The organism is Flavobacterium sp. FlaQc-57, assembly GCF_044007395.1.
GTDB lineage: Bacteria > Bacteroidota > Bacteroidia > Flavobacteriales > Flavobacteriaceae > Flavobacterium.
Genome location: NZ_JBIPDA010000002.1, coordinates 807,402 through 922,744 on the forward strand (window position 1 = coordinate 807,402; position 115,343 = coordinate 922,744).

Genomic DNA, 115,343 nt, shown 5'->3' on the forward strand with positions numbered 1-115,343 from the left:
TAAATTTTAGATAAAGCATTCATAAAAGCGTCAAACTGACCGTCGCCCTGAGCATTTTCTTCGATGATTTCACCATCAATTTTTAAAAGCAAAGTGGTTGACGGACGCATTCCTTTTGAATGCATTAATACATAAGATTCTATTGTGATTTTTTCTTCGTAAGTATGACTGTCCAGAACATCTGAAATAATGTACGGAAGATCTTCCTTAGTAACAGTTTCTTTTTTATCACCCAATTCAATGATTCTCTGCGTAACCAATTTCAAATCTTCCTGATTTAATTTCAAACCCAATTCCTGAAGATTTTTTTCGATATTGGCTTTTCCGGAAGTTTTTCCTAAAGCATATTTTCGTTTTCTTCCGAAACGTTCCGGAAGCAAATCGTTAAAATATAGATTGTTTTTATTGTCACCGTCAGCGTGGATTCCGGCAGTTTGGGTAAATACATTGTCACCAACAATTGGTTTGTTGGCAGGAATTCTATATCCTGTAAAAGTCTCCACTAATTTACTTACAGTGTATAAGGAGGTTTCTTTTATGTTGATGCTAACTTCTGGAAGATAATCATTTATAACGGCAACGGTACTTTCAAGAGGTGCATTTCCGGCGCGTTCCCCCATTCCGTTTACGGTAACATGAAGTCCGTTTATGCCTGCTTTTACAGCTTCCATGACATTGGCAACGCTTAAATCGTAATCGTTATGAGCATGGAAATCAAAATGAATCTGCGGATATTTTATTCTTATTTTAGAAATAAATTCGAAAGCTTGCGATGGAATTAAAACCCCTAATGTATCAGGAAGTAAAATTCTTTTTACGGGTTGAGTGGCTAAGAAATCTAAGAATTGAAAAACATATTCAGGAGAATTTCGCATTCCGTTGCTCCAATCTTCTAAGTAAACATTGGTTTCGATATTATTTTCTTTCGCTAAAGAAATGATTTTTGCAATTTCAGAAAAGTGTTGTTCTGGAGTTTTTTTTAATTGATGCGTCAGGTGATTCATTGATCCTTTGGTCAATAAATTCTGTACTTTGGCGCCTGCTTTTTTCATCCATTCAATTGAAATCCCTCCGTCTACAAACGAAAGTACTTCAATTCTATTAATGTATCCTTTTTCTTCGGCCCAGGAAGTGATGCCTTTTACGGCTTGAAATTCTCCTTCGCTCACGCGTGCCGAAGCAATTTCGATTCTATCAATATTTAATTCCTCTAACAATAATTGTGCAATGGTTAGTTTTTCTGCAGCAGAAAAAGATACTCCGGAGGTTTGTTCACCATCACGAAGTGTCGTATCCATTATTTCAATTTTTCTTTTTTCCATATTGATTTTCTATATTTCTTTAAAAATGAATTATAGTTGTTTTTATATTTTTCCCCTTACTTCGTTTAGTTTCATAGTCATTGAAAGGGCTGAATTTTCTATCCAATTATTGTATTCTTCGATTGCCTTTAATCTTAATTTGTCTTCTAAATAACCTTCATCAACCATTTGACTGGAGCCGGCAACTTTAGACCAAATCCCTATTTTTGATTTAGAATCAGGATCTTCCTGGTTGTATATTTCGTCTGAATTTATCTTTTCAATAGAGTGAAAACCTGCATCAATTAATAATTGAGGTAAATCTTCGGCAATTTTGTTATTCATTCCTGCATCCGATCGCCATTTCAAAAAAGTTTTATAGAACTCTTGCATGCTTTCCGGAGGTAACGGATTCCAAATTAAATTGGTATGATCATAATCCAGAATTGATATTTGACCGTTTGGCTTTAATAATGATTTCATTTTAATTAAAGCTTCTTTCGGATTGCTAAGCCATTGTAATGTTCTGGCAGAAACAATTAAATCAAATTTTAAATCAGGATTGTATTCAAATAAATCAACAGCAATTAATTCTAAATTAGAAATAGATTGATAAGATTCCTGACCGCTTTTTATAAAATTCTCTGTATTGTCAATTCCAATAACTTTTCCATTAGCACCAATGCTATTTGCAATGTCTTTTGAAATAGAGCCCGTTCCGCAACCAATATCTAAAATGGTCATTCCGGGTTTTAAAATCTGAATCAGATTTTTATAATCTTTGGCTAAACTTCTATTGTCGAATGTTTTTGCTGCATTTTCGTCTCTTTCAATATATTTATTGGCTTTCATTTACAAATAGGATTGTTTTAAAACTTATTTCTTTGACGGACTATTTTCTGAAGCATTGCTTCGATCAATTTAATTTAGAAAAACCCGACAGATTTCAAAAACCTGTCGGGTCTATATAGATTGAACAAGATTTTTTTAATAAGGAAGCTTATCGGCGAAAGTCACAATATCTTCTTTAATATTTTGTAAATAATCAATGTCATCAAATCCATTGATCATATTGTTCTTTTTGTATCCGTTAATAGCAAAAGACTCTTGCTGACCAGTTGATAATAAAGTAATGGTTTGGTTTGGTAAGTTGATTTCTAATTCAGTTTTAGGATCAGCTTCGATTGCTTTGAAAATAGTTTCGGCAAATTCCGGGCTAATTTGAACTGGTAAAACACCAATATTCAAACAGTTTCCTTTGAAGATATCTGCGAAGAAACTTGAAACTACAGCTCTAAATCCGTAATCATAAACTGCCCACGCTGCGTGCTCTCTTGAAGATCCTGAACCGAAGTTTTTTCCTCCAACCAAGATTTTTCCGCTATAAGTTGAGTCGTTTAAAACGAAATCAGCTTTTGGAGAATCGTCTCCGTTATATCGCCAGTCTCTAAAAAGATTGTCTCCAAAACCTTCACGTTTTGTAGCTTTTAAGAAACGAGCCGGTATAATTTGATCAGTATCTACGTTCTCAATTGGCAGTGGCACTGCACTGCTGGTAAGTATATTAAATTTATCGTATGCCATTTTTTGTTTTTGCTTTAGGCTGTTTTTTTGCTTTAGGCTATAAGCTATAGGCTTTAAGCTTTTTGCACAGCGTTTATTGTTTATTTGCTTTAGGCTGTAAGCTGTACGCTATAAGCCTTTTTTCAGAATCGGTTAAAGCTTAAAGCCTATAGCTTACAGCTTATAGCGGAATTAAAATAATTCCCTCGGGTCTGTTAGTTTTCCTGTAACAGCAGCAGCAGCAGCCATAATCGGGCTCGCTAATAATGTTCTTGAACCAGGACCTTGACGACCTTCAAAGTTTCTGTTTGAAGTACTTACTGCATATTTTCCTGCAGGAACTTTGTCATCGTTCATTGCTAAACACGCTGAACATCCAGGTTGACGTAATACAAAACCAGCTTCAGTAAGAATATCTAAAATGCCTTCTTCTTTAATTTGAGCTTCAACAACGTGAGAACCCGGAACTAACCAAGCGGTAACATTATCTGCTTTTTTTCTTCCTTTTACAATTTCGGCGAAAGCCCTAAAATCTTCAATACGTCCGTTTGTACAACTTCCTAAGAAAACATAATCAATTGGTTTTCCAATCATAACGTCATCTTCCTGGAAGCCCATATAAGCTAACGATTTTTTGTAAGTTTCCTCTCCGCCTTCAACTTGATTAGCGTTCGGAATATGTTTTGAGATACCAATTCCCATTCCAGGGTTAGTACCATAAGTAATCATTGGTTCAATATCTGAAGCATTGATGTTTAATTCAGCATCAAAAATTGCATCAGCATCTGTTTTTAAAGTTTTCCAGTAAGCAACTGCATTGTCCCAAGTTTCACCTTTAGGAGCAAATAATCTTCCTTCAAGGAAATCAAAAGTTTTTTGGTCAGGAGCGATCATTCCACCACGAGCACCCATTTCGATACTTAAGTTACAAACAGTCATACGGCCTTCCATAGTCATGTTTTCGAAAACATCACCGGCATATTCAACAAAATATCCAGTTCCTCCAGAAGTAGTCAATTGTGCAATAATATAAAGAGCAACATCTTTTGGACCAACCCCCTTGCTTAATTCACCATTTACGTTGATACGCATTTTCTTTGGTTTTGGCTGCATAATACATTGTGTAGAAAGCACCATTTCAACCTCAGAAGTTCCGATACCAAAAGCAATAGCTCCAAAAGCACCGTGAGTAGACGTGTGAGAATCTCCACAAACAATAGTAGCACCTGGCAAAGTAATTCCGTTTTCAGGACCAACTACGTGTACAATTCCATTTTTAATGTGACCTAATCCCCAGTGAGAAATTCCGTATTCGGCAGCATTATCTTCAAGCGCTTTAAGCTGATTTGCAGATAGTGCATCTTCAACTGGTAAATGTTGGTTTATGGTTGGTGTATTGTGATCTGCAGTTGCAAAAGTACGTTCCGGGTATAAAACCTTAACGCCTCTGGCTTTTAATCCTAGAAAAGCAACAGGACTCGTAACTTCATGAATGAAATGGCGGTCAATAAAAAACACATCTGGTCCATCTTCAATTTTACGCACTACATGTGAATCCCATACTTTGTCAAATAATGTCTTACTCATTTTTTATTTTTTTTAATTGTAATTCTATAACCACAGCAATTCCTGCTTATTATAATAGGAAAACAAAATTAGAAAAAGATATAAGGTCGTCAATTTCAATATTTCATTATATACGATACCCAAACTAAAATACAAATTGCGATTGGCTTTTTTGCAATCAAATTTGATTGTAGAATGAATATAAATTGATTTTGCTTTTCTTTTTTAGGTTAATTTTATTTGCTGATTTTAATTTTTAATAGTTGGCAAATTTATCTCAAAATCACTATAGAATACGGGTTTTAATTCAAAAAAATCTAACAAATTGGATAAAAAACGTAATAATTCTTATTTTTAAAATCTTTTTAGAAATATTTAAAACCATCATCTGTTGCTTTTATTGATGTATAGCAAATCAATTTTCAGATGATTTTTTCTCTACTTTTTTTGATCCAAATACTACGACATCCAAGAAATGTATTTTTATGAAATTTTATGTATTTTAAGAGAAAATTTGATTAGTTGATAAGAATCATTTTTTAAAGATTTAACCGTTTTCTATCTCCAAAAAAAGCGTAAATTTGAACTTCTTCCATATTTTATTTATCGTTTTTTAGAGTTCATATAATCAGGGATTTACAATGATAAGAATTGGAATTTGGAATTTAATTTTTGCTATTTAAACCTATGTATTTAATATTCGATACTGAAACTACTGGATTACCAAAACGTTGGGACGCTCCAATAACCGATTCTGATAACTGGCCTCGCTGTATTCAGATCGCATGGCAATTGCATGACGAAATGGGAACGCTTGTTGAACATCAGGATTATTTGGTGAAACCTGACGGATTTAATATTCCTTATGATGCGGAACGTATTCACGGAATTTCGACCGAATTGGCTGAAGCCGATGGAATTTCACTTGCTGAAGTTTTAGAAAAATTCAATATCGCTTTGAGCAAAACCAAATTTATTGTTGGTCAGAATTTAGGTTTCGACGTTAACATTATGGGAGCCGAATTCCATAGAATGGGCGTTGATTCTCCAATGGCTTCAATGCCGGTTTTGGACACTTGTACTGAAGTTACGGCTTCGTTATTACAACTTCCCGGAGGTCGTGGTGGTAGGTTTAAATTGCCAACCTTAACAGAGTTACATAGTTATCTTTTTAATAAACCTTTCGCAGAAGCGCACAACGCAACTGCCGATGTTGAGGCAACTACGCGTTGTTTCTTAGAATTAATTAGAAGAGAAGTTTTTACTAAAGAAGAATTGGATGTTCCTAAAGAATATTTCAAGGAATTTCAAGATAGAAATCCTCAGGAATTTCCTTTAATTGGTTTAAAACATATCAATTTAAAAGCGGCATCTGATAAAATCAGAGAGCAATTAAAAGCTTTAGAATCTGTTGGTAAAGAACCTTCAGTTTCGCATTCTGACAGAGAAGATTTTAAAGCTGCAAAATATGCGCATTTACACAATCATACGCAGTTTTCGGTTTTACAATCGACTATAGGTATCGGAAATATTGTCGCGGCTACAGCCAAAAATGGAATGCCGGCCGTTGCCATGACAGATACCGGAAACATGATGGGGGCTTTTCACTTTGTGAGCGCCGTTATGAATCACAATAAAGCCGCTTCCGGAAAAAATAAAGCATTGGTTGAAGCTGGTGAAGAACCAACAGAAACGGAGATGAAACCTATTGTGGGTTGCGAATTTAATGTTTGCGACAACCACTTGGATAAAAGCAAAAAAGACAACGGAAATCAGGTTGTATTACTTGCCAAGAATAAAAATGGTTACCACAATTTGGCTAAAATGTCATCCATCGCTTTTACGAATGGATTTTATTATGTTCCGAGAATTGATCGTAAGATTATCGAACAATATAAGGAAGATATTATGGTTTTGTCCGGGAATTTATACGGAGAGATTCCGAGTAAAATTCTGAACATTGGTGAAAACCAAGCCGAAGAAGCCTTGATTTGGTGGAAAGAACAATTTGGCGATGACTTTTATCTCGAGATTATGCGACATAATCAGGAAGATGAAAATCGTGTTAACAAAACCCTGATTGAGTTTTCTCAAAAGCATAATGTCAAATTAATTGCGACAAACAATACCTATTATTTAAATAAAGAAGATGCTAATGCACACGACATTTTATTGTGTGTAAAAGATGGTGAAAAACAAGCTACGCCAATTGGTCGTGGTCGAGGATATCGTTACGGATTACCCAATCAGGAATACTATTATAAGTCAGGAGAAGAGATGAAAAAACTCTTTGCTGATTTACCTGATTCGATTATCAATATTCAGGAAATAGTAGATAAGGTCGAAATTTATTCACTTTATCGTGATGTATTACTTCCTAAATTTGATATTCCCGAAGAGTTTGTAGTTGTTGAAGATGAAGCTGATGGCGGAGTTAGAGGAGAAAATAAATATTTGCGTCACCTTACAATGGTGGGTGCAAAAAAGCGATATGGAGAGATTACAGAATCGATTCAGGAACGTTTGGATTTTGAGTTATTGACGATTTCGAATTCCGGATATCCAGGGTATTTCCTGATTGTTCAGGATTTCATCGCCGAAGCTCGAAATATGGACGTTTCCGTAGGTCCCGGTCGTGGATCTGCGGCGGGTTCTGCGGTGGCATATTGTTTAGGTATTACCAATATTGACCCGATTAAGTACGATTTGCTTTTTGAGCGTTTCCTGAATCCTGACCGTGTATCCATGCCCGATATTGATATCGACTTTGATGATGAGGGTCGTGGTCGTGTAATGGAATACGTAATCAATAAATACGGTCAGAATCAGGTAGCACAAATTATCACATACGGTAAAATGGCAACCAAATCAGCGATTCGTGATACGGCTCGTGTACTGGATTTGCCATTGTTTGAAGCCGATAGAATTGCAAAACTGATTCCGGCAATGATGCCGTCAAAATGGAATTTGGCGCGTTTTATTTCTGAAAGCGAAGAGGAAGTTAAAAAAGCACTTCGATCTGATGAATATGATAATGTAAAAGAATTAATCGCCATTGCCAATGAAGATGATTTGGCAGGAGAAACAATTCAACAGGCAAAAATCCTTGAAGGATCGATGCGAAATACCGGAATTCACGCCTGTGGTGTAATCATTACGCCATCGGATATTACGAATTTCGTTCCCGTTACCACCGCCAAAGATTCGGATTTATATGTAACGCAGTTTGATAACTCAGTTGCAGAAAGTGCAGGATTGCTGAAGATGGACTTCTTGGGTCTGAAGACCCTTACCTTGATTAAAGATACCGTTAAACTGGTAAAATATAGAAACGGAATTGATTTGGATCCGGACACTTTTCCGATTGATGATGTTGAAACTTATGCACTTTTCCAGAGAGGAGAAACGGTTGGAATCTTTCAGTACGAGTCACCCGGAATGCAGAAATACATGAAGGATCTGAAACCAACGGTTTTTGGAGATTTAATTGCCATGAACGCCTTATATCGTCCGGGACCTTTGGAGTATATTCCGTCTTTCGTTCGAAGAAAAAATGGTGAAGAGGAAATCAAATACGATTTAGATGCCTGTGAGGAATATTTGGGAGAGACTTACGGAATTACCGTTTACCAAGAGCAGGTAATGCTTTTGTCGCAATCGCTGGCTGACTTTACAAAAGGTGAGGCCGACGTTTTACGTAAGGCGATGGGTAAGAAACAAAAAGATGTACTGGATAAAATGAAACCGAAGTTCGTAGAACAAGCGGCAAAAAAAGGTCATGACGCAAAGGTTCTGGAGAAAATCTGGAAAGACTGGGAAGCATTTGCGAGTTATGCCTTTAATAAATCGCACTCGACTTGTTATGCTTGGATTGCTTATCAAACAGCCTACTTAAAAGCACATTATCCTGCGGAATATATGGCAGCGGTTCTTTCGAATAATATGAATGATATTAAACAGGTATCATTTTTTATGGAAGAATGCAAACGAATGGGATTACAGGTTTTAGGACCAGATGTAAATGAGTCATTCTATAAGTTTACTGTAAATGATGAATATGCTGTACGTTTTGGAATGGGAGCTATCAAAGGAGTTGGTTCCGGAGCTGTAGCAACCATTGTAGAAAGTAGAAAAGACGGTAAGTATAAATCGATTTTTGATTTGGCGAAGCGAATAGATTTGCGTGCTGCTAATAAAAAAGCGATCGAAAATCTAGCTTTGGCCGGTGGTTTTGATTCGTTTGAAGGAACGACAAGAGCCCAATATTTTCATGATGATGGAGACGGAATTACGTTTTACGAAAAAGCAATTCGTTACGGATCTAAGTTTCAGGAAAATGAAAACTCATCGCAGGTGAGTTTGTTTGGAGAAGCAAGTGAAGTTCAGATTGATGAGCCTGTTGTGCCTCCGTGTGAAGATTGGAGCACAATGGAGAAGTTGGCCAAAGAAAAAGAGGTGGTTGGAATTTATATTTCCGGACATCCTCTCGACGATTTTAGATTTGAAATGAAATACTTCTGTAATTCCCGATTAGAATCACTTAAGAGTATGAATGAATTCGTGGGTAAAAATTTAAATTTTGCCGGAATCATTAATAACGTACAACATCGTGTGGCGAAAAATGGAAAAGGTTGGGCTGTATTTAATTTAGAAGGTTATGATGAAAGTTATGAGTTTAAGATTTTTGGCGAAGAATACTTAAAATTCCGCCATTTCCTGATTCAAAATAATTTTGCTTTCATAAAAATATTAATAAAAGACGGTTGGGTAAATCATGATACCGGTAAAAAATCTGATCCAAGAATGCAGTTTGTTGAGATCCGACAATTGCAGGATATTTTGGAAGCTTTTGCTAAAAAACTGATTTTATTATTGAATATTAAAGATTTACAAGAAGAATTTATTCATAAGTTAAGTCATTTATTCAGTGAGAATAAAGGAGATAATTCTGTGACTTTTGAAATTATGGAGTTGGAAAAAATAAAGCGTTTGGTTGAGGTAGAAACTCCTACTGATTTTGAAGAAACTGAAGATGCTGTTTTTGTAGACGAGAATGAAGATGCAGAAGGATCAATCGAAGAAACAAAAATTCAAGAAGTAAATGAAGTTGAAGAAATAAAAGTAGTGACCAAATTATCGATGCCAAGTCGTAGGTTGAAAATTAAAATTTCAACGGAGTTATTGATAGAATTAGAGAAAATGCAGGTGAATTTTAAGCTGAACTAAATTTTAACAGTTAAAATTTAGAATTATGCATTTTTTTTAAGTTAAAAATATGCATGCATAATAGTTTTTTAGTAATATTGTCAAAAATTACAACGATTTCGTTCCAAGTCTAACAATGCAAATTATAAGATTATGTTAAAATAATCTATGTTTGTATAAATTAATTAAATCAGAATTATGAAAAAGAACCTATTTTTACTAGGATTATTAGTTTGCTCTATGGCCACAGTGGCGCAAACACAAAAAGCAGATAAACCAGAAAGTTGGTATTTTAAATTAGGAGGATCATATTTCAATCAAACTGCTTCTACAGAATTTCCTGTTGTTGGTGGTCAATTGCCAAACAGAGATGTTTATGCAGGTACATTAGCAAATAATAAATTAGTGTCAAGAGAAGGTATTACAGGTTCTTTTGGACAAGGTTTTAGAAGCGGAATTACTGCAGGTTATCGTTTTTCTCCACGTTTAGGAGTTGAGATGGCTGCAAATTACTACGTTAGTAATACTAAAACAATGGCACAAACGACTGATAGATTAGTTTCTTATAATCCAGCTACAAGTCCAGCAGCTACTTACTTGAGTTTTACTGCAGAGGGAGAAATTAAAGCTTTTGATTTGGCACCGGCACTTGTAATGTTTTTAGGTGAAGCTCATGGTTTTGAGCCATATACTAAAGTTGGAATCATTGTTCCAGTTCATGGTACATTAGATATTAAAACGGATAGACAATACAATACATTTGTAGGGGCTAACCAAGTTGCTTCAACAAATGCTTATTCAAAAGATGTTGTAAAACCTAATCCTTCACTTGGTTTTATGGCTTCTATAGGTACTTCTTATAAATTAGGAAAACATATTTCAGCTTTTGCTGAATTGGAATACCGTAACTTTACTGTACACGGAAAAACTAAAGAAACTGAAATCTATACTGAAAATGGTGTTAATAAATTAGACGTACCTACTACTTTTCGTCCTGATGCATCATATTCAGCGAAACATACTAAATACGTAGAGCAAGTTAACTCTACTTCAAATAGCAAATTAACTAATGCAGCTGGTTTTGATAATACAAAACCTACTGAAGATATTAGTACTTATGTTGGAATTTCAGGTTTAGGTTTGACTTTAGGTCTTAAATACAGCCTATAATTTTAAGAAATTATATTGCAAAACAAAAGAGGACATTCAATGAATGTCCTCTTTTGTTTTTGTACAATTTTGTGATTTCTCCCTTCGCTCGAAATGACAAAACTTTAGGTAGAATAATTATTTCGAATTTCTAAACTCCTTCAAAACTTCATCAATAACCCAGGTTGTTCTTGCAGCCGAAGTTCCTTTTGATGGATTTATACCTTCTTTGCCCAGAATTTCTGCAACAACAGTTTCTACAAGTGGTTGTTGAATATGTAATGGATTTTCGATCGTGATACTTTCTTTTTCTCCATTTACATATTGAATGTGTATTGGGTCATTTCCAAAAGTAGAGAAAGAAATTTTTCCTTTATCACCTACAATATCGGTATTATCGTAACGCTCAAAACTGGCAAAATTCCATAAACCCGTTCCGTGAATTCCGTTTTCGAATAAAAAAGACATCGAAACAGAATCTTCAGCAGGATATGCTTTAAGTTGAGAACTTGCATGACCACGAACCGATTTTATTGGACCAAATACAAAATCCAGAAAATCTAAAGTATGGCAAGCCAAATCGACAAATATTCCGCCACCCGAAATGTGTGGTAAAACCGTCCAGGGTAAATTTATTTCGTCATCATAACGTTGTTCAAACGGATGATATAAAACGCAGTTTACGTGTCTTACAGTTCCAATTTTATTTTGATCGATTAGTTCTTTTATTTTTAAAAAGCGAGGCAAACTTCTTCTATAATAAGCAACAAAGAGCGGCACATTGTGTTCTTTGCAAATGCTGATCATTTCGTTACATTCTTCGAAATTTAAAGCCATTGGTTTTTCAACGTAAACCGGCTTTCCGGCTTTGGCGCATAAAATAGTATATTCTTTATGAGATGATGGAGGAGTGGCAATATATACAGCATCAACTTCCGGATCATTTATTAGGTCAACAGCATTTGAATACCATTTAGGAACATTGTGACGTTTGGCATAATCTTCAGCAAGAGCTGCGTCTCTTCGCATTACAGCGACTAATGCTGAGTTGGGCGCTTTTTGAAAAGCAGGTCCACTTTTTACTTCGGTTACATTACCGCAACCTATAATTCCCCATTTTACAATTTTCATCGTTTGATTTTTTGGTTTCTCAAATTTAGTATAAAAGGGCTAGTTAAAAAAAATTAGCCACGAATTCACGAATTTTTTTCACGCAGATTTCAAAAGATTTGAGCAGATGTGCACAGATTCCTTTAATTAAATCGGGTTAGATCTGTCTAAATCTGTAGAATCTGCGTGAAACAAATATTAAGCAGGCTCTAAAAAAAAGCCACAAACTCACAAAAATAATTCGTGAATTCGTGGCTAATAAAAATTAAAGTTTAAAGTTTTTACTTTTTAGGTAAAGCTTTAAATCCCATATTATAAAGTGTGAATGCCTGAATGTCTACATTCTCCTGAATTGTTGCAGCAACAGATTTTCCTGCTCCGTGACCCGCTTTAACATCAATACGAATTAAAACCGGATTAGGACCAGTTTGTTTGTCTTGCAATTCAGCAGCAAATTTAAAACTATGTGCAGGAACAACGCGATCGTCATGATCACCAGTTGTTACCATTGTAGCAGGATATTGAACACCTTTTTTAACGTTCTGAACTGGAGAATATCCTTTAAGATATTCAAACATTTCTTTGTTATCCTGAGCAGTTCCGTAATCGTAAGCCCAACCTGCACCTGCAGTAAAAGTATGGTAACGTAACATGTCCATTACACCAACTGCCGGAAGCGCGACTTTCATTAAATCAGGACGCTGTGTCATTACGGCTCCAACTAATAAACCTCCGTTAGAACCTCCGCGAATTGCTAAGAATTCTGATGAGGTATATTTTTGAGCAATTAAATATTCACCAGCCGCAATAAAATCATCAAATACATTTTGTTTTTGCAGTTTAGTTCCGGCATCATGCCATTTTTTACCGTATTCACCACCACCTCTTAAATTGGCGACAGCGTAAACTCCTCCGTTTTCCATCCAAACAGCATTTGCAATGCTGAAACTCGGTGTTAAACTCACGTTGAATCCACCGTAACCATAAAGAATAGTTGGGTTCTTACCGTTTAATTTCAATCCTTTTTTATACGTGATAATCATCGGGATTTTAGTTCCGTCTTTCGAAGTATAAAATACTTGTTTCGATTCGTACTCTTCACTTTTAAAATCAACTTTAGGTTTTTGGTATACTTCAGATTTACCAGATTTTGGCTCAAAAGAGTAGATTGTTCCCGGAGTTGTATAATTTGTGAAGCTATAGTACAATGTCTTGTCGTGTTTTTTTCCTCCAAAACCACCAGCAGTTCCTACAGCAGGAAGTTTGATTTCGCGAACTAGTTTTCCGCTATAATCATATTGTTGTACAAATGATACTGCGTCTTTTGTATAATTCGCAAAAAAGAATCCGCTGCCGGTTGAAGGCGATAAAATATCTTGTGTTTCTTTAATGAAATCTTTCCAATTTTCAGGTTTTGGGTTGCTAAAGTCTACAGTAACAACACGTTTGTTAGGAGCTTTAAAATCGGTTTCGATAAATAATTTGCTTCCTTCGTTTTCAATAATCTGATTGTCGCTATTAAAATTGTCTACAATTGTAATAATTGGACTATTTGCAACGGTCAGGTCTTTAATGTATAACTCGTTTCCGTAAGTAGAATTGGCTGCTGAGATTACCAAATAACGATCGTCTTCGGTAACATAACCGCCAACATATCTGCGTTTTTGATCTGCGCCAAAAACAACTTTATCTTCTTTTTGAGAAGTTCCAAGTTTGTGAAAGTATAATTTGTGTTGATCTGTTTTTGCAGATAATTCGCTTCCTTTTGGTTTTTCGTAACTAGAGTAATAAAACCCTTCGTTACCATGCCAAGAAATTCCGCTAAATTTTACATCAACCAAAGTGTCTTCTAAAACTTTCTTAGATAAAGCATCGATAATAATCACTTTTCTCCAATCGCTTCCTCCTTCAGAAATGGCATAAGCAGCTTTGTTTCCGTCCTTAGAAAAATCTAAACCACCAAGAGATGTTGTTCCGTCTTTAGAGAATGTGTTTGGATCTAAAAAAACTTCTTCTTTACCATCTTGTCCTTTTCTATAAACAACAGATTGATTTTGAAGTCCGTTATTTTTAGAATAATAAGTAAATTTTCCTTCTACATATGGAGCGCTGATTTTTTCATAGTTCCATAATTTTTCCATGCGTTTTTTAAGTTCGTCACGGAAAGGAATTTTATCTAGATAACCGTAAGTAACTTCGTTTTGAGCTTTTACCCAAGCTCCGGTTTCAGCAGATTTATCGTCTTCAAGCCAACGATAAGGATCACTAACTTTAGTGTCAAAATAGACGTCAACTGTTTCGCCTTTTTTGGTTTGTGGATATTGAATTTTATTTTGTCCAAATGAGATTCCTGCAGTTGTAATTGCCATCAGAAGAAATGTTTTTTTCATAGTTTGTGTTTAACAGTTGTAACAAAAATAGTGCTTTTTGTGAGATGGGTAAATATTATTTAACCGCAAAGTGCGCAAAGATTTTATTTAATTGGGATAGTTAGAAATCGCAAAGTCCGCAAAGCTTTATGTGGACAAAAGGATTTGTGAATATTTTAACCGCAAAGTTCGCAAAGATTTTATTTAATTGGGATCTTTAGAAACCGCAAAGTTCGCAAAGCTTTGCGGTTAAATCAAAATCTTACAGATTAAAGTTTACTCCCAAAACAATATTTCGTCCAATATTTGGAATACCGTCTGTTTTTAATCTCGAAAGGTGAGCAATATATTTTTTGTCGAATAAATTGTTTCCGTTCAAATTAACATCAAAAGCATGTTTGCCTAGTTTTACCGTTCCTCCAAAACCTAAGTTCACCAAAGTATATCCGTTTGAAGCCGTTTCGAAACCACTCACATTACTTTGATTAAAAGTAGAAGAAACGTTTAGAGAAGCATATCCTTCTTCGAACCAATTTTTAATTTTAAATTCAGTTCTTAAAGTGTTGTTCCAATTGTTTGCCGGAATTAAAGGCAAATAATCACCATTTTGTTTTTTACCCGTTACAGTTTCAAAACTGGTTTCAAAATGCAACCAATCTAATGGATGTGGATGAAAGTGCAAACCAACTTCACCACCGTACAATTTTGCATTGTTCTGGATGTAAGCAAAAACATCGTTGTCATCGCGAACCTCTCCGGTTGGCGAAGTATAGATATAATTGTTAACATGATTATAAAAACCATTAATGAAGAATTCGAAATGCGTGTTTTTATATTCTAAATTCAAATCAGTTTGAACATTTTGCTCTGTTTTTAATTCCGCATTTCCAATTTCATATCTATTAGTTCCTTCGTGAACTCCGTTTGAAGTTAACTCCGCTAAATTTGGTGCTCTAAATCCGCTTGCGACATTCAATCGAAGTGTTAAAGGTTCAGCAAGTTTAGTTTTATATCCCAAAGAAGCATTAAAACTATCAAATGATCTGTCTAAAGGTAGAAAGTAACCTTCTTCACCTTCAATTCCGTGAGCTTCTGAAGTAATATTTCGGTTGTCAAAACGTAATCCCGCCTGTACGACACTATTTTTCCATTCGTAGTTTGCAGTTCCAAAAACGCCAATATCGTTTGTAGTGGCATCTGGAATTAAATATTCTTCTCCAAAATTTGCATTCGTTTGATGCATTCCCTGTACACCCAAAATCGTTTCAATTTTTCCTAGTTTCGGAAAATGATACTTGGCATTGTAATTAAAAGTGTTCAATTTCATATGAAGAGAAGCATTGTTGCTGTCTTCAAATTCACTTCTGTCATTGGCTATATATCCTAAATCAAGATCAAGTTTTGAGTTTTCAAAAAAGATAACATTGTTTAAACTCAATAAGTGATTAAAAATTCCTTGTCTCGGGAACATCGTGTTTTTGCTTGACGATTGTGCTCCAATTCCATCTTCAGGCATTCCAAGGTCTAGTTTATTGTAATTGTATCTTAAAACACTGGAGAAGCTCGAGTTGCTGTATCCAATTCCGGTTTTAAAATCGGTTTCATTGTAACGAGTATTCGTTACGCGATCTCCATCGGCAATTTTATAATCAGAATGTGTGTTGAAACTTCCGCGAACCAAAAATTTCCAATTATCAGTAGATGTTTTTAATCCAATAGAAGAATTGCTTCCTTGCGTATTGGTAAAATATTTTTGACTGAAATTAGCTTTGAAAGTATTGGCATCAGCAAATTTTTCAGGATTAAAATATAAAACCCCACCCAAAGCATCAGATCCATATAATAAGGAAGCAGGCCCTTTAATAACTTCAACGCTTTCGATTCCGGCATCATTTAAACCTAAACCATGCTCGTCTCCAAATTGTTGATTTTCGATACGAACACCTTGAGAATACACTAAAACACGATTTCCGCTAAGGCCTCGAATTACAGGTTTTCCGATAGAAGTTCCAGTAGAAATTTGTGAAACTCCGGGAATTGTTGCCAAACCTTCAATCAAAGTCGAAGTTCCTTTTTGTTGTAAAGTTTTGATACTTTCATGTTCCACTTTCATAACGTTTTGCGATTGCAATTTGTTAAAAGGTGTTGAAACAACTACTTCATCCATTTCAAAAATAGATTCAGTAAGTGTAATGTCTAAAGTGTTTTCTTTTAATAGTTTATTGAATGTTTTGCTTTGAGTAGTATATCCAACAAAAGTAAAAGTAAGTCTGAAACTACCGTTTGGAAGATTTTTAAAATCGTATTTTCCGTTTTCATCGGTTGTGGTTCCTTTGTGTAATTCAGGAGCATAAACAGATACGTTTGACAAAGGTTTGTTTTCAAGATTTGTTATTGTTCCTGAAACCGAATTTTGAGCTGACAAAAAGCTCGTAAACCCTAAAATTAGGGCTATAATTAGTTTTTTCATTTGAAAATGATGCTATAGTTAATTGATTTTGATTCTTTAAAATATAAACGAAAAAGAATAGTAAGCTTTTCCAAATCTGAGAGTTTCAGAATGGAGAAAGTCGCTAATTTTTTTGAATTAGATTATAAAGATTTTGAGCTTACTTCGAATGTTTTCGAAATTAAGAAACTAGAGCAGAGGGCGGACCGCGTAATAAATAAACACTTTCTGAAAGTGAAAATACTTTTTCTGAAAGAGAGAAAAAATAAGGAATTTCGTTGCTGAAAGTATGAAATTCAAAAGTAAATTGTTCAGGAACAATATAACTTCCAAAAGCAAAATGACAAACAAAACATACATCGTAATCATGATGTTGGTGTGTTATCTCGCCATTAGGATCATTATAATTATGATGACATTGTTTTTCTGAAAGTTGCTTTACAATATGCTCGTAACTGTGTATAGACTGAAACAATATTGAAAACAATACCGTTAGAGCCAAAGAAACACTTAATATGAGCTGCTTTCTTTTCATGCATGACAAAGGTATAAAAGATCTGAAGAAAATAGATTCATTTTTTGGATTCTGTTGCAGATTCATTGAAAAAAGTTCAGCAAAAGCTTTTATTCTTAATCAAAAAGAGAATAATTGCTTTCTAATCGTCTCCTGAACTAGCATTATATTATATTTGTAAGTGAAATAAATAACCTCTAAAAAACGTTTACTTGAAAACCTCTTTAAAACCAAAATACAATATGCGATTACTTTTTAGTTGTTTGTTTTTAGTGTCGTTTTTCAATGCTTTTTCGCAAGATGTAAAGCCGGAAGTAAAACCTGTGGTTAAAATCGATTCTTTGTATCGAGAAGATCAGTTTTATTTTTCGGTTACTTACAATCTGTTAGTGCAAGGACCAACAGGTTTAAAGCAAGATAAGTTCTCAGCAGGGCTTTCAGCAGGTTTTTTGCGCGATATGCCTATTAACAAAACAAGAACAATTGCAATTGCAGCTGGTTTAGGGTTGAGTTACCAGAATTTTTATCAAAACCTTACGATTTCAAAAGGACCCGATGGAGCACAGGTTTACGGAGTAAATGATAGTGGCGAATTTGTTTCGAATAGATACAAACAATATTCAGTAGACGTTCCAATTGAGTTTAGATGGAGAAATTCAACTTATGAAAGTTATAAATTCTGGAGAGTTTATAGCGGAGTAAAAATGAGTTATATTTTCTCAGATAAGTCGATCTTAAAAGATGGAGAAACGACTTATAAAATCTCGAATAATAAAGATGTCAATCAATTTCAATACGGAGTTTACGTTTCAGCAGGTTATAATACCTGGAATGTATACTGCTATTATGGTTTAAATGGTTTGTTCGATAAATCGATTAAAACGGTTTCAGGCGAAAGTATCGATATGCACGCGATGAATATTGGTTTGATTTTCTACATTTTATAACCACAAAAATAAAAACAGCAATTGCGGAAAAATGCCAATTAATACGCCTATAATTAGTTCTTTAGGTGTGTGGGCATCCATTTCTAAGCGCGAAGATGCTACCACTCCCGTCATTAAAATAAGGAAAGCTGCCCAGTACGGGTTTTGCATTTGAAGATGAATATTCAATCCTATTGCAAAAATGGTGAATCCGCTAATTGCCAGCATATGCAAACTGGCTCTTATTTTAAACAATGAGCAAATTAATGCGGTTATTGTACTAAATAAAGCACCCAAAAAGAAAAAATGAAGTTCGGGATATCGAGTAATTATAATACTTCTTTTTACCAATAAAATATACAAAAAGCATTGTAGGATTAAAGGGATTCTGCGTTGCGAAGTCTGTGGTAACATAATCGAGTCTGCATTTCCGGTTGAGCGAAGCAACAAGAAAAATAAAACAGGAACCAAAATCGTAATGATTAGAATCTGAAATAAAACATAATATTTTTCCTGATTAGTAAAAATATCGTTTTTGCAAAAAAGATAAAATAATGTGGCATACATCGAGATAAAAATCGGATGTAAGATATAGGAGAATAGCGGTAATAATCTTTTCAAAATGCGGTATTTAGTGGTGCTCAACAAATATAATGAAATAATGTTTTTTGACTTATTCTTTTGCCACAGATTAATAAGATTAAAATGATTTCTATTCTGTGTGTTTTTTTTGCCATGATTTTTACAAATTTAATTAGTAAAAATTCATGACAAAGAATTAGTGAAAATTTGTGAAATTCGTGGCAATCCTTTTTTTAAATTTGACAAAAAGAAATTCTAAATGAGCATAAATTTAAAAAACCTTATCTCGGTTCTCGACGCCGAATGGATTGGTTCTGACAATGATATTTTTGTTGATCATATTTCGATTGACAGCCGTTCGTTACAAAACGGATCAAAAACTTTGTTTATTGCCTTGTCAGGTGTTAATAATGATGCTCATTTATATATCGCCGAACTTATCGAGAAAGGTGTTCAGAATTTCGTCGTGCAATTTATTCCTGAAAATGTCAGTGGTAAAGCCAATTTTTTGGTAGTCAAAAACACCTTAAAGGCGTTACAGCAATTTGCCGTTTATTATCGGGATTTGTTCGATTTTCCTATTATTGGATTAACCGGAAGTAACGGAAAAACGATTGTAAAAGAATGGCTCAATTTTTTGTTGAGTCCGGATTATAATATTATTCGAAGTCCAAAGAGTTACAATTCTCAGGTTGGAGTTCCGCTGTCAGTAATTGCAATTAACGAGAAACATAACTTAGGTATTTTTGAAGCCGGAATTTCGACAGTTGACGAAATGATCAAGCTTGAAAAAATCATTAAACCTAGTATTGGTGTTTTGACCAATATTGGCTCAGCTCACGATGAAGGATTTGAAAATCTGGAACAGAAAATAAACGAGAAATTATTGCTTTTCAAAAATGCGGCAGTAATTATTTATCAAAAAAATCAGCTTGTTGATCAATGTTTAAAAGTATTTTGCGAACGTTATCCTGTAAAAGAGAGAGTACTTTTTTCTTGGAGTTTTACAGATAATACTGCAGATGTATTTATTCTGGAAAGAGAAAATAAAAACGAAACAACAACAATTCAATATCAATATCAGAGCGAATTTTTTGATTTAAGAATTCCATTTAGTGATTCGGCATCAATAGAAAATGCAATCTCGTGTTTGTTAGTTTTACTGCATTTTAAATATGACTTTGCTACGATTCAAAATCGTGTTCAAATGCTCTATCCTGTTCAAATGCGTTTGGAGGTAAAAAACGGAATAAACAATTGCAGTATAATCGATGACAGTTACAGCTCAGATTTTCAATCGTTAAAAATTGCTTTAGATTTTCTGGAAAGTCAGCAAAAAAAGAATGCTACAAAAACAGTTATTCTATCTGATATTTTTCAAAGCGGATTTTCAAATGAGGAATTGTATTCGAAAGTAGCACAATTGGTTTCAGACAATAAAGTAAATCGTGTTATTGGTATCGGTGCCACTATTTCTTCTTTTGCAGGCAAGTTTTCAAATTGTATAACGTTTCAAAATACAGCCGAGTTTATTGCGCAATTTGATAGTTTGAATTTTAATAGCGAAACGATATTAATAAAAGGAGCAAGATCATTTCAATTTGAAGAAATTGTTGCTTTGCTCGAAGAGAAAACACATGAAACGGTTCTTGAAATCAATCTGGATTCTATAAGTCACAATTTAAACTATTACAAATCAAAACTTGCCGATGATGTAAAAATCATGGTTATGGTTAAGGCATTTGGATACGGAAATGGCGGTTTGGAAATTGCAAAATTACTCGAACATCATAAAGTTGATTATTTAGGTGTGGCTTTCGCCGATGAAGGAATTTCATTGAAAAATGGTGGAATAAAATTGCCAATCATGGTTTTGAATCCAGAATCGACCAGTTTTCCTTCGATAATTCAATATCAGTTAGAACCTGAAATTTATAGTATTAAAGGTTTAAAAGCATTTTTGAAAATTGCAGAAGATAAGCATTTAAAAAACTTTCCAATTCATATAAAATTAGATACAGGAATGCATCGTTTGGGTTTTGAAGAAAATACACTGGAAGAATTGATTCAAACTTTAAAGGGGAATTCAGCTGTAAAAGTAAAAAGCGTTTTATCGCATTTGGCGACAAGTGATGATTTGAATCACTATGATTTTGTGATTTCTCAGATTAATTTATTCGAAAAATTATCTTTTAAATTAATATCAGAACTAAATATTAACCCAATTCGACATATTCTAAATACGTCCGGAATTAGTAATTTTCCAAAAGCACAGTATAATATGGTGCGTTTAGGAATTGGTTTGTACGGAGTTTCTAATGATCCTGCAGAACAAAAATATTTAGAAAATGTGGGAACATTAAAGTCAATTATTTCACAAGTTCGCACAATTCCAAGCGGAGACAGTGTTGGTTACGGACGTCGATTCATGGCTGAAAAAGAAACCAAAATCGCAACAATTCCGATTGGTTATGCCGACGGAATTTCGAGATTATGGGGCAATCAGGTTGGTTATGTTGTAATTAAGAATCAAAAAGCCTTCATTTTAGGAAGTGTTTGCATGGATATGCTAATGGTCGATGTTAGTAATATTGATTGTAAAGAAGGTGACTCAGTCATTATTTTTGGCGAAAGCCCAACAGTGATGGAGATGGCAGCTGCGCTAAAAACAATTCCCTACGAAATAATGACGAGTATTTCTCAAAGAGTAAAAAGAGTGTTTTTTAGATAATTTTAACAAACTTTGGAGAAAATTATGTATTTTCGATGATCAATTAATTATAAATTTAAAACAAATCAATTATGGGATTTATTTCTGAGTTTAAAGCATTTGCAATGAAAGGCAACGTAGTTGATCTTGCTGTCGGTGTAATCATTGGAGCTGCTTTTGGTAAAATTGTTAGTTCATTTATTGAAGATGTGATTACTCCGTTAGTATTAAAGCCGGCGTTAGATGCAGCTCATTTGTCTAAAATTGAAGATTTGGTTGCATTTGGAGGAGTTAAGTACGGATTATTTCTGTCGGCAGTAATTAATTTTGTAATTGTTGCTCTTGTATTGTTTATCATTATCAAGGCAATTAATCATGCTAAAAAGAAAGAAGAAGTTGTTGTTCCGCCAGCAGGTCCAACTCAAGAAGAGCTATTGACGCAAATTAGAGATTTGCTTAAAAAATAATACCGCTACACTAAGTCTAACTAAACCGTTCCTTAATTGGGACGGTTTTTTTTATAAATGTTTGTTTTGTAACATTTTGTTATTTTTTGTGAACTACCTTGTTTTAATTTTTATTATGTATACTTTTGCAGAGTAAATTAGATTAATTCATACTAAAAATATTAAAATGAGAATAGCGGTTGTAGGTGCCACTGGTATGGTTGGCGAGATAATGCTTAAAGTTTTGGCAGAAAGAAATTTCCCGGTTACAGAGTTAATTCCTGTTGCTTCAGAAAGATCAGTAGGAAAAGAAATTGAATATAAGGGGACAAAATATAAAGTTGTAGGAATGCAAACAGCAGTTGATATGAAAGCTGATATTGCTTTATTTTCTGCAGGAGGAGATACATCATTAGAGTGGGCTCCAAAATTTGCTGCTGCCGGAACAACAGTTATCGACAACTCATCTGCTTGGAGAATGGATCCGACTAAAAAATTAGTAGTTCCGGAAATCAACGCTACATCATTAACAAAAGAAGATAAAATTATTGCAAACCCAAACTGCTCAACTATTCAAATGGTTTTGACTTTGGCGCCATTGCACAGAAAATACAACATCAAAAGAATTATCGTTTCTACTTATCAATCGATCACCGGAACTGGTGTGAAAGCAGTAAGACAATTAGAAAATGAGTACGCCGGAGTTCAGGGAGAAATGGCTTATAAATATCCAATTCACAGAAATGCGATTCCACACTGCGATAGTTTTGAAGAAAACGGATATACTAAAGAAGAAATGAAATTAGTGCGCGAAACTCAAAAAATTCTTGGTGATAATACCATTAGAGTTACAGCTACAGCTGTTCGTGTACCGGTTGTTGGCGGACATAGCGAAGCTGTAAATGTTGAGTTTACAAATGATTTTGATATAAATGAAGTTCGTGAAATTTTGCACCATACTGATGGAGTAGTAGTTCAGGATAATTTAGACACATTTACATATCCAATGCCATTATATGCTGAAGGTAAAAATGATGTTTTTGTTGGAAGAATTCGTCGTGACGAAAGCCAGGAAAATACATTAAACATGTGGATTGTGGCTGATAACTTGAGAAAAGGAGCTGCAACAAACACCATTCAAATTGCTGAATATTTAATTCAGGCAGGTTTGGTATAATTAGAGATTAAAGAAAATTGTTATAAAGAAAAGACCGTAATTGCTACATGTGATTGCGGTTTTTTTGTGTCTAATAAATTTATATTCTGTTGTAAAAGCTTTAATTTAGCTATTATAAATACAAATAAGATGAATTTTGATGGCTACTCAGTAATTCCGAATTACAAGACGAATAAAACAGATTTATTCTTGGCAGAAAATGAAGAAATTCTGGCTTGCGAAAAGACTCTGAATCTTTTTTTTGATGAAGATTATAAAGAATATGTTTTGAATTACGGAAGTGGTATTCTTGGCGGAACCTATGTGCGAATATATCTTCCGGAAACCATTATTTTGACTTTGGCAGAATGGAAAAACCGTATAACCGAATATTGGTTTTGGGATGAAGGAAAGAATGTTTTGACAAAAGACGAGGTTTTAGATTCAGTTAGAATTGGAGATACCTACGATGGAGATGAAATTATACTTCTTAAAAACGAATATTTTATTTTGCCAAGACATAGCGAAATGATCTATAAGGCAGGAAATAATCTAGAAGAAACTATAAATTGGTTGTGCTCATCAGGAATTCTTACCGAAGCATTTACTGAAAGAGAATTCGAGCCTTTTGATCCCAGTGATTTGGTAAATAATTGATTTTGATATTAATTTAATGTCAAAAAAAAGCGAGAACATTAGTTCTCGCTTTTTTTTGTATTTTAATATTCTGGAGCTAATTCTAATTCCAAACCTTCTAATTCTGTAGTAATTGGAATCTGACAGCCTAAACGACTATTAGACTTAACATAAAATGCTTCTGATAGCATAGCTTCTTCGTCGTCTCCCATTTCAGGTAATGCAACGTCATTAAGAACATAGCACTGACAAGAAGCACACATGGCCATTCCGCCACAAGTTCCTTCAACAGGAAGTTCGTATGCTTTGCATAACTCCATTATGTTCATTGCCATATCAGTTGGAGCTTGTAACTCATGTATAACTCCTTCTCGATCTTTAATCTTTATTAATACATCCATTTTAATTATTGGAATTTTACTGTTTAGGATTTAATAACGTGAAAAAATCCTTCATTATGTTAACTGGTTTTTATACTAAATGCGTATTCTTTTTTATTGCTTTCTTTGAGATGCATCTTTAATCCAAGAACATTCCCGCTTTTTTGTAATATTGTAACTATTGCAATTACAGAGTAATAATCTTTATCTGTCTGAAAAATCAATGTTCCTTCGTAGGTTGAATTTACCACTCCTTGTTTATCTGTTGTAACAGATACTTTTCTCGGATGTGCAAATTCTGCTGCGCTATAAGTTGCCTTGTTTGAGAATTTAGCTTTTCCGTCACATAAATCGTATAAGAAATCATAATTACCAATTCTGAGGCTGCCTTCTTCTTCATTTGCATTGGTCGAAAATATAATTTGACCTTTATAATCAAAATCTGACCATTCTTCAGACTCGTTTAACCAAGCTTTGTCAACAACTAGAGTCTGAGTAGTTTGTTGCGCATAATTTACTGAAACATAGAAAAAAAGTAAAAAAACAATGTAATAATTCTTCATAAGTTTAAGATTTAAGGATATGTCTCAAATTTAAGTTAAATTCGTGTTAATTCCTTAAATAAAACTCTTAAATTTTTGCGTTGTTTTTTATTAAATCCACAATTAGGGGCTTTATTTCTAATATTCTTTAATAATTATGAAGCAAAATTGCTTAAAGCGCTATTATTCCTGTTAATTATTAAGAATCTGAAAAACAAGAAAAATGGCTGTTTTTATTACATGATATTTACCACAGTTTCAATTTGTGGTGCATATTTTTTTATAGTTGTTTCAACTCCTGCTTTTAGAGTCATTTGATTTACACTACAGCTAATGCATGCTCCTTCAAGACGAACTTTAACATGTTTGTCATCGTCTATAGAAATGAGCGTAATGTCTCCTCCATCAGAATTTAAAAAAGGTCTGATTTCATCAAGAGCCAATAATACGTTGCTTGTTAATTCTTCTGTTGTCATAATATTTTATCAATTAGAAAATTAGTCAATTAGAAAATTAGAAAACTCACTTTGAAGTAAAATCATCTAATTTTCTAATTTTTAAATTATCTCATTAGTCTTATCTAATTATTTTTTTACTGCTGAACAACCCGCCATAGTTGTAATTTTAATGGCTTCTGTCGCAGGTAAGCTATCGTTTCTGTTTACTACTTCTTGTACCACATTTCGAGTTATTTCTTCAAAAACGGTTTCAATTGGCGAAGCAGTTTGCAAAGCAGCCGGACGGCCATAATCTCCAGCTTCACGAATAGATTGTACAATTGGAACTTCTCCTAAAAATGGAACATCTAAATCTTCCGCCAGGTTTTTTGCACCTTCTTGGCCAAAGATATAATATTTATTGTCAGGTAATTCTTCTGGTGTAAAGTACGCCATATTTTCGATAATTCCCAAAACAGGAACATTGATGTTGTCTTGCATGAACATTGCAACTCCTTTTTTAGCATCGGCAAGAGCCACAGCCTGAGGAGTACTAACTACTACTGCTCCGGTAATTGGCAATGATTGCATGATCGAAAGGTGAATGTCTCCAGTTCCAGGAGGTAAATCAATTAACATGAAATCCAATTCTCCCCAATCAGCATCAAAAATCATTTGATTTAAAGCTTTTGCTGCCATTGGACCTCTCCATATTACAGCTTGACTTGGTGCAGTAAAGAAACCAATAGAAAGTATTTTAATTCCGTAACTTTCAATAGGTTTCATTTTTGATTTTCCGTCAACGGTAATTGAAACTGGTTTTTCATTTTCAACATCAAACATAATTGGCATCGAAGGTCCGTAGATATCTGCATCAAGAACTCCAACTGCAAATCCCATTTTAGCCAACGTTACGGCAAGATTTGCTGTAACTGTCGATTTTCCAACTCCACCTTTACCAGATGCAACGGCAATAATATTTTTGATGCCGGGAATTGCTTTTCCTTTTATTTCATTCGGATTTTCCTTGGCTTCAACTTTAATGTTTACTTTAACTTTAGCTTCCGGAGATACCAATTCAAGAATTGTTTTTTTGATATCGTCTTCGGCTCTTTTTTTTATGTGCATTGCTGGTGTGTGTAAAACTAAATCTACTACAACTTCATCTCCAAAAGTGATTACATTGGCAACAGCTCCGCTTTCAACCATATTTTTTCCTTCTCCAGCTATAGTAATTGTTTCTAGAGCTTTAAGAATTTCTTTTCTATCTAATTTCATTTTAATGTACTATTTTCTATTGATTGAAATCGATTTAACGCATTGTGTTTATTTAAACTGATTTCAGACTACAAAGATAACAGATTATGTTCGGATTCAAACCCTTTTAAATTGTATTTATTGATATTGAGATTGCTCAAAATGATTCTGATTGTTTGTGTTTGAATGCTTGAATTTATAAAAAACCAAGTAATCTTTTATTTGTGACGATCTGATTCAACTGCTTTTCGAAGTAAATTATACGAATTTTAATATAAATTTAGTCTGTTTTTGCTATTAGTGTCAATAATCTTGGCTATATTTGAGTACCCTAAATCAAAGTATTTTTAGCAATTCGAAAAATGTGAAAACTTGTTTTTTTTAGGACTTCTTATGAGTTTTCGATATTTCTTAAAACTAATTTTTGTAAAAATTTAAACTTTAAAAATATGCGGAATTTTACTTTTTTATCTGTAGTTATTGGACTTTGTTTTTTAATGGTTTCGTTTGACTCTGTGGACACTAAGAGTAAATTGAAAAATAAAGAGACAGTAATTGAAAACGTTTTTAGAACAAATAAGAATGTTGCATTGGCTGTAATTGATGCTGAATTAATCAATAGTTTTTATAAAAAATATCCCAAATTAAAAAAATACCAAAAGGAGGTTGAAGATCTTTATAAAAAAAGAGCATACAGCCTAATTTGGCATGATGATAAGAGTGTCAGCGAATTTGGAGCATTATTGTATCAAAAAGTAAATCAGTTAAGTGAGCAAGGAGTAAAGGCCGAAATGCCTTATATGGACTTGATAGATGATGTTTTTAATGAAAATGTATCCAATAAACTTCCTCAAACAGATACAGAATTGCTGCTTTCGAATATGTATGTGTTTTATGCGAGTAATGTTTATTCTGGCGTTGATCCGGCAACCTTAAAAAAAATTGGGTGGTATCTTCCGGCAAAAACTATTTCATATGCCAGAATATTAGATTCTCTAATGAGCAATCCTGAGCGTTTAGACAAAGACGAGAATCTGTTGTTTAGTCAATATTATAAACTTCAGACAGTTTTACAAAAATACCGTACAATAGAAAAGAATGGTCAGTGGAAGAAAATACAAATTGACAGTGCTACTTATAAAGATTTAAGACCTTTTGATAGTGGTGTCGCCGTAAAACAAATTAGAGAACGTTTGTTTGTGATTGGAGATTTAGCGCAAGATTCTAAAAGCCATGTTTATGATGAAGAAATGATGGCAGGTATTTTAAAGTATAAAAAGAGATACGGTCTTAAATTAAATTATGCACTTACTTTAGATCATATCAAACAAATGAATGAGCCTATTGGTAATAGAATTAAAACGATTATGCTTAACATGGAACGTTGCCGTTGGATACCTGCAAAACTAGCTAAGGCAAGTGAGTATGTTATGGTTAATATTCCTTCGTTCCGATTGATTTATGTGAAAGATGGAAAATACGATTTGGTTTCAGATGTTTTTGTGGGAACGCGAATGACCGAAACTGTAATTTTTAACGGTATGATGGACAGGATCGTCTTTAGTCCCTATTGGTACGTTCCGCAGAGTATTATTAAAAATGAATTGAAACTAAAAATTGCCGAAGATAAAAACTATCTGGCAGATCATAATATGGAATGGAACGGAGGAAACGTGAGACAAAAACCCGGTCCTAAAAACTCTCTGGGATTAGTTAAATTTATGTTCCCGAATCCTAACGATATTTATTTGCATGATACGCCGGCAAAAAGTTTATTTGAATTTGAGAAACGTATTTTTAGCCATGGTTGTATTAATGTAAAAGAGGCTAAAGGACTTGCATTGGCAATCTTAAAAGATGATCCGGATTGGCCTGTTGATAAAATTGACAAAGCAATGAGTGGAGAAAAAGAAACAACTTGTATGTTAAAAACTAAAATTCCAATCTATATTGGTTATTTCACCGCTTGGGTAAATGATGATGGTGAAATTGGTTTTTATCCGGATGTGTACGATAGAGATCAACGTTTGGATAAGTTGTTGTATTCAGATTCGGTAGCTTTAAAATAAAGAAATTAGATCTCAAAAAAATGCCCGCCAGATTCTTGAAATTTGGCGGGTATTTTATAAAAAAAAATGGTCTACAAGCTTATTCGTATTTTAAATATTTTAAGATATCTATTTTGGTAACTTGATAGGCTTTGGTTAAAACAATAAATAAGGTTAGAGTCAATAAAGAAACCAATGCAATACCAAATGGAACGGTTGAAATTCCGGTTCTGAAAGCGAAATTTTCTAACCATTTTTGCAATAAGATGTAAGCAGGAATAATACCAATTACAAATCCTATTAGACAGAAAATGATATATTGTTTTGATAAATCTTTTAATAAAACATCAGTTTCTGCGCCAAGTGTTTTTCTGATCGCGATTTCTTTCAGTCGTCTCTCCATCGAAAAAGAAGCCAAGGCAAATAATCCAAAAATGGCAATAATGATTACAACAATATTTAGAATGAAAAACAAATCTTTTTGTTTTACTTGTTCTTCATAAGTTTTAGCAAATCCTTTATTGACAAATTCATAATCAAAAGGATAATCAGGATTTATATTTTTCTCCCAATAGGTTTTTAATTTTGCTAAAGTTTCAGCTAGATTATTAGGGGAAACTTTTATATAGATGTTCTCAAAATTATTCCATTTTAAAGTTTTCATCGTGACAAAGATCATTGGAGGAACTTTACTTTGAAGTCCGCTAATATGAAAGTCTTTCACAACACCAACAATTTTAAATTTCATATTTCCTTTTTCATCTCCCCAGCCAGAAGTTAGTATAGTATTTATAGGGTTTTTAAGACCAAGTCTTTTAACAAGAGTCTCATTTACCAACCAATTACTAACAGTGTCTGAAGCAAATTTTGGAGATAAATCGCGGCCTTGAACAATTTTGATTTTCATCATTTCTAAAAAGCCAAAATCCATTTCTACATTTCGAGGCTGAACAAAAATACCATTATGAGTAAAACCTGAACTTGAGTTGGTGCTGCCTCCAAAAGAGCCTGCAAAAGTCGAGACATCTTCAACTCCTGACAGTTTAAGAATCTCTTGTTTTGTAGTAAAGTATTTTTCTGTTTTTTTAGTTCTGTCAGTAAATTTAAACGGAACACTAATTACCTGATTGCCATTAAAACCAAGATCTTTATTCATCATGTAAGAAACCTGCGAGTTTACAATTAAAGCACCGATGATAAAAAAAGCAGCAATACCAAACTGAAAAATCAACATTGAATTTCGAACCCAGATTCCGCTTTTACTTCTTGAGAAATTACCTTTTAAAACTTTCAATGTTTCAAAATTTGATATATATATGGCTGGGAAAATACCTGCAAGAATGATTACTAATCCAAATATAAAAATAAGCTGCAGGTAAAATTCGCCACCATTCATTGTCAAAGATTTCTTCAAAAAGTTATTGTAGTAAGGCAGCGAAAGTTCTACGATTGCCAGCGCAAAAAGAATCGCCAAAACAACAATAATAGCAGTCTCAAATATAAACTGAGCAATGATTTGTCTTTTGCTGGCACCAACAATTTTGCGAACGCCTACTTCTTTAGCACGTTTTATTGCCGAGGCAGTTGCAAGATTGATATAGTTTACCAAAGACAAAGTAAGAATCAAAATAGACAGACCTACCATGATATAAAGAAGCTGTAAATTACCTTTTCCTTCAGGAAAATTAGAGCCAGCAGGAGTTTTTGTACCGTGTAAGCGCGCAGTTGCTAATTGATCAAGAATAACCTCGATTTCGCCATTTTCTTTTACGTATTGTTCAACTGTTTGGCCACTTTCTTTAGCATCTTTTAAAGTACGATTTACAAAATTTACATTTTGCATCTTCTTTAAAACAGCATTCGCATCGGCTCCTTTTTTGGTTTTAATCATTAAACTATAGTTGAAGTTTCCCCAACTGTTTATGTCGTTCTCTTGTAGTAAACCTCCAAAAACATAATTGGGTTCAATAGAAGAGGGGCTAATGATTTTGTAAACTGATTTTATAACATATGGTTTGTTATCATTTATGAGGATTTTACCAATAGGATCTTCGTTCTTAAAAATTCGTTTTGCTTCATTTTCAGAAATCGCAACACTATTTTTTTCTTTTAAAATATCTTTTTTTGCACCTTTTACAATCGGAAAAGGGAAAATATCAAAAAAGTTATAATCTGCGACTATGATTTTTTTACCCATCCATTTTTGATTTTGATGTTTTATTACATCTTCGTAATACCAGCCATCAAAAAAGCATATAGATTCAATTTCAGGTATAGTTGCTTTGCAGGTCAATGCAAACGGAATACTACTCGCAGCCCAAATATCACCTGTTGCGCCAATTTTGTTTAGCACCTGATAGGTGTTTTCTTTCTCTGGATTCCATTGGTCGTATGAGTTTTCATTATTCCAATACAAAATGGCAAAAATGACACCTGCAACTCCAATGCTTAATCCTAAAACATTTAAAAACGAAAACAATTTGTTTTGCCTTAAATGATATATAAATATTTTAAACCAGTTAAAAATCATGCTTTGTGTTTTTAAGTTGTTACACTTGTTTTTTTTACTTACCTAACAGTTTATATACTGTTTAGGTTTTAAATCATTGCCAATACTTTGCAAACAAATCCTACCAGGATTGCAATTGCAGCTATTATAAAATTGATCATTTTTGTATTATTTAACGTCCATAAAAACATCAACATTTCTCTGATTTAATCTTTCAGAAAATATAACACCATCTTTCATATGAATCGTTTTTTGCGAAAACGAAGCATCATAATCAGAGTGTGTAACCATCAAAATTGTGGCGCCTTTGGCATGCAAATCAGTCAAAAGTTCCATAACCTCATTACCGTTTTTACTGTCTAAGTTTCCGGTTGGCTCATCGGCCAGAATAATTTTAGGATCGTTTACTAAAGCTCTTGCCACAGCAACTCTTTGTTGTTGTCCTCCTGATAGTTGTTGCGGAAAATGTTTCAATCTGTGTGAGATATTTAATTTCTCGGCAATAGCTTCAATTTTTTGTTTTCGGTCTGATGCTTTTACGTTGTTATAAAGCAAAGGCAATTCGATATTATCATAAACAGAAAGCTCGTCGATTAAGTTGAAGTTTTGGAAAATAAATCCAATATTTTCTTTTCGAACCTGAGCTCTTCCTTTTTCCTTTAAACCAATCATTTCCTGGTCTAATAATTTATAGCTTCCGTCTGTAGCTCCGTCTAAAAGGCCAATAATATTCAACAAAGTTGATTTTCCACATCCCGAAGGTCCCATGATAGTTAAAAAATCTCCTTTTTTAATTTCTAAAGAAATCCCGCTTAATGCTGATGTTTCTACTTCTTCAGTTCTAAATACTTTGGTTAAATTTTGAATCGTTATCATATTTTTTTTGGTTTTAATTGTTGTTGATTGTGATTGTGATTTTTGATTGATGATTGAAACGCTGCTAATTATAAATTGTTAATTGTGAACTGAGACTGAAAACTGAGACTAAAGACTGTTACTGAGTATTAATCGACAATTCTTCAATATCCTTATAATCTGTATACGATGAGGTAATCACAGATTCTCCTTCTTTTAAGCCTTCCAAAACTTCATAATACGAAGGGTTTTCTCGACCTAGTTTTATATTTCTTCTTTCGGCTTTATTTCCTTTTACAACGAAAATCCATTTTCCTGCAGTTTCCTGGTTAAAGCTGCCTTTTTGAAGTACAAGCGTTTTATTTTTTTCAGATAAAATCAGTTTCACACCAAAACTTAATCCGTCTTGTAAAACAATATTTTCTTTAGAAGTAAAAGCCAATTCAACAATAAAATGACCGCCTTTTACTTCCGGAATTACTTTAGTAACCAAAACTTCAAGAGTTTTTCCGTTAAATTCTACCTGACCTTTTAATCCTTCTCGCACTTTCTCCAGATAAAATTCGTCAACATCAGCAGTAAGTTTATAACCTTGTTTCGAATCTATTTTTCCGATGCTTTCGCCAGCTTGAAAAGTTTTTCCTAAAACAGGTTGAAAAGAAGTTAATCGACCAGATTCCGGAGCTGTAATCAGGAAATTCTTTTTGTTGTTTCTCAAAATATCCAAACTTTTTTCCATAGTCTGAATCGAGTTATTGATTTGCGAAATCTGAATTTGATTCGTTTGTTTTTCTTTTTGAATACTTTGTTGAATCGTTCTTTTTCGTTCTTCCTGAAAACGCAGACTTTCTTTAAATGTATTCCAGTCATTTTTCGAAATCACATCTTTATCAAATAACTTCGAGTTCATGTCGTACAGTCTTTTCGCGTCATTATAATCGTGTTCGATTAAAACCAAATCTTTGTTTAAATTCAGTTCCTGATTTCTAATGTTCAGTTTACCTGTATTCAAATTGTTAATTTGCTCAATAATTGCCGTTTCCTGAGTCAGATAATTTAACTCGGTATTCGGGTTGTACAAACGTGCCAGCGGTTGACCTTTGGTAACCATTGCACCATTTTCGACAAAAATCTCTTTTACAGAGCCGCCTTCAGTAACATTCACAAGCATTACATTTAGAGGTTCAACTTTGGCCTGAAAAACGACAAAATCCTCAAAAAAGGCTTTTTCGACTTTCTGAACCGTTATTTCATCAGCTTTTACATTTAAACTTCTTTTAGTGTTAAATGAAAAGAAGATAATTGCACCCAATACTAAAAAAACAGCAATTGCTATTGTGAGATACCTAAATTTTCTATTTTTACGAGGAATTACCTTGTCCATTTTTTAAATAATTTACTGATAATCAATAGGTAAATATTGTGCCACAAAATTTATTATCTGTAAAGCATTGATTTTAAAGAAGCTTTAAAAACCGCTCTCAAAAAAGAGTGTTCGATAATGAACAGTTGACCGTTCAAAATCGGACAAAAATACTAACCATGCGAAAAAAACAAGCTCAAATATTAGTCGTTGACGATCAGGAAGAAATTCTTTTTTCGGCAAAAATGATTCTTAAAAAGTATTTTGAAACCATTTTTACGACAAATAGTCCAAAAAAAATCATTTCCATTTTAAATGAAAATGAAATAAATGTGGTTTTGTTAGATATGAATTACCGTATTGGTTTTGAAGATGGACGTGAAGGAATTCACTGGCTCAAAGAAATTAAAACACTTTCGCCTCAAACGATTGTGATTTTAATGACCGCTTTTGGTAAAATTGAAACCGCTGTTGAAGGAATAAAAATTGGTGCTTTTGATTATGTTTTGAAACCTTGGCACAACGAAAAATTACTAGAAACAATTGAAAAAGCAGTTGTCGAAAGTAGAAAAAACGCTAAAAAAGTTGTAGTCGAAAAAACAGAAAAAAAGTATTTTGTTGGTACTTCACAAAAGATAAAACAAGCCTATTCTATTGCCGAAAAAGTGGCCAAAACCGACGCCAATGTTTTGGTTTTAGGTGAAAACGGAACAGGGAAATATGTTTTTGCCGAGTTTATTCATCAAAATTCAGAAAGAAAAAAACAGCCTTTTATTCATGTCGATCTCGGATCGTTAAGCGATAATTTATTCGAAAGTGAACTTTTTGGATATGCTAAAGGTGCTTTTACAGATGCGAAATTAGATACACCAGGTAGATTCGAAATGGCTTCAAACGGAACTATTTTTCTTGATGAAATCGGAAATATTCCGCTTCATTTGCAAGCAAAATTGTTGCACGTTTTACAAACCAAAACTGTTACACGCTTAGGCGAAAGCAAACCGAGGCCTTTAAATGTTCGTATTATTGCTGCCACAAACAGTGATATTAAAGCTGAGGTGAAAAATAAAACCTTCCGCGAAGATTTATTGTACCGTATTAATACCATGGAGATTCATTTGCCCTCCTTGCGCGAACGAAAAGATGATATTGTTCCGATGGCTCATTTTATCCTCGATCAAATTGCAGAAAAATACAATCATGGTCCCGAAGCTTCGGGATGGAAATTTGAAGACAATGCGGCGTCCTATTTAGAAAAATATCCTTGGAAAGGAAATGTCAGAGAAATGGAAAACAAAATCGAACGAGCCCTGATTTTGGCCGATAATCATACCATTTCTGTGCAGGATCTGGATATTTTAGATTTTGAAGATATTCTTGAAAATGATGAAAACCCGTTGTCTGAAATGGAGAAAAATGCGATCGAAAAAGCTTTGTTTAAACATAACGGAAATATCAGTAAAACTGCCGAAGAATTAGGTTTGTCAAGAGCTGCTTTGTACAGAAGAATTGAAAAATATGATTTAAAAAACTCATAAATTCAAAATTATATTTAAAATAATTTTTGCCACAGATTACATAGATTAAAATGATATTAAAATTTGTTTCACGCAGATTCTGCAGATCTAGCAGATAGAATGATCTTAATTTTATTAATCCGCCAAATCTGCATAATCTGCGAGAGAATTATATCAGGAAAAAATCTTTTAGATGCCTTAATCTGTAGCAATAAAAAATAAAATAAATGAAAAACTGGAAGTTTTATAATGCTTTGTTTGTGAGGGTTTTGTTTGTTATGATCCTCTTTTTATTTTGCGTTTTTTTGATCTACAAAATGTTTTATTACAATGCACTTTTGGTTGGTTTTTTTGTTGTTGTGATGTTGTTTGAAATGTATTTTTATGTCAAAAACAGATTGTTGTTTTATGATAGAACATTGCTTTCGATGCTGCAAAAAGACTTTTCGACCAATTTTCCTGAGGAGAATAAAAAAGGGAATTTTCAAACTTTATATCTTTTGTATGATGCTTTAAAAGCGCAACAGCAAGATCAGACTTCAAAAGAAATTGTGTATCAGTCTATTTTAAACAGTATCGATACCGCAGCTTTAATTTTGGAAAAAGAAGATGAAGAATGGAATATTTTTTTAATGAACGATTGTTTTTCTAGTCTCTTTAAAGTTCCGAAAATAAGCCACTGGAAATACCTCAAAAACTATTTGCCTTCACTTTGTTCTGAAATTGAAAATGTTGGTTTCTCAGATTTAAAATCGGCAATTTCGATCAAAATCGAAGAGCAGGATTTGCAAACTTTCATACTGCAAACCTCGCGTACAAAAACATACAATAAAGAGTATTTTATTATTTTATTAGATAGTATTCAGCGCGTTATTGAGAAGAAAGAAAAAGAGGCGTGGATTAATTTGATGAAAATTATTTCGCACGAATTAATGAATTCTTTAACGCCAATTCGAGCACTTTCGCAAAATTTACTTCAGATTGTCGATCAGGAAAAACTCGAAGATGACGACTTTGATGACATTAAAAGTAGTATTTCGACAATTATTAATCGAAGTGATCATTTACAGGTTTTTGTTGAGAACTATCGAAGATTAGCCATGCTTCCGACACCAACTAAAGTAATGACGCCAATAAATTCGCTTTTCGAAGATTGTATGCGAATTATGTCGCCAATTTTAAAAGCAGAGAATATTGAGCTGATAAACGAAATAAATAGTTCACGTTCTATTTTTATTGATAAAAACCAAATGGAACAAGTGATTATCAATCTGATTACGAATAGTATTCATTCCTTAAAAGAAAAAGCCGAAAAGAAAATATTTTTGTCAAGTTATACAGAGAACAACCGTTTTTTTATAACCATTTCGGATAACGGAAAAGGAATTGATCCTGAAATTAGAGATAAAGTATTTTTGCCATTTTTCACTACCCGAAAAGATGGAGCAGGAATTGGATTAACACTTTCTAAAAACATTATCGAAGCCCATGGCGGTTATTTAAGTTACCAAACCGATGAAGATAAAACGAGTTTTGTGATTTGCTTGATTTAGGTTTTTTGGATCTCATAGGTGAATTTACATCACTTATATGGCGGAAATTTCCGGTGTCCAAAAATGTTTTTCTAGATCTATAATCTGATTGTCTACAACTTCAATACCTTCGTTTTCTAAAAGCTGCTGCATTAAATTCGTTCCGTCAAAATGATGTTTTCCTGTCAAAAGTCCTTTTCGATTTACGACTCTGTGTGCTGGAACATCATCCATATTATGGCAGGCATTCATTGCCCAGCCCACCATTCGTGCAGAACGTGCAGTTCCTAGGGCTTTTGCAATAGCGCCATAAGAAGTCACTTTTCCGTACGGAATTTGTCTGGCGATTGTATAAACTCTTTCAAAAAAATTATCTTCAGCCATATTTTTACTTTTTTGCCACAGATTTAAAGGATTAAAATGATTTTATTTTATCTGCTTAAATCTGTAAAATCTGCGTGAAACCAAGTTAAAGTAATTTAAATCTGTGGTTTATATCTTCTAACCGAAATAGTAGCTTAAAATATTAAAAAGTGTTGCCACAGAAATTAAACCTGTGATGCTTCCAATAATAGTATTCATGTTGCGCATCAAATAGTCGGTTTTCTTTTCGATTCTGCCAAAGAAACCAATATAGCTGTATAAAGCAGCAAACGATCCTAATACAGATCCGAATACAAAAGTGAAAATAATATTGTTTTCAAATACAAAAAGATGATAAGAAGCCAAAGTAACACTCACTACAACATAATAAGGAATCGGGAAGAAGTTCAATCCCGATAATAACATTCCTAAAAAGAAACGACTTTTTTTGCTGCTCTTTTTAATCTTCGATTTTTTAGCTTTTGGTTCTTTAGCAATAAACAAAAAGTAAATCGTTAAAATAGAAAAAATCACAAAACCAACTTCACGTAATAAAGTTACCACGTCTGGTCGATTGTCAATTACCTGAGCAAATAAAACAGCTAAGGAAACCTGAAAAAAGATTACTAATATTGCTCCGGCAACAAACCATAATGCATTCTTTTTTCCTTCTTTCAGATTTACTTTAGCCGCCGTCATGTTGATTAAACCTGGCGGAATAATCCCAATGAAAGCTGCAATAAAACCTGAAATTAAAGGAGTAAGTAATACCATTCGGTTATTTAATGGGTTGAAAAAGCTATTTTTAAAATTAAATTAGTCTTTAATTTTAAAACGAATATACGTAATTGCCTTGTTAATTTCTAAATATTGTTTCTCGTAAAAAGTCTGAAAAGCAGTAACTTCTTCAGGACTTCCTTCATTTGTGTAGACATTATGATTTGCGTATAAAACCTCATGTCCTTCACCGTGAAGCAATCCTAAAGTGTAACCATGCATGAATTCGCTGTCGGTTTTAAGGTTTACAACGCCATCTTTTTTAAGGATTTTTTTGTACAATTTTAAAAACTCCGAATTTGTCATACGGTGTTTTGTTCTTTTGTATTTGATTTGCGGATCCGGAAAAGTAATCCAGATTTCATCCACTTCATTCTCATTAAAAATATGGTTGATCAATTCGATTTGAGTACGAATAAAAGCAACGTTATGTAAGCCAGTTTCTACGGCAGTTTTTGCACCTCTCCAGAAACGAGCACCTTTAATATCAATTCCGATAAAATTTTTGTTTGGATATCTTTCTGCCAATCCAACAGAATATTCTCCCTTTCCACATCCTAATTCTAAAACTAATGGATTATCATTTTTAAAGAAATCAGAATTCCATTTCCCTTTCAGAGGCATTAAATCGCCTACAACTTCTTCTCTTGTTGGTTGAAAAACGTTTTGAAATGTTTCGTTTTCTCTGAATCTTTTTAGTTTATTTTTACTTCCCACTTTTACAAAAATTTTCAGCAAAATTAAGGAATATAAACGAATGAAAATAGCGCAATTACGTTTAAAGTTTTTCGTTGTGAATTTTCGTTACTGATATTTTCTTTTTGCCACAGATTTCACAGATTAGCACAGATTAAAAAATTAAATTATTTTAAAAAAAAATCATTTTAATCCGTGTAATCTGTGGCATATTATTTTTACCCATAATGAGCCTCAGTAATTGCTTTTGAATTTGGATCAAGCGTTTCGTCATGTTGCGATAAATCCAATCCTATGTGTTCGTTTTCCTCAGAAACACGAAGCGGAATAATGAAATTCGTCACTTTAAATAAGAAATAAGCTCCGAAGAAAGTAAAGATAGAAACTAAAACCAATGCCATCATATGATGAGCGAATACGTTCCAGCCTCCGTGTAGTAAACTTGCATTTTCGCCATGAGCAAATATTGCAGTTAAGATCATTCCCATAATTCCGCCAACACCGTGACAAGCGAAGACATCTAAAGTGTCATCAAATCTTTTTGAGAAACGGCAATTTACAGCCGAATTTGAAACTAAAGCCGTAATGAATCCGAAAAACATACTTTCAGGAACCGATACAAATCCTGCGGCAGGTGTGATCGCAACAAGACCAACTACAGCTCCAATACAAGCGCCTAAGGCAGAAACTTTTCTTCCGTTCATTCGATCAAAGAAAATCCAGGTTAACATGGCTGCCGCCGATGATGTTGTGGTAGTTGCAAAAGCCATTGCAGCAGTTCCGTTGGCAGCAAGCGCAGAACCAGCGTTGAATCCGAACCATCCAAACCATAACATTCCAGTTCCTAATAACACAAACGGAATATTGGTTGGTATATGTTGACTGTTTTTTCTTTTTCCTAAAACTAGAACGCCTGCTAAAGCGGCAAATCCGGAACTCATATGAACAACAGTTCCTCCGGCGAAATCTTTAACACCAAAATAAGTACCTAAAATACCGGTTGGATACCAAACCGAATGACACAAAGGCGCATAAATAAAAATGGTAAATAAGCTGATGAACAATAAATACGATATAAAACGAACGCGCTCTGCAAACGAACCTGTAATAATTGCCGGAGCAATAATGGCAAATTTCATTTGAAACAAGGCGAAAAGCATAAACGGAATCGTGCTTGCTAATTTTTTATGAGGCAAAACACCCACATAATCCATAAAGGCAAAAGTGGTCGGGTTTCCGAAGAAGCTATAAAAATGATCACCAGAGCCAAAACCAACCGGATCTCCAAAAGCCAGACTAAAACCAACAACAACCCATAAAAGTGTTACAACGCCCAAACAGATGAAACTTTGCAACATAGTCGAAATAACATTTTTTCGACCAACCATTCCGCCATAAAAAAAGGATAATCCAGGCGTCATGATTAAAACCAAACAACATGAAGTTAACATCCAGGCAACATCTGCAGGAACAATATGTTCTGTAGTGCCAAATTCAGATAATACGTAACTATTTTCAGTAACAGTTGGCCAAAATGCGCCAGTAATACAAACAACACTTATAATAATAAAGGAAATGATCCAGCGTTTTTCTATATTCATTTTTCAGATACTTTATTTAACCCTATTTTTTTTGGGGTCAAAGTTAAAAAAAAATAAAGATTTTGATTTTAAGGGCTGTTAAAATAGAGGCTGTTGTTTTATTTTAGTAAATATTGTAAAATTCGATCTGTTTTTTTGTGACTATCTTATTTTGCACTTCTAATTTACGGATAATATTGTCAATTGTATTATAATTAAATTGCCAATTGACTTTGTAAAGCGCTATAAAAGTTAGGATTATAAGAAGAAAGTTCGAAAATGTTTATTTTTTCTGAAGCTTCGCAATCAAAACGTCTTCGATTGGCGCTTTTATTTTAATAGCAGCGTCAACTTCGTCATTTGGAACCGTCATTGATAAAACATAATGCTGAATTTTCCATTCTTTCCCTACTTTTACCAAAACACCAGAACTGCGGCAAATTTTCATTTGCGTATTCAGTAATTCATCAAACCAAGCTATTTTACCCGTTTTGTCAAAAAATATATGACGTTCAAGAGCCTTAAAGTTCCACGTTTTTCCTTTGTCGAAAAAGGGTTTCGCCCAAACTTTAAAATCTTTTTTATTCCAGTTTTCGGTAGCATCAGTTCCAATAAAAATTGCATCGTCGGCCATTAAATTAAAATATGTATCAAATTTTGCATCGGCAGCAGCCTTATGCCAAGCATCGATAGTTTGACTGACTTTGTCTTTTTCAGAGGTTTGTGCATTTGCAAAAGAAGCCACAAATAATAAAAGTAAAATTGATTTTTTCATGATAGATTTAGTTTTGGATTTAAAGTTAAGAAATATTCTTTTAAAGGCGCAAAGGTTCATAGGTACAAAGGTGCAGAGTTTTTTGTTGGGTTAATTTAATCACGGAAAGGCGCAAAGTTTATTTTAAAATAATGATTAAACATGCTGTCTGTCATTTCGATCCCGAAGCTTCGGGATCGAAATGACATGAAATGAGAAAAGAGAATCAACGCCTTTTCAAGATTATATTACAACCCTAAAACTTAAATTAACTTATATCATTTATATGGTACAATATGATTTAGTATATTTGAGAGCTCTAAAAATCACACATTATGAATCCAAAAATACTTATCACCTCAATATTTGTTGCTTCCTTAGTTTTTGTTTCGTGCAAGAAAGAACTGGAACCACAAGCAAGTACACCAGCATCAGAATTGGTTAAATTAGGATTAGCAAAAGATACAGCAAAAACACAATCAGTGGTGCAACAGGCATCGCCAACGAATCCAAATACAGTCTTGAGCGACAACAAAGGATTAAATCCTGCACACGGACAACCCGGCCATCGTTGTGATCTTGCCGTTGGTGCGCCGTTAAATTCGGCTCCAACGCAAGGGCAAGCAACAACTGCACAAACGACACAACATGTACAAGTAAACGCGGGCCAGCAAAATGTAGTAACAACGACTACAACGCCTGTAAAAGTTGCAAAAGGAATGAATCCTGCGCACGGACAACCCGGCCATAGATGTGATATCGCGGTTGGAGCGCCTTTAAATTCGCCAGTTGCGGCAAAAGCAGTTGCTAATACAGCGCAAAGCGGAACCACATCGCAAAGTTTTACCGTTACGCCGCCTCCGGCAAATAATGCTGTTCCGGCTTTATTAAGTACCGAAGCACCGGTTGCGACGGCAGAAGGAATGAATCCGCCGCATGGACAAACAGGACATCGCTGCGATATTGCAGTGGGAGCTCCGTTGCCAAAATCATAAACAAACAGAATACAATTTCGATAATAATAATCTGGGCGTGCCACCAATATAAAAAGGGGCCAACTATGCAAATCGCTTAGTTGGCCCCTTTTTATATTGCTGTCGGGCTATCCGCGCTACTTTGGTAGCTAGCTTCTATCCCTCACGCGAAAACAAGATTGTGTTATAAAATGCGTATAATTCCTTTGCGATTTTAAAGCAAAGCGTTAATCACAAAACTTTGTGACCTTTGCGTAATTCTTTGCGAACTTTGCGGTAAAATCTTCTTTTATTCAATTTCAAAAATCGCCTGAATTTCAACAGCCGAATTTATTGGTAACGAAACCGCGCCAATTGTTGCTCTGGCGTGTTTTCCTTTTTCTCCAAAAACCAAAGCCGTCAAATTCGAAGCCGAATTCATAAGTCCTGCATGTTGTGTATATTCCGGAGTAGTATTAAAATATCCTGTCAACTGTACACATTGTTTTACTTTATTTAGATCACCTCCGCAAGCTTCTTTTAAAACTGCAATAACATTTAGCATTGTTTGATACGTTGCATCTTTAGCTTGATCTTCAGTAACTGTTGCGCCAACTTTACCTGGATTTAAAATCTTCCCGTCTTTCAAAGCCACTTGATTAATGTATACTTTATGATCAGAAATCGTAAACGGAACATAGTTTCCAACCGGTTTAGGCGCTTCAGGAAGTACAATATTATTGTCTTTTAAAGTTTTATTGATATCGATTTTTGGTTCAACCGAAGTTGTTTTTACGCTTTTAATATTTTCTGTATTTTTCAATCCAGATGCTACTCTTGCCAAAGCTTTTCCTTGCTCTTTGGCCAAATTCAATTCGCTTTGCGACGGACGAGTTCCTGTAGATCCTGCCAGTGAAGTTGCGCCAAAAGGAGTATTTCCTTGCGGAACCGTTTTGTCTAAAGTTGCCGTTCCCATAATTCCAGTTGGAACAATTACCATTCCATGTGAAGCAAGGATATTCCAGAAAGATAAAATCGCCGCTTCTTTTCCTGCTCCCGATCCTGCAGACATGAATACAGTTGTTGGTTTTCCTTCTAAAGTTCTCGATGTCCAAAGCGGAATACTCTGGCTGAAAAAGTAATTCATATCGGCACTGATATTCGCAAAATGCACGGGACTTCCAAATGCGATTCCGTCATAATTAGCCAATTCTTCGATTGTAGCAATTGGTAATTTCTCAACATCAGGATTTAATTTTTCTTTCGGATTAATAGAAGGAACACGTTTTATAATCGCTTTTGTATTTGGATATTCCTGAATTCCTTCGGCAATAGATTTTGCCATTTTATAAGTTCCGCCGTTTTGAGAATAGATCAAAACCAGCACATTTGTATCAGATGATTTTGTTTGCGCATTTGCACCAAAACCTATAAAAATTGCGATTAATAATACGAGTAGTTGCTTTTTCATGAATGTAATTTTTAATAATTTATTGTAAATAATCCCAATCAAAATGCTTGTAATCTTTCTGTAACAAGTTTCGTTTTTGGGACTGCAAAATTACTTCTTACAATATCAAAAAGCGTTATTATTATCTTAATTAAGATTTTTGGGTATAATTTATTTTGAATCCCAATCAGGACGAAAATATTTATAAAAAGCATAAAACAATATGCAGAGCTCCAGCGGAGCGATACATTTATAGAAAATTAAAAATACACACCAACAGAGCCCCATCGGGGTGAAATATCGAATCGTGCTAAAAATCATATGTCGCTCCGCTGGAGCTATATATAATGCATACAAAATGGGCTATAAATATGTCGCTCCGCTGGAGCTTTAAATTAAAAAAGGAGTAGAAAAAAATCTGCTTTATCTGCAAAATCTGCAAGAAAAATAGTTAACACATAGAAATAGATTAAAAGTTATAGTATTCGTGGCAGAATTTTTTCTTCACTAACTATGTCTAAATGATGTGTCATTTATTTTTGCCTTTTCTAAAGAAATAAAATCTATGTTCCTATGTGTTTAAACAACCCATTTAAAAAGTTAACTATTAATTTTCTAACTTCGAAGAAACAAATCGACTTATTATGAAAAAAGCAATTGTGTACGGAGCAAGCGGATTAGTAGGATCGTATATTCTTGAAAATTTACTGACGAATATTAATTACGAACAGATAATAGCTGTTGTCAGGAAAGATTTAAACATTCAGCATCCAAAACTAAAAACCTTGATTGGTGATTTTAACTCATTGCCAGAAGTTGTAAAAGACATTCAAGTAGATGAAGTTTTTATCGCTCTTGGAACAACGCAAAAGAAAACACCGGATAAAAAACTGTATTCTCAAATTGATCACGATTATCCTGTTCTGGCAGCAAAATTGGCTAAAGAGAATGGTGCGAAAGCTGTTTTTCTGGTTTCGGCGATTGGAGCAAATGCAAATTCTTCGATATTTTATACTAAAATGAAAGGCGAAACAGAGCAAGATATTATCAGTCTGAATTTAGATTATACCTATATTTTTAGACCATCAATGATTTTAGGAAATAGAAAAGAAAGCCGACCTCTTGAAAAAGTTTTTATCGGAATCTTTAAATTTATCAATCCGTTATTTGTGGGAAGTTTAAGTAAGTATAAAGGAATAGAGGCGAGCGATATTGCAAAATCGATGATTAGCAGTGCAAACCATCTCAACGAGAAAGTCAAAATATTGCATTGGGAAGAAATGACTGCTTTGCTAAAATAAAAAATGGCATTATCCTGATTTCAGATAATGCCATTTTTGCATTTGATGTTATGTAAATTAATACGCTTTCATTTTTTCGAAAGTCGTAGTAAGTGATTTTTTTGCTTTTGCAAGAGCACCGCTAAAAGCTTTTTCAAGCGTATCAGAGTGTTCTGTAACGGTTACGGGTTGTAGTTTTGCTGTACGAACTTCGATTACACATTTTTTATCGTTTACGCTGAATTTTTCTCCGTTCTCATCTCCAAAGTGAACTTCGATGCGGGTTATTTTTTCCTCAAAACGAGCTAAACCTTTTTCTAATTCGCCAGAGAAATAAGCTTCTAATCTTTCGTGTCCTTCGATGTTCTTGTCGGTATTGATTTGAATTTTCATATCGGTTTATATTTAATGATCGTTTCTCAAAGCTATCTTTTTTAAAACAAAAACACAAGTGAGTTAATAAAACATTAAGAAAATAATTACGCTTTTTTTTAGGCCGAGTTTATCATTTCATAACGAAGAAATCTTGTAGAGTTTGTCATTTCGATCGAAGGGAGAAATCACACAAGAAACTCCGTCACGTTTTCATTCCAATTGTTAGACTAAGCGAAGTCAAAGTCCCACAACAACAAACAAACTAAAAATTCACGACTTTTTAAATCAGCAAAGAAAACCCGCACAAATCAAAGTGTTTTTTGGTATCTTCGCAGTCCTAAAACTTTCAGATTATGAACTTGACTAAACTTTTGCCCGTGTGGTACGCTGGCGGTATTGGAAACAACTGCAACGCTCTGAAAGGCGTAGGACAGCTAACCCATTCGGGTTTTATATCCCTTAAACTTTCAGATTATGAGTACAAACACCCTTTCAAAAGAAACCGAATTGCGGTTAACTGATTTCTTCAGCAATTCGATTGATCCTAAATTAATGGCAAAAACCATTAGAAAATTAAATTATATCCTCGCCTTAAGCATAATGCGAGATTGCGAAACTCTCGAAACCGAAAAAACAAACCTCGAACAAGGTTTTTATTGGTTAAACGAACTAGCCGAAATTCTAAATCCTTATCTGGATGTTGAATAAGTAAGAATGCGAAAAGCCACTGTGAAGTGGCTTTTTTTTATGGCTTTTTTGTCATTTCGATCCCGAAACTTCGGGAGATAAATTACACTAGAAACTCCGTTGCAATTGTCGAATAAGCAATATTTTTCAGATTCTTTTAATTTTTAATTTAATTATGTGATCGCATCCATCACATTTGAGAAAACTATTGTCATCTACAAACATGTCTATTTCAATTTCGTAATCACAAACAGGACAATTGTAAATGATATCTATAAGTTCTATAGGTGGATTAAGTACAGTTGGGATTTCTAAGATTGAATGTTCTATCATTTTTTTTTAATTAACCTATCGACATTTTTGCAGACTCTTTCCAAAGATAATTTGGCATTGGTTCGTTTAACTCCCATTTTATATTCATAGGTTTTGAACCTTCAGTTTCTTTAAAAATACCTTCGCCAATAAAAACATATCCGAGTGTATTTCCATTTTCATCTTTTCCTTTTTCTCTAATAAAAAGTAATATTTTTTTATTGCTTTCAATATGTTTTATGTATGAAACTCCTTTGCTTGTTTCTGGTCCATAAGCGTTATGTGATTGCCAATGAAATAATGTTTCGCTTATGGCATAATCCTCATACATAGTTGTAGGCGAAAAATTTTCTTCAGATTTAATTAAATTAATAAAAAGTATTTCTGTATTTAAGCTTTTGTTTTCTGCTGCGCCTTCTCGATTAGATGATTTTTTATCAAATGTACTTAAACGGAAAGCTGCTAATATTTGATCTCGAGTATATCTAGCATGTAATTTTAATGGTTGTTCATAAGGTAATTGAATATCAATTTCTTTAAAACCAATTTTATCAATTAATATTTCTAAAACTTCGATAATTTCATTAACAAGAGTTTTATTTTTTCCTATTTGAATTATACTTTTCTCTAAAGAATCAAATCCTCCAGCATTTTGCCATACATCATAATGTAGCATTAACAACATGGTTTTTTGATTTTCATCGAAATCATCAATTCTAATATTAAAGCCTTGTTTTGCGATCGTTAAAATGAAATTAAAATAACTTGTTGAGTTGGTAGAAAGCCATTTGTTGCTAATTGCAGAATAAATTTGTTTTTCATTTATATTTTCAAAGTCATCAGTTATTCCTGCTCGTTGACATAATCTTGACCAGCTATCTTTTTTGTAAATCGTTTCTATAGGAATATGATACAATTCAATGAAATTATTTAAAGTTAACGGTAAATTGGTTTGATGTTGAAAATTTATAATTTTAGTAATTAATTGATTTACATTTAAGGATGTGGCTTTTTTAATATTTTCAAGAATTGTTTCTTTTGTTTTTTTCTCTAAAATAATTGAACAACCTAAAGGCAAATGAGGAAAATCATCTTCAATTTCTTTTTGAACGGAAGTTGTTGTTTTACCAATTAATGCTCTGAATTTACTTTCGAAATCATATTCTGGTCTTGAGTTTCCAACAAAATCTAAAACAGTTAAACAATCTTTCCCTTCTGCTAAACGCAAACCGCGACCTAATTGCTGAAGAAAAACGGTTAAACTTTCTGTTGGTCTTAAAAACAAAACGGTATCAATTTCAGGAATATCAACACCTTCATTGAAAATGTCTACTACAAATAAATAATTGAATCCTTTTTTCTTGAATTCTTCTCTAATTCTGTCTCTTTCGCTTGTATTTTTAGATGTTAAGTAGTTTGCTTTTAATCCTGCCAAATTAAATTTTTCAGTCATAAAAATAGCATGTTCAACAGTTACACAAAAGCCGATTGCTCGGATATCATTTATATCATTAAGATATTTATTAAGATTTGTAATTATCTCCCCAACACGAATATTGTTTTTAGTATATAAAGCTGTTAATTCACTTGCAACATATTTACCCTTTTCCCACTTTACATTTGTCAAATCAATACTATCAGTAATTCCAAAATATTGAAAAGGACTTAACAGTTTTTTGTTTAATGCTTCAGGAAGTCTGATTTCTGCTGCAATACGATTACAGAAATCTTCTAGGATATTTTCATTATCCATTCTTTCTGGAGTTGCCGTTAACCCCAATAAAACTTTAGGTTTAAAATAATTTAGAAAAGGTCTATAACTTGAAGCCGATCCGTGGTGTGCTTCATCGAGAATAATGAAGTCGTAATATTCTGGCGAAAGGCTTAAATCTTTTAATCTATTATTTAAAGTTTGTACTGAGACAAACAGATATTCATTAGAATTGGGCTCAATTCCATCAACCCATAAATCACCGAAATTATTATCTTTTAAAACTCCTTGAAAAGTTGCTTTTGCTTGTTGTAGAATTTCCTTTCTATGTGCTACGAAAAGCAATTTAGAGGATTTGTTATTGGTCTTAAAATTCTTGTAATCAAATGCAGATATTACAGTTTTCCCTGTTCCAGTAGCAGCTACTAAAAGGTTTCTATATCTATTATGAACCGTTCTTTCAACTTCTAGTTTTTCAAGAATTTCCTTTTGATAAGGAAAAGGTTTAATATCAAAATAAGCTGTAGTAAAAGTATATTCTTTTGAAAATCGACCTTGTTTAAGAGCATCAACTAATTTTTCAGAATGAATACTTTCATCGTATAATTCAAAGTCTGCATTTTGCCAATACGCTTCGAATGTTTTTTTAAATTTATCAATGATATGTCCAACTTCTTTAGTCGTAATTTTTAGATTCCATTCTAGTCCATCAGTTAAAGCTGAACGAGAAAAATTTGAAGAACCAATATAACCAGTATGAAATCCTGTATTTCTTTGAAATAAATAAGCTTTTGCATGTAAACGCTCATTTCCTGTATTGTATGAAACCTTTACTTCTGTATTTTCTAATGACGCCAAGAATTCGACTGCTTTCGAATCTGTTGCGCCAATATATGTCGTTGTAATTACTCTTAATTTTCCTCCTCTTTCTGTAAATTCTCTTAATTCACGTTCAAGAATTCGAATACCTTTCCATTTAATAAACGAAACTAATAAATCAATTTTATCCGAGGATAATATTTCTTTTCGTAATTCGCTTTCTAAAGTTGTTCCTGCATTTCCTCCAGTAAAAAGCTCGCTATGAATTAGTCTAGTGTAAGGTGTAATTTCTTTTAAATGTAGATCTAAGTCTTTAAAATGAGCATCGACTTTTGTAAAAACAGCATTCAATATTTTACCTTCTGTTTCAATTAAATCACCTTCGAACTCTTCATTTTTTAATTCATCTCTTAAAAGTTGAATTATTTTATTTGAAATTTTTATTTGATTGTCTATTAAATCAATTTCTTTTTGTTTAGGTAAATTTTCTAACGCCTATTTGATGACTTTGCCAATATGTTGTGATAATAATTGAGATGCTTCGGCTTTGTCTATTGATGTTTTTTTTATTTGAAATGTATCTTTATCTAATTCGTTTATTTTGTAGTTTATCAGTTTGGTAACTAATTCTTCATATAATCCTTGGTTCATATTTCAAGTTTTAAAAATTCTTCAACGATTGGCAAATCTGCTTCTGCCCAGTCAAGGTTTAATAATTCAGATCGATTTAGTAATCTATAATCTTTATGTTCTGCTAGTTTGATTTCACCCGAAATATACTCAACGAAAAAAGGGATTAAATTGATTTTAAAAGTATCATAATCATGAGTGTTATTTGATAATTTTTGCAATACTTCAACGTTGATATTTATTTCTTCTTTGATTTCTCTTTTGATACAATCTATTTCACTTTCGTTGAATTCTAATTTTCCGCCGGGAAACTCCCATTTTAAAGGTAACTTCATCTTTTCACTTCTTTGCGCAACGAGAATTTTTTCATCCTTTAAAATAATTGCGCAAGTAACATTTATGATTTTAGACATTTTTAATAATGCAATAAATGATTTATAAATACTAATTTGATAACGAAGTTTAATATTAGTGAAATATAATCATATTAACTATTCTTATTAATTTTTATGGGTTAAGATTTTCTGGATAAATAATATTGAAATAGTTCTCAAAAGCCTTACAAAGTAATTCTTTATCTACTTCAAACAATTCCTTTCTAACATCCCAATCTTTGATATATTCTTCATCGCTTTCGCTAATTTCTTCTCCATAAAGTTTTCGAGTTAAAATGTCGCTTAATAGAATGCTGTTACAATGATAATACTTTGGATAATATTTTTCAATAAATGACCAATAATCAAATTTATCGTCATCTTCTTTTTCTTCTTTGTTGTCTTTCTCTTCAAATTCTTTAATTACTTGGAATTCTAACCAAGCCATTGCTTCGCCTATTCCTTTGTAAAATGCATTTCTTTCTCCCCAAGTTTCAAAAGTGTACTTTTTTAAGTTGATTATTTTTTCATAATCATTTAAAGTTTCATTATTATGATACTTCCTTATTTGATCTTTTCCGAAAATTATTTCTGCTAAATATTTCATTTTTTGATAACGGATTTTATTATTAATCTAAATCATAATTTCAAATGTAGTTTTTAGACGATAATTGACCCGCGTACAATTGACCTCATTAAATAATAGTTTTCAACGGGATATTAACTATAGAGTTTGATTTTTTCCATAAAAAAAACGCCAATCATTTCTGACCGGCGTTAATTAATATTTCTAAACTTTCTGATGAAACCAAAAACCCTAGCCCTGATGGGAACGGCATCCTTTTGTTGCTTTCTTTAAGCAATAAAAGATACAGTGGACAGCAGGAAATAGCTACTTCAAATTGAAATTACAATATTTTTAAATTATAAATTCCAAGTTGAAAAAGCTTTTCGATTTCGCTCAGAGTGATAAATCTTTGGCGAGTTTCTGTTGTGATTTCTCCCTTCGATCGAAATGACAAGATTACGTAGAGAGTATGCGATACAAAACTACTTATCCTTCTTCCCCCATTTAATTTTCATTTTTCCGGCATCGTCCAGTGCAATTAAATGCAAAACAATTCCGCGTTCGCGAACGGCGTCACGTTCGGCTTTGGTGGCGAGTTTGATGTCGTTTTTGGAGTTTCGGAGTGGGATTGTGAGGGCGATATTGGTGCCGCGTCCAAAGGAATAAATACCTTCGGCGTCGAGGTTTAGAACGCTGGAACTTATGGTTAAATTATGAACATCGACTTGCTCGCCTCGCAGTTTAAAATTCCCCGACAAATCGCTAAATGTAATATTCTTAACATCGCGGAAAGGGAATGCAAATTTTCCGATTTTTACAATGGGCTGAAAGTCTAATAAAGCGCCTTGATTGACATTGAAAGTCAGGTTTCCGTGAACTGAATTCGTGATCAATTCGCCGTTGCTATTAATGAAACCGGTAACATTGGCCTGGCTGGTCAATTTTCCTTTAATATTGTTGGGACTAAAAGACTGGATTCCGAAGTTGTTGAACGATTTTAAAAAACTCGCAATATCAACCTTGTTTACCTGCGCATTCGAACTAAAAGCAAAGTTTTTTCCGCTAGGATTTACTTCACTGTTAAATGTGATATTTCCGCCCGAAGTTTGCAGCGAACCGTTTTTTATTAGCAGTTTAGAATCGATCATCTGGATCGTTGCCTTGGTATTTGTCGCCGTTAATTTATTGTAGTTTATTTTGTCGGCTTTAATATCGATTACAACAGCACATTTTTCGATTGCGGTTCTTATTTGGTTCGACATTGTGGGTTTTTTATTGGTTTTTGCAACGGCTTTACTTTTTTGAGAAGTGGCGAGAACGCCCAAAAATTGTTTCAAATCGATATTTGGGCAGTAAATATTCCAGTTTACCACCATTTTTTCGGGAGCGTCGTAATATAGATTCAGGAAATTATTGATTTTACCTTCAATAAAAATTGTGTTTTTCTTGTGTTTGTAGGTGATTTTTTTAATCAGCAAAGCTTGTTCGGTAAAGTCAAGCTGAACGTTTACTTTTTCGGCATGAACGTTTTTTGGGATAAAATGGAAAGAGGTATTCGTGACATTTACATTACCAATAAATTTGGGCTTATTGATGTATAAATCGACAATATCAAACTGAAATTGCAGATTGGCAGTTGCATGACCTTCAGTAAACTGAATCCATTTGTCGTTACTTATTTGGTTTAATCTGTTAACATCAAAATCAGAATTTACGGTTCCGGTTGCGAGTGGTTTTTCGAGATTATTAATGGACAGTTGCGGGATTTTAAGCGGAATATTTTCATATTCGCCTCCAAAACCAGTTAAGATCACAGCCGAATTGGCATCATTAAATCCGTCTTTTGGTTTGAAATTATTGGTAAAAATTCCTTTAAAATGACAGTTTTTAATCAGTCCGTCCGGAATACTCAATTCGTTGTCTTTGATAATGGCCTGAACTACAATTCTAGGATCGCCCTCGGCATTAAAATCGCCTTTAATGTCGCAATTTACATCAATAGGTTTGTTTAGATTAAAGCGGTTTAGTTTAGAACTGATATTTCCGGATAATAAATTCGAAGCATTTTGCCATAAAATAGTAGTTCCAATATTGATTCCGAAAAGTGCATTGCCTTTTGCCAAATTAAAAAATGCCGTAATATCAAAAGAGTCCGTTCCAATTTTTAAACCTTTGGTCACGACATCAATTTTTTCTTTTTGAGCGGAATACGAAACATTAAAAGTTCCTGTAAGTTGTTTTTCTTTGGCAAAACTTCCGTGTACGGTATTAAAAGCTAAACTTTTGATTTGTGTGTCCAGAAAAACATCGGTTTGCCAGTTATCGCCATTGTAATTTACTTTCGATTTTAAACTTTCGACATCAAAATCAAATAATTTATGGCCAACATGATTGTCTAAAATAAAATGAACGTCGTTAAGGTCGACCTGATCGATTGTCGTTTCAGTTTCAGACTTGTTTTCGGGTGTTTTTTTCTTTTTCGGTTTAAAGATATTGGCGTTCGAGTAGCCGTTTTCGGCTTTATAAACATAAATATCGGCACCGTTTATCAGGATTTTATGAATGTTGATTTCGTGATGTAATAAGCTCCAAATATTTAAACGTGCTTCAATTTCTTTGGCTTTTAATAAAGTGTGTTTGTGAGTATTCCATTGATTGTCTTTGAGCTCTACATCTTTTAAAGCCAATGTAAAATTGGGGAAACCCGTTAGGAATTTATATTGAAAATCGCCAATATGAAACTTTCCGTTGATGTTTTCATTGATTTTGGTATTAATCTTGGCAATGATTTCGGTTTTGTTTTGATTGAAATAAAAGGATAATCCACCACAAGCAAGTAGAAGCAGTAAGATGCATCCTAAAATAAAATACCCAAAGCGTTTTGCGTATTTTTTAAAACTAACGGATTGAAAAAAGTTCTTGATTTGATGTAGAATTGCTGCCATTTGGACGAAATTTCTTAAACATAAAGGTAAGACAAAAAACTGAATTTCAATTTAATGTAAGTTAAAGCTTTCAATTATTGCGTTTAATGCCAGTATAATTATTGACAATACATTTATAATGAAAACTAATTTGGTAATGGTGTTTCATTTGTATTTAATTTTTAAATTTGTACTCTAGTTTGAAACGAAACAATTCAGACAATAATTTTAAAAGACAAAAAATTATGGCATTAGCAATAACAGATGCTACTTTTGATGAAGTAGTTTTAAAATCAGATAAACCAGTAATGGTAGATTTTTGGGCAGCATGGTGTGGTCCTTGTAGAATGGTTGGTCCAATCATTGACCAAATTAGCGAGGAGTACGCAGGAAAAGTAGTTGTTGGTAAAGTAGATGTAGATGCAAACCAAGAATTCGCTGCAAAATATGGTGTGCGTAACATACCAACCGTTTTGGTTTTTCATAACGGTGAAGTAGTAGGAAAACAAGTAGGAGTTGCTCCGAAACAAACCTACGCAGATAGTTTAGACGCTTTGTTGTAATCGTAAGATTATGATTTATATAAAGAAGGTTTGACGAAAGTCAAGCCTTTTTTATTTATAATGGTTTTTTACCGCAAATTAAAAGGTTTCTTTGCCGCGAATTTCACGAATTAGCACGAATTATTTATTTTGGATAATGCTTAAAAGGTTGCCACAGATTAAAAGATTTTCACAGATTATAAAAATCATTTTAATCTTTAAAATCTGTGGCAAAAAAACTGAGTTTTAATTCGTGCTAATTCGTGAAATTTGTGGCAAACTTTAGAGTAAAAGTAGTTCGTGAATCAGGTTTTGAATTGACTTCGATTTTACAATTTATGGCTGTGGCTAAATCTCTGATTAAATGTAATCCTAATCCTGATTTAATTCCGATGACTTCAGAGTCGTCATAAAGGGCTTTAAATTGTTCCTGTGTTCCGCCATGACCGTTATCTGTAATCGAAAGATGAATTTGATTGTTTTCTTGAAAAGCCTTCCATGTGATTTTTCCGTTTTTATGTTTCTCAAGCGCTTTTATGGCATTTCCGGTAAGATTTCGCATAATGGTTTTAAGGTAATTCTCATCGGTATTTAAGGAAAGATGTTCCGGATCTTCAAATGAAATGTCGATGTTTTCAACACTTGAAAAATGTTTCTGAATTTCTTCAAACAAATCGGCAACAGTAAATTTACGAGGATGAGGTTTAAAATTGTCCATTTGACCTTTGCTCCATAAAAGAATATCTTCCATAGATGACAATAAATTCTCAGCTCCCGTAATTACTTTTGTCTGCATGCGTTGCGCGGTGGCTTCGTCAATCAATTCCGGATTTTCTTTTTGAAGATGCAAAAAGTGAATTAAATTAGAGACCGGACTTCGTAAATCATGATTTAAAATACTAAAAAATCTAGCCTTTATTTTATTGGCTTCGTCTAATTCCTGATTTAAAACCTGTAATTTTTGATTGGTTTTCTTTCTATTCCGGTTTTGTTTGAACAGTAATAATCCGATAATAGCAACAAGCGCCAATCCTGAAATTAAATACAGTCGTTGTTTTTTTGCCTCGGCAATCTGAATGTTTTTGATCGTATTTTGAGCCGAAAGATTCTTTATTTTTTGTTGTTTGGTTTTGTTCTGATAACGAGCTTCGGCATTTGCAATACTCTGTTTGGCCGATTCCTGCATCATTTCGTCATTGTATTTGGTGTAGATTTCGTTATAATGATATGCTTCTTTCCAGGATCCTAACGCAGAATAACTTTGCGATAGTTCTTTATTAATGGTTACAAACGATTCTTTGTCATAGTTTAAAGCATTAATTGATGCCTTTTTTAAGGTTTCGATGGCTTTTTTGTATTCGCCTTTTTCATATAAAACTCTTCCTAATGCGGTATTAGCTTCCATCAAAATTTCTTCATCGTTTGATTTTTCTCCAAACAAAACAGCTTTTTTAGCATAATTGTAAGCCGTATTTGGTTTTCCTTCGTTGATGTAATGATCAGACATACTTCGGTTAGCAAAACTCAAATTTAGAAACAATGAATCTTTAGCAGTTGGATAGGTGTAGATGAGGTTGTAATATTTTTGAATACTATCGGTTTTCTTCAATGCAACAAAACTTTGCAAATAATAATTGCATAAAAAAGCACTTACATACGGAGAATTTTTAACGTAAGGTTTTGCTTCGTTCAAATATTCAATTGCTTTGCTATATTGTTTCATTCTGGTGTATGAACTTCCAATTTGCAAATAAGATATTCCGATATTCTCTTGATTAACTTTGTCTTTTTTAAGAAGTTTTTTAAAAGTTATCGCCTTTAACTGATATCCAATAAAGGTTTCATATTCAGAGTTATTCTGGTAATATTCGGCCAAGCTTCCGTTTAAAACGGCTTTTGTATAATTACTTTTTGTAGTGTCGAGAACTTGCTTGATATAATTGGTTAAGGCTTTTCCTTTGACGGTATCGCGAACAGAATAATAAATATAATTAAGGCGCATTAAAGCCGAGGTTTCATTTTTTAAATGATGCGCTTGTTGCGCATATTTCAATGATTTCTCATAATTGATTAATGCTTTTTCATATTGGTTGTTGCTAAATTCATAGGCGGTTCCTGCATAAAGATAAAATCGACTCTTATAAGCGAGATGATTTTCAGAAAGAGAAATTCCTTTTTGAGCAGCAGTTATAAGTTTTAAATAATCTTCTTTATCTAGGAGAGCATTGGTATATTTTAGCCATACGTTTAGTTTTTCGGTTGTAGTTTTATATTTCGCCAAATTCGGTTCTTGTTGTGCAAAAACAGAAAAGGTGATAAAAAACAGCAACAAAAAATAGGCTTTTTTCATCTAAATCAGATTTAGGTTTTCTTTATAGCTTCTTCCAATCGGAATTGAGATATTGTTGTTTAAAATAATTTCGGTCGAATTTATTTTCTGGATAAACTGTTTCTGAACAGCATAACTTCTATGGATTCTAATAAACGACTGAAAATGATCTTCTTTCAAAAGATTGCCAATACTCGACAAAACACAATGTCTTTTTTTATCGGTAATAATTAAAGTATAATCTTTTAAGGCTTCGAGATATAAAATTTCGTGCAGTTTTACTTTTGTCTGTTCATGACCTTCTTTAATATAAATAGTATCACCGCCAATACTGGCCTCAAAAAGAGATGCTTTAAGTCTTACTTCCATAAACTCTTCAATACGGCTTACAGTTTGCGCAAAGCGATCCAGCTTTAAGGGCTTTACAATAAAATCTAAAGTTTCTATTTGAAAACTTTCAACCGCATGTTCAGGATGCGCAGTTATAAAAATGCAAATCGGAATTTCTAAAGTTTGTTTTCTAAAATCAATTCCGTTTAAACCCGGCATATCAATATCCAGAAACAAAATATCGACTTTTTCTTTTCCGATAAACTGAAGCGCATCTTCCGCCGATTCAAAAACACCCAGAATATCCAGAACAGCAAATTTTTTGGCAAACGATAATACTGTAAGTCTGTCTATTTCGTCGTCGTCAATAATAACACAACTGTATTTTTTAGCCATTAGATTCGGTTTTATGTCGTCTGTCTATTTAAAATGTTGTTTGTCTATTGGTTGTTTTTCGACCCATTTTAATCCTGCAAATTTGTCTTGTAATTCAATCATCAAATAAAGTAAACGTTTTTTTTACTATCAGTTAACTTTTGCAAAAATAATGTTATTGAATTTAAAAAGAGTCATTTAGCCAGATTTAAAACCAAATTATTATGAAAGCTATAAAAAACATTTTAGTCCTTTTATTCATTAGTATTTCGGCCGTTTCGTGTAGCGGCGATGATGGTAAAGATGGAATCGACGGAGTAACCGGAACAGCAAATGTTATTTATAGTGCATGGTTAACAGCGCCAACTGCGGCTGCAGAAACCATTGATGGAACTTTTGGAATGTCTACGACTATTAATGCTCCTGAACTATCAGAGGATATTTTGGCAAAAGGATCCATATTATTATACGTGTCTTTTGGTCCGGATGTTCACACAATACCTTACACATCGACAGCTGGTGGCGCAGTCAATACAATTACAGCAATTGCAAGTACAAAAAAAATCAAACTATTCAGATTTAGACATACCGGCGAAGGCACAATAAATCTCCCAACAACGCTTAAGTGGCGCTATATTTTGATTCCGGGAGGTATCGCTGCAAGTACGGGAAAAGCAGCAAAAGTGAATTATTCTTATATGAATTATCAAGAAGTTTGTGCGCATTTTAATATTGCCCAGTAATTTTTTAAAACTAATGCGAAGTAAAAATAAATTGAATCTATTAAACTTAAATATAACCAGTTAAAACCAAATTATTATGAAAATTTTAAAAACCATTTTTGCCATTTTATTAATTAGTATTTCTGCTGTTTCTTGCAGCAGTGATGACAAAGACAACACGCCAAAGTTTAACGTTGAAAATCCTTTAGCAACCTATTATACTCAAACTGGATTTTCGACAGTAACTAATTTTTTAAACTCAGGAGATTATGAATTCGGGCTGGTATTTACGCCAACTGTAAAAGGTAATATAAAAGCAATTACCTTAAAATTGCCGGCAACAAATCCTACTGTTCGTGTCACGATCTGGGATTACGCATCGAAAACAGTTTTACGTTCAGAAACTTTGAATGTTGCAACGGCAGACGTTCAGGTTACGAAGGAAATTAGTGTTTTGGCTCTTGTTAAAGACAAAAAATACATGATTACAATGAATTCAAATGACTGGTACACAAGGAGCAAAGCTGATAAAAGCAATGCGGTATATCCTATTGTAGCAGGAAATATAACAATCAATGAATACAGATGGTTGGCAGGAACTACACAAACATTTCCAACTACTGTTTCTGCAGATTATAATGCAGGAGATTTAAGTTTTGATTTTCAACAAACTGAATAATTTTATTTTTTGGATAGCGTGAATTAGTAAGTTTGGAAAAGGTTTGGCAATTGTCAAGCCTTTTTTTTATTTTTAACGAATCTTATATTCCTTTAAAATGAAAATTTTCTACAGCTTTCTTTGTGTTATTGCATTTACTACAATTGGTTTTTCTCAATCGAAACAAGCGCAGGTTTCTCTTTTAGAAGATGGTGTTTCTGAGCAGTTAGCTATTTTTCGTAAAAATCAGATTTCAAATGTTTCTTATGGATTGTCATTTGAAATTCCGAATCAAAAGGATCAGGAAATTAAATCGCATTTGAATTTAGATTTGACTTTGTCTAATTTGACAGAGCCTGTATATCTCGATTTTAAAGAGAAATCAGATAAGATAAAAGCAATAGATGTCAATGGTAAAAAGGTTTCGATTGTTCATAAAAAAGGCCATATAATCCTTGCAGGTAAAGACTTAATTTTAGGAAAAAATACAATTGCGATTTCATTTATTGCAGGCGATTTATCATTAAACCGAAATGATGATTTCTTATATACTTTATTAGTTCCGGATCGCGCGAGTACATTATTTCCGTGTTTTGATCAGCCGGACATTAAAGCAACTTATAAATTGGGGTTGATTGTTCCTAAAGATTGGTCGGTTTTGGCTGGTGCCGATGTAAAAGAAAAAGTAGAAAAGGGGGATTTTACGGCCTACACTTTTGGAGAATCAGATAAAATGAGTACTTATCTGTTTTCATTTGTTGCAGGAAAATTTAAAAATGTAACGCAGCAACCTGGAAAATTAGAAATGACGATGCTGTATCGCGAAAATAATCCGGAAAAATTCCGCGTAAGCGCTGATACCATTTTCAAATTACACGAACAATCATTAGAATTCTTAGAAAAATATACCAATTATAAATTTCCGTTCCAAAAGTTAGATTTTGCTTCTATTCCGGTTTTTCAATATGGCGGAATGGAACATGTTGGTGCAATTCAATACAGAGAATCGACTTTGTTTTTAGATAATAGTGCAACAGATAGCGAAAAGTTGGATCGTGCAAAATTGATCGCACATGAAACTTCGCATATGTGGTTTGGCGATTTGGTTACGATGAAATGGTTTGACGACGTTTGGATGAAAGAAGTGTTTGCCAACTTTATGGCAGATAAAATTATGAACCCAATTTTCCCGAACATCAATCATAATTTACAGTTTTTTGCAGCACATTATGCAAACGCTTACGCAGAAGATCGTTCGTTGGGAACGCATCCGATAAAACAAAAGTTAGCCAATCTTAAAGATGCGGGTTCACTTTATGGAGCTATTATTTACAACAAAGCACCAATAATGATGCGCCAATTAGAGGCTTCGATGGGAAAAGAAGCTTTTCGGAAAGGAATTGAAAAATACATTAAAAAATATGCCAACGACAATGCAGATTGGAATAATTTGGTAGAAATTCTGGATGCCGAAACGCCGCTCGACATGAAAAAGTGGAGTGAAGTCTGGGTGAATAAATCCGGAAGAGCCATTTTTACAGATAAAATAGAATACGACGCTCAAAACCGAATTAAGGCATTTGAGATTCAGCAAAAGGCAGAAGATAAATCGGGAAATATCTGGCCACAGATTTTTCAGATTGGTTTAGTTTATCAAAATGATGTCAAAGTTTTAAGTGCTAATATTAAAGATAAAACACTTCTTTTAAAGGAAGCCGTTGGACTTGAAAAACCGCTTTCGATTGTTTACAATTACAATGGTTTTGGATATGGCGTTTTTCCGCTTGACGGGAATAATTTAAATTATATTTCAACGTTGAAAGATGAGGTTGCAAGAGCTTCTGCTTACAGTAATCTGTATGAAAATATGTTGATTGGAAATGTTTCGCCAGACGAAGCTTATGCATGTTATTATAAAGGAATTCAGGCAGAAGAAAATGAACTGGTTTTGAAAATTGTATCGAATAATTTAAATGCGATTTATTGGAAATTTTTGACAGAAAAACAACAGACCAAATTTCAAAAATTACTTAGTTACACTTTGTATATGCGTTTGCAGACCAGTTTACCTGCAAATATTAAAAAGACGTTGTTTAACTTATTCAGCTCAATCGCATATTCGGACTCAGCAAAAGTCTGGTTGTATAAAATTTGGAACAAAGAAATAGTGATTCAGGGCTTAAAATTAAACGAAGACGATTATACCAATATGGCAATGAATCTGGCGATATTCGAACATGAAAAAGCCGATGAAATTTTGAATAAAACCAGAACAGCTATTGCAAATCCTGACAAACAGAAGCGATTTGAGTTTTTGCTTCCATCCTTATCAAAAGACGAATCAGTTCGAAATGCTTTTATGGAATCTTTGAAAGACGACAAAAACAGAGAAAAAGAATCGTGGGTTTCTGTAGGTTTAGCTAATTTTAATCATCCGTTGCGTCAGGAAAGCGCTCAAGAGTATATCAGATTTTCATTAGATTTGGTCGAAGAAATTCAGCGTACCGGAGATATTTTCTTTCCAAAGGATTGGCTGACCAATACAGTTGGGAAATATTCATCGAAATATGCTTTTGATGAAGTACAGCGATTCTTAAAAGAAAATCCTAATTTTAGTCCAATATTAAAACGAAAATTATTGCAAGCGACAGACGGTTTGTACCGCGCCCAAATTATTAAAAAAGAAACCGAATGAAAATCGAATCGGAAATAGAGAAAGTCTCCAGTTTTCAGCATCTCGAAATGTTGGCAAATCAGGTTGTAGAAGGTTTTATATCCGGAATGCACAAGAGTCCGTTTCATGGATTTTCGGCAGAGTTTGCGGAGCATAAAGTCTACAATGCAGGAGAAAGCACAAAACATATCGATTGGAAGCTATTTGCCAAAACAGATCGTTTGTATACGAAACGCTTTGAGGAAGAAACCAATATGCGTTGTCATCTTATTGTCGATAATTCGTCGTCGATGCATTATCCTGAACTAAAATCGAATCAGCCATTTTACGAAAAGAAGATTGGTTTTGCAGTTTTAGCTTCGGCAGTTTTAATGAATATTTTGAAGAAACAACGCGATGCAGTTGGTCTAAGCGTTTTCTCAGATAGTTATGAATATTATGCTCCAGAAAAAGGAAGCGATCGCCACCATAGAATGCTGCTGAACAAATTAGAGCAATTATTAGAACAGCCAAAAGTCAAAAAAAGCACAGACACGATTACGTATCTACATCAAATTGCAGAGAAGATGCACCGCCGTTCGATGATTATTTTGTTTACAGATATGTTTCAGTCAGAAGATGATGAAAAGCTGTTTAATGCTTTGCAGCACCTTAAACACAACAAACATAAAGTAGTCTTGTTTCATGTAGTTGATGATAAAACAGAGCTTAAATTTGATTTTGATAATACTCCAAGAAAGTTTATAGACCTGGAATCAGGCGAAGAAGTGTCAATTTTTGCCGATAATGTAAAAGTAGAATATGAAAAAAGGGCAGAAGAATACTTTAAAAAGTTAGCTTTAACCTGTGCAAAGAATCAAATTAAGTACGTTCCGGTAAATGTTGGTGATAATTTTGAAAAAATATTGACTACATATTTAGTTGAAAAACAAAACTTTGGCTAAATATTTAAAAATATATTTAATTTTTTTTAGCAAAACACTTGCAGAAACGAAATTCTGTACTATCTTTGCAACCGCAATAACGCAGAGGTTTGGTAGTTCAGTTGGTTAGAATACATGCCTGTCACGCATGGGGTCGCGGGTTCGAGTCCCGTCCAGACCGCAATATTGGGGAAAGCCTTTCTTAACAGAAAGGCTTTTTTGCCCAAATACGGTATCTAAGATTAGTTGTGTTGTTTGCTACGACTTTGTAACTCGTAGCTGGTTTAGTAGTTAGACCAATGAAAAGCTTTCCACTTTTGTGGATGGCTTTTTTGATTTAAGACATTTCTGTTTTGGACCATATAAGTAATATGAGTTCATTTAAAGGAAAAAGTTTAACCGCAAAGAGCGCTAAGATTTACGTAAAGTCCGCAAAGTTTTTTTAAGCTTTGCGGATTTTGTGTTTTTTATTTGTTTGGTTCAGCTGTCAAGAATGATTTGATTTAGGGAAAGGGTGTGACGTTTAATTAAGTTTTGCGGCCTTTGCGATTTTAACTTTGCGCTCTTTGCAGTTAAAAAGAAAGATAATTCTGTTTTTTTAGTTTGAAATTGAATTTTAGAGTATTTGAATTTATCTATAAATCAAGAGGTTAAAAATTTCTCAAATTTTATTCGTAAAAACCCTTGTATAATCAAAGTTCTGTTGTATTTTTGCACTCACAATAACGCAGTTGGTTTGGTAGTTCAGTTGGTTAGAATACATGCCTGTCACGCATGGGGTCGCGGGTTCGAGTCCCGTCCAGACCGCAATATTGGAAGAAGCCTTTCTTAACGGAAAGGCTTTTTTATTTTGATGATTTAACCGCAAAGTTCGCTAAGATTTACTCAAGGTTCGCAAAGTTTTAATTAAGCTTTGCGAACTTTGCGTTTTTACCTTGCGCTCTTTGCGGTTAAACCATCACAATTTATATTATTCTTACTATATTTAATATCGCAAAAACCGTCGTATTAAACTTCAATGGAACAATCAGATCATAAAGTAGACAAGTATTACATTAAAAAAGTAGATGCCGATAAAAAAAGTATTTACTGTTATCATGATGTAATGGGCGAATTGCTTATTCCGACGCACAAGCACAATAAAGCACAAATGCTGTATGCAGAAGGTGATGTTGTTTTTGTAACCACTGAAACTAAAACTTATTTTTTACCCGCCAGACATTTTATTTGGATTCCGAGTGGAGTGGAGCACAGCATCCAGCCTAAATCTGAAAACGTGATGATGCGTAATCTCTATTTTCCGGTAGAGAAAAACGAAGATGAGTTCTATCAAAGTGAAGGGATTTATCCGGTGAATAATTTACTGCTTCAAATGATGCTTTTTACGAATCAATGGAATGGAGATCTTAAAAAAGGAAGTCCTAACTTTGCGATCGCGAAAGCTATTAAAGCCATATTACCTCAAATTTGCTTAACGAATCTTCCTTTAGAACTTCCTTTGCCAAAAGATGCGCGATTGGGGAAAATTCTGCGCTATATCGAGAATAATCTTGGAGAAACAATTCTGTTTTCTGAGGTTGCACATCAATTTGGATACAGTGAACGCTCTTTGTATCGTTTGTTTCAGAAAGATCTCAATATGTCATTTATTCAATATTATACTATAAGGAGGATTTTAAAAGCAATTGAACTTTTGCTTGACAGAAAACTTTCGGTAAAAGAGGTAGCCCAAGAAGTTGGTTACAATAGTGTGCCTACTTTTAGTAATACTTTCTTTAAGATTTTAGGGCAAAGACCTTCTGATTACTTAAATGGTCAAGATATCTTGTACGGCAAGTGATTTTATTTCGCGCAGATTTAAAAGGATTTAGCAGATAATTTTTAACACATAGAAACATAGATTTTACTGTTGTTAAAAAAAGGCGTTTCACTTTGCATTAACACACAGAGAGCTATGTGTAAATGATGTGTCATTTATTTTAATCTTTATTCAATAAAAATAAATCTATGTTTCTATGTGTTAAATAATTATTTAGTTTTTCAGGTTCCAAAAATAAAAATCTGAGTTCGTCTGCCTAAATCTTTTTAAATCTGCGTGAAACCTTTAAATTGCACATTGTTTTTTAACTCTCTATTATTCAATATTTTAATATATCGTTTTCGGGAAATAATATTTTAACATTTGTCCGAAATGAATATGTTGTTGGCTTTTTAGAATTATCAGTCACCAGAAAAATGCAGGAACTTTGCATCATAAAATTATTTATATATTCATGTTCCTTAAAACAACAAATTCTACAGAAGATTGTTTTCTCAAAAGCTTGTTAGTATTTTTAATCGTATTAACATTTAATGGTTTACAAGCTCAGGAAATTCATTCGGTTTCGTTAAATGAAGCGGTGAAACTGGCTAAAGAAAACAATAAAAAAATCCTTAGATCTCAATTAGAGACAACGCTCTCAGAGCAAAACATCAAAGAACGAAAAGAACTCCGTTTGCCGGATATCGAATTAAACGGTGTGTATTCCAGAATTACCAATATTACTGAGTTTAAAGGCAGTGGTTTTTTAAATGGTAAAGAGGTGACAAAGGCAATTCCTGAAATTTATGAGGTGAATTCGACTTTTAAAATGCCAATTTATGCTGGTAACAAAATAAATAACGCCATTAAAATTGCCAATCAGGAAAATGAAATTGCCAAAATAAAAACCGAAAAGACTCAAAATGATATCGAACTTGAAGTTGTGGCGAATTATCTGGCGATTTATAAAATGATGGAACTTCAAAAGATATTTGAAGAAAATATTAAAGAAGAAAAAAGCCGATTAAAAGAAGTTCAGTCATTGCAAAAACACGGAACGGTTACAAAAAACGAAGTGATTAGAGCCGAGTTACAGCTTTCTGATCGTGAATTGAGCGCATTGACGAATTCTAAAAATATAAAGATCGCACTTCATGATTTGCAGACTCTGATTCAGATTCCTGAAAACGAAGAAGTGGCGATTGATACTACGGCCAATATTGATAAAATGAATGGTCTGGATCCGTATAATTTTTATTTGGAAAAAGCTTTCCAGAACGAAGAAATGCGAATTGCCAGTCAGGAATTGAATATCAAAAAAACAGAACTGAAGTTGGTTAAAGGAAATTATTTGCCAACGGTAAACTTCTTTGGTAATTATGGTTTTTATTACCCGAACTATAAATTCTTTCCGCCAAATCCATACTTATATACTTTAGGGCAAATTGGTATCGAAGCGCATTTTGATCTTTCGGCTTTGTATAAAAATAAAACCAAGGTACAGCAGGCCACGACAAAAATTGAATGGCAAAAAATGCAGTCTGAAATTATAAAAGATGAAATTCAGGATCAGCTTTTTAAAGAACATACTCAATATCAGGAAATCCTTGAAAAATTTGTGGTTGTAGATAAAGCTTTGGATTTGGCCAATGAAAATTACCGAATCGTAAAATTGAAATACTTAAATCAATTGGTTTTAATAACCGAAATGGTCGACGCTGATAATGCTTTGCTTCAGGCAAAATACAATAAGATTTCTACCCGATTGGATGCGATTCTAAAACATTATGAATTGCTGCATACTGCGGGAATAATGCCGGATCAGATTTAGAAGTCTAGAAGCAAGAGAATAGAGGCAAGAAGCGAGAAGCAAGAGAATAGATTTTAGAAAATAGAATAAAGAAAATAGATATAAAGTATATGGTTAAGATAAAAAATGAAACTAGAAGAAACAAAACGTTTCATATATTAATAACAATTATTGCTTGCATATTGGTTGTAAGCGGAGTGGTTTTGGGGATTTGGTTTTACGTATTCAACAGAAATCACGAAGAAACCAATGATGCTCAGGTGGAGCAATACGTGACGCCAATTATGTCAAGAATTACCGGATATGTTCAGGAAGTTCGTTTTGATGAAAATCAGTTTGTGCATAAAGGAGATACTTTGGTGGTGATCGATAACAGAGAATACAAATCGAAACTGAATGTAGCTCTTGCCGATGTTCAAAGTGCGAAACAAAGCAGCATTGTGGCCGAGAAAAATGTGGCGACAACTGCGAGTACAACTACAATTGGCGAATCGCAATTGGCTGCAGCCAAAACGAATCTTTGGAAAACAAAACTGGAATACGACAGATACAAAGCTTTGGTAAAAGACGAAGCGGCGACATCGCAACAATTAGAAAAAGTAAAAGCCGATTACGAATCAGCCCAAGCACATTTTCAGGAAATGCGAGATAGAATTCAATCGGCAAATTTAAGCACCTCGCAAGCGGCTGCAAACGTTCCTACAACGCAAACCAATATTGCTTCAAAACAAGCTGTGGCTGACAATGCTGCATTGTTTCTTTCGTACACCATAATCACCGCGCCTTATGACGGTTGGGTTGGAAAAAGAACTTTACAACCTGGACAAATGGTAAAAGAAGGACAATCATTGCTTTCGATTGTGAGTAAAGAAAAATGGATTACAGCCAATTTTAAAGAAACGCAATTGCAATATTTAACCGTTGGTCAGGAAGTTAGAATTAAGGCTGACGCTATTGATGGAAAAGAATTTACAGGAGTTGTAACATCATTATCTCCTGCAAGTGGCGCGCGTTTTTCGTTATTGCCTCCGGATAATGCTACAGGAAACTTCGTGAAAATCGAACAAAGAATTCCGGTTCGTATTCAGTTAAAAGATGCCAATAAACAAGCCGACTTTTTAAGAGCCGGAATGAATATTACCGTTATTGCCGAACACCATTAAAATGGAAGATAAAAGTATTTTTAAATCCTGGGTTCCCAAATGGGCAATCATTATTATTTTGTTTGTCTGTTTGCTGCATTCCATGATTTTATTGGGAGTTTATACTTCAAACGTAACTTATGCAGCAAGTTTTCTGGACATTGAGCCAGAAGATTTGCAGTTTGCAATGTGCGTTACTTACGGAACTTTGCTGGCAACGATTTTGATCGAAAGTAGATTTTCGAGTTTTTTTCCGGCAAAAAATTATCTTATGGCGGTGTACTCCATAATTGGAATCACGATTATTTCATCGGCTTATATTACTAATTTTTATCTTTTTTTATTGCTGAGAGTTGCTGAGGGAATTCTGATGGCGCTTCCGGTAATCACGATCAGACAATTATTGATCGAGCAGTTTAATTCTAAAAATGCCATTATAATTGGCTTTTCATTTTATTACGGTTCGCTGTTATTGTCAACGCCGTTTATTATGAATATTGCGGTTTGGTTTCTGGATAATTACGATTGGAAGTACATGTTGTACGTTTCAGGCGGATTGCAGGTTTTAAATGTCTTTTTGATCTTGGTGACTTTTCGCGGACACAGAATCACAAAGAAAATTCCGTTGTATCAAATCGACTGGATCAGTTATATTTTGGTTTTAACAGCCATTCTTTGCGGAGCATACTTTTTTGTCTATGCCGAAAAGAAATACTGGTTTGAGTCGTCTCAAATGGTTTTAATGCTAATGATTGCTCTTATTACAGGAGGGTTATTCATCTTTAAAGAACTTTTGGTAAAAAGACCCACTTTTAATTTTGAAGTCTTTAAATATGCCAATTTACGTATTGGGTTTTTATTGTTTTTTCTTTTCTATATCAGCAGAGCAACGTTGAGTCTTTGTCATTCGGCAATGTTTTCGATTTGGAATTGGGATCCGTCGCGTGTTGCGGGCGTGCAATACATTAACGGATTAGGAAACGTTATTGGATTGATTTTGGCTGCTTTCTTCCTGATGAAATCCGTTTCGACCAAAGTGATTTTTATCGTTGGTTTTTCGCTCATTGCAGTATTCCATTTTTGGTTTACATTTCTTTTTGTGCCAGATGTGGCTTTATCAGATATTATCATTCCGTATATCTTGCAAGGTATTGGAGTTGGGTTTTTATTTGTTCCGTTAATCTTGTTTACAACATCATCAGTTCCGGCAAAAATGGCAGTTTCTTCAGGAATTGTTGGGGTTTCAGGACGTTTTTGGGGAAGCACAATTGGTTTTTGTGTGATGCAGAATGCAGTTGTATTTTTAAATAAAAAACACTTTCTAAAACTAAGTCAATTCGTAACCGGTGATAATCCCGAAGCGCAGCAAACAATCGCTACAACAGCACAAAGTTTTATGGCAAAAGGATATTCGGCAGATAATGCGAATACTTTGGCCTTGAAAAAAGTTTTTGGAACCGTTGTCAAACAAGCCACTTTATTGGCCGATATGGAAATTTATACCATTGTAGGTTATGGTCTTGTGGTTTTGATTATTCTTATTGCATGCAATCAGCATTTAAGACAAACGATGACTTTGGTTAAAAGTAAAATTTGGATTGGGTAAGTTTTTGTTTCAGGTTTCAAGTTTCAGGTTAATCGCGTAGAGTTTTTGCTGTCAATCTTTGTCGGTTTTAATCTCGCAAAGGCGCAGAGTCGCAAAGTTTTTTATTTTAAAGCCACAGATTAATAAGATTTTAAAGTTTTTTTTCACGCAGATTCCGCAGATTTTAGCAGATTTAATTTTAATAATTATCTGCGTTTGTCTGCTTATATCTTTTTTAAATCTGCGTGAAACTAAATCTTTGCGACTCTGCGCCTTTTCGAGATTAAATAAATCTCTGCGAAAAACCTCCATGCAAATCTGAGGAAAAACTTATCTTGCAATCGTTAAAACAAAATACAATGAAGCAGCAATGTGTAATTTTTGATATGGATGGCGTGATTTCTTACACCAATCCGCATCATGTAAAGGCTTTCGAGGCGTTTTTCGATAAATATCAAGTTCCGTATACCAACGAAGAGTTTGAAGAACATATGTACGGAAAACACAATAGTTATATCATGTCGCATTTTTTTAAGCGTCCAATTGCGGGAGAAGAATTGATAAAGCTCGAAGACGAAAAAGAAGGAATGTTTCGTGAGATTTACAAAGACAAAGTTGATACCATTCCGCATTATCTGGACTTTTTAAGCGAGTTGAAATCTCGAGGTTTCAAAACTGCTGTTGCGACATCGGCGCCACGTGCCAATCTTGATTTGATTATAAATACCTTAAAGATCGCGGACAAAATGGATTCTATGATGTCAAGCGAAGATGTTACGCATCATAAACCAAATCCCGAAGTATATTTAGAATCAGCAAAACGTGTTGGAGTTTCTCCGTCTGATTGTGTGGTTTTCGAAGATTCATTTTCTGGTATTACAGCCGGGTTAAATGCAGGAATGAAAGTTGTAGGCGTTTTGAGTACGCATACAAAAGAAGAACTTCCGCCATGTAGCTTTTATATCAATGATTATAGCGAAATAAATGTCGATAAAGTTTTGGAGTTATTAAACAGCTAGAATTTTATAACCAGATAAGTGATATAAGTTCATTTAAATAAAGGAACTAATTTGAAGAGCCTTCAGTTTTAACTGGAGGTTTTTTTATGGTTGAAAGGGAAAGCTTTAGTCTAAAATTGATTTTTTATAAGAAAATAATAATTAGAGTTGAAGGCATATATGAGTTTAAATGAAAATAAGTTCTAAGGATTTTTGCAATAATTTAAATTTAAAAATTATGGGCAAAAAGCATTTTTCAAAAGAAGTTGAAATTAGACTAATAGATTTTTTTATAAATACAATTGATTCTGATGAAATGGCAAGAGCTATACGGCAAGTAAATTATATTCTTTCTTTAGCTGTAATGAGAGAATGCGAAACAGTAGAATCTGAAATAAAAAATATAGAAGATAATTTTTATTGGCTCAATAAATTAGCCGAAGCTTTAGATCCTTATTTAGATGTTGAATAATAAAGTTTTTTTACGCCTGGTTTGTCATTTCGACCGAAGGGAGAAATCACACACGAAACTCCGCACAGAATGTCGCCAATTTTTGTCGAATTACTTTTGTGATTTCTCCCTTCGGTCGAAATGACAATATTGGGGTTACGTCGCGCTACAAGGGATTAAAATCCCTAGCTACAAAATGAATCATTCCTCCGGAATTTTATAAAGCATTCCGCTGGAACAAAATATATTGTAGGGATGGATTTTAATCCATTCTACGCATTTGGGAATGGTCATATTGTGGTTGCTTTGTTTTTTAATGGATATTCCGTCCCGAAGCTTGGGCGTCGGAATTAATACATTTTTCGTTTAGATGATTTGTTTATTTTTCACCATAAATTACAAGCGCATCTCCATCTATTATTACATTTCCTTCAGGATATCTTTCATCGATCAAGTTGTAAACTTCGTGTTTTATTTTTTCTTTCATGGCATCATCAGCATTGCTGAGAGCGGCAACAAAAGGCGCTGCAATTTCGGTCATCATGTTCCAGTAAACATCGGTTGTTCCGCAGTTTAATTTACCAATTACTTCTTTTTCAGAAATGTGTTTAAAACCAGCCTGACTAAAAATGTCCATCATTAAACCAGGTCTTGAACATCGAAACATTCCCGGAGCTTCGGGAGCGGGTGGGGGTAATTGCATATTTCTGTTAATGGTTCCGCCAATTGCAGTTACCCAGAAATTTTTCTCAGGTACACTCCAAACTGCAATTGCAATTTTACCGCCGGGTTTTAAAACCCGAAACATTTCCTTAGCGGCCAAAAGCATATCGGGAAAAAACATAAAACCCATTCGGCAACTAATGGCGTCGAATGTGTTGTCAGGAAAAGGAAGCTCGCTTACATCGCAAGCATGAAATTCAACATTTGATATTTCTTTTTTAATCGCATTTTCACGAGCTATTGTAAGCATATCGTGTGCAAGGTCCGTAATAACTACTTTTCCGCCCGAAAGCATCGATGCAATACTCAAGCCGGGTTCGCCGGTTCCTGCGGCAACATCCAGAATTACCTCTGAACCTTTAGGATTTATGAGAGCAATAATTTCATCGGCAAAAGGTTGCATAAAGTTTAGAATTTCAAAATCCCATTTTTTCCAACCAGGCGAGAATTTATTCCAGGCCGCTTTTTGCTGCTCACGAATTTCTTGAAGTTGTGGTTCCATTTTGTTTGTTTTTTAAATGAAAGATTTAATTTTCATAACCGAAACAAAATTTTAGAAATCTGTCTCCTTGTAGGTGAATAGACTAATTTATTGTAGAGTTTTAAGCTTATCAAAGATAAGGAGGAATTCTTTAAAACGGTAATGGTTTTTGCTCTATTTATTTGAATGTTAGATTATTGAATGTTTTTTTTGATATGAGAAAAGCTAAAAATGCAATAAAACAAAAAAGCTTCTGATTTCTCAGAAGCTTTTTTCGTGCGGATGATAATATCTTTAATGTCTTGAATAGTCGACATGGAAAACTTTTTTATTTTGTTGTCACGTACTTTCCTTTAATAACTGAGTCGACAAATAATTCTAAGTTGCTTTGCATCATTGAATTTGTTAAGATCATAGTTAATTTATTCTTGGGGTCTTTGTTTAATATAATTATTGCTTCGAGTATTTTTTTTAATTGGTCGGAAGAATAGAATGCATAAGAATTATAAATTGTGTAATTGTAGTATTTAAAATTTATGCTTTCTAAAATTTGCTCTTTCTTTTCAGATGTCCAATTGTTTTCTGTTGCGTAGTTCTTTATTTTTTTTGTACAATAATCTATGAAATATTTTTCATGTTCTGTTGCTGAAACTATTTTATCAATTAACATTTTATTGTTTTCTTTCGGCATTCCCATTGGAGGAGGATTTGTCTGCCCGATTACAGTTAAACAAGAAAATAAAAGACTGAATATTAGAAAGATGTTGATTTTTGCTTTCATGATTTGAAAATTAGGATAGTTGATAAAAGTGTTTTAAAGGAGGTACAAAATACAATTTATCTTAAAAACAAAAAAGCTTCTGATTTCTCAGAAGCTTTTTTTTAGTGCGGATAATAGGACTCGAACCTACACGCCTTGCGGCACCAGATCCTAAGTCTGGCATGTCTACCAATTTCACCATATCCGCTCAATTGTGGGTGCAAAGATAATCATAACTTCTATATTTCAAAGCTTTTTTGAAAAAAAATATTAATTCTATTTTTCGTATTTTTGAAATTCTATAAAATTAATTTAAATGGAAGATATTAAAGCTTACGTTCAACAACATAAAGATCGCTTTATCAATGAGTTGATCGAATTATTGAAAATTCCGTCTGTAAGTGCCGACACTGCATACTCGCAAGATGTTATCGATACTGCCGAAGCAGTTAAAGAAAGTTTATCAAAAGCAGGCTGCGATTTTGTCGAAATTTGCGATACTCCGGGTTATCCAATTATATATGGAGAGAAAATAATCGACCCAAATTTACCAACAGTTCTAGTTTACGGACATTATGATGTTCAACCACCAGATCCTATCGAATTATGGACATCACCACCATTTGAACCTGTAATCAAAAAAACAGAAATTCACCCTGAAGGAGCAATCTTCGCGCGTGGAGCTTGCGATGACAAAGGACAAATGTACATGCACGTAAAAGCGCTTGAATATATGGTGCAAACCAATAATTTGCCTTGTAACGTAAAATTCATGATCGAAGGCGAAGAAGAAGTAGGTTCAGCAAGTTTGGCTTGGTTCGTAGAGCGCAATCAGGAAAAATTGAAAAACGACGTAATCCTAATTTCAGATACAGGAATGATCTCCAATCAACAACCGTCGATCACGACAGGTTTACGTGGTTTGAGTTATGTTGAGGTCGAAGTAACAGGTCCAAATCGTGATTTACATTCAGGATTATACGGTGGAGCAGTAGCGAACCCAATTAATGTTTTGGCAAAAATGATCGCTTCACTTCACGACGAAGACAATCATATTACCATTCCAGGTTTCTACGATAAAGTTCAGGAATTATCTACTGAAGAAAGAGCCGAAATGGCAAAAGCGCCTTTCAGTTTAGAAAAATATAAAAAAGCCTTAGACCTAAACGATGTTTACGGCGAAAAAGGATATGTTACCAACGAACGCAACTCGATTCGTCCAACATTAGACGTAAACGGAATTTGGGGCGGATATCAAGGTGAAGGAGCAAAAACCGTTATTGCGAGCAAAGCTTTTGCTAAAATCTCGATGCGTTTGGTTCCAAACCAAGATTGGCATGAAATTACAGAACTTTTTACCAAACATTTCACAAATATTGCGCCAGCGGGAGTTACCGTAAAAGTAACGCCACATCACGGTGGACAAGGTTATGTTACGCCAATTGACAGCATTGGATATCAGGCCGCAAACAAAGCGTATACCGAAACTTTTGGAGTTCCTGCAATTCCGGTTCGTTCAGGAGGAAGTATTCCAATTGTGGCTTTGTTCGAAAAAGAACTTAAAAGCAAAACCATTTTAATGGGCTTTGGTTTAGATAGTGATGCAATTCACTCGCCAAACGAACATTTCGGAATTTTCAATTACTTAAAAGGAATCGAAACTATTCCGTTGTTTTACAAATATTTTGTAGAGTTTTCGAAGTAAATTCTCGTATCCTAACAGGTTTTTAAAACTTGTTAGATATAAAATACAATCCGTTTATTCTTTTTAGAGTAAACGGATTTTTTTATGGGCGTTCCCTTCGGTCGGGCTTTCGGCTCTATCTTTTATTCCGTTTCACTTCATAAAAGGATACCGCCTCTATCCCTAACGCTTTTTTTGAGGTTCTATCCCGAAGCCTCGGGACTGAGATACTAAGTTGCAAAGGTTTAAAGGAACAAAGTTGCAAAGGTTCAGAGAGACAAAGTTTTTTAGTATCTAAATTGAATAACCTCCAGATTTAGTTGGAGTTTTATTTAAGCGTAAAGAATTGGCTTTAGCCGAAATATTAATGCGCCTAAGAATTTATTAGGTTAAAGCCATTTCATCTGCATTTATTATGAACCTCGGCTAAATCTGAGGACTATTCAAAAACCTCTGCCAGTTGATACATTCTGCCAAACCTCTGAACCTTTGTCTCTTTGAATCTTAAAAAAAGAAACTTTGCAACTTTTTTCTTGCATATTAAAAATTAATCTCTACATTTGTAGAGCAACATCTATAAGTGTAGAGTTAATTTAGAAATATGAAAAACTTTTTTTTACTTTTTTTTTGCGGTATGATGCTTTTAAGTTGTAAAAGCAAACCAATCAATCAGAAAATAGACAAGAAAAAAGAGGGCGTTTGGATAGATGATTATACTCAAGACAATATAAGTTACAAATCATTTGAATATTACAAACATAATGAACCTGTAAAAAAGTGGAAATCCTATATTGGCGGAAAAATCTACAAAACAGAGAAGTACAAGAGCGAATTTTGTATCGTTAAGTTTTATTATGAAAACGGAAAATTACAATCTAAAGGAAAAACAAAAACAGAAGGAGATTCAAAAGAGATGCATTGGTTTTATGTTGGATATTGGAAGTTTTATTCAGATAAAGGAAAGTTAGTTGAAATTAAAAATTACGGAGACGGGAAGTTGATTTCTGTAAAAAAAATAGAATAATCATACATAACATTAAATCTATGAAAAAACTAAGTGTTATCTTTTTTATCTTGGGTTGCTTTTCAATACAAGCTCAAAGCTATAAAAATTTTGTTCAAAAGGCCGATTCCTGTTACCGAGCTAAAGATTTTAAATCATCTGTTTGGTATTACGAAAAAGCATTTAAAATTGAGCACAAATCATCTTCAAATTTGTACAACGCTGCTTGTTCGGCCGCTTTAAACAGTGACAATAAGAAGGCTTTTACGTGGTTAGACTTAGCAATTGATAACGGATATGAAAATATCGCACATATAAAAATAGATAGTGATTTAAAGCCTTTACATGAGAAGAAAGAATGGGAGAAAACAATTGATAAATTGCAAAAGAAACTAGAGATTCTCGGAGCAAATTATGATAAGGTTTTAGAAAAAGAACTTTTGCAGATTTATACCGAAGATCAGGAAATTAGAGGAGAATTTATGAATGTTTATAAAGCTCCTAAACCGGATAAGAAGAAAATTGACAGCATTGGTAAAATAATGAATAAAAAAGACAGTATTAACCTCATTAAGGTGATGAAAATACTGGACGAAAGAGGCTGGGTAGGAAAAAACGTTGTTGGCACACAGGGAAATCAGACTTTGTTTTTGGTTATTCAGCACTCCGATTTGAAATACCAACAAAAATACTTGCCAATGATGAAAGATGCGGTTAAAAAGGGAAATGCAAACCCGGGTAATTTAGCATATCTAGAAGACAGAGTATCTTTAAGAGAAGGAAAACGACAAATTTATGGAAGTCAATCTGCAAAGAATAAGGCGACTAATAAATGGTATATATCGCCCATGATAGATCCGGATAATGTAGATAAGAGACGTGCTGAGGTTGGACTTGGTCCAATCGCTGAATATGCTGCAAAAATGAATATTGAATGGAATTTAGAGAATTACAAAAAGGAACTACCAGAATTGGAAAAACTTGAAAATATTAAATAATGACACAATTATCAAACTCAGAAGAACAATTAATGGAACATCTTTGGAAGCTTGAAAAAGCTTTTATGAAAGATTTGCTCGAGGCATATCCAGAGCCTAAACCCGCAACAACAACTGTTGCTACGCTTTTGAAACGAATGATCGATAAGAAATTTGTTGCTTACAACGAATTTGGAAATTCTCGCGAATATTATCCGTTGGTTAAAAAAACGGCTTATTTCTCGAAACACGTAAACGGATTAATTAGTAGTTTTTTTAATAATTCGGCATCACAATTTGCTTCTTTTTTTACCACCGAAACCAATTTGTCAACTTCGGAATTAGAAGAACTCAAGAAAATTATTGATTCAGAAATTCAAAAAAAGAAAAAATGACAGACTTTCTTATAAAATCGACCATGGCTTTGAGTGTACTTTTAGGTACATACTATCTGCTTTTAGAAAAAGAAAAATTTCATCAATTTAATAGGTTTTTCTTATTAGCAAGTCTTGTAATTTCGTTTGTAATTCCATTTGTCACGATCGAAATTATACAAGAAGTGGCAAGTGCGGCAAATAATAATAGTGTAGTTCCTGAGCAAATTACGACAAATATTGTTGAGCAAAAAACCTCAGTCTATTTGATTTTTGCCTGGATTTTTTACGGAATTGTGACTGCGGTTTTGTTTTTTAGATTTGGAAGAAATCTGTATAAATTGATTAAAAAAACAAAGTCAGGAATTAAAAGACCCTATCAAAATGTAACATTGGTTTTACTGAAAGAACAAACGCTGCCTTATACTTTTTTGAATACTATTTTCATAAATGAAGAAGAATATCAAAAAAACAAAATAGAAACAGAATTATTTACGCACGAATTAATTCATGTTAATCAAAAGCATTCTTTAGATATTCTATTGATTGAAATAATCAAAACCATTTTTTGGTTCAATCCAATTTTTATTTTTTATAAAAAAGCAATACAGCTCAATCACGAATTTCTTGCCGATGAAAAAGTTGTAAAATCACATAACAATGTTTCGTTTTACCAGAATTTATTACTGTCAAAAGCGAATCAAAGTCCAGTATATTACTTGGCCAGTAATTTGAACTATTCTATAACCAAAAAAAGATTAATTATGATGACAACCACAACATCTCCTTCGAGGGGATTCTTTAAAAAGACAATTCTTTTGCCATTATTAACTGGACTTGTATATTTTTTGTGCACAAAGACAGTTGCTCAGGAAACAAAAACTAAAGCAACAGTAAATAAAGAGACTACTAAAAAGCAGAGCAAATATGATTCTTATTATGATAAGACAACTTTTAAAATCAAGGATGATAAAGGAACTGTAGTTGCTGAGAAGAAATACAAAGATCTTACTCCGGCTGAACAAAAAGCAGTACCAAATGTTTTTGAGGGAGTGAAGTTTCCGGCAACTAAAGAAGATGTTGATGCAAAACTCGAAAAAGGAGGTCCGGATACTATAGAAATCGATTTATATGACCCAAAGAATCAAAAAGTAAAAGGACCGGAGGGTACGATTTATAAAACAGCAAATTTAACTGAAAATCCTAGTTATCCAGAAGGAATTGAGCAATTCTATAAGTTTGTTGGTCAAAATTTTAAAGTGCCAGTAACTCCGGCAGGTGTAAAATTGAAAGGGAGAGTTTATATTACTTTTATGATAGAAAAAGACGGTGCTTTGACCGATTTTAAAATGCTAAGAGATATTGGTTACGGAACAGGTGACGAGGCAATTAGAGTTTTAAAACTTTGTCAAAACTGGATACCCGGTAAAATTAATGGAGAGCCGGTTGCTACAATGTACAGCTTACCAATTACAATTCAGTCACCTGATTAAAATAAAAAAATCCGCTTCTAGATTCTAGAAGCGGATAAATTAAAAACTAAAAAAAAAAATTCTAAAAAACTAACTAACCAGCTGACTCTAGAACAAGTCAGGATTATATCCAAAATAAGGCATGGTTTGTTCATTAAAAACAACACCATATTCTTCTAACTCCTTTAAAATTGGTAAATACACTTCTTTTTTTATCGGAAGTTGCACACCGGGAGTTGTAATTTTTCCATTCAAAATCAGCAAAGTCGCCATAGCAACAGGTAATCCAACCGTTTTTGCCATAGCAGTATAAGTTTGGTCTTCTCCAATGCAAACCATTTTTGAGTCGATTTGCTTTTTCTCGCCATTCAATTTAAAACCAAATTTATGATACATGACAATCATATCTTTGTCGTTGGGTTCTAATGACCAACTGTCTGAAAGTATTTTTTCTAAAATTTGTGCCGGAGTAGCATTAGGCAGGTTTACTTTCTTGTCCGGATTAAACAAATCCAATTCTAAAAGTTTGTCCCACATAATATCGTCCTGATCAATTTTTAAGATCAAGCGTGTTTTAATTTCTACAGAATCAGTTGGATGATACGGTAAAAATGAATTTACAAATTGGCGGTAACTCATATTCTCGGAGTCTTCCATGATGTAACTGTCGTCCGTCATTCCAAGTTGTACAAACATATTCCAGGCTTTAGAAAAACCAACTCTTCTAATTGTTCCTCTATATAAAGTTAGAATATCATCTAAACCATAAATCGAGCGATATTTCAGAGAATCTCGGTTCGAGTATGCTTCGAATTTCCCGTAATCTTCCACTTCAAGAAATTCAGTTCTGCGAAATAAAGTTCCGTACGGTATATATTTATAAGCGCCTTCCTGAATGAATTTTGCAGCTCCGCCTTGCCCGGCCAAAACTACATTTCTAGGTGCCCACGTAAATTTGTAATTCCATAAGTTATTGTCAGATTCCGGAGCAACCAGGCCACCGCAGAAAGATTCAAAAAGCAACATTTTACCACCTTTATCTCTGATCTCGTCAATAACTTTCATGGCACTCATGTGATCGATTCCCGGATCAAGACCCACTTCGTTCATGAAAATCAAATTGCTGTTTTTGACTTCCTCGTTCAATGCCTGCATAGCATCACTTATATAAGATGCTGTTACAAGATTTTTTTTGAATTGAAGGCAGTCTTTGGCAATTTCGATATGCAAGTGTGCCGGTAACATCGAGATTACGATAGAAGCTTTTTTGATTGCCGATTGTCTTTCTTCGGTATCAAAAATATTTAAAGCAATTGGAGTAGCGTTCGGGTGTTTTTGCGTCTTTTTTTCGGCCAATGCCAAAGAGAGGTCGGCTACAATAAGATGTAGATTTTCGGTCTCTGATTTTGATAGTAAATAGCGTATCAATGATGATGCAGATCTTCCGGCTCCAATTATTAAAATGCTTCTCATATTTTATATTTATAACACAAATATATTAAAATGTTATATATGTAACAATTTTAATTTGCTAAAAATACATTATTTTTTATTTTGATGCTAAAATATAGCGGATTTCCTTTTGCGAAAATATTTTTGACAACTAAAAAGCTTTTTAATTTACATTGAAGTATTTTTGTGTAAAATTTAAAGCATAGAAAATATGAAAAGAAGAATTGTTTTGACAGGAGCTTTTATCGGAATGTTGGCTATTATTTTAGGCGCTTTTGGAGCCCATTTGTTGAAGAAATACTTATCTGTAGACGAATTGAATACTTTTGAAGTTGGAGTTCGTTATCAAATGTATCATGCTTTCTTTTTATTTTTTCTTTCTACAAGAAAAGACATTGCCGAAAAAACCTTAAAAACGATCTATAATTTAGTTGTAGCCGGAGTCATTCTTTTTAGTGGTTCAATCTATTTATTAGCTACAAAAAGTATGACAGTATTTGATTTTAAAATTATTGTATTCGCAACTCCTTTGGGTGGTTTTTTATTAATTATTGCTTGGGCGGTATTATTTCTTACGATTTTGAAACGAAAATCATAAAATCCCGAATAAAAAATTCTATCTAAAAATTAATCTTTAATTTTGTCTCATAAATAACATATAATTGTATTTATGTGAGTTTCTTTTGTTTTTTACTTTAATGAGTAAATAATATAACAAATTCATTTATTGGATTATAGAAAAACAAATTAGAAGCGGTTATTTTTTTGTTTTATTGATTTTGAGGGTTAAAAATTACTTTATTGATATAAATAAAAGTGAAATTTAATTTTTTTTAAAGGATTAATAATAAATTCTATAATTTTGCTTTCTATTAAATATCACACACAACTTAAAATTTATGGACACTAACACACTTTTCTCGCAATCGATTTCGTTGAAAGAGCTAGGAATTGAAAATGCAAAAGTTCGCTACCAATTATCGGCAGATGAATTGCATGCGATCACTTTGCAATTAGGCCAAGGTGTTGAGAACTCGACGGGAGCATTAGCAATCAATACGGGTGAATTTACAGGACGTTCTCCTCAAGATCGTTTTATTGTTAGAGACAGTATTACTGAGGATCAAGTTTGGTGGGGAAATGTGAACATTCCATTTTCATCTGAAGCTTTCGAAAAATTATATAATAAGGTAACTCAGTTTTTATCAAATAAAGAAGTTTTTGTTCGTGATTCTTATGTTTGTTCTGATCCAAATTATAGACTAAATGTACGTGTTGTAACTGAAACTGCCTGGTCAAATTTGTTTTGTTACAATATGTTTTTAAGACCTGAAGAATCTGAATTGGCAAATTTTTCACCAGAATGGACTGTGGTTTGTGCGCCAAGTTTTATGGCAGATCCTGCTGTAGACGGAACGCGTCAGTCTAATTTTGCGATTTTAGATTTTACTAAAAAAGTTGCTCTTATTGGAGGAACAGGTTATACCGGAGAAATGAAAAAAGGAATTTTCTCTGCATTAAATTTCATTTTACCGGTTTTTAAAAATGCTTTACCAATGCATTGTAGTGCAAATGTTGGTGAAGAGGGAGACACAGCAATTTTCTTTGGATTATCAGGAACAGGAAAAACAACTTTATCAGCAGATCCGGAACGTAAGCTAATTGGAGACGATGAACACGGTTGGACTGCAGAAAATACCGTTTTTAACTTTGAAGGTGGTTGTTATGCAAAAGTAATTAACCTAACAGAAGAAAATGAACCGGACATTTTTAGAGCAATCAAAAAAGGAGCGCTTTTAGAAAATGTGGTTTTTAAACCGGGAACAAACGAAGTTGATTATGATGATGTTTCAATCACGCAAAATACACGTGTAAGTTATCCAATAACACATATTGATAATATTCAACCAGGATCTATTGGACATAATCCTAAAAATATATTCTTCTTAACGGCAGATTCTTTCGGAATTTTGCCTCCAATCTCAAAACTGACTCCGGGACAGGCCGCTTACTATTTTATTTCAGGATATACAGCAAAAGTAGCAGGAACTGAAGCAGGAATTACAGAACCACAGCCTAATTTTTCGGCTTGTTTTGGAGCGCCATTTATGCCATTGCACCCAACACGTTACGCAGAAATGCTAACTCAAAAAATGGAAGATGCCGGTGTAAAAGTTTGGTTAATCAACACAGGTTGGACAGGTGGTCCTTACGGAACAGGAAGTCGTATGAAGTTGAAATATACTCGTGCAATGATTACTGCAGCACTAAAAGGAGAATTGGATAATGTTGAGTTTAAAAATCATAAAGTATTTGGAATTGCACAACCTGAAAGTTGTCCAAATGTTCCAAGTGAAATTCTAGACCCGAGAAATACTTGGGAAGATGCTGAATTATACGATAAAAAAGCAATTGAATTGGCTCAGAAATTCAAAGCTAATTTTGCCAAATTTGAAGAGTTTGCAAATGCCGAAATTTTGGCTGGAGCACCAATTACAGAATAAGGAAAGTTACTAATTCAAATTAAAAAAGCTGTTCAGTGATGAACAGCTTTTTTTGTTTAGTTCTCAGTTTTCAGTCTCAGTATTTAGTCAGTTTGGAAACCGCGACTGAGACTGAAAACTTATTTCTTCGCTTCGTCAATACGTTTCTGCATCAAGTCCCAGGCGTAGTAATGAAAAGTCATTCCGTTGCTCATAGCTACAAAAAGTCCGTTTTTGAAACTTCCTCCTAAATTAACATTTGTAACATCGGCACCATCACACTCAATTGTCGATGTTGGAATTTCGGCCAGCAAAGGATAATTGTTTGGGTTTCCGTTGGCACCTTCTCTTGGGTAAACCATAAAAGTATTTGCTTGTTGATTGGATACTAAAATGTAGCCAGTAGAATCTGTTTTTTTGTAAATCGCAATTCCTTCGTTATCTGCTTTGAAACCAGTTTTCCCAAAAAGAGCTAATTCTTTGTTGTCATTTAAAGCAGGGTCAGCTTTGTATTTTCTAATTCCGAATTGTTCGTCACAATACAAAATAGTTCCTAATTCATTGTCAACAGCAATGGCTTCAATTTCTTTTTTTCCGCTATAAGCACCAAATTTTCGAACCACTTTTGCAGTGGCGAATTTTCCGTTTCCAGAAAGTTCATATTGCCATAAATAACTTCCAGAAGGACCAGATTTTCTTCCTACAATTGCAAAAATCTTTTTATCACTTGGGCGTGTATACAAAGCAATTCCCATTGGGTCGCGTAATTCTTCTCCTTCAAAAACTGGAATCCCGCCATTATCAATTGCTTTTAAATCAGGTAAGCTAAAGATTCTTATTTTGTTAGATTCACGTTCTGTAGTCACAGCAACGTCTACTTTTTTTCCGTCGATTATTAGGCCATAAGCGATATCAACATTATTAGGGCGCTTTAAAACCTCTGATTTTTTAATGATTTTTCCTTTCAAGTCAAAAGTATACAAACCGCCGTCCGTATCTTTATCAGTTCCAACAATAATACTTTTTGAAGGATCTGTTGGATGAATCCAAATCGAAGGATCATCTGTGTCGTGAGGTAAAGTTTCTGTTACAATGGTTGGTTTTACTGCGTTTGCAGCAACGGGTGCTAATTTATCATCTTTACAAGCGATGAATAAAGTACTTAAAAGTAGAAATGCGATTATCGATTTATTTTTCATTATGATTTCATTTTAATACATTAGACAGAACCGCAAAGTTCTGTCTAATGTAAGAATTTTAAATATTAGTTATTACAAGTCAAGTTTCAAACCTAAATTATATCGAGCCTGATAGTACTCTGCTTGTTTAGTATGCGCTTCAACTCCTTGGTAATAACGTAATGGCTGATTTGTTAAGTTATTAGCTTCAGCAAAAACGCGAAGTTGTTTTGTAATTTTGAAAGAAGCATTTGCGTCTAAGAAAAATTGTTTGTCATAATAACTGTCTTTGTAAGACTCTGAACCTAATTCGTCTAAATAATCTGAAGTGAAATTAGTTGAAATTCTGGCAGAGAAACGTTTGTTTTCCCAAGACAATGATCCATTAAACATATGTGGCGTTGTTCCCGGAAGACTAATGTTGTTTCTTTCGTTTCCATCTTCATCAGCAATTCCTTTTGCTTTCGATTTTGTGTAAGTGTAGTTCAAATAGATACCGAATCCTTTTAAGAATTTTCCAGGAAGGAAATCTAACTGACGTTGAAAAGCAACTTCAAAACCATAAACATCAACAGTGTCTCCGTTTCTTGATTGTAAAAATGACCAATTTTCGCCTACCGGAATTGGGTTTGTCTGATTTGGGAAATCAGTTGCAAATTTTGCAGCATCGTATTGATTGTCGCTGTAATTGTAGATGAAATCATTTAATCTTTTATAGAAAACACCTCCTGAAATTAAACCAACTGATTTAAAATAATTCTCAGCCATGAAATCATAGTTGTATGAATAAGTAGCATTAAGATCCGGATTTCCAGCTGTGATTTCTTTATCAGCAGCGATATTATTCACATAAGGAGCTAACGCATAATAGTCTGGTCTTGCTAAAGCTGTTGTAACAGCAGCTCTTAAAACTAAATCTTTAGTAGCATTGTATTGCAATGAAATACTTGGCAATAAGTTAGTGTACGAATTGGTAGTATTGATTTTACTTTCTAATTCTTCTTCATCTAAAACGCGATTTCCAGTATAATCAATATGAGTATTCTCAACACGGAAACCTAAAACCATTGATAGTTTATCGTTAAAATCCTGATCCCATCTTACATATGCCGCATAAATATTTTCTTTAGCATTGTAGTTTACTGCTAGAAATTCAGCCGGATCTGATGATTTATTAAATAATGTGGCATTGTTTAAATCTAAACTTCCAAGAAAATTAGCCGATGCAAAACTTCCTGGGACATATTTACTTCCCGGATTAAAATTTTGTCCATCATAATAACTTGTTGGAACTTGTGATAATAACGCCATATCGTTATTGATTGGTTCGTAAGCATAGAAATTGTTATTTCTTTCTTTTTCTTTCAATCGAAGTCTAAGACCAGTTCTCAATCTTCCTTTTTCAGAAGGAATAACTGTGAAAGGAAAACGAATATTGATTTTTGCACCAAATTCACTTTCGCTGGTTTCATCAGTATTTTCAGTAACCGTTTGAAATTTGAATTTATCTAATGATTCTCCGGTTGTTGTCATTAAAGGAAATCTCGGGTCAGATAAATCTTCAGTCATTTGAAGACCTTTTTGGCGATATTCAATATAACGCTCTCCAGGACGATATTCACGTGCTTTTGCATAATTTGCAGACCAATCTAAATCTAATTTAGAGTTGATTAAATGTTCTCCGCGAATCGAATAATTCTGAACACGCTGATCTTCCAATCTTCTGTTTTTATCGCGATTATTGTCAACTCCACCTTTTGTCTGGCGTTTTACACGACCTTTAAAACCTGTGATTTCTTCACCATTATAAATAGGTTCGATATCATCATAAGTAGTTCTGAAACGGTTTTCTCTATCGTCTCTCCAGTTGTAAATTGCGTTGGCGAAAATCGTATTGTTTTCGTCAAATTTATAATCTAATGCAACAGAACCACTACGACGAATACGCTGTACGTCGTATTTTCTAATCTCTGAAGCTTGTAGATATTCATTTCCGAATTCATCTTTTACCCATTCGTTTTCGATGTTATCAGATCCGTAATCTACATTATTGTATGATCCACTGAAAACTGCTCCAAGTTTATTGTCTAAAAAACGGTTTCCGTAAACTAATCCCGCTGTGTAGGAGGCGTGTTCGCGAATTGGCAAATAACCACCTGCAAGCGTTGCAGAAATTCTCTCGCCATTTGGAGTTGCTCTTGTGATTAAATTTACTGAACCTCCAATCGCGTCAGCATCCATATCCGGAGTTAAAGTTTTGTTGACTTCGATCGTAGAAATCATATCAGACGGAATTAAATCCATTTGTACGTTTCTATTATCACCTTCGGCAGATGGAATTCTGTCACCATTTAAAGTCACAGAGTTCAATGACGGAGCCAAACCACGAATAATAATGTTACGCGCTTCGCCCTGATCATTTTGCATCGTGATACCTGGAACACGTTTTAAAGCATCTCCAACATTGGCGTCCGGAAAGCGACCCATTTGATCTGAGGAAATTACGTTTCCGATATTTTTATTGTTTTTTTGTTGATTTAATGCTTTGGCCTGACCTTTTAAAATGTCTCCAACCACAACTTCATTAAGTTCAGTTCCTGAAGTTTTTAATGCAAAATCGACTACGTTGTTTTTTCCTTGTTCAACGGTAATTTCTTTATTTATAGCATTGTATCCAATATATTTTACCTGAACCTGATAAGTTCCGGCATTAATGTTAAGTAATTCAAAGCGCCCATTATAATCTGAAACTGTGTATTTGTTTTCGCCAACAATTTGAATCATTGCTCCCGGCAAAGGAAGTTTATCATCGATATCTAATACTTTTCCTGAGATTATCGCTTTTTGAGCATAACCCGAAAAGGCCAATAGCAAGAATGTTACTAATAAATAAATTTTTTTCATGGTTCTTTAGTTTGATTTGGTTGCGAAACTAGAACCTTAATGTTATTAAAGAAGTCGAAAAAAATTACTATAGTGTTATGATTTTGGCCAACATTAGAAATAGATTAATGTTAAAATAACATTTAATAAAAGCTAATTTTTTATGGACGCAAGTAAAAACAAATCAACTATTTAACTCAGAATTAAATATTTGGCGCTAAATTTGCCGTATCAATCACAATCAAAAATCATCAATCATGTTAAAACAATTTTTTATCCTATGTTCTGGTGCAGATCGAGACTTACTCGAAGGCTGTTCAGAAGGCGAACAAACCAAATATGTTGGTATTGGAGCCACTGTTTTTTTTACTGCAGTTATGGCTTTCTTGGCCAGTGCTTATGCACTTTTCACTGTTTTTGACTCTATTTATCCGGCCTTAATTTTTGGATTTGTTTGGAGTTTACTTATTTTCAACTTAGACCGATTTATCGTTTCTACCATTAAAAAAAGAGATCGTTTTTTTGATGAGTTTCTGCAAGCTACACCACGAATTATGTTGGCAGTTATTATTGCAATCGTAATTTCGAAACCTTTGGAGATTAAAATTTTCGAAAAAGAAATCAATACCGTTTTATTAAAAGAGAAAAATGAAATGGAATTGGCGAATAAAAAACAAATTGGCACCTATTTCAAAACAGATTTAGATAAAAATAAAGCAGACATCGCAGCTTTAAAGGCTGATATTGTAAAGAAAGAAAAAGAAGTAAACGATTTATATTCTACTTACATTACAGAAGCTGAAGGAACTACCGGAACTAAAAAACTAGGAAAAGGTCCTGTTTATAAAGAAAAACGTGAGAAACACGATGCATCTCTAAAAGAATTTGAAACGCTGAAAGCAGCAAACGAAGCTAAAATTGCCGACAAGGAAAAAGCTGGTAAACAACTACAGGTCGATTTAGATAAAAAAGTATCTCAAACACAACCTATTATTGAAGGTTTTGACGGATTAATGGCGCGTATTAATGCCTTGGATAAATTGCCTTGGTTGCCATCATTTTTTATAATGTTGTTGTTTCTTGCTATTGAAACTTCTCCAATTATTGCCAAATTACTAGCTCCAAAAGGCGAATTCGATTTTAAACAAGAAGAAGCCGAAACTGCGATGAAAGCTACTTTGGCACAAAATAAATACCAACGCGAATTATTAGTAAAAACCAGCGCACAGATGCATGACAAGGTTTATGCAGATATTGCCGAAGATAAAAGTTTATACGACTTGCAACGCAAAAACGCAACAGAGTTATTAGAATTGCAATCGAATAGTTTCGTAGAAAAGCAGAAAGCGACTTTGTAGAAGGTTTAACCGCAAAGAGCGCAAAGCAATACGCAAAGTTCGCCAAGTTTATAAAAAGAAAAACCATCAGCACATGCTGATGGTTTTTTCTTTGTGAACTTTGCGTAAAATCCGTGTGAACTCTGCGGTTAGACTTACATATAGCTTAAGATTTCTTTTTTGTAAGCGTCGTATTCACCTTGCATGATTAATCCGTTATCAAGCAGTTTTTTATAATTCTGTAATTTGTCGAAAAGTTCTTCTTTAGACAAATCACTTAATTTACGATCTCCTGTTGAAGCTTGAGTGGGCTGAATTGGTTCAAAAGTTTCAGTATAAGATGGAGTCGTTGCCGGCATAATTTCAGCAAAATTAGTTACCTCCTCAGTTTCAACTTCTTCTACGTCATCTTCAAGATCATCTTCTTCTTCAATAGCTTGTGCAGTTTCTACAATTGGTGTTTCAGCGACAATAGGATTTTTTATTAAATCTAATTGTTCTTTAGCGTATGTATATATTTTTCGAGCTTGAGTTTTCGGGATATAATCGATAGAGATAGTTAAGTCAGTATTAGTTCCAAATGAAAATTCAGAACCCAAAATATTTTCTTTTACAAAAGTACTTGTAATATCATCCCAAGTATAATCAGTAAAATCCATTGAAAGACCTAAATTTTTAGGTTTACAAATAATGATACGTTTGTTGGTTAAGATTATGCTATCTGGAAAAACAGTAATTGCTGGTTTTTTTTGAACCGCGATATAGCCAATTTCTTCGTTTTTCATCAATAAATCATTGAGTTTCGAAGTGATTTTTTCAATCGCTTTTGGATCTTGTTCTTCGTTCAGAAATTTTTTAAATTGTTCTTTCATGTTGTATAAGTTGCTAATTTACAATCCCGATATTATCAAGATTGAGTTGCTAAGTTTTTTATCTTACGCTACAAATGTAATGCCTAATTTTCTAATTGCTCCGCCAGTTCGGTAAAAAAATTACCTCGGGTCGATAATTTCATTCTGAATTTTCTTAGTCAAACTTTTGAAAACCAACTCATACGAATGGTCAATTAATTCTTTGACAAAAGCAGTAGATAAATTCCCGTTTAGTGCTACAGTATTCCAATGTACCTTGCTCATATGAAACCCTGGCTTTATTTCGTCATATTCAGCTCTGAGTTCTTGTGCGCGTTCAGGATCGCATTTTAAATTGACAGATGGTTCGTTTTTTTCCCATTGCGATAAGGAAGATAAAGCAAACATTTTTCCGCCCACTTTAAAAACTAAAGTATCTTCATCAAAAGGAAAATGTTCGCTGACACCTTTTTTTGAAAGACAATATTCATAATACGTTTCTAGATTCATATCATTTTTTATTTACCAATTTCACCTAAATGGGTGTATTTAAACCCCTTTTCATATTTTAAACCATATCCAAAAAATCGATCCATTGCAGCATGCGAAAACAAAATAATACCAATAAGCTGCAAGAGTTCAATATTAAAGTAAGACCCCAAAAGATATAGTAAAACAGCAATTCCTCTATGATGAAAAACATTGTAGAAAAATGCTCCGCTTTTATTTCCAAATATATAACCAAGCATTGAAAAATCAGGTGATAAGATTAAAATTAAAAACCACCACCATTCAAAACTCAAAAGACTAAATAAATAGATTCCGAGAATAAATAAGCCTAATTCTTCGAGTTTAAGTATTGTTTTCATAGTTTTTTTTCCATCATTTTTTCAGGATGTTCCAAAGCTGTAAAACCGAATTTCTCGTACAAAAAGTGAGCATCAGTTGTGGCTAATCTCCAAATTTTAATGCCTTTAAGAATTGGTTCGTTCATCATAGTTTCAATTAAAATTGATGAATATCCTTTTCCGCGATGTTCCTCAGTAATAAAAACGTCCATTACATAACCAAAAACAACATAGTCAGTAATTACTCTTGCAAAACCAATTTGTTTGTCATTCAAGTAAATTCCAAAACAAACCGAAGCATCGATTGTAGTTTGCACTTCTTCAATTGTTCTTCCCGCAGCCCAATAAATATCTTTTAAGAAATTTTGGATGAAAGGAATGTCAAGTTTAGTTTTATCTGTTGAAACGGTTATCATAGTATTCAGTCTCAGTTTTAAGTATTCAGGAAATCTACCCTCTAAAATCTACAATTTTATATAAAATTGGCTTACTTGGGCTTGCGTCATTTTCAAACGAAGCAATTTGAAGATTTAGTATATATGCTCCATCTTCAATTTCATCAGGAACAAAAATCATTTCAGTAATTGTCGCATTTAATCGGGCATCAGAATTTAAGTTTAAAGTATCTTTTACATTCCAAAATGCTTTGTGTGCTAATAATTTTCCTTCATCATGTTCCTTATCCACACTTGGTAAATCAATTAATAAATGCTGGATTCCGCTTTCGCGGATAAAAATTGCAGCTTCTTCAGACAAATAAGGCGGATTGGTGTTAGAGTATTTTCTTGATTTTTTGTCTTTTTGATTTGGTAGTGTTCTGATAATAATAGCTTCCGGTTTTGTTTCGCTTAAAGAAGCAACAATTTGATTTTTCGTAATAACAAAATCATCTCCAATTTTCTCAGGTTCAACGGTAATCAATTTTGCAAAAAAGAAAAACTGTTTCAAACATTGATTGATACTATAAAAATCATTCGTAATATGTCCTAAACATTCCGTGTGCGTCCCGTGCCCATGCGGATTAAAAAAGATATTATTGAAATTCGTTGAAGATTTTCCTTCAGAAACTTTCCCAATCCAATCGCCAAAAACGACAGGTTCGATAACTGGTTTTTCGATGTACCAAGCGATCGGGTTTTCGTCTGTATTGGTTAACGGAATAGATATATCAATGGGTTTTGATAAGTCTATTTCGAAGTTGTTGATTTTAGCAATCATAATTAAATAATGAGTTTATTCTTGATTAAAGATTATACTAGTGCTTCTGGATTTGCAATATTTGTTGGATTGTTATTGATGTAATTAATCACATTTTCAAAAGCCTTTTCAAAATAGAGTTCGTAACTATTTTTTTCTACATAACCTAAATGAGGTGTACAAACCACATTTGGCATTTTTAATAATTCATAATTCAAATCATAAACAGGCTCTTCATCATAAACATCTAAACCTGCAAATCCTGGTCTGCCATTTTTTAAACATTTAAGCAATGCTCTTTTTTCAATTAATTCGGCGCGTGCTGTATTTATTAAAATTGCATCTGGTTTCATTAAAATTAAATCGGCTTCTTTTACAATTTCAAAAGTAGTTTCGTTGAGTCTTAGATGCAATGTAAGAATGTCGCTTTGTGAGAAAAAATCTTCCTTTGAATCTGCTTTCAGAAACCCGTCTAAAAGTGCTTGATTTCTGGAAGATTCACTTCCCCAAATTAAGACATTGGCACCAAATACATTTGCATATTTTGCAATTTGCTGGCCAATTTTTCCGTAACCCCAAATTCCTATTGTTTTACCACGAATAGTAGAACCAATGTTGGTTTGCCACTTTCCATCTTTCATTGCCTGAATTGCTTGTGGTATTTGGCGAACCGTATTCATTATTAATGCCCAGGCAAGTTCAGATGGTGCAATAGGAGAACCAACCCCTTCTGCTACAGCAACTTTATGTTTTGTGCAGGCATCCATATCAAGATGATTTGATTTTTTACCTGTCTGACTTATTAATTTTAGTTTTGGTAATCTGGAAAGTAGATCTTCTGTAATTTCTGTTCTCTCTCGAATTAAAACTATGATATCAGAGTCTTTTAATAGAACAGCTAATTTTGAATTATCTTTTTCAGTATCGTTTAGAATATCAACATCTAGTCCTTTTAGAATTTTGAATGATTCAAGTTTTTCAACAGCATTTTGATAGTCATCTAAGATTGTAATTTTCATAAAGAAAGTTTTTTATTACAAATTTAAGTAAAACAGATCGCTTGCAATTCCATCTGTCAAAAATTTTCCTTTTGCAGTTGGTTTTAAGATATTATTTTCAATAAAAACCAATTCATCGTTTAAGAATTTGTGACTTTGTTTTTTTAGATAGTTTAGATATTCAAGACCAAATTCTTTTTCAATTCTTTCTAACGAAACGCCCCAAATGGTTCTTAATCCCGTCATAATATATTCGTTATAACGATCTGAAATAGTCAGGATTTCAGTTTCAATAGGAAGTTTGTTTTCTTGAATTGATTTTAGATAAAGTGAATTATTAGCAATATTCCAGCCTCTTTTTTCTCCATCGTAACTGTGTGCCGAAGGACCAATTCCGAGATATTTTTTACCCAGCCAATAAGCCGAATTGTTTTTAGAAAAGTAACCCTCTTTTCCAAAATTGGATAATTCGTAATGAATAAAATCATTTTTTTCAAGCATATCAACCAAAATCATAAAATGATTAGAAGCTACTTCGTCTTGTGGTTCAGTAATTTTTCCAGTATCAATTAGTTTTCTTAAAGCTGTTTTTGGTTCAACAGTTAAGGCGTAACTTGAAATATGTGGAATACCAAAACTCAAAGCAGTTTCAATATTTTTTTTCCACATTTCATCCGTCAATCCCGGGATTCCGTAAATTAAATCGAGTGATATATTATCAAAATATTTAGTCGCTTCTGTCAAACAATTTATGGCTTCTGCCGAATTATGAGCACGATTCATCATCTTCAAATCATCTTCATAAAAAGACTGAATTCCAATACTTAAACGGTTTATTGGACTTTTAGACAGTTCTATAATTCTTTCCGTTGATAAATCATCAGGATTGGCTTCAAGCGTAATTTCTGGATTTTCTGCAACATTATAATTGTCATAAACGGTATTTATTAGACTATTGATTTCGTCAGTAGACAAAACCGAAGGTGTTCCGCCGCCAAAATATATGGTTTCTACAACATCATTTTGGAACTCATCTTTGCGTATGACAATTTCTTTGGCTAAAGCCAAAACCATTTCATCTTTTTTCTTCATCGAAGTAGAAAAATGAAAGTCGCAATAATTACAAGCCTGCTTGCAGAATGGTATATGAATGTATATTCCTGACATTTTTAATTAGATAATTAGTCAATTAGGAAATTAGATAATGTGCCAATGAGATAATGTTAATGAAGTAATTAGAAAATTATATAATTTCAGAATGCAAAGAATTATCTAATTTTCTAATTGACAAATTGCCACATTAAAAGCTCATTTTTTAACTCGTTCTTCGTTTTGTTTTACAAAAGCATCCCAACCGGTATAACTTTTTCCGGCAACAATTTTTCCTGAATTAAAGAAATGGCAAACGGCTGCTGCCAAACCATCTGTAGAATCGAGGTTTTTAGGCAATTCTTTTAATCCCAAAAGTTGTTGAAGCATTTTTGCAACTTGTTCTTTGCTCGCATTTCCGTTTCCGGTAATGGCCATCTTTATTTTTTTAGGCTCATATTCGGTGATAGGAATATCTCTCGAAAGTCCTGCGGCCATTGCAACGCCTTGTGCGCGACCAAGCTTTAACATCGATTGCACATTTTTACCAAAGAAAGGTGCTTCAATAGCAATTTCGTCCGGATGATGTGTTTCGATTAACTCAATCGTACGCTCAAAAATGATTTTTAGTTTTTGATAATGATTATCGTATTTGGACAATTGCAGCTCATTAAGTTGCAAAAACTCCATTTTTTTATTGATAACTTTTATCAATCCAAAACCCATAATCGTTGTTCCTGGGTCGATACCTAATATGATGCGTTCTTTTGTCAATTTTTTTGTTTCAGGTTTGATGTTTCAAGTTTCAGTTTTTTTGAAAATCAAAAGGATTCATTTACTCATTTTCAAATTGGCATATTTTCATTGCCACATTTTCAAATTGATTACTTTTGCGGCATGATTTCAATTCCTCACAAAGCTAAACAATTCCTAGTTCTTCTAGTCAAACTTTTGATTGTAGGTGGCGCATTTTATTTTATTTATGATCAATTGGCGAACAACGACAAACTCGATTGGCAAAAGTTCATCACTTTGTTTCGTAAAAACCAATCGGTTTTAGGAATTGGATTTATATTACTTTTAAGTGTTTTGAATAGGTATTTCGAGATTTTGAAATGGCAGAATCTTGCGAAAGTTATTCAGGAGATCTCGGTTTTAGAATCTACAAAACAAGTTTTAGCGGCATTAACTGCTGGGATTTTTACACCAAATGGAGTAGGAGAGTATGCAGGAAAAGCGTTGTTTTATCCTAAATCTGAAGCCAAAAAAGTAGTTTTCTTAAACTTGATTTGTAATGGAATCCAAATGATTTTGACGATCATTTTTGGAATCTTTGGATTAATGTATTTCAATGCCAATTATAATGTGATTACGACCAAAACTGTTGCGATTTTATTTGGTGGATTTGTATTGGTTTTGATTGTTTTATTTTCATTAAAAAAAATCAAAATTAAAGGGTATTCGATTGAAAAATTGGTGCATAAGATTAATGAGATTCCAAAGTCAATTCATCGTAAAAATATTCTTTTCGGAGTTTTACGTTATTTGGTTTTCTCGCATCAATATTACTTTTTGTTTTTGGCTTTTGATGTTGAGCTGCCGTACTTTATTTTAATGGCAACCATTGCATCGGTTTATTTTTTAGCTTCGTCATTGCCAACTTTTCAGTTTTTGGATTTTGCTGTAAAAGGAAGCGTTGCTATTTATTTCTTCGGAATTCTTGGTGTAAACGAATGGATCGTGGTTTTTATAAGTACTTTAATGTGGTTTTTAAACGTGGTTTTGCCAGTTGTTTTAGGAAGTTATTTTGTACTGAATTTTAAAACGAAAATAGTAGAATGATTTGGATTCTATTTTTCATATTGATAATTTATAGTATTAGTATTGGATTACTAATTTATGGCTTCACCAAAGTAAAAAAATATCAGAAAGCAGATTTAAAACCTCAAACCAATTTTACAATTATAGTTCCGTTTAGAAATGAGGCAGAGAATTTACCCACTCTTTTATACAGTTTCTCACAGCTGAATTATCCAACGGATTTATTCGAAGTAATTTTAGTGGATGATAGTTCTAAAGAGAAATTTCAAGTTTCAAGTTTCAGGTTTCAGGTTTCGGTTGTCGATAATGTTCGGGTTTCGAATTCTCCTAAAAAAGATGCGATTACAACGGCAATGCAGCACGTAAAAACCAATTGGGTTATTACTACCGATGCTGATTGTTTGGTTCCTGAAAACTGGCTTTTAACATTTGACAATTACATTCAACAATATAATGTTTCGATGCTTGCAGGTGCGGTTACGTACGAATATGAAAACTCATTTTTAGATCATTTTCAGCAGTTAGATTTAACAAGTTTACAAGGTGCAACAATTGGTAGTTTTGGGCTAAAGAAAGCTTTTATGTGCAATGGAGCCAATTTTGCTTATACAAAGTCATTATTCGAAAAATTAAATGGATTTGATGGGAATAATAAAATTGCCAGCGGCGATGATGTTTTTTTATTGCAAAAAGCAGCCGGTTTATTCCCAGACGAAGTTCATTATTTAAAAGCTGAAGAAGCTATTGTAATTACAAAACCAACTGAAAATTGGAAAGCCTTATTTCATCAAAGAGTGCGTTGGGCTGCTAAAACGGGTTCGTATGAAAGTAATTTTGGAAAAACTTTAGGATTAATTGTTTTCTTCGGAAATCTGAGTTTTGTTTTTGGCTTTTTCTTTTTTGTTTTCGGAATGTTAGCTTATCAGATTTTAGTTGTTTTCGCTTTTTTTAAATTTGCAATTGATTTTGTACTGCTTTATGAAACCAACAAGTCCTTAACGAAAACAAGAATTAAGAGTTTATTCTTGAGCAGTTTACTATATCCTTTTTTTAGTTCGTCCGTAGCTTTGTACAGCTTATTTGGTTCTTATGAATGGAAAGAACGAAAGTTTAGAATTTAGAATAAAAGGAAAATTACTTCTTTTCTTTTTCTTTAAGAATTACAGGAAGAATAAACTGTGTTTTTACCGGAAGTCCTCGTTTTAGAGCAGGATTTATTTTTGGAAAATCGACTAAACGAGCATGCAAAATACTATCAATTTTGATCGTATCGTAAGCAACAGAATCTTTAGGGAACTGCGGCTCAAATTTCATGGTAGAATTTGGAAATACTGTGACTTTTACTTCGATTGTATCTAATTCAGGATACATTATAGAAAGTGTATCAATATCTAATTTTTCCTGAATAAGTTGTGCCATTACTTCAAAGAAGCATTGTTGGCGCAATTTCTTGTCTGCAATTTTATCACAATTTGATACTGACGGATATTCGTCAACCTCTTTCCAATTAATTGATTTTAATTCTTTTTGTAGTAACTCTTTTTCAGACGGAACCTGCTTCTCAAAATATTGACAAGAATTAAAAAGTAAGATAATTAAAAAAAGGAAAAACTGCTTCAAGATTTTGATGTTGAATTGAATGAACAAATTATGGTATAAAAATACGATTATTTTTTTTGAGAAGCTTTGTATTGCAAATAATCTTCATAGCTTTCTGAAAGCCATTTCTCTTTATTTTGAGCTGCAACTTCCTTTTGGTCAGGATACAAAGATGCTAATCTATCAGAAAAAGTGGCAATTCGAACGGTATAATTATAAAACTCAATTTTACTCAGAATAATATTCGGATCGTTTTTTCGATTGAAATATTCAAAAAAAAGACTGTCAAAATCTTTCATCGAAAAATTTAATACTTTTTTCTTAGTACTTTTATAAATGCTGTCTTGTACCAATTGATCGTTTACAGAGATTTTTTTAGTTTGGGCATGCATATTGCTATTGATCAGCAAGATCAATGAAAAGCATAATATGAATTGCAAAAACTGACGCATTGATTGCTTTGATTAATAAGTTTGTAGGCGCAAAATTACAAAAAAATATATGGATTTACTATTGCTGCTAGTTGGTTTTATATGTATGATTATTGGTGTTTTTGGTAGTTTTTTTCCAATTTTACCTGGATTGTCAAGTTGTTGGGTTGGTTTGTTATTGTTGTATTTAACAAAAGCTGTCGAAAACAATTACTGGGTATTAGGAATCACACTTTTGTTAACAATTGTTATTACAATTCTGGATTATGTTATTCCGGCAAAAGGAACTAAAAAATTTGGTGGTAGCTCATACGGAGTCTGGGGAACTAATATTGGACTAATTATTGGTATTTTGGCTCCTATACCTTTTGGAGTGATTATTGGGCCTTTTGTAGGGGCTTTTGTAGGTGAATTAATTTATGATTCTAAAAATCATCAGCGCGCATTAAAAGCTGCAACAGGTTCATTACTAGGTTTTCTGGCTTCTAGTTTTGTGAATTTTTTATTCTGTATTATCTTTCTGGGTATTTTTCTCAGTATCGCTTGGCAAAACCGCGCGGGATTATTTTGAATTAAGCAATTATCTTTAAGTGTTTTCTTATTTTTTTGATTTTTTTTAAAATTTGATTAATTTTTTTTAAAAAGAATTTTTCTTTATTTTGATAACTAAGATGTTATGTTTACTGGCGGTTTGAGATTTTTGCCTTCAACAATTGTTAAATTTAAAATTCACTATTTAACTTATTTTTTGGAAATGTTAAAATATTTTATATTTTTATCCTGATAAACGATAAAAAGCCTCACTTTATCGGTTATTTTGAATGGATTTAAATAATTTTTAAACAATTTAAGTATGACCCCAAACCTACAAATTGAACTTAGACGTTTTATTTCTTCTAACGTTGTATCAAAGTTGAACAAGTTTTATTTTGAAAACGATGCACTTTTAATTAAAGGAATTGATGTTTCGATAGGTACAGTTTTAATGGGTTTGTATAATAGGGCCGAAGAATCAGATTTTTATAAAGGCATTGTTACCTTAATACAAGATGATTCTACCTTTTATCAGGAAGTCGATTTTACCTCAGGTCGGATTTTATCTGTAGATGATTGTTACCGCATAGAAGGAAATTCTATAGTTAAAGAAATTTTTACCAGCAAAAAGGGAAGAATTTCAGAAATGATTTCTAATGAAGTCGGAATCAAAAGCGAGACAGCAAGAGAGATTCTTAATTTTTCAGCCTTATTAGTCGTCTCATATCTTAAGAATAACAGCCAATTACTAGAAAGTTTAAAACTACTTTTAGACGATCAAAAAAGAGACATCTTAAACAGTATTCCGCCCGGAATCAAAATTATGCTCGGATTTTCAAACTACGAAACTGTTGAAGAAAAAAACCAATCAATAGGAAGATCCATTTTCACACTTTTCGGTCATAACTTTTTTAGCTTCTAAAAATAAAAAATCCCATCTTACCAGAGTAAAATAGGATTTATATATTAAATCAATTTTGAATCGTTTCTTAAACGTTTTTCAAGTTGATAATTTCTTGATCAGTCAAAAAGCGCCAGTTACCTCTTGGTAAATTCTTTTTTGTCAAACCAGCAAATGATACACGATCAATACGTAATACATCATAGTCAAAGTGTTCAAAAATAGCACGAACTACTTTTACATTCGATGAACGTAATTTAATACCTACTTCACTTTTTGCTTCCTTTTCAATATAGCTAATTTCTTCGACAAATACTCTGTGTCCGTCAAGAACCAAACCTTTGCTTATTTTTTCTAAATCTTCAAATTTCAAGTTTTTATCCAAAGAAACCTGATAGATTTTAGATGATTTCTGACTCGGTAAAGTAAATTTACGAATCATATCAGTATCATTAGTAAACAACAACAAACCAGTTGTGTTCTTGTCCATTCTTCCAATTGGAGCAATTTTTGATGTTGTTGAACCACGAACAAGTTCCAGAACGTTACGGTATTCCTGACCTTCGTCAAGAGCAGTTGTAAAGTTTTTAGGTTTGTTCAACAAGATGTACTCTTTCTTTTCAGGAGTCAAAGTAACACCGTCAAAGTTTATAACATCATTAATTTTTACTAAATAACCCATTTCAGTTACCGGTACGCCATTAACTTTAACGTTTCCAGACTGAATGTATATATCAGCATCACGACGTGAACAAACACCAGAATTAGAGATGTATTTGTTCAAACGAATTTCGTCTGCAGCTTTTTGTCTTTTTGGAGCCTGATTCTGTTTTTTGATTTTTTCAGCCTTTTCTTCTTCGGCAGCCTTAACAGCAGGTTTCACTTTTTTTGGCCCTTGAGCGCGCTTCGCCATAGGAGGTTTTGGCTTGTTAGAGTTTGGTCTAGAGCCACTTGGTCTAGATCCGCCTCTTTTATTATTGCCTTCCTTATTGTTCATAAATTCTGTAATTTGTGCAAAGATAGTTTATTCTTGCTAAATAATCCTAAGTTCATTGTTCTTAGATTAATAGCTATGATTTTTTGTAGTTCTAGAAGCATCATAATTGGCTTTTTTTAAACATGATTTCCCGCTTTCGGCTTTATCTTGTTCTTCCCGATAACATCGGGACAACAAGGATATCACCTCTATCGGGGCTAGTTTCAAACAATTGGCTTCTTTTACATATTTTGTTGGAAGTCGTTTTACAGAGATAAGTAAAGTTTAGACAAAGATGAACAAAGTAAAAATTGGCTGTTCAAATTTGCTTAAATCCGTATAATCGACGGGCCATTTTTAAAACTTTAATAGCAAATTCTTCCCGTGCCATAAAACGCTTGGGTTAATGAGAACAATGCAGAATACTCCTGAAACAATCAAGAACTTAAGTACATTGTGTAATAGTAAAAATTGCTCTTTTGAGTTTGCTTTCCATAAATAAATCAGGAAAAATAGTAGTACCACAAAACAAACATAAAAGTAAATATCCATATAGCCCACATCATAAATATTGATTAAGACATAAACAGGAAATACTGTCGATATAGTCAGAGCCGTGATAATTTGTTTTGAAACGGTTTCGTTGTAAAGTATCGGAATCGTTCTGTAATTGTTAGCCAAATCACCTTTTAAATTCTCCAAATCTTTAATCATTTCTCTGATAAGCAATAATAAAAATAAGAAAACAGCATGTGCCGAAATGACCATAAAATGACTCATATGATTCTCGATTTCTTCAAAAGAAATTTTGTTATAGAAGTACAACAGAATCGCAAAAAATGGGACAACAGCCATAAGAGCTGCAGTTAAATTGCCAACGATAGGATATTTTTTTATTTTATGTGAGTAAAACCAAATCAGGAAAATATAAGCCGAAAAGAATAAGAAAGCGCGCCAGGAAACAATTAATGCCATTAAAGCTGCAATGAAATTAAGCGTAAAATAAACTGAAAGTTTTGTTTTTTGACTAACCAATCGGTCCAACATAGATTTATTGGGTCTATTAATTAAATCTTTTTGACTGTCGTAAAAATTATTGATAATATATCCTGATGCAATTGTAATGGCCGACGCAAAGACAATTAGAAATAAATTGAAATCGAGTAAAATATCAAGAGCTCTTTTTTCGGGAGCTAAAATAAAAATCGCAGATAAATATTGCGCCAAAACAATAATCGGAATGTTGTAGCCTCTTACGACAGAGAACAAACTAACAATTTTCATTACTAAAAGTTTGTGCTGTCTGCTTAACATTTTTTAATTTAAGATTTGGGATTGGAGCGTAATTTAAGATTTTTTGCTGAAGGAAGTAGAATGATTAAAGTTTATTTTTAAACAATTCTTTTGAGCCAAAGCCTAGTTTTCGAATGCAAGCTAAAGCTTCTTTTTGAGTAATCTCAACATTTTTAATGTCTTTTTTTTCTACAAAACAAACAGAACCGCTCCAAGGATTTGGAGCTGCAGGAATAAAAACTGAAAAGTTATTTTCGTCTATTTGTTCTATCAAAAATGCAAATTGCCAACCTGCATCTGTAGGAACGAGAACAACTTTTAATTCCTGATTAGATTCGATCCCCATGATGTTTTCATTCATGCCTTTTATGAAAGAATATCCGGGAACGAAGCTTAAGATGCCATCTTCAAGCTTTCGTATTAGTTTTTGCGCATACGCCGTTCGGGCAATTAAACCAGCTGTAAAACAAATAAAAGCGATGATAACTATCGCAACAACTTCTTCAATGGCCAATCCTAAAATTTTTACTTTTGGGAATTGATTGATAATAGGAAGTGTGATTTTTTGAATAATATGAAACCCTTTCTCTAAAATAACAATCAATAAAATTAATGGTGCTAAAAAAAGAATTCCTCCTAATAAAGTTGATTTGATAATCTGTAAAATACTTTTCATAGACAATAACTTTTTAGGATTAAGATTTCAGAAAAATGTATTCAAATAATAAAAAGTTTTTAAGGGGTTTAAATTTAAAACTGATAAACTACTTCTAATTTATAGTCCTTCAAAGAAGCCTTAGCGCGTTCTAAATCTTCGGTAAAACCTAGGATGTAACCGCCGCCTCCAGAACCGCAAAGTTTTAAATAGTAATCGTTTGTATCAATTCCGTTTTGCCATATTCCATGAAATTGTTCCGGAATCATTGGTTTAAAGTTATTTAAAACGACTTTTGATAGTTTTTTAGTATTCGTGAATAACGATTTCATGTCGCCATGTAAAAAGTTTTCTACACAAGCATCAGTGTATTTTACAAATTGGTTTTTAAGCATTGCACGGAACCCTTTGTCTTTTAGGTTTTCCATGAAAATGTTTACCATTGGAGCAGTTTCTCCAACAATTCCTGAATCTAATAAAAACACAGCGCCTTTTCCGTCAAAACTTTGAGTCGGAATACCAGTTGCTTCGATATTATCTTTAGAATTGATTAAGATAGGAATGCTTAAATAACTGTTTAAAGGATCTAAACCAGAACTTTTTCCGTGGAAAAAACTCTCCATTTGAGCAAATATATTTTTTAATTGTAATAGTTTTTCGCGCGTTAAATTCTCTAAAACGGTGATTTTGTTAGTAGCATATTTGTCATAAATTGCAGCAACTAATGCACCACTACTACCAACTCCATATCCTTGTGGGATACTTGAGTCAAAATACATTCCGGTTTCAACGTCATTTCTTAAAGTTGCCAAATCAAAACTTACTAAATCTGGTTGTTCAGTTTGTAAAGTTTCAAGATAGGTTACATAACGTTTTAAACTTGCGTTTGATGCCAAAGCTTCTGCCGATGGTTCTTCGGTTTTCTTCAATGCACCATTATAAAAATTATAAGGAATAGAAAGTCCCTTAGAGTCACGGATGATTCCGTATTCTCCAAAGAGTAATATTTTTGAGTAAAATAATGGTCCTTTCATGTTTATTTAATGTCTTTCTTTATTTTGTTTGGGTCTTGTCGTGTGTCGAAAAAGTAGAATTGATTTTCCTCATTTATATCTGAGTATTTCTTTATAAAAGATTCATAATCTAAATTTTAATTAAAGATACGAAAATTATCTCTTCATTGAGCCTTCTCCAATTTGGTCGCAAATGTACTGACGATTCTGACAAAATACAACTAATTCGTCCTGAATAAATTGCAAGACTTTGTCGCTAACGTTTTCGGGATATAAAACATGGACATTTGCCCCTGCATCAAGCGTAAAACAAACCGGGATTTGAGTTTCATTTCTAAATTTCCAAATTGCATTAATGATTTGCAATGTGTTTGGTTTCATTAAAATAAAATACGGCATCGAAGTCATCATCATAGCGTGTAATGTCAAGGCTTCGCTCTCTACAACTTTAATGAATTCGTCTATATTTCCGTTTTCAAAAATGGCAATCAATTGATCCAAATTTTCGTGAGCCTGAGCAAAACGTCTTTCGGCATACGGATGATTGTGCATTAAATCGTGTCCAACGGTACTAGAAACTTGTTTTTCGCCTTTGTCTACCAATAAAATGGTATCTTGATAATTCTTGAAATTTTCATGGATTGTGTATGGAAACTCAATTCCATATAAATCGGAGCTTCCTTCAATGTTGGTCTGATTTCCCCAAACGACAACATTTCCTTTTACACTTCTGCAGGCACTTCCAGAACCTAAACGGGCTAAAAATGATGCTTTCTGATAAAAATAATCATCTGTCATTTCAGGATTTAGGATTCTTTCTAAACTCATAAAATTCATTGCCAAAGCTGCCATTCCTGATGCTGAAGAAGCGATTCCGGAACTGTGCGGAAATGTATTTTGAGTGTCAATCGTAAAATGATAGTCTTTTAGAAAAGGTAAGTAAATCTCAATTCGTTCTAAAAACTTCTGAATTTTCGGCTTGAAATCTTCTTTTGGCTTTCCTTCAAATAATAAATCAAAAGAAAAAGAGTTTTGTTTTTCTCTTTTCTCAAAACCTAATTTCGTAATCGTTTTGCAATTATTTAAAGTAAAACTTACCGAAGGATTTGCCGGAATTTGATTGTCTTTTTTTCCCCAATATTTTACTAAAGCAATATTGCTGGGAGCGCTCCACTCAAAATTTCCATTTTCTATTGTCGAAGTATATTTTTTAGGAATGAAATCAGTTGTTGTGAACATGAATTATAAAATTTTGGCAAAGATAGTTTTTATACTATTTCACCATATAAGATATATAAGAAAATGTATGCCAAACTTAAACTAAAGCGAACTTCTATGAGTTCTATGGTTTAAACTTTCTTTTTAACTATTTTTGACTAAAAATTTGAATAAAATGAATAAGATAACCAAAATCGCAATTGCTCTAATAGTTTGTTTGGCTGTAGGATATTCAGCAAGTACTGTAACAAGACCAAGTGTAGAAACTTGGTATCCAACTCTTGTAAAGCCTAGTTTTAACCCGCCTAACTGGATTTTTATGCCGGTTTGGACATTGCTCTATATTTTTATGGCTGTGGCAGCTGGATTAGTTTGGGATAAAATAAAGGAACAAAACGAAGAGGTGAAAAAAGCGTTGGGTTTCTTTTTAATTCAATTGACATTAAATGCAATCTGGTCTTATTTATTTTTCGGATTAAAAAACCCTTTGTTGGCTTTTGTCGAAATTGCACTTTTATGGCTATTCATTTATGAAACGTATTTAAAATTTGTCAAAATCAATAAAATCGCTGGATATTTGCTGATTCCTTATATGGTTTGGGTTGTTTTTGCAGCAGTTTTGAATGCGAGTATTTGGTGGTTAAACAAATAATTAGTTTCAGTTTTTTAAATCAGCTTTCAACTTTTTAAATTCCTCATTTTTTGCATATAAAAAATCCATTGTAGTTAGGATATTACTATGATTTAAAAGGTTTGCTGATCTTGGATCGGCATCGCAGAAATCAAGAAATAATTCTTTTTCATCTACTTTTAATTTCAAATCTGTTGTAAAAAAATTATCTGGAATTGATGATGATATAAGTTTTCTGAAGTCTATTGTGGGAGTTTTCTTTTTAGGTTCATTGTCCTCTTTCTTAAATAAATTGATTAAGCCGGAACCAAGTCTCATAAAATCTATACCATTTGTAATAGTTCCGTTGTAAACGCCCGTATATTTTTGCAAAGACGTGACGTCTTTTGCAAATTTTATGTCATCTATATCTTGTTGAGAAGTGTGTACCGGAGCTAATTTTATATTGTTAATAACCACTTCATCTAGTTCTTCAGGTTTTAAAGCCATATTAATAACCATATTGTTTTGGTCAATATTTTCCTGGGTTAGTTTTATTCTGGTAAAAAAGTAATCTTTAGAGAAAAACAGCAAACTATCTCGGCTTTTTACTGAAATCGAAAATTCGCCCAAATCATTTGTAGTTGTATTCGTTTGGGCCGTTTTATTAATAACCTCGACTTTTTTTAGCGGATTATTATTAGAAACAACCTTTCCGTGAAGTAGTTTTTCTGTTTGGGAAATAGAAATTTGGTAGGTAAGAAAAGAAATTGTGGTAAGTAATTTTACTTTCATCTATTGGTATTTAGTTGATAGTAAAATTATTAGAATACTCTTAATGAAAACTTACAGAATCTGTAAATTCTTGTTAATTCGGATTTTGTGTAATTCACAGTTTTCAGTTCGTCAGATTTTGACTGAAAACTGCGATTGTGTACTTTTATAATATCTCAGTTAATTCTGAAGCATTGTTCAGGACCACTTTTGCGCCGCTTGTTATCAGTTCGTCTTCGGTTCTGTAACCCCAAGAAACTCCAACGGGAAACATATTGGCATTTTTTGCAGTCAGCATATCAATGTCAGAATCTCCAACAAAGAGAATCTCTTCTGGGCTTAAATTCCAACTTTTGCTTATTTCGATTGCTTCAAACGGATTGGGTTTTTTAAGTGCTTCAGTACTCAAACCAACCGCAGTATCAAAATAATCGGGGAATATTTCGGTGGCTATTTTTTTTGTAAGTTCATCGGCTTTATTGGAGAAAACGGCTAATTTGATATTTTGTGAAACCAATGTATCTAATAATTCAACAATGCCTTTGTACGGTTTTGTTTTAAGAGTGCAAATTTCCCTATATTCAGTAATCATGTTTTGAAAACAGGTTTCAATTTGGTCTTCAGAATTATTTGTTGCAGGCAAAGCTTTGCTTACTAAATTTCTCAAACCGCTTCCGATAAAATACTGATAAGTGTCGTACGTATGAGTTGGGTAATTTAAATTGGTAAGTACTGTATTCATCGCATCTGAGATGTCTTCTAATGAATTTACTAGTGTTCCGTCTAAATCAAAAATGATTCCTTTATATTTCATTCTATTAAATGTTATTGGCTAAAATAAATCCGCTTGTCCAGGCATTCTGAAAGTTGAAACCTCCTGTAATAGCGTCAATGTTTACAATTTCACCGGCAAAATAAAGGTTTTGATGTAATTTGCTTTCCATGGTTTTAAAATTGATTTCCTTTAAATCAATTCCGCCTGCGGTTACAAATTCTTCTTTAAAAGTACTTTTTCCGTTTACCTGAAACGTTGCTTTTGTCAATTGAGAAGCTAAATTTTGTAATTGAATTTTAGACAAATCGGCCCATTTAGTTTCTACTTCAATTCCCGAAGCCAAGACCAAACTTTCCCACAAACGATTCGGGAAGTCGAAAGGAGACTTTTTCGAAACGGCTTTCTTGGCATGTTCTTGTTTTAAATCTTTTAGGATTTTTTCAGCATCTTCAGTATCAACATCATTTAACCAATTCACGAAAATGGTAAACTGATAATTTTTATCATGTAAAATACGTGCGCCCCAAGCCGAAAGTTTTAAGATAGCTGGTCCGCTCATTCCCCAGTGTGTGATTAATAAAGGGCCAGTCGATTCAAGTTTAGTGTCTTTTACATTAACCGTAACTTGTGCCGCAACGCCGGGCAATTCTTTAATTCTGGGATCTTTGATATTGAAAGTAAATAGGGAAGGGACAGGGCTCACAATGGCGTGACCTTGCGTTTGCAGCATTTCCCAAATTTTAGGATTGCTTCCGGTTGCCAGAACTAATTTTTCTGCTGCGTAATTTTCATCTTGAGTGTCAATTTTCCAATGATTTTCGGCTTTGAAAATTGATTGTACGCTTTGACCCGTTAAAACTTTTATACCTAATTTTCCGGTTGCTTCTAAGAAACAATCGATTATAGTTTGAGAAGAATTTGAAACGGGAAACATTCTGCCGTCATCTTCAATTTTAAGTTCAACGCCATGTTTCTCAAACCATTCAATCGTATCTCCGGAACAAAACTGATGAAAAGGTCCACGAAGCTCTTTTTCTCCTCGGGGATAAAATTTAACTAATTCGTTCGGTTCAAAACAAGCGTGCGTAACGTTGCATCTTCCGCCACCAGAAACGCGAACTTTAGAAAGTACTTCTTTCCCTCTTTCCAGAATAGCAATTTTTAGTTTCGGATTTTTCTCGGCAATATTAATTGCTGTAAAAAAACCCGCAGCGCCTCCGCCAACAATGATTATGTCGAAATTTTTGATCATATTATTTTATTTGCCACCGATTAAAAAGATTAGCACAGATTTTTAAAAATCATTTTTAATGCTGTAATATGTGGCTATTTTTTTAGTATTACAATTTATCAGGAAAATCAGAGATGATTCCGTCTACGTTATAGCTTTTTATTTTTTGAATGTCTTCTTTATCGTTTACTGTCCAAGGTAAAACTAAGAATCCTTTTTCTTGAATCTCTTTTACATTGTTTGCATTTAATAACTGAAAATCAGGATTAATGGCTTTTGCTTTGATTTTTTCGGCGAAAGCCAAAGCTTTATCCAAATCATCTTCTGTTAAAACTCCAATTGCAATATTTAAATTTGATGTTTCTTGTAACATATTCCAATCGAAACTTGAAACTATAAAATGATTGTAATTCCAGTTTTTTTCTGAGATATATTCTTCTATAAGAGATACAACTTTACTTGCAGTTCCTAGACCTTTTAGTTCGATATTGATCAGGCATTTTTTATCGACCAAATCAAAAACGTCTTTTAAAGTTGGGATTTGATATTGATCATCGATCAAAAACGATTTCAATTCAGACAAAGAAAATGTGTTTACAAGACCTTTTCCTTTAGTCGTTCTGTCGATAGTTTCATCGTGAATTACAATTAGATATCCGTCTGCGCTAAGATGAACATCGAGTTCGATTCCGTCTGCATTTAGGTCTAATGCTTTTTGGAATGCTTTTAAAGTGTTTTCGGGTTCGTATCCGGCACCGCGATGTCCTATTTTGAGCATGTTGAAGATTTTAACCGCAAAGGTCGCAAAGTTTTACGCAAGGGGCACAAGTTTTTTTATTTAATTAAAAAGGTTCGCAAAGATTTTATAAACCTTTGCGAACCTTGCGTATGTCTTAGCGACCTTTGCGGTTAAGCCTTTTCTAATAAAACAATATCAAAATCACTCTCAATAATTACTTTTCCGTCAATTACTTCGACATTTTGATTGGAATAAGTATCTTTTAATTTGGCTCCGTTTGGGAATACTTCGCCAACAGGAAGTTCTTTTCTGCCTTTTGGCAAATCTACTCCCATAACTACTTTGTCTGTATAAACTCCTTTGGTAAAAATTCTAGAGAAAGTATATGGATACGGATTAATCAGTTTGTGAACGCCCGCTCCAACGGCAGGATGATTTCTTCTGAATTGCCCTAATTTCTGCCAGTGCAAAAGTGTTTTTTGTATTTCAGGATTGTTCTGAATCTCCTCCCAATTCATATTCGATCGTAAAGTAGCATCGCCTTGAGTACCTTCAATCACTAATGAACGATTTGACTCATCGCCATAATATACTTGCGACATTCCCGGCGAAAGTAATAATTTGGTTCCGGCTTCGATACCTTTTACTCTGTTTGCATCAAAAGGCTGTCCATCGTCGTGCGATGACATATAGTTTAAAACAGAATATCCTTTTAGTTCATTATTTAAAGCATTCGAATATTTAGAAAACAAACCCTCATAATTGTTTTGAGCTGCATTCCATTTGAACTCAAAATTGATCATGCTGTTAAAACCATTTTGGAAATAATTTACTTTTCGATCTCCAAAATCATAATCTTGTCCGCCACTAATTCCGTAGCCGTAAACCTCGGCAATGGTGTAAAAAGGGTTTTGATCTAATATTTCTGATGGATGGTTTTTCTTCCAGGTTTCAAAAGCATATTCACATTCTTTTTTAAAATCTGCCCATACATTTTCATCAGTATGTTTTACGGTATCGCCTCTGTAACCATCAACTCCAAATTCGAGAACATAGTCGGTAAGCCATTTTGTGATATAATATTTTGGAGTTCTTGGATAACCGGTTCTTTTAAAAAACTCGTTTAATGAAGTTATTTCTTTATCGTAACGACCTTCTTTTTTCCATTTTTCGATTAAAAAAGGAGGTAACTCAACTTCCTGAGTACTTTCAGTTTTTACGTCCGGAAGGTTTTCTACCAAAGTACACATTGTAGTATTTTCGAACGATTTGTAATCACAAACAACTCCGGTTCTCACCCAGTCTGAAGGCCAAACAGGATCCATGGGAGTTACGGGACCGGTATGATTAATTACTCCGTCGAGAATTATTCTGATGCCTTTTGCATGTGCTTTTTTTACCAAATTTGCCAGATCTTCTTTTGTTCCAAAATTTGGATCTAAAGCAGTCCAGTCCTTTGCCCAATAGCCATGGTAACCATAACTAAGTCCGGTTCCTTCATCGACGCCATCGTGAATTTGCTCTACAATCGGCGTAAGCCAAATGGCATTTATTCCTAATTTTTCGAAATATCCGTCGTCTATTTTCTTGGTAATTCCGATGATGTCGCCACCTTCAAATCCGCGTAATTTTCCGGGAGTTTTAGTTCTGCTAAAATTGACATCGTTCGAAGTTTCTCCGTTGTAAAAACGATCTGTAAGTAAAAAATAAACATTTGCTCCTTCCCAAACGAAAGGTATTTTTGAAGTATTGTCGTTATTCATTGAAACTGATTTTGAGCCAGAACAACTCATGATTAAGAATACTAAAGGTAAAAAAAGGAAAGTGTATTTTTTCATTATTTAGGAACTTTTTAGACATGAATAATGTTGAAAAAAAATAGCAACAGATTAAAAGATTAAAATGATTTTTTGAATCTGGGATAATCTGTTAATCTGTGGCAATAAAATTTTAAACACATAGAGACATAGCTTTTCTTTGTTTTAAAAAGATTTAAATAAATGACTCGTCATTTACACATAGCTGTGCGTATTTACTATAGCTATGTTTATTTAAACAAGTGAAATGTCTTTTATCGACCTAAAAAATCTATGTCTCTATGTGTTTAAATGAAATATTTATTCCAATTCTAAAACCAAAGCTGATTTTGGTTCTAAAGTAATTTCAGAAGACAAATCGAATGTTTTTCCAGTCAAAACATCTTTTCCAGATTTAAAGTTTTTAATGTTTTCTTTAAAACGATTTGTTTTCACAACTTGCTCTTTTGCATTGTTATTAAAAACTACCATAACAGTTTTAGCATCAGTATATCTGAAATAAACATACGTATTGTTCTCTGGAATATAGTGTGTCATTTTTCCGAAATGAACAGCTTCATTTGATTTTCTCCAGTTGAATAATTTCGACGTAAAATCGAAATATTTTGCTTGTTCAGCTGTTCTTACTGCAGTTGTAAAAGCGTTATTTTTATCGCCTGCCCATCCACCAGGAAAATCTTGACGAATATCAGCATCGCCTTTGCTTTTGTCTCCGCCCATTCCAATTTCTGAACCGTAATATACTTGGGGAATTCCGCGGATTGTTGCCAATAAAGTCATTGCCAGTTTGTATTTTGGTAAATCATATTTAAAGTTATGATTCATACGGTCTGTGTCATGATTTTCGGCAAAAACTAAAATATTATCCGTATTTGGATATAAAAAATCCATTGCAAAATTATTGTAGAATTTAATCAATCCGTTGTCCCAAGTTGGATTATCTTCATTGAAAGCAGAAGTAATCTGACTTTGAAGTGTAAAATCCATTACGCTTGGTAAATTTGAATTGTAATTTTCGATCGCACCAATTTTACTGTCTTTTTGCCAATAGGCTAAACTCGCCTGATTGTGCATCCAAATTTCTCCAACAATATTAAAATTTGGATATTCATTGGTAATTGATTTTGCCCAATTAGCCATTGCTGTTGGGTCAGAATAATTATAAGTATCTACTCTAAATCCATCAAGATTGGCAAATTCAATCCACCAGATGGCATTTTGAGTAAGGTATTTTGCTACTAAAGGATTTCTCAAATTCAAATCGGGCATTGAAGGTACAAACCAACCATCAATACAAACTTCCTGATCTAATTTTGAAGCGTGAATATCTGTAATTACTTCTCTGCGGTGGTGTGTTTGTGTGAAGGTTTCGAATTGATTGAACCATGTTTTGGTTGGCATATCTTTTATCATCCAGTGCGTAATTCCCCAGTGATTGGTCACATAATCCATAACCAATTTCATGTCTTTCTTGTGCATTTCTGCAGATAAACGAGCGTAATCGTCATTGGTTCCGTAGCGCGGATCTATTTTATAAACGTCCGATTGTCCGTAAGTATGATACGAATGTTGCTTGTCATTGTCTTCGCATAAAGGCGTGCTCCAAATTGTTGTAGCGCCAAGAGATGAGATATAATCTAAGTTTTTAATAATTCCTTCAATATCACCACCATGACGACCGCTTGGATCTTGACGGTTTCCTTTTTCAGTTAAAGAAGCATCACTGTCGTTTTTCGTATTTCCGTTTGCAAAACGATCCGGCATGATTAAGTAAATCATATCCGATGCATCGTAACTTTTTCTGTTTGCCGAATTTGCTCTTCTTTCTTTAAGCGAATATTTCTGCGTAAAAGCAACTTTGTTTTTGGTTTTGAAAGAGAAAACCAATTCAGATGCTTTTAGATTTTGTGTGTCAATTGTAACAAAAAGGTAATTTGGGTTTTCCGTTTTTTCTACATTTTTAATCACCACATTATTCGAAACCGAAGCTTCGTATTGCGCAATGTTTTTTCCGTAGAACATAATTTGCAACTCAGAATTTTTCATTCCAGCGTACCAAAACGGCGGTTCTACTTTCTGGATTTGCGCTTTCGCAGAAGCGGAAAACAAGAGAACTAATAATATTAATTTATAGAATGTTGAGTTGATATTGGGTGTTGTTTTTTTTGTATTCATAATCTTGTGTATTTAGATACGTAACAGGTTTAAAAAACCTGTTAAGATATTGTAAGGTTTCCTAACAGGTTTAAAAAACTTGTTAGGTATTATTTAAAGATTAAAAAAAAGACAAGTAATCTTGGGGAAAATCACTTGTCTTTGAAAAAATTATTTAGTTTCAATTATGCTAATTGCATAACCTCCGCCTGGAGCAGATAACTGCGATAATTTTGATTTGTTTGTTACAACAATTTTTTTGATTGTGTAAGCTTGCGGATTAGTTTTGTAATGCGCATCTTTTGCATCAGCATAAATTGTTGCGGTGTATTTTTTGCCTTTTTCAAGGAAACTGAAATCAATGTTTGATGTGCGAGGCGTTTCTCCGTTTACATTTCCTACGAACCAATTGTTTGTTCCTTTTGCTTTACGGGCAACAGTAATAAAATCTCCTGGTTCAGCCTCAATATATTTACTCTCTGACCAATCTACAGCCACATCTTTAATGAATTGAAATGCATCTGGAAAACGGTTGTAGTTCTCTGGAGTATCAGCAGCCATTTGCAATGGGCTGTACATTGTAACGTATAATGCCAATTGATTTGCAATTGTACTGTTTACATGAGATTTGTTCTCTGGATTCATTTTACTGATATCCATTTCGAAGATTCCGGGAGTATAATCCATTGGACCTCCAATTAAACGTGTAAATGGTAAAACAGTAACGTGATTTGGTTTAGAACCTCCAAAAGCTTGGTATTCTGTTCCTCTTGCAGCTTCGTTTCCAATTAAGTTCGGGTACGTTCTTGCAATTCCTGTTGGGCGAACCGCTTCGTGAGCGTTCACCATAATTTTATAATCAGCTGCTTTTTCAATTGCATATTGATAATGGTTTACAATCCATTGATCGTAATGATTTTCACCACGAGGTAAAATATCTCCAACATAACCGCTTTTTACAGCATCGTACCCGTTGTCTTTCATGAATTGGTATGCTTTATCCATGTGACGCTCGTAGTTACGAACTGAACCTGAAGTTTCATGGTGCATGATAATTTTTACACCTTTAGATTTTGCGTATTCGTGCAAACCTTTTACATCAAAATCAGGGTAAGGCGTTACAAAATCAAAAACATAATCTTTTGAGTGTCCAAACCAGTCTTCCCAACCTTCGTTCCAACCTTCAACTAAAACAGCGTCGAAGCCATTTGCAGCAGCAAAATCAATGTATTTTTTTACGTTAGCATTATTCGCTCCGTGAGTTCCGTTTGGTTTTGCTTTTGAGAAATCAGAAACACCCAATTGTACCGTTGGAAAATCATTTGTATATGACCAAGAGCTTTTTCCTGTAATCATTTCCCACCAAACACCAATGTATTTTACTGGTTTAATCCAAGAAGTATTATCAATTTTTGATGGATCATTTAAGTTATAAGTCATTTTTGAAGCTAAGATTTCTCTCGCATCATCGCTTACCATTATTGTTCTCCAAGGTGAGTGGCTTGGTGCTTGCATATAACCTTTATCACCTTTTGCATCTGGAGTTAACCACGATTCGAAAATCATGTTTTTGTCATCAAGATTCAAATGCATACAAGAATAGTTGATCAAAGCTGCTTCGTGTAAGTTGATGTATAAACCATCATTTGTTTTTAACATCAAAGAAGTCTGTACTCCTGTTGGTGAAAAGTTTTTTTGCGAAACATTCGCCGTATATGCTTTTTCAGATAAACCTCTAATTTCAGATAATTTCGATTTTGTATAATCGTATTCCTGAGTATCGTAATCTCCAGGAATCCAGAAAGCAGTGTGGTCGCCCGCCATCGCAAACTGAGTTCTTTCTTCTTTAATTACGAAATAAGTAAGGTTCTTTTGAGTTGGAAATTCATATCTAAATCCAAGGCCGTCATCAAACAAACGGAAACGAATTACGATTTGTCTGTCCGTTCCATTTTGATTTAAAGTAACAGCCAATTCATTATAATGATTTCTAATATTGTCTACTTCGCCCCAAACCGGTTTCCAAGTTTCATCAAAAGTTGAAGTCTTAGTATCAACAACTGTAAAATCATTCAATAAAGATTTTTTATCATCTTTAAGTTCAAGACCTAATTTACTGTTTTTTACAACTTCTTTGTTTTTGTATTTTAAATTGTAAGTTGGAGTTCCGTCGTTTTGAAGCGAAAATTCCATTACGAACTTGCCTTCGGGTGATTTTAATTGTTGTGCTTTTGCAATCGAGCTAAAAGCAAACAAGATTAAACTTGCGAAAAATAAGTTTTTCATGTTTTTTAGATTTTAGAGTATTGTAATTTAATTAATTTGTACAAATTTACTTGCAGTTACAGGATTTCCGTTTACTACAATTGTTAAATCTTGATCACCATCTACGGTAAAAGTAGTTTTGTCATGATTTACAGATACTTTTAGAATTTGATTTCTAAAGTTTATTTTGAAAGAGTAACCTTTCCATTCTTTTGGGATTTTCGGAGAAAAATGCAATTGGTCATTTTTAACACGCATTCCTCCAAAACCTTCTACAATACTCATCCAGGTTCCTGCCATAGATGTGATGTGACAACCTTCCTCAACTTCTTTGTTGTAATCATCAAGATCTAAACGGGATGTTCTTAAGTAAAATGTATATGCCATATCCATTTTATCTAAAGCTGCTGCCTGAATCGAGTGTACGCAAGGTGAAAGTGAACTTTCGTGAACGGTAAAGGATTCGTAAAATTCAAAATTGCGTTTTAATTCTTCTTTAGAGAAATGATCTTCGAAGAAATAAAAACATTGTAAAACGTCGGCTTGTTTGATGTAAGGCGAACGTAAAACACGATCCCAAGACCATTTTTGGTTGATTGGGCGTTGCGATTTGTCTAAGTCTTTTACAGAAACTAAGTCTTTGTCTAAGAAACCGTCTTGTTGTAAATAAATATCTAAATCTTTTGAAAATGGAAAATACATATCATTGGCTACTTTTTTCCATGCCTGAATTTCAGTTGCCGACAGATTTACTTTTTCTAAAATGCGTTTGTGATCTGCAGGATATTCTACAGCTACTTTTTTAATTTGTTCTTCGGCATAGTCAATACACCATTTTGCAATATAGTTGGTGTAGAAATTATTGTTGATATTGTTTTCGTATTCGTTTGGACCTGTAACTCCAAGAATAACATATTGATTTTTGTCTTTAGAGAAAGAAGCTCTTTGGTGCCAAAAACGTGCAATTCCGATTAAAACTTCCAGACCTTTTTCAGGAATATAAGAGTAATCTCCGGTGAAACGGTGATAATTATAAATTGCAAAAGCAATTGCACCATTTCTGTGAATTTCCTCGTGTGTGATTTCCCATTCATTGTGGCATTCTTCTCCGTTCATGGTAACCATTGGATACAATGCTGCACCATCTTTGAAACCTAAATTGTCTTTGGCATTTTCAATTGCTTTATCCAATTGATTGAAACGATATGTCAACAGGTTTCTTGCAACTTGCTGATCTTTTGTTGCCATATAAAACGGAATACAATATGCCTCAGTGTCCCAATATGTTGATCCGCCGTATTTTTCTCCGGTAAAACCTTTTGGTCCAATATTTAATCGGCTGTCTTTTCCTAAATAGGTTTGGTTTAATTGAAAGATGTTGAAGCGAATTCCTTGTTGCGCTTTTACATCTCCATCAATGGTAATATCTGACATTTCCCAGATTTTACTCCAGGCATCAATTTGATTTTGAAGTAAAGTATCGTAACCTAAATTAACAGCAGTTTTTATTGTTTTTTCTGCTGCAGTCAAAGTGTTTTCGTGATTTAAAGAAACAGTATATCCACCAATTTTCTGAATTGATGAGGTTTGTCCTTTTGCGATAATCGTGCCGTAAGTAAATTGAACTTTATCAGTAGTTGAATCGATTGTTGAAGGTGAAATGTTTACGTTTTCTCCGTTTGCAAAAATCGTATTGTGCATGAAAGTCGTAACTTTAAAGTGCGTTTTGAAAGTCTGCGCGGTTACAAAAGCTTCATTTGTTCCTTTTTTTACTTCAAGAGGTTCCCAGAATTTTTCTTCCCAGTTTGCATCTTCATTGGTTACACCAGCGTCGATATAAGGTTTGTAAACAATTTTTGCGTCTTTGTTTAAAGGCGTAATTTCGTATTTAATGATTCCTGTTTCATCCAAATCTAAAGAAAGAAAACGACGAACATTTACGGCAATTTCGGTTCCGTTTTTCAGTGTAGCTTCAAAAGAACGATTGTACCAACCTTCTTTCATATTCAATTCTCTGCGGAAGTTTTTAACCTCAGAACAATTGTTTAAGTCTAAGTTTTCTTCGTTGATTTCAACGTCAATTCCAATCCAGTTTGGAGCATTTAATACTTTCGCAAAATATTTTGGATATCCGTTTTTCCACCAACCCACTTTAGTTTTGTCAGGATAATAAATTCCTGCGATGTAACTTCCCTGAAATGTTTCAGCAGAATAGGTTTCTTCAAAATTGGCACGTTGTCCCATAGCCCCGTTTCCGATACTAAAAAGACTTTCAGACGATTTCACTCTTTCTGCATCAAATCCTTCTTCTATGATGGACCAATTGTCTGGTTTTATATAATCTTGATTCATTATTTTTTAATTTGATAATTCGGCAATTCTTCAATTAGATAATGTGTCAATTAGAAAATGAGATAATTATTTTCTTTTAGTGATCTTTAATCTGATTAATTGCTTGTTGTTTTACTATTTTACTTTTTTAATTAGATGATTTATATTTTTAAAACATCGAATGGTTTACTGAAACGTGGTAATAAGACATTTTCTAATTATCAAATTGACACATTGACACATTCTTCACTAACCGATTAGTTTCTCGATAAACTCTGGGGTTATTTCTGTGAAATCTTTAAAAATATAATCAGCTTCATGTAAAATTGTTTTCTCACCAATTCCTACACTTACCATTTCGCCAATATTTGCTGCCTGGATTCCGGCAACAGAATCTTCAAATACAATTGAATTTTTTGGATCAATGTTTAATAATTGAGCCGCTTTCAGGAAAACTTCCGGATCTGGTTTTGCATTGGTAACGTCATTTCCGTCAACAATAACATCGAAGTAAGACAGAATCCCTGTTTTTTCCAGAATTGGTCTTGCATTTTTGCTGGCAGAACCCAATGCAATTCCTTGATTTTTATCTTTTAATAGTTTTAGAATTTTTAAAACTCCTGGAAGAATCTCGCTTTCGTCCATGTCAACTAAATAAGATAAATAATCTTCATTTTTTTGAATTAACCATTTGTCTTTGTCTTCCTGCGAAGCCTGAACATTTCCTAATCCAAGTATAATATCCAACGAACGAACACGGCTTACACCTTTTAGTAATTCGTTATCTTCGTGTGTAAAATTTATATTTAAGGCCTGCGCGATTTTTTGCCAAGCTAAAAAATGGTATTTAGCGGTATCAACGATTACGCCGTCAAGGTCGAATATGAATGCTTTTTTGTTATTCATGAATTTCAATTTTAGTTTTGCTATTTACTCTAAGTGTAAGTAATCCGGCAAATATCATAGATACACCTCCGATAATTAAGGCGTAAATAGGTTCGTTTTGAAAGAATTGTTTAATTACAAATCCTAGTATTGTGGCTGCTACAATTTGTGGAATTACTACAAAAAAGTTAAAAACTCCCATGTAATAACCCATTTTTGCAGCTGGCAAAGCACCTGATAACATGGCATATGGCATAGATAAAATACTTGCCCATGCAATTCCAACTCCTATCATTGGAATAATTAGCAGATCTTTGTTAGGAATAAAATAAAAGGAGATTAGACCAACGCCTCCAACACATAATGCTAGTAAATGTGTTACTCTAAGACCTATTTTCTTCGCAATGACTGGCAATAGAAATGCTACAGCAGCAGCTACTCCATTGTAAACTGTAAATAAGACTGTAATCCAAAGAGCAGCGTCGTTGTATATTTGAGATTTTGTATCTGTTGTGTGAAAAAGGTGTGTAGTAACAGCTTGTGTCGTATAAATCCACATCGAAAAAAGCGCAAACCAGGAGAAAAACTGAACCCAAGCCAATTTTTGCATTGTTCTTGGCATATTCAATAAATCGGTCATGATTATGGTAAAACCATTCTGAACTTTTTTAGTTCGTAATTGTGATGCAATTATGAATAAAACACCCATGAAAATCAATCCGACAAACAAAATGTATAATTCTTTTGCAAGGCTGTTTTCGAAAATTAAAAATGAAATTAATCCTCCAATACCAGTAAATAATAAACCTAAAAGCA

97 protein-coding genes and 3 tRNA genes (2 of these 100 cut by a window edge) are annotated in these 115,343 nt (G+C 33.5%); 39 read left to right on the forward strand and 61 right to left on the reverse strand.

Annotation, left to right across the window (positions count from 1 at the left end):
- The 4 genes from ACHRVZ_RS09480 to leuC all read right to left on the reverse strand — a co-directional run.
- A protein-coding gene (locus ACHRVZ_RS09480; RefSeq protein WP_395422101.1) for an alpha-isopropylmalate synthase regulatory domain-containing protein crosses the window boundary here: on the reverse strand, positions 1 to 1,322 show its 5' portion. It extends 199 nt beyond the left edge of the window; 1,322 of the gene's 1,521 nt are visible here — the first part of the coding sequence; it begins with the start codon at positions 1,320 to 1,322; its stop codon lies beyond the left edge, outside the window.
- A gap of 42 nt (positions 1,323 to 1,364) precedes the next feature.
- Positions 1,365 to 2,153: a methyltransferase domain-containing protein gene (locus tag ACHRVZ_RS09485; protein WP_395422102.1), complete on the reverse strand. Its 789-nt coding sequence runs from the start codon at positions 2,151 to 2,153 to the stop codon at positions 1,365 to 1,367.
- 135 nt (positions 2,154 to 2,288) lie between these two features.
- Entirely contained in the window at positions 2,289 to 2,885 is a 597-nt protein-coding gene (gene leuD, locus ACHRVZ_RS09490; RefSeq protein ID WP_395422104.1) for a 3-isopropylmalate dehydratase small subunit, read from the reverse strand.
- 171 nt (positions 2,886 to 3,056) lie between these two features.
- On the reverse strand, positions 3,057 to 4,451 hold the full coding sequence (leuC, locus tag ACHRVZ_RS09495; protein WP_395422106.1) for a 3-isopropylmalate dehydratase large subunit: 1,395 nt from the start codon (positions 4,449 to 4,451) through the stop codon (positions 3,057 to 3,059).
- 666 nt (positions 4,452 to 5,117) lie between these two features.
- On the opposite strand from leuC, the gene dnaE reads away from it, so the two are divergent.
- Positions 5,118 to 9,656: a DNA polymerase III subunit alpha gene (gene dnaE, locus ACHRVZ_RS09500; RefSeq protein WP_395422108.1), complete on the forward strand. Its 4,539-nt coding sequence runs from the start codon at positions 5,118 to 5,120 to the stop codon at positions 9,654 to 9,656.
- A gap of 177 nt (positions 9,657 to 9,833) precedes the next feature.
- A complete protein-coding gene (locus ACHRVZ_RS09505) occupies positions 9,834 to 10,805 on the forward strand; it encodes an outer membrane beta-barrel protein (RefSeq protein ID WP_395422110.1) in 972 nt (323 codons plus the stop codon).
- A gap of 117 nt (positions 10,806 to 10,922) precedes the next feature.
- On the opposite strand, the gene ACHRVZ_RS09510 is transcribed toward ACHRVZ_RS09505, so the two are convergent.
- From ACHRVZ_RS09510 to ACHRVZ_RS09525, 4 genes are all read right to left on the reverse strand, one after another.
- Positions 10,923 to 11,915 (reverse strand): Gfo/Idh/MocA family oxidoreductase, encoded by a 993-nt coding sequence (locus ACHRVZ_RS09510; RefSeq protein ID WP_395422111.1) that lies wholly within the window; start codon positions 11,913 to 11,915, stop codon positions 10,923 to 10,925.
- Between the two features lie 260 nt (positions 11,916 to 12,175).
- Positions 12,176 to 14,284, reverse strand: coding sequence for a prolyl oligopeptidase family protein (locus ACHRVZ_RS09515; protein WP_395422113.1), 2,109 nt, complete (start codon positions 14,282 to 14,284; stop codon positions 12,176 to 12,178).
- 241 nt (positions 14,285 to 14,525) lie between these two features.
- Positions 14,526 to 16,733: a TonB-dependent receptor domain-containing protein gene (locus ACHRVZ_RS09520; protein ID WP_395422114.1), complete on the reverse strand. Its 2,208-nt coding sequence runs from the start codon at positions 16,731 to 16,733 to the stop codon at positions 14,526 to 14,528.
- Between the two features lie 160 nt (positions 16,734 to 16,893).
- Positions 16,894 to 17,313 carry a hypothetical protein gene (locus tag ACHRVZ_RS09525; RefSeq protein ID WP_395422116.1) on the reverse strand — a complete coding sequence of 140 codons (420 nt, stop codon included), beginning with the start codon at positions 17,311 to 17,313 and terminating at the stop codon, positions 16,894 to 16,896.
- 125 nt (positions 17,314 to 17,438) lie between these two features.
- Here ACHRVZ_RS09525 and ACHRVZ_RS09530 point away from each other — a divergent pair, with 125 nt between their 5' ends.
- Positions 17,439 to 18,173, forward strand: coding sequence for a porin family protein (locus tag ACHRVZ_RS09530; protein ID WP_395422118.1), 735 nt, complete (start codon positions 17,439 to 17,441; stop codon positions 18,171 to 18,173).
- Here ACHRVZ_RS09530 and ACHRVZ_RS09535 read toward each other — a convergent pair.
- Positions 18,168 to 18,773, reverse strand: a complete 606-nt coding sequence (locus ACHRVZ_RS09535) for a hypothetical protein (RefSeq protein WP_395422119.1) — start codon at positions 18,771 to 18,773, stop codon at positions 18,168 to 18,170. The genes ACHRVZ_RS09530 and ACHRVZ_RS09535 overlap by 6 nt on opposite strands.
- Before the next feature lie 220 nt (positions 18,774 to 18,993).
- On the opposite strand from ACHRVZ_RS09535, the gene ACHRVZ_RS09540 reads away from it, so the two are divergent.
- The 4 genes from ACHRVZ_RS09540 (at position 18,994) to ACHRVZ_RS09555 (ending at position 23,703) form a co-directional block, all read left to right on the forward strand.
- The gene (locus tag ACHRVZ_RS09540; RefSeq protein WP_395422120.1) at positions 18,994 to 21,465 is read left to right on the forward strand and encodes a bifunctional UDP-N-acetylmuramoyl-tripeptide:D-alanyl-D-alanine ligase/alanine racemase; all 2,472 of its coding nucleotides are present in this window, start codon (positions 18,994 to 18,996) and stop codon (positions 21,463 to 21,465) included.
- A 71-nt stretch (positions 21,466 to 21,536) separates the two neighbouring features.
- On the forward strand, positions 21,537 to 21,911 hold the full coding sequence (gene mscL / locus ACHRVZ_RS09545; RefSeq protein ID WP_041516684.1) for a large conductance mechanosensitive channel protein MscL: 375 nt from the start codon (positions 21,537 to 21,539) through the stop codon (positions 21,909 to 21,911).
- 166 nt (positions 21,912 to 22,077) lie between these two features.
- Complete coding sequence (locus tag ACHRVZ_RS09550) at positions 22,078 to 23,067, forward strand: aspartate-semialdehyde dehydrogenase (RefSeq protein WP_395422122.1); 990 nt, start codon at positions 22,078 to 22,080, stop codon at positions 23,065 to 23,067.
- Between the two features lie 129 nt (positions 23,068 to 23,196).
- Positions 23,197 to 23,703, forward strand: a complete 507-nt coding sequence (locus ACHRVZ_RS09555) for an SMI1/KNR4 family protein (protein WP_395422123.1) — start codon at positions 23,197 to 23,199, stop codon at positions 23,701 to 23,703.
- 62 nt (positions 23,704 to 23,765) lie between these two features.
- On the opposite strand, the gene ACHRVZ_RS09560 is transcribed toward ACHRVZ_RS09555, so the two are convergent.
- From ACHRVZ_RS09560 to ACHRVZ_RS09575, 4 genes are all read right to left on the reverse strand, one after another.
- Positions 23,766 to 24,083, reverse strand: coding sequence for a 2Fe-2S iron-sulfur cluster-binding protein (locus tag ACHRVZ_RS09560; RefSeq protein WP_007805184.1), 318 nt, complete (start codon positions 24,081 to 24,083; stop codon positions 23,766 to 23,768).
- 59 nt (positions 24,084 to 24,142) lie between these two features.
- Positions 24,143 to 24,625: a hypothetical protein gene (locus tag ACHRVZ_RS09565; protein ID WP_395422124.1), complete on the reverse strand. Its 483-nt coding sequence runs from the start codon at positions 24,623 to 24,625 to the stop codon at positions 24,143 to 24,145.
- A gap of 215 nt (positions 24,626 to 24,840) precedes the next feature.
- Positions 24,841 to 25,080 carry a NifU family protein gene (locus tag ACHRVZ_RS09570; protein ID WP_026982674.1) on the reverse strand — a complete coding sequence of 80 codons (240 nt, stop codon included), beginning with the start codon at positions 25,078 to 25,080 and terminating at the stop codon, positions 24,841 to 24,843.
- Positions 25,081 to 25,188: 108 nt separating this feature from the next.
- Positions 25,189 to 26,319 carry a P-loop NTPase gene (locus ACHRVZ_RS09575; protein ID WP_395422126.1) on the reverse strand — a complete coding sequence of 377 codons (1,131 nt, stop codon included), beginning with the start codon at positions 26,317 to 26,319 and terminating at the stop codon, positions 25,189 to 25,191.
- Between the two features lie 428 nt (positions 26,320 to 26,747).
- Between ACHRVZ_RS09575 and ACHRVZ_RS09580 the strand changes: the two genes are divergently transcribed.
- Positions 26,748 to 28,367 carry a murein L,D-transpeptidase gene (locus ACHRVZ_RS09580; RefSeq protein ID WP_395422127.1) on the forward strand — a complete coding sequence of 540 codons (1,620 nt, stop codon included), beginning with the start codon at positions 26,748 to 26,750 and terminating at the stop codon, positions 28,365 to 28,367.
- 79 nt (positions 28,368 to 28,446) lie between these two features.
- On the opposite strand, the gene ACHRVZ_RS09585 is transcribed toward ACHRVZ_RS09580, so the two are convergent.
- The 3 genes from ACHRVZ_RS09585 to ACHRVZ_RS09595 all read right to left on the reverse strand — a co-directional run bounded on the left by ACHRVZ_RS09585 (position 28,447) and on the right by ACHRVZ_RS09595 (position 33,094).
- Entirely contained in the window at positions 28,447 to 30,876 is a 2,430-nt protein-coding gene (locus ACHRVZ_RS09585; protein WP_395422129.1) for an ABC transporter permease, read from the reverse strand.
- 147 nt (positions 30,877 to 31,023) lie between these two features.
- Complete coding sequence (locus ACHRVZ_RS09590) at positions 31,024 to 31,731, reverse strand: ABC transporter ATP-binding protein (protein WP_395422130.1); 708 nt, start codon at positions 31,729 to 31,731, stop codon at positions 31,024 to 31,026.
- A gap of 118 nt (positions 31,732 to 31,849) precedes the next feature.
- The gene (locus tag ACHRVZ_RS09595; protein ID WP_395422132.1) at positions 31,850 to 33,094 is read right to left on the reverse strand and encodes an efflux RND transporter periplasmic adaptor subunit; all 1,245 of its coding nucleotides are present in this window, start codon (positions 33,092 to 33,094) and stop codon (positions 31,850 to 31,852) included.
- A 158-nt stretch (positions 33,095 to 33,252) separates the two neighbouring features.
- On the opposite strand from ACHRVZ_RS09595, the gene ACHRVZ_RS09600 reads away from it, so the two are divergent.
- Complete coding sequence (locus tag ACHRVZ_RS09600; RefSeq protein WP_395422133.1) at positions 33,253 to 34,611, forward strand: sigma-54-dependent transcriptional regulator; 1,359 nt, start codon at positions 33,253 to 33,255, stop codon at positions 34,609 to 34,611.
- Positions 34,612 to 34,817: 206 nt separating this feature from the next.
- Positions 34,818 to 36,143: a sensor histidine kinase gene (locus ACHRVZ_RS09605; protein WP_395422134.1), complete on the forward strand. Its 1,326-nt coding sequence runs from the start codon at positions 34,818 to 34,820 to the stop codon at positions 36,141 to 36,143.
- Between the two features lie 33 nt (positions 36,144 to 36,176).
- On the opposite strand, the gene ACHRVZ_RS09610 is transcribed toward ACHRVZ_RS09605, so the two are convergent.
- The 5 genes from ACHRVZ_RS09610 to ACHRVZ_RS09630 form a co-directional block, all read right to left on the reverse strand.
- The gene (locus ACHRVZ_RS09610) at positions 36,177 to 36,506 is read right to left on the reverse strand and encodes an MGMT family protein (RefSeq protein ID WP_395422135.1); all 330 of its coding nucleotides are present in this window, start codon (positions 36,504 to 36,506) and stop codon (positions 36,177 to 36,179) included.
- Between the two features lie 117 nt (positions 36,507 to 36,623).
- Positions 36,624 to 37,259, reverse strand: coding sequence for a LysE family transporter (locus ACHRVZ_RS09615; RefSeq protein WP_395422136.1), 636 nt, complete (start codon positions 37,257 to 37,259; stop codon positions 36,624 to 36,626).
- Between the two features lie 42 nt (positions 37,260 to 37,301).
- On the reverse strand, positions 37,302 to 37,979 hold the full coding sequence (gene trmB, locus ACHRVZ_RS09620) for a tRNA (guanosine(46)-N7)-methyltransferase TrmB (RefSeq protein ID WP_395422138.1): 678 nt from the start codon (positions 37,977 to 37,979) through the stop codon (positions 37,302 to 37,304).
- A 197-nt stretch (positions 37,980 to 38,176) separates the two neighbouring features.
- Entirely contained in the window at positions 38,177 to 39,559 is a 1,383-nt protein-coding gene (locus ACHRVZ_RS09625; protein ID WP_395422139.1) for an ammonium transporter, read from the reverse strand.
- Positions 39,560 to 39,821: 262 nt separating this feature from the next.
- Positions 39,822 to 40,313 (reverse strand): nuclear transport factor 2 family protein, encoded by a 492-nt coding sequence (locus ACHRVZ_RS09630; protein WP_395422140.1) that lies wholly within the window; start codon positions 40,311 to 40,313, stop codon positions 39,822 to 39,824.
- 314 nt (positions 40,314 to 40,627) lie between these two features.
- Between ACHRVZ_RS09630 and ACHRVZ_RS09635 the strand changes: the two genes are divergently transcribed.
- A complete protein-coding gene (locus ACHRVZ_RS09635) occupies positions 40,628 to 41,287 on the forward strand; it encodes a hypothetical protein (protein WP_395422141.1) in 660 nt (219 codons plus the stop codon).
- A gap of 268 nt (positions 41,288 to 41,555) precedes the next feature.
- Here ACHRVZ_RS09635 and wrbA read toward each other — a convergent pair whose 3' ends face one another.
- On the reverse strand, positions 41,556 to 42,716 hold the full coding sequence (wrbA, locus tag ACHRVZ_RS09640) for an NAD(P)H:quinone oxidoreductase (protein WP_395422143.1): 1,161 nt from the start codon (positions 42,714 to 42,716) through the stop codon (positions 41,556 to 41,558).
- Between the two features lie 623 nt (positions 42,717 to 43,339).
- Here wrbA and ACHRVZ_RS09645 point away from each other — a divergent pair.
- Complete coding sequence (locus ACHRVZ_RS09645) at positions 43,340 to 43,996, forward strand: oxidoreductase (protein ID WP_395422144.1); 657 nt, start codon at positions 43,340 to 43,342, stop codon at positions 43,994 to 43,996.
- Positions 43,997 to 44,053: 57 nt separating this feature from the next.
- Here the strand turns inward: ACHRVZ_RS09645 and ACHRVZ_RS09650 are convergent, their stop codons facing one another.
- Positions 44,054 to 44,368 carry an HPF/RaiA family ribosome-associated protein gene (locus tag ACHRVZ_RS09650; protein WP_395422145.1) on the reverse strand — a complete coding sequence of 105 codons (315 nt, stop codon included), beginning with the start codon at positions 44,366 to 44,368 and terminating at the stop codon, positions 44,054 to 44,056.
- Between the two features lie 456 nt (positions 44,369 to 44,824).
- On the opposite strand from ACHRVZ_RS09650, the gene ACHRVZ_RS09655 reads away from it, so the two are divergent.
- Positions 44,825 to 45,058: a hypothetical protein gene (locus ACHRVZ_RS09655; RefSeq protein WP_395422146.1), complete on the forward strand. Its 234-nt coding sequence runs from the start codon at positions 44,825 to 44,827 to the stop codon at positions 45,056 to 45,058.
- Between the two features lie 322 nt (positions 45,059 to 45,380).
- On the opposite strand, the gene ACHRVZ_RS09660 is transcribed toward ACHRVZ_RS09655, so the two are convergent.
- The 5 genes from ACHRVZ_RS09660 to ACHRVZ_RS09680 all read right to left on the reverse strand — a co-directional run bounded on the left by ACHRVZ_RS09660 (position 45,381) and on the right by ACHRVZ_RS09680 (position 52,396).
- A complete protein-coding gene (locus ACHRVZ_RS09660; RefSeq protein ID WP_395422147.1) occupies positions 45,381 to 48,230 on the reverse strand; it encodes a DUF3427 domain-containing protein in 2,850 nt (949 codons plus the stop codon).
- Between the two features lie 144 nt (positions 48,231 to 48,374).
- Complete coding sequence (locus tag ACHRVZ_RS09665) at positions 48,375 to 48,530, reverse strand: hypothetical protein (RefSeq protein ID WP_395422148.1); 156 nt, start codon at positions 48,528 to 48,530, stop codon at positions 48,375 to 48,377.
- Positions 48,527 to 48,922: a (deoxy)nucleoside triphosphate pyrophosphohydrolase gene (locus ACHRVZ_RS09670; protein WP_395422149.1), complete on the reverse strand. Its 396-nt coding sequence runs from the start codon at positions 48,920 to 48,922 to the stop codon at positions 48,527 to 48,529. The genes ACHRVZ_RS09665 and ACHRVZ_RS09670 overlap by 4 nt, the downstream gene beginning before the upstream one ends.
- A gap of 94 nt (positions 48,923 to 49,016) precedes the next feature.
- Positions 49,017 to 49,490, reverse strand: coding sequence for a hypothetical protein (locus ACHRVZ_RS09675; protein WP_395422151.1), 474 nt, complete (start codon positions 49,488 to 49,490; stop codon positions 49,017 to 49,019).
- A 443-nt stretch (positions 49,491 to 49,933) separates the two neighbouring features.
- Positions 49,934 to 52,396: an AsmA-like C-terminal region-containing protein gene (locus tag ACHRVZ_RS09680; protein WP_395422152.1), complete on the reverse strand. Its 2,463-nt coding sequence runs from the start codon at positions 52,394 to 52,396 to the stop codon at positions 49,934 to 49,936.
- A gap of 179 nt (positions 52,397 to 52,575) precedes the next feature.
- Between ACHRVZ_RS09680 and trxA the strand changes: the two genes are divergently transcribed.
- Positions 52,576 to 52,938: a thioredoxin gene (gene trxA, locus ACHRVZ_RS09685; RefSeq protein WP_395422153.1), complete on the forward strand. Its 363-nt coding sequence runs from the start codon at positions 52,576 to 52,578 to the stop codon at positions 52,936 to 52,938.
- Positions 52,939 to 53,173: 235 nt separating this feature from the next.
- On the opposite strand, the gene ACHRVZ_RS09690 is transcribed toward trxA, so the two are convergent.
- Both ACHRVZ_RS09690 and ACHRVZ_RS09695 read right to left on the reverse strand, forming a co-directional pair.
- Entirely contained in the window at positions 53,174 to 55,267 is a 2,094-nt protein-coding gene (locus ACHRVZ_RS09690; RefSeq protein WP_395422154.1) for an ATP-binding protein, read from the reverse strand.
- A complete protein-coding gene (locus ACHRVZ_RS09695) occupies positions 55,268 to 55,972 on the reverse strand; it encodes a LytR/AlgR family response regulator transcription factor (RefSeq protein WP_395422155.1) in 705 nt (234 codons plus the stop codon).
- 203 nt (positions 55,973 to 56,175) lie between these two features.
- Here ACHRVZ_RS09695 and ACHRVZ_RS09700 point away from each other — a divergent pair, with 203 nt between their 5' ends.
- From ACHRVZ_RS09700 to ACHRVZ_RS09755, 12 genes are all read left to right on the forward strand, one after another.
- The gene (locus ACHRVZ_RS09700) at positions 56,176 to 56,694 is read left to right on the forward strand and encodes a hypothetical protein (RefSeq protein WP_395422156.1); all 519 of its coding nucleotides are present in this window, start codon (positions 56,176 to 56,178) and stop codon (positions 56,692 to 56,694) included.
- Positions 56,695 to 56,770: 76 nt separating this feature from the next.
- Positions 56,771 to 57,352, forward strand: a complete 582-nt coding sequence (locus ACHRVZ_RS09705; RefSeq protein WP_395422157.1) for a hypothetical protein — start codon at positions 56,771 to 56,773, stop codon at positions 57,350 to 57,352.
- Between the two features lie 97 nt (positions 57,353 to 57,449).
- Positions 57,450 to 60,026, forward strand: a complete 2,577-nt coding sequence (locus ACHRVZ_RS09710) for a M1 family aminopeptidase (protein WP_395422159.1) — start codon at positions 57,450 to 57,452, stop codon at positions 60,024 to 60,026.
- Positions 60,023 to 60,949 (forward strand): DUF58 domain-containing protein, encoded by a 927-nt coding sequence (locus tag ACHRVZ_RS09715; protein WP_395422161.1) that lies wholly within the window; start codon positions 60,023 to 60,025, stop codon positions 60,947 to 60,949. Before ACHRVZ_RS09710 ends, ACHRVZ_RS09715 begins: the two co-directional genes overlap by 4 nt.
- 86 nt (positions 60,950 to 61,035) lie before the next feature.
- Positions 61,036 to 61,109: transfer RNA gene (locus tag ACHRVZ_RS09720), tRNA-Asp, on the forward strand.
- A 552-nt stretch (positions 61,110 to 61,661) separates the two neighbouring features.
- A tRNA-Asp gene (locus ACHRVZ_RS09725) sits at positions 61,662 to 61,735 on the forward strand.
- Between the two features lie 211 nt (positions 61,736 to 61,946).
- Positions 61,947 to 62,768: a helix-turn-helix domain-containing protein gene (locus tag ACHRVZ_RS09730; protein ID WP_395422162.1), complete on the forward strand. Its 822-nt coding sequence runs from the start codon at positions 61,947 to 61,949 to the stop codon at positions 62,766 to 62,768.
- 481 nt (positions 62,769 to 63,249) lie between these two features.
- Positions 63,250 to 64,560, forward strand: a complete 1,311-nt coding sequence (locus tag ACHRVZ_RS09735) for a TolC family protein (RefSeq protein ID WP_395422163.1) — start codon at positions 63,250 to 63,252, stop codon at positions 64,558 to 64,560.
- Positions 64,561 to 64,649: 89 nt separating this feature from the next.
- A complete protein-coding gene (locus ACHRVZ_RS09740; protein ID WP_395422164.1) occupies positions 64,650 to 65,702 on the forward strand; it encodes an HlyD family secretion protein in 1,053 nt (350 codons plus the stop codon).
- A 1-nt stretch (position 65,703) separates the two neighbouring features.
- Positions 65,704 to 67,287, forward strand: coding sequence for an MFS transporter (locus tag ACHRVZ_RS09745; RefSeq protein ID WP_395422165.1), 1,584 nt, complete (start codon positions 65,704 to 65,706; stop codon positions 67,285 to 67,287).
- A 338-nt stretch (positions 67,288 to 67,625) separates the two neighbouring features.
- Positions 67,626 to 68,285 carry an HAD family hydrolase gene (locus ACHRVZ_RS09750; RefSeq protein WP_395422166.1) on the forward strand — a complete coding sequence of 220 codons (660 nt, stop codon included), beginning with the start codon at positions 67,626 to 67,628 and terminating at the stop codon, positions 68,283 to 68,285.
- A 169-nt stretch (positions 68,286 to 68,454) separates the two neighbouring features.
- Positions 68,455 to 68,736: a hypothetical protein gene (locus tag ACHRVZ_RS09755; protein ID WP_395422168.1), complete on the forward strand. Its 282-nt coding sequence runs from the start codon at positions 68,455 to 68,457 to the stop codon at positions 68,734 to 68,736.
- Positions 68,737 to 69,094: 358 nt separating this feature from the next.
- Here the strand turns inward: ACHRVZ_RS09755 and ACHRVZ_RS09760 are convergent, their stop codons facing one another.
- The 3 genes from ACHRVZ_RS09760 to ACHRVZ_RS09770 form a co-directional block, all read right to left on the reverse strand.
- Positions 69,095 to 69,940 (reverse strand): class I SAM-dependent methyltransferase, encoded by an 846-nt coding sequence (locus ACHRVZ_RS09760; protein WP_395422169.1) that lies wholly within the window; start codon positions 69,938 to 69,940, stop codon positions 69,095 to 69,097.
- Positions 69,941 to 70,247: 307 nt separating this feature from the next.
- The gene (locus tag ACHRVZ_RS09765; RefSeq protein WP_395422170.1) at positions 70,248 to 70,700 is read right to left on the reverse strand and encodes a hypothetical protein; all 453 of its coding nucleotides are present in this window, start codon (positions 70,698 to 70,700) and stop codon (positions 70,248 to 70,250) included.
- A 105-nt stretch (positions 70,701 to 70,805) separates the two neighbouring features.
- Positions 70,806 to 70,887 (reverse strand) — tRNA-Leu (locus ACHRVZ_RS09770).
- A 108-nt stretch (positions 70,888 to 70,995) separates the two neighbouring features.
- Between ACHRVZ_RS09770 and ACHRVZ_RS09775 the strand changes: the two genes are divergently transcribed.
- From ACHRVZ_RS09775 to ACHRVZ_RS09795, 5 genes are all read left to right on the forward strand, one after another.
- Complete coding sequence (locus ACHRVZ_RS09775; protein WP_395422172.1) at positions 70,996 to 72,384, forward strand: dipeptidase; 1,389 nt, start codon at positions 70,996 to 70,998, stop codon at positions 72,382 to 72,384.
- Between the two features lie 580 nt (positions 72,385 to 72,964).
- Positions 72,965 to 73,387 (forward strand): hypothetical protein, encoded by a 423-nt coding sequence (locus tag ACHRVZ_RS09780; protein WP_395422173.1) that lies wholly within the window; start codon positions 72,965 to 72,967, stop codon positions 73,385 to 73,387.
- A 20-nt stretch (positions 73,388 to 73,407) separates the two neighbouring features.
- A complete protein-coding gene (locus ACHRVZ_RS09785; RefSeq protein ID WP_395422174.1) occupies positions 73,408 to 74,364 on the forward strand; it encodes a DUF6624 domain-containing protein in 957 nt (318 codons plus the stop codon).
- Entirely contained in the window at positions 74,364 to 74,738 is a 375-nt protein-coding gene (locus ACHRVZ_RS09790; protein WP_316635157.1) for a BlaI/MecI/CopY family transcriptional regulator, read from the forward strand. The genes ACHRVZ_RS09785 and ACHRVZ_RS09790 overlap by 1 nt, the downstream gene beginning before the upstream one ends.
- A complete protein-coding gene (locus tag ACHRVZ_RS09795) occupies positions 74,735 to 76,210 on the forward strand; it encodes a M56 family metallopeptidase (protein ID WP_395422176.1) in 1,476 nt (491 codons plus the stop codon). Before ACHRVZ_RS09790 ends, ACHRVZ_RS09795 begins: the two co-directional genes overlap by 4 nt.
- An 87-nt stretch (positions 76,211 to 76,297) precedes the next feature.
- Here ACHRVZ_RS09795 and ACHRVZ_RS09800 read toward each other — a convergent pair whose 3' ends face one another.
- Entirely contained in the window at positions 76,298 to 77,662 is a 1,365-nt protein-coding gene (locus tag ACHRVZ_RS09800; RefSeq protein WP_395422178.1) for a saccharopine dehydrogenase family protein, read from the reverse strand.
- Positions 77,663 to 77,852: 190 nt separating this feature from the next.
- Between ACHRVZ_RS09800 and ACHRVZ_RS09805 the strand changes: the two genes are divergently transcribed.
- Positions 77,853 to 78,239 carry a DUF423 domain-containing protein gene (locus ACHRVZ_RS09805; protein ID WP_395422179.1) on the forward strand — a complete coding sequence of 129 codons (387 nt, stop codon included), beginning with the start codon at positions 77,853 to 77,855 and terminating at the stop codon, positions 78,237 to 78,239.
- A gap of 301 nt (positions 78,240 to 78,540) precedes the next feature.
- Complete coding sequence (pckA, locus tag ACHRVZ_RS09810) at positions 78,541 to 80,145, forward strand: phosphoenolpyruvate carboxykinase (ATP) (RefSeq protein ID WP_395422180.1); 1,605 nt, start codon at positions 78,541 to 78,543, stop codon at positions 80,143 to 80,145.
- Between the two features lie 119 nt (positions 80,146 to 80,264).
- On the opposite strand, the gene ACHRVZ_RS09815 is transcribed toward pckA, so the two are convergent.
- Both ACHRVZ_RS09815 and ACHRVZ_RS09820 read right to left on the reverse strand, forming a co-directional pair.
- Positions 80,265 to 81,323 carry a phytase gene (locus tag ACHRVZ_RS09815; RefSeq protein WP_395422182.1) on the reverse strand — a complete coding sequence of 353 codons (1,059 nt, stop codon included), beginning with the start codon at positions 81,321 to 81,323 and terminating at the stop codon, positions 80,265 to 80,267.
- A 72-nt stretch (positions 81,324 to 81,395) separates the two neighbouring features.
- The gene (locus ACHRVZ_RS09820; protein ID WP_395422183.1) at positions 81,396 to 84,206 is read right to left on the reverse strand and encodes a TonB-dependent receptor; all 2,811 of its coding nucleotides are present in this window, start codon (positions 84,204 to 84,206) and stop codon (positions 81,396 to 81,398) included.
- A 236-nt stretch (positions 84,207 to 84,442) separates the two neighbouring features.
- On the opposite strand from ACHRVZ_RS09820, the gene ACHRVZ_RS09825 reads away from it, so the two are divergent.
- Positions 84,443 to 85,543 carry a DUF4407 domain-containing protein gene (locus ACHRVZ_RS09825; RefSeq protein WP_395422184.1) on the forward strand — a complete coding sequence of 367 codons (1,101 nt, stop codon included), beginning with the start codon at positions 84,443 to 84,445 and terminating at the stop codon, positions 85,541 to 85,543.
- 134 nt (positions 85,544 to 85,677) lie between these two features.
- Here the strand turns inward: ACHRVZ_RS09825 and ACHRVZ_RS09830 are convergent, their stop codons facing one another.
- The 8 genes from ACHRVZ_RS09830 to ruvC all read right to left on the reverse strand — a co-directional run bounded on the left by ACHRVZ_RS09830 (position 85,678) and on the right by ruvC (position 91,279).
- A complete protein-coding gene (locus ACHRVZ_RS09830; protein WP_395422186.1) occupies positions 85,678 to 86,394 on the reverse strand; it encodes a PH domain-containing protein in 717 nt (238 codons plus the stop codon).
- 120 nt (positions 86,395 to 86,514) lie between these two features.
- Entirely contained in the window at positions 86,515 to 86,883 is a 369-nt protein-coding gene (locus ACHRVZ_RS09835; protein ID WP_395422188.1) for an MmcQ/YjbR family DNA-binding protein, read from the reverse strand.
- Positions 86,884 to 86,891: 8 nt separating this feature from the next.
- Entirely contained in the window at positions 86,892 to 87,242 is a 351-nt protein-coding gene (locus ACHRVZ_RS09840) for a DUF4260 domain-containing protein (protein ID WP_395422189.1), read from the reverse strand.
- Positions 87,239 to 87,637, reverse strand: coding sequence for a GNAT family N-acetyltransferase (locus tag ACHRVZ_RS09845; RefSeq protein ID WP_395422191.1), 399 nt, complete (start codon positions 87,635 to 87,637; stop codon positions 87,239 to 87,241). Before ACHRVZ_RS09845 ends, ACHRVZ_RS09840 begins: the two co-directional genes overlap by 4 nt.
- A 34-nt stretch (positions 87,638 to 87,671) precedes the next feature.
- Positions 87,672 to 88,439, reverse strand: a complete 768-nt coding sequence (locus ACHRVZ_RS09850; RefSeq protein ID WP_395422193.1) for a cyclase family protein — start codon at positions 88,437 to 88,439, stop codon at positions 87,672 to 87,674.
- A 32-nt stretch (positions 88,440 to 88,471) separates the two neighbouring features.
- Entirely contained in the window at positions 88,472 to 89,437 is a 966-nt protein-coding gene (locus tag ACHRVZ_RS09855; protein WP_395422195.1) for a D-2-hydroxyacid dehydrogenase family protein, read from the reverse strand.
- Positions 89,438 to 89,452: 15 nt separating this feature from the next.
- Complete coding sequence (hemW, locus tag ACHRVZ_RS09860; protein WP_395422197.1) at positions 89,453 to 90,583, reverse strand: radical SAM family heme chaperone HemW; 1,131 nt, start codon at positions 90,581 to 90,583, stop codon at positions 89,453 to 89,455.
- A 141-nt stretch (positions 90,584 to 90,724) separates the two neighbouring features.
- Positions 90,725 to 91,279 (reverse strand): crossover junction endodeoxyribonuclease RuvC, encoded by a 555-nt coding sequence (ruvC, locus tag ACHRVZ_RS09865; protein WP_065449180.1) that lies wholly within the window; start codon positions 91,277 to 91,279, stop codon positions 90,725 to 90,727.
- 123 nt (positions 91,280 to 91,402) lie between these two features.
- Here ruvC and ACHRVZ_RS09870 point away from each other — a divergent pair, with 123 nt between their 5' ends.
- Positions 91,403 to 92,347 carry a hypothetical protein gene (locus ACHRVZ_RS09870; RefSeq protein ID WP_395422199.1) on the forward strand — a complete coding sequence of 315 codons (945 nt, stop codon included), beginning with the start codon at positions 91,403 to 91,405 and terminating at the stop codon, positions 92,345 to 92,347.
- Positions 92,344 to 93,447 carry a glycosyltransferase gene (locus ACHRVZ_RS09875; protein ID WP_395422201.1) on the forward strand — a complete coding sequence of 368 codons (1,104 nt, stop codon included), beginning with the start codon at positions 92,344 to 92,346 and terminating at the stop codon, positions 93,445 to 93,447. The genes ACHRVZ_RS09870 and ACHRVZ_RS09875 overlap by 4 nt, the downstream gene beginning before the upstream one ends.
- A gap of 13 nt (positions 93,448 to 93,460) precedes the next feature.
- Here ACHRVZ_RS09875 and ACHRVZ_RS09880 read toward each other — a convergent pair whose 3' ends face one another.
- Positions 93,461 to 93,946, reverse strand: coding sequence for a hypothetical protein (locus tag ACHRVZ_RS09880; RefSeq protein ID WP_395422203.1), 486 nt, complete (start codon positions 93,944 to 93,946; stop codon positions 93,461 to 93,463).
- A gap of 47 nt (positions 93,947 to 93,993) precedes the next feature.
- Entirely contained in the window at positions 93,994 to 94,317 is a 324-nt protein-coding gene (locus tag ACHRVZ_RS09885) for a hypothetical protein (protein ID WP_395422205.1), read from the reverse strand.
- Between the two features lie 109 nt (positions 94,318 to 94,426).
- Here ACHRVZ_RS09885 and ACHRVZ_RS09890 point away from each other — a divergent pair, with 109 nt between their 5' ends.
- Positions 94,427 to 94,927: a DUF456 domain-containing protein gene (locus ACHRVZ_RS09890; RefSeq protein WP_395422206.1), complete on the forward strand. Its 501-nt coding sequence runs from the start codon at positions 94,427 to 94,429 to the stop codon at positions 94,925 to 94,927.
- Between the two features lie 282 nt (positions 94,928 to 95,209).
- Positions 95,210 to 95,812 (forward strand): DUF937 domain-containing protein, encoded by a 603-nt coding sequence (locus ACHRVZ_RS09895; RefSeq protein ID WP_395422207.1) that lies wholly within the window; start codon positions 95,210 to 95,212, stop codon positions 95,810 to 95,812.
- 67 nt (positions 95,813 to 95,879) lie between these two features.
- Here the strand turns inward: ACHRVZ_RS09895 and ACHRVZ_RS09900 are convergent, their stop codons facing one another.
- From ACHRVZ_RS09900 to ACHRVZ_RS09920, 5 genes are all read right to left on the reverse strand, one after another.
- The gene (locus ACHRVZ_RS09900) at positions 95,880 to 96,788 is read right to left on the reverse strand and encodes a pseudouridine synthase (protein WP_395422208.1); all 909 of its coding nucleotides are present in this window, start codon (positions 96,786 to 96,788) and stop codon (positions 95,880 to 95,882) included.
- Between the two features lie 336 nt (positions 96,789 to 97,124).
- The gene (locus ACHRVZ_RS09905; protein WP_395422209.1) at positions 97,125 to 98,081 is read right to left on the reverse strand and encodes a geranylgeranylglycerol-phosphate geranylgeranyltransferase; all 957 of its coding nucleotides are present in this window, start codon (positions 98,079 to 98,081) and stop codon (positions 97,125 to 97,127) included.
- A 64-nt stretch (positions 98,082 to 98,145) separates the two neighbouring features.
- Complete coding sequence (locus ACHRVZ_RS09910) at positions 98,146 to 98,736, reverse strand: DUF502 domain-containing protein (RefSeq protein ID WP_395422210.1); 591 nt, start codon at positions 98,734 to 98,736, stop codon at positions 98,146 to 98,148.
- 74 nt (positions 98,737 to 98,810) lie between these two features.
- Complete coding sequence (locus ACHRVZ_RS09915; RefSeq protein WP_395422211.1) at positions 98,811 to 99,749, reverse strand: mevalonate kinase; 939 nt, start codon at positions 99,747 to 99,749, stop codon at positions 98,811 to 98,813.
- 135 nt (positions 99,750 to 99,884) lie between these two features.
- Entirely contained in the window at positions 99,885 to 100,967 is a 1,083-nt protein-coding gene (locus ACHRVZ_RS09920) for a diphosphomevalonate/mevalonate 3,5-bisphosphate decarboxylase family protein (protein WP_395422212.1), read from the reverse strand.
- A 154-nt stretch (positions 100,968 to 101,121) separates the two neighbouring features.
- On the opposite strand from ACHRVZ_RS09920, the gene ACHRVZ_RS09925 reads away from it, so the two are divergent.
- Positions 101,122 to 101,598 (forward strand): TspO/MBR family protein, encoded by a 477-nt coding sequence (locus ACHRVZ_RS09925; protein ID WP_395422213.1) that lies wholly within the window; start codon positions 101,122 to 101,124, stop codon positions 101,596 to 101,598.
- Between the two features lie 6 nt (positions 101,599 to 101,604).
- On the opposite strand, the gene ACHRVZ_RS09930 is transcribed toward ACHRVZ_RS09925, so the two are convergent.
- The 10 genes from ACHRVZ_RS09930 to ACHRVZ_RS09975 all read right to left on the reverse strand — a co-directional run.
- Positions 101,605 to 102,351 (reverse strand): carboxypeptidase-like regulatory domain-containing protein, encoded by a 747-nt coding sequence (locus ACHRVZ_RS09930; RefSeq protein WP_395422214.1) that lies wholly within the window; start codon positions 102,349 to 102,351, stop codon positions 101,605 to 101,607.
- 145 nt (positions 102,352 to 102,496) lie between these two features.
- On the reverse strand, positions 102,497 to 103,144 hold the full coding sequence (locus ACHRVZ_RS09935) for an HAD family hydrolase (protein WP_395422216.1): 648 nt from the start codon (positions 103,142 to 103,144) through the stop codon (positions 102,497 to 102,499).
- Between the two features lie 4 nt (positions 103,145 to 103,148).
- Positions 103,149 to 104,357: an NAD(P)/FAD-dependent oxidoreductase gene (locus tag ACHRVZ_RS09940; RefSeq protein ID WP_395422217.1), complete on the reverse strand. Its 1,209-nt coding sequence runs from the start codon at positions 104,355 to 104,357 to the stop codon at positions 103,149 to 103,151.
- Between the two features lie 88 nt (positions 104,358 to 104,445).
- Positions 104,446 to 105,114 carry a glycerophosphodiester phosphodiesterase gene (locus ACHRVZ_RS09945; RefSeq protein WP_395422218.1) on the reverse strand — a complete coding sequence of 223 codons (669 nt, stop codon included), beginning with the start codon at positions 105,112 to 105,114 and terminating at the stop codon, positions 104,446 to 104,448.
- Positions 105,115 to 105,245: 131 nt separating this feature from the next.
- Positions 105,246 to 106,913, reverse strand: a complete 1,668-nt coding sequence (locus tag ACHRVZ_RS09950; protein ID WP_395422220.1) for an alpha-amylase family glycosyl hydrolase — start codon at positions 106,911 to 106,913, stop codon at positions 105,246 to 105,248.
- Positions 106,914 to 107,192: 279 nt separating this feature from the next.
- Complete coding sequence (locus tag ACHRVZ_RS09955) at positions 107,193 to 109,067, reverse strand: glycoside hydrolase family 13 protein (RefSeq protein ID WP_395422221.1); 1,875 nt, start codon at positions 109,065 to 109,067, stop codon at positions 107,193 to 107,195.
- 150 nt (positions 109,068 to 109,217) lie between these two features.
- Complete coding sequence (locus tag ACHRVZ_RS09960; RefSeq protein ID WP_395422223.1) at positions 109,218 to 111,332, reverse strand: glycoside hydrolase family 97 protein; 2,115 nt, start codon at positions 111,330 to 111,332, stop codon at positions 109,218 to 109,220.
- A 27-nt stretch (positions 111,333 to 111,359) separates the two neighbouring features.
- A complete protein-coding gene (locus tag ACHRVZ_RS09965; RefSeq protein ID WP_395422225.1) occupies positions 111,360 to 113,663 on the reverse strand; it encodes a glycoside hydrolase family 65 protein in 2,304 nt (767 codons plus the stop codon).
- A 228-nt stretch (positions 113,664 to 113,891) separates the two neighbouring features.
- The gene (pgmB, locus tag ACHRVZ_RS09970) at positions 113,892 to 114,548 is read right to left on the reverse strand and encodes a beta-phosphoglucomutase (protein WP_395422227.1); all 657 of its coding nucleotides are present in this window, start codon (positions 114,546 to 114,548) and stop codon (positions 113,892 to 113,894) included.
- On the reverse strand, positions 114,541 to 115,343 hold the 3' portion of the coding sequence (locus ACHRVZ_RS09975) for an MFS transporter (RefSeq protein ID WP_395422228.1). It continues 715 nt past the right edge of the window; only the last 803 of its 1,518 coding nucleotides appear in the window; its start codon lies off the right edge, out of view — the gene reads right to left on this strand; the stop codon is at positions 114,541 to 114,543. The genes pgmB and ACHRVZ_RS09975 overlap by 8 nt, the downstream gene beginning before the upstream one ends.

Excerpts from the sequence above, each read along its gene's own strand:
- ACHRVZ_RS09485 (WP_395422102.1), bottom strand. The coding sequence starts at position 2,153 with ATGAAAGCCAATAAATATATTGAAAGAGACGAAAATGCAGCAAAAACA.
- leuD (WP_395422104.1), bottom strand. The coding sequence starts at position 2,885 with ATGGCATACGATAAATTTAATATACTTACCAGCAGTGCAGTGCCACTG.
- leuC (WP_395422106.1), bottom strand. The coding sequence starts at position 4,451 with ATGAGTAAGACATTATTTGACAAAGTATGGGATTCACATGTAGTGCGT.
- dnaE (WP_395422108.1), top strand. The coding sequence starts at position 5,118 with ATGTATTTAATATTCGATACTGAAACTACTGGATTACCAAAACGTTGG.
- ACHRVZ_RS09505 (WP_395422110.1), top strand. The coding sequence starts at position 9,834 with ATGAAAAAGAACCTATTTTTACTAGGATTATTAGTTTGCTCTATGGCC.
- ACHRVZ_RS09510 (WP_395422111.1), bottom strand. The coding sequence starts at position 11,915 with ATGAAAATTGTAAAATGGGGAATTATAGGTTGCGGTAATGTAACCGAA.
- ACHRVZ_RS09515 (WP_395422113.1), bottom strand. The coding sequence starts at position 14,284 with ATGAAAAAAACATTTCTTCTGATGGCAATTACAACTGCAGGAATCTCA.
- ACHRVZ_RS09520 (WP_395422114.1), bottom strand. The coding sequence starts at position 16,733 with ATGAAAAAACTAATTATAGCCCTAATTTTAGGGTTTACGAGCTTTTTG.
- ACHRVZ_RS09525 (WP_395422116.1), bottom strand. The coding sequence starts at position 17,313 with ATGAATCTGCAACAGAATCCAAAAAATGAATCTATTTTCTTCAGATCT.
- ACHRVZ_RS09540 (WP_395422120.1), top strand. The coding sequence starts at position 18,994 with ATGAGCATAAATTTAAAAAACCTTATCTCGGTTCTCGACGCCGAATGG.
- mscL (WP_041516684.1), top strand. The coding sequence starts at position 21,537 with ATGGGATTTATTTCTGAGTTTAAAGCATTTGCAATGAAAGGCAACGTA.
- ACHRVZ_RS09550 (WP_395422122.1), top strand. The coding sequence starts at position 22,078 with ATGAGAATAGCGGTTGTAGGTGCCACTGGTATGGTTGGCGAGATAATG.
- ACHRVZ_RS09555 (WP_395422123.1), top strand. The coding sequence starts at position 23,197 with ATGAATTTTGATGGCTACTCAGTAATTCCGAATTACAAGACGAATAAA.
- ACHRVZ_RS09560 (WP_007805184.1), bottom strand. The coding sequence starts at position 24,083 with ATGGATGTATTAATAAAGATTAAAGATCGAGAAGGAGTTATACATGAG.
- ACHRVZ_RS09565 (WP_395422124.1), bottom strand. The coding sequence starts at position 24,625 with ATGAAGAATTATTACATTGTTTTTTTACTTTTTTTCTATGTTTCAGTA.
- ACHRVZ_RS09570 (WP_026982674.1), bottom strand. The coding sequence starts at position 25,080 with ATGACAACAGAAGAATTAACAAGCAACGTATTATTGGCTCTTGATGAA.
- ACHRVZ_RS09575 (WP_395422126.1), bottom strand. The coding sequence starts at position 26,319 with ATGAAATTAGATAGAAAAGAAATTCTTAAAGCTCTAGAAACAATTACT.
- ACHRVZ_RS09580 (WP_395422127.1), top strand. The coding sequence starts at position 26,748 with ATGCGGAATTTTACTTTTTTATCTGTAGTTATTGGACTTTGTTTTTTA.
- ACHRVZ_RS09585 (WP_395422129.1), bottom strand. The coding sequence starts at position 30,876 with ATGATTTTTAACTGGTTTAAAATATTTATATATCATTTAAGGCAAAAC.
- ACHRVZ_RS09590 (WP_395422130.1), bottom strand. The coding sequence starts at position 31,731 with ATGATAACGATTCAAAATTTAACCAAAGTATTTAGAACTGAAGAAGTA.
- ACHRVZ_RS09595 (WP_395422132.1), bottom strand. The coding sequence starts at position 33,094 with ATGGACAAGGTAATTCCTCGTAAAAATAGAAAATTTAGGTATCTCACA.
- ACHRVZ_RS09600 (WP_395422133.1), top strand. The coding sequence starts at position 33,253 with ATGCGAAAAAAACAAGCTCAAATATTAGTCGTTGACGATCAGGAAGAA.
- ACHRVZ_RS09605 (WP_395422134.1), top strand. The coding sequence starts at position 34,818 with ATGAAAAACTGGAAGTTTTATAATGCTTTGTTTGTGAGGGTTTTGTTT.
- ACHRVZ_RS09610 (WP_395422135.1), bottom strand. The coding sequence starts at position 36,506 with ATGGCTGAAGATAATTTTTTTGAAAGAGTTTATACAATCGCCAGACAA.
- ACHRVZ_RS09615 (WP_395422136.1), bottom strand. The coding sequence starts at position 37,259 with ATGGTATTACTTACTCCTTTAATTTCAGGTTTTATTGCAGCTTTCATT.
- ACHRVZ_RS09625 (WP_395422139.1), bottom strand. The coding sequence starts at position 39,559 with ATGAATATAGAAAAACGCTGGATCATTTCCTTTATTATTATAAGTGTT.
- ACHRVZ_RS09630 (WP_395422140.1), bottom strand. The coding sequence starts at position 40,313 with ATGAAAAAATCAATTTTACTTTTATTATTTGTGGCTTCTTTTGCAAAT.
- ACHRVZ_RS09635 (WP_395422141.1), top strand. The coding sequence starts at position 40,628 with ATGAATCCAAAAATACTTATCACCTCAATATTTGTTGCTTCCTTAGTT.
- wrbA (WP_395422143.1), bottom strand. The coding sequence starts at position 42,716 with ATGAAAAAGCAACTACTCGTATTATTAATCGCAATTTTTATAGGTTTT.
- ACHRVZ_RS09645 (WP_395422144.1), top strand. The coding sequence starts at position 43,340 with ATGAAAAAAGCAATTGTGTACGGAGCAAGCGGATTAGTAGGATCGTAT.
- ACHRVZ_RS09650 (WP_395422145.1), bottom strand. The coding sequence starts at position 44,368 with ATGAAAATTCAAATCAATACCGACAAGAACATCGAAGGACACGAAAGA.
- ACHRVZ_RS09655 (WP_395422146.1), top strand. The coding sequence starts at position 44,825 with ATGAGTACAAACACCCTTTCAAAAGAAACCGAATTGCGGTTAACTGAT.
- ACHRVZ_RS09665 (WP_395422148.1), bottom strand. The coding sequence starts at position 48,530 with ATGAACCAAGGATTATATGAAGAATTAGTTACCAAACTGATAAACTAC.
- ACHRVZ_RS09670 (WP_395422149.1), bottom strand. The coding sequence starts at position 48,922 with ATGTCTAAAATCATAAATGTTACTTGCGCAATTATTTTAAAGGATGAA.
- ACHRVZ_RS09675 (WP_395422151.1), bottom strand. The coding sequence starts at position 49,490 with ATGAAATATTTAGCAGAAATAATTTTCGGAAAAGATCAAATAAGGAAG.
- ACHRVZ_RS09680 (WP_395422152.1), bottom strand. The coding sequence starts at position 52,396 with ATGGCAGCAATTCTACATCAAATCAAGAACTTTTTTCAATCCGTTAGT.
- ACHRVZ_RS09690 (WP_395422154.1), bottom strand. The coding sequence starts at position 55,267 with ATGAAAAAAGCCTATTTTTTGTTGCTGTTTTTTATCACCTTTTCTGTT.
- ACHRVZ_RS09695 (WP_395422155.1), bottom strand. The coding sequence starts at position 55,972 with ATGGCTAAAAAATACAGTTGTGTTATTATTGACGACGACGAAATAGAC.
- ACHRVZ_RS09700 (WP_395422156.1), top strand. The coding sequence starts at position 56,176 with ATGAAAGCTATAAAAAACATTTTAGTCCTTTTATTCATTAGTATTTCG.
- ACHRVZ_RS09705 (WP_395422157.1), top strand. The coding sequence starts at position 56,771 with ATGAAAATTTTAAAAACCATTTTTGCCATTTTATTAATTAGTATTTCT.
- ACHRVZ_RS09710 (WP_395422159.1), top strand. The coding sequence starts at position 57,450 with ATGAAAATTTTCTACAGCTTTCTTTGTGTTATTGCATTTACTACAATT.
- ACHRVZ_RS09715 (WP_395422161.1), top strand. The coding sequence starts at position 60,023 with ATGAAAATCGAATCGGAAATAGAGAAAGTCTCCAGTTTTCAGCATCTC.
- ACHRVZ_RS09730 (WP_395422162.1), top strand. The coding sequence starts at position 61,947 with ATGGAACAATCAGATCATAAAGTAGACAAGTATTACATTAAAAAAGTA.
- ACHRVZ_RS09740 (WP_395422164.1), top strand. The coding sequence starts at position 64,650 with ATGGTTAAGATAAAAAATGAAACTAGAAGAAACAAAACGTTTCATATA.
- ACHRVZ_RS09745 (WP_395422165.1), top strand. The coding sequence starts at position 65,704 with ATGGAAGATAAAAGTATTTTTAAATCCTGGGTTCCCAAATGGGCAATC.
- ACHRVZ_RS09750 (WP_395422166.1), top strand. The coding sequence starts at position 67,626 with ATGAAGCAGCAATGTGTAATTTTTGATATGGATGGCGTGATTTCTTAC.
- ACHRVZ_RS09755 (WP_395422168.1), top strand. The coding sequence starts at position 68,455 with ATGAAAATAAGTTCTAAGGATTTTTGCAATAATTTAAATTTAAAAATT.
- ACHRVZ_RS09760 (WP_395422169.1), bottom strand. The coding sequence starts at position 69,940 with ATGGAACCACAACTTCAAGAAATTCGTGAGCAGCAAAAAGCGGCCTGG.
- ACHRVZ_RS09765 (WP_395422170.1), bottom strand. The coding sequence starts at position 70,700 with ATGAAAGCAAAAATCAACATCTTTCTAATATTCAGTCTTTTATTTTCT.
- ACHRVZ_RS09775 (WP_395422172.1), top strand. The coding sequence starts at position 70,996 with ATGGAAGATATTAAAGCTTACGTTCAACAACATAAAGATCGCTTTATC.
- ACHRVZ_RS09780 (WP_395422173.1), top strand. The coding sequence starts at position 72,965 with ATGAAAAACTTTTTTTTACTTTTTTTTTGCGGTATGATGCTTTTAAGT.
- ACHRVZ_RS09785 (WP_395422174.1), top strand. The coding sequence starts at position 73,408 with ATGAAAAAACTAAGTGTTATCTTTTTTATCTTGGGTTGCTTTTCAATA.
- ACHRVZ_RS09790 (WP_316635157.1), top strand. The coding sequence starts at position 74,364 with ATGACACAATTATCAAACTCAGAAGAACAATTAATGGAACATCTTTGG.
- ACHRVZ_RS09795 (WP_395422176.1), top strand. The coding sequence starts at position 74,735 with ATGACAGACTTTCTTATAAAATCGACCATGGCTTTGAGTGTACTTTTA.
- ACHRVZ_RS09800 (WP_395422178.1), bottom strand. The coding sequence starts at position 77,662 with ATGAGAAGCATTTTAATAATTGGAGCCGGAAGATCTGCATCATCATTG.
- ACHRVZ_RS09805 (WP_395422179.1), top strand. The coding sequence starts at position 77,853 with ATGAAAAGAAGAATTGTTTTGACAGGAGCTTTTATCGGAATGTTGGCT.
- pckA (WP_395422180.1), top strand. The coding sequence starts at position 78,541 with ATGGACACTAACACACTTTTCTCGCAATCGATTTCGTTGAAAGAGCTA.
- ACHRVZ_RS09815 (WP_395422182.1), bottom strand. The coding sequence starts at position 81,323 with ATGAAAAATAAATCGATAATCGCATTTCTACTTTTAAGTACTTTATTC.
- ACHRVZ_RS09820 (WP_395422183.1), bottom strand. The coding sequence starts at position 84,206 with ATGAAAAAAATTTATTTATTAGTAACATTCTTGCTATTGGCCTTTTCG.
- ACHRVZ_RS09825 (WP_395422184.1), top strand. The coding sequence starts at position 84,443 with ATGTTAAAACAATTTTTTATCCTATGTTCTGGTGCAGATCGAGACTTA.
- ACHRVZ_RS09830 (WP_395422186.1), bottom strand. The coding sequence starts at position 86,394 with ATGAAAGAACAATTTAAAAAATTTCTGAACGAAGAACAAGATCCAAAA.
- ACHRVZ_RS09835 (WP_395422188.1), bottom strand. The coding sequence starts at position 86,883 with ATGAATCTAGAAACGTATTATGAATATTGTCTTTCAAAAAAAGGTGTC.
- ACHRVZ_RS09840 (WP_395422189.1), bottom strand. The coding sequence starts at position 87,242 with ATGAAAACAATACTTAAACTCGAAGAATTAGGCTTATTTATTCTCGGA.
- ACHRVZ_RS09845 (WP_395422191.1), bottom strand. The coding sequence starts at position 87,637 with ATGATAACCGTTTCAACAGATAAAACTAAACTTGACATTCCTTTCATC.
- ACHRVZ_RS09850 (WP_395422193.1), bottom strand. The coding sequence starts at position 88,439 with ATGATTGCTAAAATCAACAACTTCGAAATAGACTTATCAAAACCCATT.
- ACHRVZ_RS09855 (WP_395422195.1), bottom strand. The coding sequence starts at position 89,437 with ATGAAAATTACAATCTTAGATGACTATCAAAATGCTGTTGAAAAACTT.
- hemW (WP_395422197.1), bottom strand. The coding sequence starts at position 90,583 with ATGTCAGGAATATACATTCATATACCATTCTGCAAGCAGGCTTGTAAT.
- ACHRVZ_RS09870 (WP_395422199.1), top strand. The coding sequence starts at position 91,403 with ATGATTTCAATTCCTCACAAAGCTAAACAATTCCTAGTTCTTCTAGTC.
- ACHRVZ_RS09875 (WP_395422201.1), top strand. The coding sequence starts at position 92,344 with ATGATTTGGATTCTATTTTTCATATTGATAATTTATAGTATTAGTATT.
- ACHRVZ_RS09885 (WP_395422205.1), bottom strand. The coding sequence starts at position 94,317 with ATGCATGCCCAAACTAAAAAAATCTCTGTAAACGATCAATTGGTACAA.
- ACHRVZ_RS09890 (WP_395422206.1), top strand. The coding sequence starts at position 94,427 with ATGGATTTACTATTGCTGCTAGTTGGTTTTATATGTATGATTATTGGT.
- ACHRVZ_RS09895 (WP_395422207.1), top strand. The coding sequence starts at position 95,210 with ATGACCCCAAACCTACAAATTGAACTTAGACGTTTTATTTCTTCTAAC.
- ACHRVZ_RS09900 (WP_395422208.1), bottom strand. The coding sequence starts at position 96,788 with ATGAACAATAAGGAAGGCAATAATAAAAGAGGCGGATCTAGACCAAGT.
- ACHRVZ_RS09905 (WP_395422209.1), bottom strand. The coding sequence starts at position 98,081 with ATGTTAAGCAGACAGCACAAACTTTTAGTAATGAAAATTGTTAGTTTG.
- ACHRVZ_RS09910 (WP_395422210.1), bottom strand. The coding sequence starts at position 98,736 with ATGAAAAGTATTTTACAGATTATCAAATCAACTTTATTAGGAGGAATT.
- ACHRVZ_RS09915 (WP_395422211.1), bottom strand. The coding sequence starts at position 99,749 with ATGAAAGGACCATTATTTTACTCAAAAATATTACTCTTTGGAGAATAC.
- ACHRVZ_RS09920 (WP_395422212.1), bottom strand. The coding sequence starts at position 100,967 with ATGTTCACAACAACTGATTTCATTCCTAAAAAATATACTTCGACAATA.
- ACHRVZ_RS09925 (WP_395422213.1), top strand. The coding sequence starts at position 101,122 with ATGAATAAGATAACCAAAATCGCAATTGCTCTAATAGTTTGTTTGGCT.
- ACHRVZ_RS09930 (WP_395422214.1), bottom strand. The coding sequence starts at position 102,351 with ATGAAAGTAAAATTACTTACCACAATTTCTTTTCTTACCTACCAAATT.
- ACHRVZ_RS09935 (WP_395422216.1), bottom strand. The coding sequence starts at position 103,144 with ATGAAATATAAAGGAATCATTTTTGATTTAGACGGAACACTAGTAAAT.
- ACHRVZ_RS09940 (WP_395422217.1), bottom strand. The coding sequence starts at position 104,357 with ATGATCAAAAATTTCGACATAATCATTGTTGGCGGAGGCGCTGCGGGT.
- ACHRVZ_RS09945 (WP_395422218.1), bottom strand. The coding sequence starts at position 105,114 with ATGCTCAAAATAGGACATCGCGGTGCCGGATACGAACCCGAAAACACT.
- ACHRVZ_RS09950 (WP_395422220.1), bottom strand. The coding sequence starts at position 106,913 with ATGAAAAAATACACTTTCCTTTTTTTACCTTTAGTATTCTTAATCATG.
- ACHRVZ_RS09955 (WP_395422221.1), bottom strand. The coding sequence starts at position 109,067 with ATGAATACAAAAAAAACAACACCCAATATCAACTCAACATTCTATAAA.
- ACHRVZ_RS09960 (WP_395422223.1), bottom strand. The coding sequence starts at position 111,332 with ATGAAAAACTTATTTTTCGCAAGTTTAATCTTGTTTGCTTTTAGCTCG.
- ACHRVZ_RS09965 (WP_395422225.1), bottom strand. The coding sequence starts at position 113,663 with ATGAATCAAGATTATATAAAACCAGACAATTGGTCCATCATAGAAGAA.
- pgmB (WP_395422227.1), bottom strand. The coding sequence starts at position 114,548 with ATGAATAACAAAAAAGCATTCATATTCGACCTTGACGGCGTAATCGTT.